120 protein-coding genes and 2 pseudogenes (1 of these 122 running past the window's edge) are annotated in these 111,248 nt (G+C 70.0%); 78 read left to right on the top strand and 44 right to left on the bottom strand.

The window, feature by feature from the left end:
* Window positions 1-1,061 (bottom strand): annotated as a pseudogene (locus SK571_RS19210) (hypothetical protein); the annotation flags it as partial.
* Between the two features lie 59 nt (window positions 1,062-1,120).
* On the opposite strand from SK571_RS19210, the gene SK571_RS19215 reads away from it, so the two are divergent.
* Window positions 1,121-2,005, top strand: coding sequence for a DUF5829 family protein (locus SK571_RS19215; RefSeq protein WP_319985451.1), 885 nt, complete (start codon window positions 1,121-1,123; stop codon window positions 2,003-2,005).
* Between the two features lie 173 nt (window positions 2,006-2,178).
* On the opposite strand, the gene SK571_RS19220 is transcribed toward SK571_RS19215, so the two are convergent.
* The 4 genes from SK571_RS19220 to SK571_RS19235 all read right to left on the bottom strand — a co-directional run bounded on the left by SK571_RS19220 (window position 2,179) and on the right by SK571_RS19235 (window position 6,584).
* The gene (locus tag SK571_RS19220) at window positions 2,179-3,510 is read right to left on the bottom strand and encodes a M28 family peptidase (protein ID WP_319985452.1); all 1,332 of its coding nucleotides are present in this window, start codon (window positions 3,508-3,510) and stop codon (window positions 2,179-2,181) included.
* A gap of 54 nt (window positions 3,511-3,564) precedes the next feature.
* The gene (locus tag SK571_RS19225) at window positions 3,565-4,584 is read right to left on the bottom strand and encodes a YbaB/EbfC family nucleoid-associated protein (RefSeq protein ID WP_319985453.1); all 1,020 of its coding nucleotides are present in this window, start codon (window positions 4,582-4,584) and stop codon (window positions 3,565-3,567) included.
* Between the two features lie 129 nt (window positions 4,585-4,713).
* Window positions 4,714-6,009 (bottom strand): PepSY-associated TM helix domain-containing protein, encoded by a 1,296-nt coding sequence (locus tag SK571_RS19230; protein WP_319985454.1) that lies wholly within the window; start codon window positions 6,007-6,009, stop codon window positions 4,714-4,716.
* Between the two features lie 62 nt (window positions 6,010-6,071).
* Window positions 6,072-6,584, bottom strand: coding sequence for a hypothetical protein (locus tag SK571_RS19235; protein ID WP_319985455.1), 513 nt, complete (start codon window positions 6,582-6,584; stop codon window positions 6,072-6,074).
* A gap of 72 nt (window positions 6,585-6,656) precedes the next feature.
* Between SK571_RS19235 and SK571_RS19240 the strand changes: the two genes are divergently transcribed.
* Window positions 6,657-7,052 carry a GNAT family N-acetyltransferase gene (locus tag SK571_RS19240; RefSeq protein ID WP_319985456.1) on the top strand — a complete coding sequence of 132 codons (396 nt, stop codon included), beginning with the start codon at window positions 6,657-6,659 and terminating at the stop codon, window positions 7,050-7,052.
* Here SK571_RS19240 and SK571_RS19245 read toward each other — a convergent pair.
* Both SK571_RS19245 and SK571_RS19250 read right to left on the bottom strand, forming a co-directional pair.
* Complete coding sequence (locus SK571_RS19245) at window positions 7,049-7,357, bottom strand: hypothetical protein (RefSeq protein WP_051770467.1); 309 nt, start codon at window positions 7,355-7,357, stop codon at window positions 7,049-7,051. The two genes, SK571_RS19240 and SK571_RS19245, sit on opposite strands and share 4 nt — an antisense overlap.
* Before the next feature lie 15 nt (window positions 7,358-7,372).
* Entirely contained in the window at window positions 7,373-7,945 is a 573-nt protein-coding gene (locus SK571_RS19250) for a PadR family transcriptional regulator (protein ID WP_319985457.1), read from the bottom strand.
* 58 nt (window positions 7,946-8,003) lie between these two features.
* On the opposite strand from SK571_RS19250, the gene SK571_RS19255 reads away from it, so the two are divergent.
* On the top strand, window positions 8,004-8,399 hold the full coding sequence (locus SK571_RS19255) for a nuclear transport factor 2 family protein (RefSeq protein ID WP_319985458.1): 396 nt from the start codon (window positions 8,004-8,006) through the stop codon (window positions 8,397-8,399).
* A gap of 9 nt (window positions 8,400-8,408) precedes the next feature.
* Here SK571_RS19255 and SK571_RS19260 read toward each other — a convergent pair whose 3' ends face one another.
* On the bottom strand, window positions 8,409-9,131 hold the full coding sequence (locus SK571_RS19260) for a class I SAM-dependent DNA methyltransferase (RefSeq protein ID WP_319985459.1): 723 nt from the start codon (window positions 9,129-9,131) through the stop codon (window positions 8,409-8,411).
* The gene (locus SK571_RS19265; RefSeq protein WP_319985460.1) at window positions 9,128-9,637 is read right to left on the bottom strand and encodes a nucleotidyltransferase domain-containing protein; all 510 of its coding nucleotides are present in this window, start codon (window positions 9,635-9,637) and stop codon (window positions 9,128-9,130) included. The genes SK571_RS19260 and SK571_RS19265 overlap by 4 nt, the downstream gene beginning before the upstream one ends.
* 189 nt (window positions 9,638-9,826) lie before the next feature.
* Between SK571_RS19265 and add the strand changes: the two genes are divergently transcribed.
* The 6 genes from add (at window position 9,827) to SK571_RS19295 (ending at window position 15,021) form a co-directional block, all read left to right on the top strand.
* Window positions 9,827-10,834, top strand: a complete 1,008-nt coding sequence (gene add / locus SK571_RS19270; RefSeq protein WP_319985461.1) for an adenosine deaminase — start codon at window positions 9,827-9,829, stop codon at window positions 10,832-10,834.
* Window positions 10,835-10,918: 84 nt separating this feature from the next.
* On the top strand, window positions 10,919-11,788 hold the full coding sequence (locus SK571_RS19275) for an SGNH/GDSL hydrolase family protein (RefSeq protein ID WP_319985462.1): 870 nt from the start codon (window positions 10,919-10,921) through the stop codon (window positions 11,786-11,788).
* Window positions 11,789-11,882: 94 nt separating this feature from the next.
* Window positions 11,883-12,791: a helix-turn-helix transcriptional regulator gene (locus tag SK571_RS19280; RefSeq protein WP_319985463.1), complete on the top strand. Its 909-nt coding sequence runs from the start codon at window positions 11,883-11,885 to the stop codon at window positions 12,789-12,791.
* Window positions 12,792-12,864: 73 nt separating this feature from the next.
* Window positions 12,865-13,233 carry an STAS domain-containing protein gene (locus SK571_RS19285; RefSeq protein ID WP_319985464.1) on the top strand — a complete coding sequence of 123 codons (369 nt, stop codon included), beginning with the start codon at window positions 12,865-12,867 and terminating at the stop codon, window positions 13,231-13,233.
* Window positions 13,234-13,244: 11 nt separating this feature from the next.
* Complete coding sequence (locus SK571_RS19290; protein WP_319985465.1) at window positions 13,245-14,510, top strand: tannase/feruloyl esterase family alpha/beta hydrolase; 1,266 nt, start codon at window positions 13,245-13,247, stop codon at window positions 14,508-14,510.
* Window positions 14,482-15,021 (top strand): O-acetyl-ADP-ribose deacetylase, encoded by a 540-nt coding sequence (locus SK571_RS19295; protein ID WP_319985466.1) that lies wholly within the window; start codon window positions 14,482-14,484, stop codon window positions 15,019-15,021. Before SK571_RS19290 ends, SK571_RS19295 begins: the two co-directional genes overlap by 29 nt.
* 61 nt (window positions 15,022-15,082) lie before the next feature.
* Here the strand turns inward: SK571_RS19295 and SK571_RS19300 are convergent, their stop codons facing one another.
* Complete coding sequence (locus tag SK571_RS19300) at window positions 15,083-16,069, bottom strand: LacI family DNA-binding transcriptional regulator (RefSeq protein WP_406602005.1); 987 nt, start codon at window positions 16,067-16,069, stop codon at window positions 15,083-15,085.
* 126 nt (window positions 16,070-16,195) lie between these two features.
* On the opposite strand from SK571_RS19300, the gene SK571_RS19305 reads away from it, so the two are divergent.
* From SK571_RS19305 to SK571_RS19350, 10 genes are all read left to right on the top strand, one after another.
* Complete coding sequence (locus tag SK571_RS19305) at window positions 16,196-17,236, top strand: ABC transporter substrate-binding protein (RefSeq protein WP_319985468.1); 1,041 nt, start codon at window positions 16,196-16,198, stop codon at window positions 17,234-17,236.
* Window positions 17,226-18,740, top strand: coding sequence for a sugar ABC transporter ATP-binding protein (locus SK571_RS19310; RefSeq protein ID WP_319985469.1), 1,515 nt, complete (start codon window positions 17,226-17,228; stop codon window positions 18,738-18,740). Before SK571_RS19305 ends, SK571_RS19310 begins: the two co-directional genes overlap by 11 nt.
* Window positions 18,697-19,668, top strand: coding sequence for an ABC transporter permease (locus SK571_RS19315; RefSeq protein WP_319985470.1), 972 nt, complete (start codon window positions 18,697-18,699; stop codon window positions 19,666-19,668). The genes SK571_RS19310 and SK571_RS19315 overlap by 44 nt, the downstream gene beginning before the upstream one ends.
* A complete protein-coding gene (locus SK571_RS19320) occupies window positions 19,665-20,636 on the top strand; it encodes an ABC transporter permease (protein ID WP_319985471.1) in 972 nt (323 codons plus the stop codon). The genes SK571_RS19315 and SK571_RS19320 overlap by 4 nt, the downstream gene beginning before the upstream one ends.
* Window positions 20,637-20,643: 7 nt before the next feature.
* Window positions 20,644-23,358, top strand: coding sequence for an AbfB domain-containing protein (locus tag SK571_RS19325; protein ID WP_319985472.1), 2,715 nt, complete (start codon window positions 20,644-20,646; stop codon window positions 23,356-23,358).
* 20 nt (window positions 23,359-23,378) lie between these two features.
* Entirely contained in the window at window positions 23,379-24,440 is a 1,062-nt protein-coding gene (locus SK571_RS19330; protein WP_319985473.1) for a S1 family peptidase, read from the top strand.
* 187 nt (window positions 24,441-24,627) lie between these two features.
* Window positions 24,628-25,272, top strand: a complete 645-nt coding sequence (locus SK571_RS19335) for a DedA family protein (RefSeq protein WP_319985474.1) — start codon at window positions 24,628-24,630, stop codon at window positions 25,270-25,272.
* 96 nt (window positions 25,273-25,368) lie between these two features.
* Complete coding sequence (locus SK571_RS19340; RefSeq protein WP_319985475.1) at window positions 25,369-25,794, top strand: LIC_13387 family protein; 426 nt, start codon at window positions 25,369-25,371, stop codon at window positions 25,792-25,794.
* A 70-nt stretch (window positions 25,795-25,864) separates the two neighbouring features.
* On the top strand, window positions 25,865-25,993 hold the full coding sequence (locus tag SK571_RS19345) for a hypothetical protein (protein ID WP_319985476.1): 129 nt from the start codon (window positions 25,865-25,867) through the stop codon (window positions 25,991-25,993).
* A 21-nt stretch (window positions 25,994-26,014) separates the two neighbouring features.
* Window positions 26,015-26,173 carry a hypothetical protein gene (locus SK571_RS19350; protein WP_319985477.1) on the top strand — a complete coding sequence of 53 codons (159 nt, stop codon included), beginning with the start codon at window positions 26,015-26,017 and terminating at the stop codon, window positions 26,171-26,173.
* A 195-nt stretch (window positions 26,174-26,368) separates the two neighbouring features.
* On the opposite strand, the gene SK571_RS19355 is transcribed toward SK571_RS19350, so the two are convergent.
* A complete protein-coding gene (locus SK571_RS19355) occupies window positions 26,369-27,400 on the bottom strand; it encodes an NAD(P)/FAD-dependent oxidoreductase (protein WP_319985478.1) in 1,032 nt (343 codons plus the stop codon).
* Window positions 27,401-27,571: 171 nt separating this feature from the next.
* Here SK571_RS19355 and SK571_RS19360 point away from each other — a divergent pair, with 171 nt between their 5' ends.
* The 3 genes from SK571_RS19360 to SK571_RS19370 are packed head-to-tail and all read left to right on the top strand — an operon-like array spanning window position 27,572 to window position 29,169.
* The gene (locus SK571_RS19360) at window positions 27,572-28,339 is read left to right on the top strand and encodes a heparin lyase I family protein (RefSeq protein WP_319985479.1); all 768 of its coding nucleotides are present in this window, start codon (window positions 27,572-27,574) and stop codon (window positions 28,337-28,339) included.
* Between the two features lie 42 nt (window positions 28,340-28,381).
* Entirely contained in the window at window positions 28,382-28,747 is a 366-nt protein-coding gene (locus tag SK571_RS19365) for a hypothetical protein (protein ID WP_319985480.1), read from the top strand.
* Complete coding sequence (locus tag SK571_RS19370) at window positions 28,744-29,169, top strand: hypothetical protein (RefSeq protein ID WP_319985481.1); 426 nt, start codon at window positions 28,744-28,746, stop codon at window positions 29,167-29,169. The genes SK571_RS19365 and SK571_RS19370 overlap by 4 nt, the downstream gene beginning before the upstream one ends.
* A gap of 16 nt (window positions 29,170-29,185) precedes the next feature.
* Here SK571_RS19370 and SK571_RS19375 read toward each other — a convergent pair whose 3' ends face one another.
* On the bottom strand, window positions 29,186-29,575 hold the full coding sequence (locus SK571_RS19375; protein ID WP_319985482.1) for a RidA family protein: 390 nt from the start codon (window positions 29,573-29,575) through the stop codon (window positions 29,186-29,188).
* 85 nt (window positions 29,576-29,660) lie between these two features.
* On the opposite strand from SK571_RS19375, the gene SK571_RS19380 reads away from it, so the two are divergent.
* From SK571_RS19380 to SK571_RS19395, 4 genes and pseudogenes are all read left to right on the top strand, one after another.
* Window positions 29,661-30,038, top strand: a complete 378-nt coding sequence (locus SK571_RS19380) for a winged helix-turn-helix transcriptional regulator (RefSeq protein ID WP_319985483.1) — start codon at window positions 29,661-29,663, stop codon at window positions 30,036-30,038.
* A 159-nt stretch (window positions 30,039-30,197) separates the two neighbouring features.
* A pseudogene (locus tag SK571_RS19385) lies at window positions 30,198-30,652 on the top strand (transposase); the annotation flags it as partial.
* A gap of 1 nt (window position 30,653) precedes the next feature.
* Entirely contained in the window at window positions 30,654-31,400 is a 747-nt protein-coding gene (locus tag SK571_RS19390; protein WP_319985752.1) for a hypothetical protein, read from the top strand.
* A gap of 205 nt (window positions 31,401-31,605) precedes the next feature.
* Window positions 31,606-32,103 carry an NmrA family NAD(P)-binding protein gene (locus tag SK571_RS19395; protein ID WP_319985484.1) on the top strand — a complete coding sequence of 166 codons (498 nt, stop codon included), beginning with the start codon at window positions 31,606-31,608 and terminating at the stop codon, window positions 32,101-32,103.
* Between the two features lie 261 nt (window positions 32,104-32,364).
* On the opposite strand, the gene SK571_RS19400 is transcribed toward SK571_RS19395, so the two are convergent.
* The 9 genes from SK571_RS19400 to SK571_RS19440 form a co-directional block, all read right to left on the bottom strand.
* Complete coding sequence (locus SK571_RS19400) at window positions 32,365-32,778, bottom strand: MarR family winged helix-turn-helix transcriptional regulator (protein ID WP_319985485.1); 414 nt, start codon at window positions 32,776-32,778, stop codon at window positions 32,365-32,367.
* Window positions 32,779-32,852: 74 nt separating this feature from the next.
* Entirely contained in the window at window positions 32,853-33,188 is a 336-nt protein-coding gene (locus SK571_RS19405; protein ID WP_319985486.1) for a VOC family protein, read from the bottom strand.
* 66 nt (window positions 33,189-33,254) lie between these two features.
* The gene (locus SK571_RS19410; RefSeq protein WP_319985487.1) at window positions 33,255-33,491 is read right to left on the bottom strand and encodes a hypothetical protein; all 237 of its coding nucleotides are present in this window, start codon (window positions 33,489-33,491) and stop codon (window positions 33,255-33,257) included.
* Entirely contained in the window at window positions 33,433-34,047 is a 615-nt protein-coding gene (locus SK571_RS19415; protein ID WP_319985488.1) for a carboxymuconolactone decarboxylase family protein, read from the bottom strand. Before SK571_RS19415 ends, SK571_RS19410 begins: the two co-directional genes overlap by 59 nt.
* Window positions 34,047-35,240: an RNA polymerase sigma factor gene (locus SK571_RS19420; protein ID WP_319985489.1), complete on the bottom strand. Its 1,194-nt coding sequence runs from the start codon at window positions 35,238-35,240 to the stop codon at window positions 34,047-34,049. Before SK571_RS19420 ends, SK571_RS19415 begins: the two co-directional genes overlap by 1 nt.
* Entirely contained in the window at window positions 35,237-35,608 is a 372-nt protein-coding gene (locus SK571_RS19425) for a YciI family protein (protein ID WP_319985490.1), read from the bottom strand. Before SK571_RS19425 ends, SK571_RS19420 begins: the two co-directional genes overlap by 4 nt.
* Window positions 35,609-35,978: 370 nt before the next feature.
* Window positions 35,979-36,266 carry a muconolactone Delta-isomerase gene (gene catC / locus SK571_RS19430; protein WP_319985491.1) on the bottom strand — a complete coding sequence of 96 codons (288 nt, stop codon included), beginning with the start codon at window positions 36,264-36,266 and terminating at the stop codon, window positions 35,979-35,981.
* 2 nt (window positions 36,267-36,268) lie between these two features.
* Complete coding sequence (locus SK571_RS19435) at window positions 36,269-36,448, bottom strand: hypothetical protein (RefSeq protein ID WP_319985492.1); 180 nt, start codon at window positions 36,446-36,448, stop codon at window positions 36,269-36,271.
* A gap of 63 nt (window positions 36,449-36,511) precedes the next feature.
* Complete coding sequence (locus tag SK571_RS19440) at window positions 36,512-37,018, bottom strand: DinB family protein (protein WP_319985493.1); 507 nt, start codon at window positions 37,016-37,018, stop codon at window positions 36,512-36,514.
* Between the two features lie 98 nt (window positions 37,019-37,116).
* On the opposite strand from SK571_RS19440, the gene SK571_RS19445 reads away from it, so the two are divergent.
* The 4 genes from SK571_RS19445 (at window position 37,117) to SK571_RS19460 (ending at window position 40,998) form a co-directional block, all read left to right on the top strand.
* Window positions 37,117-38,112 (top strand): hypothetical protein, encoded by a 996-nt coding sequence (locus SK571_RS19445; protein WP_319985494.1) that lies wholly within the window; start codon window positions 37,117-37,119, stop codon window positions 38,110-38,112.
* A 71-nt stretch (window positions 38,113-38,183) separates the two neighbouring features.
* Window positions 38,184-39,050: an RNA polymerase sigma-70 factor gene (locus tag SK571_RS19450; RefSeq protein WP_319985495.1), complete on the top strand. Its 867-nt coding sequence runs from the start codon at window positions 38,184-38,186 to the stop codon at window positions 39,048-39,050.
* 81 nt (window positions 39,051-39,131) lie between these two features.
* A complete protein-coding gene (locus SK571_RS19455; RefSeq protein WP_319985496.1) occupies window positions 39,132-39,878 on the top strand; it encodes an SDR family oxidoreductase in 747 nt (248 codons plus the stop codon).
* Window positions 39,879-40,005: 127 nt separating this feature from the next.
* Window positions 40,006-40,998 carry a hypothetical protein gene (locus tag SK571_RS19460; protein WP_319985497.1) on the top strand — a complete coding sequence of 331 codons (993 nt, stop codon included), beginning with the start codon at window positions 40,006-40,008 and terminating at the stop codon, window positions 40,996-40,998.
* Between the two features lie 13 nt (window positions 40,999-41,011).
* On the opposite strand, the gene SK571_RS19465 is transcribed toward SK571_RS19460, so the two are convergent.
* Complete coding sequence (locus SK571_RS19465) at window positions 41,012-43,669, bottom strand: helix-turn-helix transcriptional regulator (RefSeq protein WP_319985498.1); 2,658 nt, start codon at window positions 43,667-43,669, stop codon at window positions 41,012-41,014.
* Window positions 43,670-43,775: 106 nt separating this feature from the next.
* On the opposite strand from SK571_RS19465, the gene SK571_RS19470 reads away from it, so the two are divergent.
* The 6 genes from SK571_RS19470 to SK571_RS19495 all read left to right on the top strand — a co-directional run bounded on the left by SK571_RS19470 (window position 43,776) and on the right by SK571_RS19495 (window position 49,266).
* Window positions 43,776-44,222 carry a VOC family protein gene (locus SK571_RS19470; protein ID WP_319985499.1) on the top strand — a complete coding sequence of 149 codons (447 nt, stop codon included), beginning with the start codon at window positions 43,776-43,778 and terminating at the stop codon, window positions 44,220-44,222.
* Window positions 44,222-45,565, top strand: a complete 1,344-nt coding sequence (locus SK571_RS19475; RefSeq protein WP_319985500.1) for a dihydrolipoyl dehydrogenase family protein — start codon at window positions 44,222-44,224, stop codon at window positions 45,563-45,565. Before SK571_RS19470 ends, SK571_RS19475 begins: the two co-directional genes overlap by 1 nt.
* A complete protein-coding gene (locus tag SK571_RS19480) occupies window positions 45,562-46,158 on the top strand; it encodes a VOC family protein (protein ID WP_319985501.1) in 597 nt (198 codons plus the stop codon). The genes SK571_RS19475 and SK571_RS19480 overlap by 4 nt, the downstream gene beginning before the upstream one ends.
* Before the next feature lie 160 nt (window positions 46,159-46,318).
* Complete coding sequence (locus tag SK571_RS19485; RefSeq protein ID WP_319985502.1) at window positions 46,319-47,287, top strand: NAD(P)-dependent alcohol dehydrogenase; 969 nt, start codon at window positions 46,319-46,321, stop codon at window positions 47,285-47,287.
* 69 nt (window positions 47,288-47,356) lie between these two features.
* Window positions 47,357-48,829, top strand: a complete 1,473-nt coding sequence (locus SK571_RS19490) for a carboxylesterase/lipase family protein (protein WP_319985504.1) — start codon at window positions 47,357-47,359, stop codon at window positions 48,827-48,829.
* Window positions 48,826-49,266: a tetratricopeptide repeat protein gene (locus SK571_RS19495; protein ID WP_319985505.1), complete on the top strand. Its 441-nt coding sequence runs from the start codon at window positions 48,826-48,828 to the stop codon at window positions 49,264-49,266. The genes SK571_RS19490 and SK571_RS19495 overlap by 4 nt, the downstream gene beginning before the upstream one ends.
* On the opposite strand, the gene SK571_RS19500 is transcribed toward SK571_RS19495, so the two are convergent.
* From SK571_RS19500 to SK571_RS19510, 3 genes are read right to left on the bottom strand one after another with little or no spacing between them, the layout of a single operon-like run.
* A complete protein-coding gene (locus SK571_RS19500) occupies window positions 49,252-50,865 on the bottom strand; it encodes an SDR family oxidoreductase (RefSeq protein ID WP_319985506.1) in 1,614 nt (537 codons plus the stop codon). The two genes, SK571_RS19495 and SK571_RS19500, sit on opposite strands and share 15 nt — an antisense overlap.
* Window positions 50,866-50,867: 2 nt before the next feature.
* A complete protein-coding gene (locus tag SK571_RS19505; RefSeq protein ID WP_319985507.1) occupies window positions 50,868-51,764 on the bottom strand; it encodes a PDR/VanB family oxidoreductase in 897 nt (298 codons plus the stop codon).
* A complete protein-coding gene (locus SK571_RS19510; RefSeq protein ID WP_319985508.1) occupies window positions 51,764-52,621 on the bottom strand; it encodes a metal-dependent hydrolase in 858 nt (285 codons plus the stop codon). The genes SK571_RS19505 and SK571_RS19510 overlap by 1 nt, the downstream gene beginning before the upstream one ends.
* 71 nt (window positions 52,622-52,692) lie before the next feature.
* Here SK571_RS19510 and SK571_RS19515 point away from each other — a divergent pair, with 71 nt between their 5' ends.
* Window positions 52,693-53,304 (top strand): TetR/AcrR family transcriptional regulator, encoded by a 612-nt coding sequence (locus tag SK571_RS19515; protein ID WP_319985509.1) that lies wholly within the window; start codon window positions 52,693-52,695, stop codon window positions 53,302-53,304.
* 15 nt (window positions 53,305-53,319) lie between these two features.
* On the opposite strand, the gene SK571_RS19520 is transcribed toward SK571_RS19515, so the two are convergent.
* Window positions 53,320-54,273: a class I SAM-dependent methyltransferase gene (locus tag SK571_RS19520; RefSeq protein WP_319985510.1), complete on the bottom strand. Its 954-nt coding sequence runs from the start codon at window positions 54,271-54,273 to the stop codon at window positions 53,320-53,322.
* A gap of 141 nt (window positions 54,274-54,414) precedes the next feature.
* Entirely contained in the window at window positions 54,415-55,254 is an 840-nt protein-coding gene (locus tag SK571_RS19525; RefSeq protein WP_319985511.1) for an SGNH/GDSL hydrolase family protein, read from the bottom strand.
* A 406-nt stretch (window positions 55,255-55,660) separates the two neighbouring features.
* On the opposite strand from SK571_RS19525, the gene SK571_RS19530 reads away from it, so the two are divergent.
* From SK571_RS19530 to SK571_RS19540, 3 genes are all read left to right on the top strand, one after another.
* Window positions 55,661-56,260 carry an AAA family ATPase gene (locus SK571_RS19530; protein ID WP_319985512.1) on the top strand — a complete coding sequence of 200 codons (600 nt, stop codon included), beginning with the start codon at window positions 55,661-55,663 and terminating at the stop codon, window positions 56,258-56,260.
* 86 nt (window positions 56,261-56,346) lie between these two features.
* Window positions 56,347-56,517, top strand: coding sequence for a hypothetical protein (locus SK571_RS19535; RefSeq protein ID WP_319985753.1), 171 nt, complete (start codon window positions 56,347-56,349; stop codon window positions 56,515-56,517).
* An 18-nt stretch (window positions 56,518-56,535) separates the two neighbouring features.
* Window positions 56,536-56,790, top strand: a complete 255-nt coding sequence (locus SK571_RS19540; protein ID WP_319985513.1) for a hypothetical protein — start codon at window positions 56,536-56,538, stop codon at window positions 56,788-56,790.
* Between the two features lie 61 nt (window positions 56,791-56,851).
* On the opposite strand, the gene SK571_RS19545 is transcribed toward SK571_RS19540, so the two are convergent.
* Entirely contained in the window at window positions 56,852-57,262 is a 411-nt protein-coding gene (locus tag SK571_RS19545) for a ribonuclease domain-containing protein (protein ID WP_319985514.1), read from the bottom strand.
* 357 nt (window positions 57,263-57,619) lie between these two features.
* On the opposite strand from SK571_RS19545, the gene SK571_RS19550 reads away from it, so the two are divergent.
* Window positions 57,620-58,315, top strand: a complete 696-nt coding sequence (locus tag SK571_RS19550; protein ID WP_319985515.1) for a cellulose binding domain-containing protein — start codon at window positions 57,620-57,622, stop codon at window positions 58,313-58,315.
* Here the strand turns inward: SK571_RS19550 and SK571_RS19555 are convergent.
* Together SK571_RS19555 and SK571_RS19560 are read right to left on the bottom strand one after the other, a co-directional pair.
* Window positions 58,312-59,124 (bottom strand): alpha/beta fold hydrolase, encoded by an 813-nt coding sequence (locus SK571_RS19555; protein ID WP_319985516.1) that lies wholly within the window; start codon window positions 59,122-59,124, stop codon window positions 58,312-58,314. The two genes, SK571_RS19550 and SK571_RS19555, sit on opposite strands and share 4 nt — an antisense overlap.
* Before the next feature lie 68 nt (window positions 59,125-59,192).
* Window positions 59,193-59,765 carry a TetR/AcrR family transcriptional regulator gene (locus tag SK571_RS19560; protein WP_319985517.1) on the bottom strand — a complete coding sequence of 191 codons (573 nt, stop codon included), beginning with the start codon at window positions 59,763-59,765 and terminating at the stop codon, window positions 59,193-59,195.
* A gap of 109 nt (window positions 59,766-59,874) precedes the next feature.
* Here SK571_RS19560 and pcaH point away from each other — a divergent pair, with 109 nt between their 5' ends.
* Genes pcaH through SK571_RS19585 form a run of 5 tightly spaced genes read left to right on the top strand, consistent with a single transcriptional unit; the run spans window position 59,875 to window position 63,364 of the window.
* Window positions 59,875-60,612 (top strand): protocatechuate 3,4-dioxygenase subunit beta, encoded by a 738-nt coding sequence (pcaH, locus tag SK571_RS19565; protein WP_319985518.1) that lies wholly within the window; start codon window positions 59,875-59,877, stop codon window positions 60,610-60,612.
* On the top strand, window positions 60,605-61,099 hold the full coding sequence (pcaG, locus tag SK571_RS19570) for a protocatechuate 3,4-dioxygenase subunit alpha (protein WP_319985519.1): 495 nt from the start codon (window positions 60,605-60,607) through the stop codon (window positions 61,097-61,099). Before pcaH ends, pcaG begins: the two co-directional genes overlap by 8 nt.
* Window positions 61,096-62,274 carry a lyase family protein gene (locus tag SK571_RS19575; protein WP_319985520.1) on the top strand — a complete coding sequence of 393 codons (1,179 nt, stop codon included), beginning with the start codon at window positions 61,096-61,098 and terminating at the stop codon, window positions 62,272-62,274. The genes pcaG and SK571_RS19575 overlap by 4 nt, the downstream gene beginning before the upstream one ends.
* Window positions 62,271-63,026, top strand: coding sequence for an alpha/beta fold hydrolase (locus SK571_RS19580; protein ID WP_319985521.1), 756 nt, complete (start codon window positions 62,271-62,273; stop codon window positions 63,024-63,026). Before SK571_RS19575 ends, SK571_RS19580 begins: the two co-directional genes overlap by 4 nt.
* Complete coding sequence (locus SK571_RS19585) at window positions 63,023-63,364, top strand: carboxymuconolactone decarboxylase family protein (protein WP_319985742.1); 342 nt, start codon at window positions 63,023-63,025, stop codon at window positions 63,362-63,364. Before SK571_RS19580 ends, SK571_RS19585 begins: the two co-directional genes overlap by 4 nt.
* Here the strand turns inward: SK571_RS19585 and SK571_RS19590 are convergent.
* On the bottom strand, window positions 63,340-64,653 hold the full coding sequence (locus SK571_RS19590) for an RNA-guided endonuclease InsQ/TnpB family protein (protein ID WP_319985522.1): 1,314 nt from the start codon (window positions 64,651-64,653) through the stop codon (window positions 63,340-63,342). The two genes, SK571_RS19585 and SK571_RS19590, sit on opposite strands and share 25 nt — an antisense overlap.
* A gap of 152 nt (window positions 64,654-64,805) precedes the next feature.
* Here SK571_RS19590 and SK571_RS19595 point away from each other — a divergent pair, with 152 nt between their 5' ends.
* Together SK571_RS19595 and SK571_RS19600 are read left to right on the top strand one after the other, a co-directional pair.
* A complete protein-coding gene (locus SK571_RS19595; RefSeq protein WP_319985523.1) occupies window positions 64,806-65,975 on the top strand; it encodes a 4-hydroxybenzoate 3-monooxygenase in 1,170 nt (389 codons plus the stop codon).
* 34 nt (window positions 65,976-66,009) lie between these two features.
* On the top strand, window positions 66,010-67,098 hold the full coding sequence (locus SK571_RS19600; RefSeq protein WP_319985524.1) for a winged helix DNA-binding domain-containing protein: 1,089 nt from the start codon (window positions 66,010-66,012) through the stop codon (window positions 67,096-67,098).
* Here SK571_RS19600 and SK571_RS19605 read toward each other — a convergent pair.
* Window positions 67,076-68,239 carry a molybdopterin molybdotransferase MoeA gene (locus tag SK571_RS19605; RefSeq protein ID WP_319985525.1) on the bottom strand — a complete coding sequence of 388 codons (1,164 nt, stop codon included), beginning with the start codon at window positions 68,237-68,239 and terminating at the stop codon, window positions 67,076-67,078. The genes SK571_RS19600 and SK571_RS19605 overlap by 23 nt on opposite strands.
* Before the next feature lie 62 nt (window positions 68,240-68,301).
* Here SK571_RS19605 and SK571_RS19610 point away from each other — a divergent pair, with 62 nt between their 5' ends.
* Both SK571_RS19610 and fdhD read left to right on the top strand, forming a co-directional pair.
* Window positions 68,302-69,543: an MFS transporter gene (locus SK571_RS19610; RefSeq protein ID WP_319985526.1), complete on the top strand. Its 1,242-nt coding sequence runs from the start codon at window positions 68,302-68,304 to the stop codon at window positions 69,541-69,543.
* Window positions 69,544-69,933: 390 nt separating this feature from the next.
* A complete protein-coding gene (gene fdhD, locus SK571_RS19615; RefSeq protein ID WP_319985527.1) occupies window positions 69,934-70,773 on the top strand; it encodes a formate dehydrogenase accessory sulfurtransferase FdhD in 840 nt (279 codons plus the stop codon).
* A 56-nt stretch (window positions 70,774-70,829) separates the two neighbouring features.
* Here the strand turns inward: fdhD and SK571_RS19620 are convergent, their stop codons facing one another.
* Complete coding sequence (locus tag SK571_RS19620; protein ID WP_319985528.1) at window positions 70,830-71,303, bottom strand: NUDIX hydrolase; 474 nt, start codon at window positions 71,301-71,303, stop codon at window positions 70,830-70,832.
* Between the two features lie 89 nt (window positions 71,304-71,392).
* Between SK571_RS19620 and SK571_RS19625 the strand changes: the two genes are divergently transcribed.
* Genes SK571_RS19625 through SK571_RS19640 form a run of 4 tightly spaced genes read left to right on the top strand, consistent with a single transcriptional unit; the run spans window position 71,393 to window position 75,383 of the window.
* Complete coding sequence (locus tag SK571_RS19625) at window positions 71,393-72,262, top strand: ABC transporter ATP-binding protein (RefSeq protein ID WP_319985529.1); 870 nt, start codon at window positions 71,393-71,395, stop codon at window positions 72,260-72,262.
* Between the two features lies 1 nt (window position 72,263).
* Window positions 72,264-73,331: an ABC transporter permease gene (locus tag SK571_RS19630; RefSeq protein ID WP_319985530.1), complete on the top strand. Its 1,068-nt coding sequence runs from the start codon at window positions 72,264-72,266 to the stop codon at window positions 73,329-73,331.
* A gap of 4 nt (window positions 73,332-73,335) precedes the next feature.
* Window positions 73,336-74,247 carry a Gfo/Idh/MocA family protein gene (locus SK571_RS19635; RefSeq protein WP_319985531.1) on the top strand — a complete coding sequence of 304 codons (912 nt, stop codon included), beginning with the start codon at window positions 73,336-73,338 and terminating at the stop codon, window positions 74,245-74,247.
* 32 nt (window positions 74,248-74,279) lie between these two features.
* Window positions 74,280-75,383 (top strand): macrolide family glycosyltransferase, encoded by a 1,104-nt coding sequence (locus SK571_RS19640; protein ID WP_319985532.1) that lies wholly within the window; start codon window positions 74,280-74,282, stop codon window positions 75,381-75,383.
* On the opposite strand, the gene SK571_RS19645 is transcribed toward SK571_RS19640, so the two are convergent.
* Entirely contained in the window at window positions 75,358-76,200 is an 843-nt protein-coding gene (locus tag SK571_RS19645; protein ID WP_319985533.1) for an alpha/beta fold hydrolase, read from the bottom strand. The two genes, SK571_RS19640 and SK571_RS19645, sit on opposite strands and share 26 nt — an antisense overlap.
* 108 nt (window positions 76,201-76,308) lie before the next feature.
* Here SK571_RS19645 and SK571_RS19650 point away from each other — a divergent pair, with 108 nt between their 5' ends.
* The gene (locus SK571_RS19650; RefSeq protein WP_319985534.1) at window positions 76,309-77,028 is read left to right on the top strand and encodes an SDR family NAD(P)-dependent oxidoreductase; all 720 of its coding nucleotides are present in this window, start codon (window positions 76,309-76,311) and stop codon (window positions 77,026-77,028) included.
* On the opposite strand, the gene SK571_RS19655 is transcribed toward SK571_RS19650, so the two are convergent.
* Complete coding sequence (locus tag SK571_RS19655) at window positions 76,991-77,590, bottom strand: DedA family protein (protein WP_319985535.1); 600 nt, start codon at window positions 77,588-77,590, stop codon at window positions 76,991-76,993. The genes SK571_RS19650 and SK571_RS19655 overlap by 38 nt on opposite strands.
* Window positions 77,591-77,678: 88 nt before the next feature.
* On the opposite strand from SK571_RS19655, the gene SK571_RS19660 reads away from it, so the two are divergent.
* The 8 genes from SK571_RS19660 to SK571_RS19695 all read left to right on the top strand — a co-directional run bounded on the left by SK571_RS19660 (window position 77,679) and on the right by SK571_RS19695 (window position 84,397).
* Window positions 77,679-79,787 (top strand): XRE family transcriptional regulator, encoded by a 2,109-nt coding sequence (locus tag SK571_RS19660; protein ID WP_319985536.1) that lies wholly within the window; start codon window positions 77,679-77,681, stop codon window positions 79,785-79,787.
* 96 nt (window positions 79,788-79,883) lie between these two features.
* Complete coding sequence (locus SK571_RS19665) at window positions 79,884-80,978, top strand: hypothetical protein (RefSeq protein ID WP_319985537.1); 1,095 nt, start codon at window positions 79,884-79,886, stop codon at window positions 80,976-80,978.
* Window positions 80,975-81,277 carry a hypothetical protein gene (locus tag SK571_RS19670; RefSeq protein WP_319985538.1) on the top strand — a complete coding sequence of 101 codons (303 nt, stop codon included), beginning with the start codon at window positions 80,975-80,977 and terminating at the stop codon, window positions 81,275-81,277. The genes SK571_RS19665 and SK571_RS19670 overlap by 4 nt, the downstream gene beginning before the upstream one ends.
* Complete coding sequence (locus SK571_RS19675; protein WP_319985539.1) at window positions 81,274-81,891, top strand: ESX secretion-associated protein EspG; 618 nt, start codon at window positions 81,274-81,276, stop codon at window positions 81,889-81,891. Before SK571_RS19670 ends, SK571_RS19675 begins: the two co-directional genes overlap by 4 nt.
* Before the next feature lie 13 nt (window positions 81,892-81,904).
* Window positions 81,905-82,249, top strand: a complete 345-nt coding sequence (locus SK571_RS19680; protein WP_319985540.1) for a YbaB/EbfC family nucleoid-associated protein — start codon at window positions 81,905-81,907, stop codon at window positions 82,247-82,249.
* Window positions 82,246-82,545: a type VII secretion target gene (locus SK571_RS19685; RefSeq protein WP_319985541.1), complete on the top strand. Its 300-nt coding sequence runs from the start codon at window positions 82,246-82,248 to the stop codon at window positions 82,543-82,545. Before SK571_RS19680 ends, SK571_RS19685 begins: the two co-directional genes overlap by 4 nt.
* The gene (locus SK571_RS19690; RefSeq protein WP_319985542.1) at window positions 82,542-83,339 is read left to right on the top strand and encodes a hypothetical protein; all 798 of its coding nucleotides are present in this window, start codon (window positions 82,542-82,544) and stop codon (window positions 83,337-83,339) included. The genes SK571_RS19685 and SK571_RS19690 overlap by 4 nt, the downstream gene beginning before the upstream one ends.
* Window positions 83,336-84,397, top strand: coding sequence for a serine hydrolase domain-containing protein (locus SK571_RS19695; protein ID WP_319985543.1), 1,062 nt, complete (start codon window positions 83,336-83,338; stop codon window positions 84,395-84,397). Before SK571_RS19690 ends, SK571_RS19695 begins: the two co-directional genes overlap by 4 nt.
* On the opposite strand, the gene sucD is transcribed toward SK571_RS19695, so the two are convergent.
* Together sucD and sucC are read right to left on the bottom strand one after the other, a co-directional pair.
* On the bottom strand, window positions 84,394-85,272 hold the full coding sequence (gene sucD / locus SK571_RS19700; protein WP_319985544.1) for a succinate--CoA ligase subunit alpha: 879 nt from the start codon (window positions 85,270-85,272) through the stop codon (window positions 84,394-84,396). The genes SK571_RS19695 and sucD overlap by 4 nt on opposite strands.
* Window positions 85,272-86,372, bottom strand: coding sequence for an ADP-forming succinate--CoA ligase subunit beta (gene sucC / locus SK571_RS19705; RefSeq protein ID WP_319985545.1), 1,101 nt, complete (start codon window positions 86,370-86,372; stop codon window positions 85,272-85,274). Before sucC ends, sucD begins: the two co-directional genes overlap by 1 nt.
* Before the next feature lie 126 nt (window positions 86,373-86,498).
* On the opposite strand from sucC, the gene SK571_RS19710 reads away from it, so the two are divergent.
* The 6 genes from SK571_RS19710 to SK571_RS19735 all read left to right on the top strand — a co-directional run bounded on the left by SK571_RS19710 (window position 86,499) and on the right by SK571_RS19735 (window position 94,734).
* Window positions 86,499-88,196, top strand: a complete 1,698-nt coding sequence (locus SK571_RS19710; RefSeq protein ID WP_319985546.1) for a thiamine pyrophosphate-binding protein — start codon at window positions 86,499-86,501, stop codon at window positions 88,194-88,196.
* A gap of 10 nt (window positions 88,197-88,206) precedes the next feature.
* Window positions 88,207-89,436 (top strand): formyl-CoA transferase, encoded by a 1,230-nt coding sequence (frc, locus tag SK571_RS19715; RefSeq protein WP_319985547.1) that lies wholly within the window; start codon window positions 88,207-88,209, stop codon window positions 89,434-89,436.
* 20 nt (window positions 89,437-89,456) lie between these two features.
* A complete protein-coding gene (locus tag SK571_RS19720; RefSeq protein WP_319985548.1) occupies window positions 89,457-91,604 on the top strand; it encodes an acetate--CoA ligase family protein in 2,148 nt (715 codons plus the stop codon).
* 152 nt (window positions 91,605-91,756) lie between these two features.
* On the top strand, window positions 91,757-93,250 hold the full coding sequence (locus SK571_RS19725; protein WP_319985549.1) for an Nramp family divalent metal transporter: 1,494 nt from the start codon (window positions 91,757-91,759) through the stop codon (window positions 93,248-93,250).
* 1 nt (window position 93,251) lies between these two features.
* Window positions 93,252-93,692: a hypothetical protein gene (locus SK571_RS19730; RefSeq protein ID WP_319985550.1), complete on the top strand. Its 441-nt coding sequence runs from the start codon at window positions 93,252-93,254 to the stop codon at window positions 93,690-93,692.
* 25 nt (window positions 93,693-93,717) lie between these two features.
* Window positions 93,718-94,734 (top strand): TerC family protein, encoded by a 1,017-nt coding sequence (locus SK571_RS19735; RefSeq protein WP_406602008.1) that lies wholly within the window; start codon window positions 93,718-93,720, stop codon window positions 94,732-94,734.
* On the opposite strand, the gene SK571_RS19740 is transcribed toward SK571_RS19735, so the two are convergent.
* Together SK571_RS19740 and SK571_RS19745 are read right to left on the bottom strand one after the other, a co-directional pair.
* Window positions 94,725-94,925 (bottom strand): hypothetical protein, encoded by a 201-nt coding sequence (locus SK571_RS19740; RefSeq protein WP_319985552.1) that lies wholly within the window; start codon window positions 94,923-94,925, stop codon window positions 94,725-94,727. The two genes, SK571_RS19735 and SK571_RS19740, sit on opposite strands and share 10 nt — an antisense overlap.
* Window positions 94,926-95,191: 266 nt before the next feature.
* Window positions 95,192-95,917, bottom strand: a complete 726-nt coding sequence (locus tag SK571_RS19745; protein WP_319985553.1) for a GntR family transcriptional regulator — start codon at window positions 95,915-95,917, stop codon at window positions 95,192-95,194.
* A gap of 98 nt (window positions 95,918-96,015) precedes the next feature.
* Here SK571_RS19745 and SK571_RS19750 point away from each other — a divergent pair, with 98 nt between their 5' ends.
* From SK571_RS19750 to SK571_RS19765, 4 genes are all read left to right on the top strand, one after another.
* Window positions 96,016-96,993, top strand: coding sequence for a 2-dehydropantoate 2-reductase (locus tag SK571_RS19750; protein WP_319985554.1), 978 nt, complete (start codon window positions 96,016-96,018; stop codon window positions 96,991-96,993).
* Window position 96,994: 1 nt separating this feature from the next.
* The gene (locus SK571_RS19755) at window positions 96,995-97,912 is read left to right on the top strand and encodes a LysR family transcriptional regulator (protein ID WP_319985555.1); all 918 of its coding nucleotides are present in this window, start codon (window positions 96,995-96,997) and stop codon (window positions 97,910-97,912) included.
* A gap of 119 nt (window positions 97,913-98,031) precedes the next feature.
* Entirely contained in the window at window positions 98,032-98,289 is a 258-nt protein-coding gene (locus tag SK571_RS19760) for a hypothetical protein (protein ID WP_319985556.1), read from the top strand.
* A complete protein-coding gene (locus SK571_RS19765) occupies window positions 98,286-98,612 on the top strand; it encodes a hypothetical protein (protein ID WP_319985557.1) in 327 nt (108 codons plus the stop codon). Before SK571_RS19760 ends, SK571_RS19765 begins: the two co-directional genes overlap by 4 nt.
* A gap of 61 nt (window positions 98,613-98,673) precedes the next feature.
* Here the strand turns inward: SK571_RS19765 and SK571_RS19770 are convergent, their stop codons facing one another.
* Window positions 98,674-99,333 (bottom strand): hypothetical protein, encoded by a 660-nt coding sequence (locus SK571_RS19770; RefSeq protein WP_319985558.1) that lies wholly within the window; start codon window positions 99,331-99,333, stop codon window positions 98,674-98,676.
* A 145-nt stretch (window positions 99,334-99,478) separates the two neighbouring features.
* On the opposite strand from SK571_RS19770, the gene SK571_RS19775 reads away from it, so the two are divergent.
* From SK571_RS19775 to SK571_RS19795, 5 genes are read left to right on the top strand one after another with little or no spacing between them, the layout of a single operon-like run.
* Window positions 99,479-101,404, top strand: coding sequence for a molybdopterin oxidoreductase family protein (locus tag SK571_RS19775; protein WP_319985559.1), 1,926 nt, complete (start codon window positions 99,479-99,481; stop codon window positions 101,402-101,404).
* Window positions 101,405-103,174 (top strand): NAD(P)H-dependent oxidoreductase subunit E, encoded by a 1,770-nt coding sequence (locus SK571_RS19780; protein ID WP_319985560.1) that lies wholly within the window; start codon window positions 101,405-101,407, stop codon window positions 103,172-103,174.
* Window positions 103,171-104,094, top strand: a complete 924-nt coding sequence (locus tag SK571_RS19785) for a 2Fe-2S iron-sulfur cluster-binding protein (RefSeq protein WP_319985561.1) — start codon at window positions 103,171-103,173, stop codon at window positions 104,092-104,094. Before SK571_RS19780 ends, SK571_RS19785 begins: the two co-directional genes overlap by 4 nt.
* A gap of 24 nt (window positions 104,095-104,118) precedes the next feature.
* Window positions 104,119-105,660 (top strand): aldehyde dehydrogenase family protein, encoded by a 1,542-nt coding sequence (locus SK571_RS19790; protein ID WP_319985562.1) that lies wholly within the window; start codon window positions 104,119-104,121, stop codon window positions 105,658-105,660.
* A complete protein-coding gene (locus tag SK571_RS19795) occupies window positions 105,657-106,643 on the top strand; it encodes an acyl-CoA dehydrogenase family protein (protein ID WP_319985563.1) in 987 nt (328 codons plus the stop codon). Before SK571_RS19790 ends, SK571_RS19795 begins: the two co-directional genes overlap by 4 nt.
* Here SK571_RS19795 and SK571_RS19800 read toward each other — a convergent pair.
* The 4 genes in view from SK571_RS19800 to SK571_RS19815 are tightly spaced (at most 18 nt apart) and all read right to left on the bottom strand, a layout consistent with a single transcriptional unit that may run on beyond the window.
* On the bottom strand, window positions 106,629-108,128 hold the full coding sequence (locus tag SK571_RS19800) for a thiopeptide-type bacteriocin biosynthesis protein (RefSeq protein ID WP_319985564.1): 1,500 nt from the start codon (window positions 108,126-108,128) through the stop codon (window positions 106,629-106,631). The genes SK571_RS19795 and SK571_RS19800 overlap by 15 nt on opposite strands.
* A gap of 18 nt (window positions 108,129-108,146) precedes the next feature.
* A complete protein-coding gene (locus SK571_RS19805; RefSeq protein ID WP_319985565.1) occupies window positions 108,147-109,661 on the bottom strand; it encodes a YcaO-like family protein in 1,515 nt (504 codons plus the stop codon).
* Window positions 109,658-111,142, bottom strand: a complete 1,485-nt coding sequence (locus SK571_RS19810; protein ID WP_319985566.1) for a hypothetical protein — start codon at window positions 111,140-111,142, stop codon at window positions 109,658-109,660. The genes SK571_RS19805 and SK571_RS19810 overlap by 4 nt, the downstream gene beginning before the upstream one ends.
* 5 nt (window positions 111,143-111,147) lie before the next feature.
* Window positions 111,148-111,248, bottom strand: the final stretch of a protein-coding gene (locus SK571_RS19815; RefSeq protein ID WP_319985567.1) for a lantibiotic dehydratase C-terminal domain-containing protein. The gene runs 979 nt beyond the window's last position; only the last 101 of its 1,080 coding nucleotides appear in the window; its start codon lies beyond the right edge, outside the window; it ends in the stop codon at window positions 111,148-111,150.

Genomic DNA, 111,248 nt, shown 5'->3' on the forward strand with positions numbered 1-111,248 from the left:
AAGAGGGTGCGCAGGAAGGCCGGTCCGCCCTCCTTGGCGTTCAGTCCCTTCTCGACGAACGCGATGTTGTGGTGGAACGAGATCCCGCTGATGTTGCGCTCCAGGTAGGAGCCCTCACCGCGCGGATCCCGCACCTCGGCCTGGTTCAGGCCGTCCACAAAGGACTTGAGCATCCCCATCGACGTGCTCGCGGTCGCCTCGGGATGGCCGCCCCAGCTCGGCCAGTACGCGGTCTGCAGGTCTTCCACGACGTAGAGCCCGCCCGCGCGGACGTGCGGGAACAGCGCGTGGAACGAGGTCCGCACGTGCTCGTTGAGGTGGCTGCCGTCGTCGATGACCACGTCGAAAGGTCCGAGCTCGCGGCCCAGCCGGTCGAGGAACCCGGCGTCGAACTGGTCGCCCAGCACGGTCATGATCCGCGGCCCGGTGACGTTCTTGCGCGCGATGTCGAGACCGTGCACGAGGCCGCGCCGGAAGTACCGCTGCCACATCCGCAGCGAGCCACCACCGCGGTCCGGGTCGTCGTAGCCGCCGATGCCGATCTCCAGCACCCGCACCGGCTCGTCGCGCAGGCGGGCGAAGTGGCGTTCGTAGTGCTGCGTGTACCAGTGCAGGTCGCCCCACTTGTCCGAGCCGTGCTCCACGGCCAGCTCGCCCAGGTCCCGGTGGCCGGGCCTGAGCGCGGACAGGAGCTCCTGGACGGACTGCGCGATGCCCTTGCGGTCCTGGAACCACCCGCCGATCCCGCGTTCGTCGAGATCGGGGCCCGGGGTGGTGACGGCGAGGCTCGGCCACGGGCGGGTGTCGGTGCCGTAGAGGCCCCGCACGGCGTCGGCCAGGTCGAGCGTGACCACCACTTCGGCGTCCGTGCACAGGTGGGTGCTGGTGCGACCGCCGAAGCTCAGGTCCAGGCGCACGTCGTGCTCGCCGATCTCGCGCAGGACCTCCGCGGCGACGGCGTCCGGGGTGAGCCTGCGGATCGTGTCGTCCAGCAGGTCACGGCCGGCGGTGGCGGCCTGCAGCAGCGGGGCGAGAACCGTCCACCTGGTGGCGTCGAACACGGGGTCCCCTTCGGATGGCTTGAGTCTGGCTTGAGCGGGTCCGTCCTACGATCGATTCCATGGTGCTCCGACGGGTGTCCTGCATGATCTTGGCCGTAGTTCTGGCTGTGTCGGGCGTGGGACCGGCGCAAGCGGGAGAACGGCAGTTGTTGTACTACAACCACGCATGGGGAACGCTCGATCGAGCCACCGCGGACGCGGTCGAGCACTCGCGCTACCTCAGGCAGTTCGCGGACTTCGAGGTGCGCACGACGACCGGCGCGGACGGCAAGGTCTGGACGGGGCGTTACCTGCGCGGCCGCGAGACCTACCTGGAGATCTTCGGGCTGGGCGACGTGCCCGGGCAGGACGGCCAGCTGGGGTCCGCCGGTCTGGGGCTCTCGACCGAGCGCGACGGTGACATCGAGAAGCTCGGCGCCCGGCTGCGCGCGGCGGGACAGAAGCCGATCGACTTCCTGCAGACCCGCGACTTCGGCGACGGCAAGCCGGTGCCGTGGTTCGACTCGCTGTTCCTGATCGAGAAGTACCAGAAGTTCGGCGCCTGGGCCATGGAGTACCGCGACGAGTACCTGGACGACCCGCGCAGCAAGGTGGGACCCGCGCGGTTCCCCGGCGACGTGACGCGTGAGCGGTACCTGCCGGACGTGTACGAGGACAGGGTGATGCGCGACATCACGTTCATCCGCCTTGCCGTCACCCCCTCGGACCTGGCGGACACCGTGCCGCTGCTGCGGGCCGGCGGCTTCTCGCTGCTGACCGAACCCGGCACCGTCGTGGCCACGCGCGGCGGCACGACGATGCGGTTCGACGAGGCGCCGCCGGGGAAGACCGGGCTCAAGCGCGTCGAGTTCGAGCTGAACTGCGTGGTGGCGAGGCACGTCGAGAAGCTGGGCTCGTCCACGCTGGTGGTGGGTCCGGGCAAGCGGGCGGTCTGGACCTTCTGACACCCCTGGTCCGCGCCTGCAGCTCGCGCGGGGCGAGCACCGCTTTGACGGGCTCGAGCGCGAGCTGCAGGCCAGGCCGGTGATCCGGCCACCGACCAGGACGGCATCGGGCAAGCCGTGCCGCAGGCGTTCACCCAGGCGGTGCTCGACATCGGCTCGGGGGCCTGAGCCACCTACCTCTGGGTGGCGAGCCGGTAGGCCGCCGACCCGATCAGCTCCAGCGACACCTGCAGCCGTTCCAGGCTGATGTTGTCGCGGATCGTGTCCTCCGGGGTGTGGTAGATCGGCTCCAGCTGCGCCGGCCCGCCCTCGCCGCGCCAGCTGAAGTTCGCCGACGCCATGCCCTTCTCGTGGAACGGCACGTGGTCGCTCGACCCGCGCGCCACCGGTCCGTGCACCCTCGGGTCGTAGCCGAGCCTCTGCGCCGCGGCGCGGACCCCGGCCGTCGTGGCGTTGTCGGCGCCGTCCACGGACAGCAGCCAGTACGCCGTGGCCGGGTCGTGGCTGGTGGCGACCATGTCGTTCTGGAACACGCCCTTGATCCGCGCGATCTCCTCCGGCGGGAGCTGGGAGACGTAGTGCCGTGACCCGAGCAGGCCCTGCTCCTCCGAACCCCACAGCGCGAATCGCAGCGCCTTGTGCGTGGGCAGGTACCGCAGCACACGGGCCAGTTCGAGGCACAGGACCGTGCCGCTGCCGTCGTCGTTGGCGCCCGGTGAGCCCGGCACGCTGTCGTAGTGCGCGGTCACCATGACGACCCCGTTGTCACGCCACGGGAACGTCGCCGGCCGGTCCGCGATCACGTTGTACGACGTGAGGTTCGGGTGGTGGATGGTGCTGATCGTCAGCTCGCCGGAGCCCTGCGCACGCAGCTTCTCGGTGTGCACCTGGGCGAGGCCGATGACCGGCACGGTGACGTTGCGGTCGAGCGTGGGGGAGAAGGCGCTGGACTTGTTCGCCGTCGCGGAGATCCGGCCGAGGACCACCGCCACCGCACCGCGTTCGATCGCCGCGTGCGTCGGCGCGGAGCCGGCGGGAGCGTTGACGTAGAACGCGATCTTGCCGGTGAGATCGGGCAACGCGCCGTCGGTGACCTCGACGAACGGGGCCTTGACGGTGACGCCGAGCGAGCCGAGGCGCGAGGCGCCGGCCTGCCATCCGCCGTTGACGTCGGCGAGGTACTTGTCCGGCACGGTGAACGGCTGCGTCGTCACCTGGTACCGCAGCGCCTTCAGCTCGCGGACGAGGTAGTCGCGAGCCTGGTGCTCCGACGCGGTGCCGCCGATGCGCGGTCCGATCTTGTCGCTCAGGACCTTCAGGTGCTCCAGCGCCTTGCGAGCACGGACCCTTGCCACGACCGGGAAGTCGCCGAGGTCCAGGTCCGGCAGGTGCGACGCGCCCGGCCGCTGCTCGTTGGCCGCGAGCGCGCTCGCGGGATTGGCCACGACAGCGGCCACGCCGGCCGCCGCTGCGAAGAAGTCACGTCTGCGCAAGTCGTCCCCCATCTCCCGAAGTTGTCCGGGCGAACGTAGGCAGGACGACATCTCGGGGACAACCGACTAGTGGCTGGCTTTCACCATCTGGTCATCGGCGTGGTCGAGCACCAGGTCCTGAACCTGCCTGCGCGCGTCCGCCCGCGCCCTCTGCACGCACGCCATCAGCTGCGCCGCGAGCACTTCCGGTTCGAGCTCGCGCACCTCGGGGCTCAGCGAGATGCCCGTCGTGAGACCGTTCGAGTCGACCGTCACGCTGATGCCGCCGCGGGTGGCCTCGCCGCTGACGGCCGCGAGCAGCCCGACCAGGTCGAGGTAGCGGCGCTGCTCGCGTTCGGCGGCCGCGTCACGGCGCTCCTCCCACCACGTGATCCGGCGGAGCAGCAACGCCTGTGCGGTCGCCGGATCCGCCACGGGTACCGTCCACGAGCCGGACGCGGTGTGCAGCTTGATCGTGTGCGAATGCGCCGTCACGCGGAGGATGCGGGCGAACGAGACCCCGGAGTCGATCCGCGCACCCGTGCGGGTGGTCCAGTCGACGCGATCCGTGCCGATCACCACGCGTGCGCCACTGCCGTCCAGCACGAGCGGGAACGCCGTCGACCCGAGTTCGAGGACGGGAGCCGAGAGCAGTGAGCGGTGGGCCAGCCGGGCGAGTGCGCTGGCGGATCCGGCGCCGAGCACCCCGGCCGCGCACAACGCCTTCACCGCGATCGCCGCGCCGGGGCTGAGCCGCAACGCGATGCCCGAGCCCGGCAGCACGCCGAGCACGAGCTGCGCGCCCGTCATCAGGGTGGTGGCGGGCAGCCACGAGTGCGGATCGCTCAACCCGTTGCGCCGCAACCAGGTCAGCAACGCCCACGCGCACGCCGCCGCGGCGACCGCCGGAATGGCCGACCACCACGGCATGATGCGCTGCCCGGCCGACGTCATCCCGGCGAGCACGACGCACACGATGCCGATGGCGACGGGCAGGACACCGGCCGAAAGCAGCAGCAATGTCCTGGTGCGCCGCCATCGGGCAGCGAGCGCGTGGACGACCTGGGGATCGTTGATCAGAGGGATGGCGTGGGGGATCAGCGTCATGTGGGCGCCCCTCGTCGGCTCGCCGCCGCCACCTGGTGTGACGTGCGGGCCGACCAGTCTTCCCGGCTCACCTGGCCGTTAATATGCCGTAAATGTCCAGATCAGGCAAGCCTCGTCCACAGTGGACGGTCAGGACGCCGCCGTTTTCACCCGCCTGCCGAGCAGCAGGTCGACGGCCAGGAAGACCACCAGGCTGACCCCGAGCAACGGCACGAACCACCCCACGAGCAGCGCGCCGAGGCCGAGCCCGATCAACGCGCCGCGCGGGGCCTTGCGCCACTGACCGCGCGGGGCCGGGCGGCCGAAGCCGTTCGTGGGCCTGCGCTTCCACCACATGCGGTAGCCGAGCACGACCGAAGCGACCAGTCCACCGCCGATCAGCAACAGCAGCAGCTGGTTGGGCCAGCCGAACAACACACCCATGTGCGCGTCGATGCCCCACCTGGTCAGCTTCGCGCCCAGCGGGAAGTCGGCGAACTTCAGCGCACTGACCACCTCGCCGCCGTGCACCGCGACGGAGTCGTTCTGGGTGGGCAGGCCCTTCTCGATCTCGGCCACCTTCCAGGCACCGCCGGGGGTGGCGGGCAGTCCGATCTCGACCGCCTTCGCGTCGATGCCGGACAGCTTCGCGGCGCCGAACACGGCGTCGATCTCCCCGTGCCCACCGGCGGACGAGGTGCTCGAACCGTGATCACCGTGGCTCTCGCCGGCACCGGGCATCTTCAGCGTCGGCGTGGACCAGCCGACCGCCGTGCGCAGCATGGCGACGTTCTCGCCCGCATAGGCCGACCACGTGAGACCGGTGGCGGACAGGAACAACGCGCCGGCGAGCACCCACACACCGATCAGCCCGTGCGTCCGGATGCGCTTGCTGTTGCGTGCCCGGGAGACCCACAGGACCAGGCCGCCCAGCGCGACGACCCACAGCCAGGAGGCGGCGAGTTCGCTGTAGAGGCGGCCGGGTTCGCCGAGCATCAGGTTGCGGTGCAACTGGTCCAGCGTCGTGCGCAGCGGCAGCACGCCGCTCGACCCGTAGACCACGAGATCACCGGTGACGCGTCCGGTGCCGGGGTCGACGAAGACCGCCCGGCGTTCGGACTCGCCCAGGCCCTTCTCGGAGAACAGGACGCGGGTCGTGGCACCGGGTTCGGGTGCGGGCCGGACGGCGACGAGCGACCCCCGGGGTGAGGTGGCGAGTGCGGCGTCGACCTGCTGGGACAGCGGAAGTTGCTGTGCGGTCGCGGGAACGCGGAGCTGGTCGGAGTAGACCCAGGACTCCAGTTGCGGTGTCAGGGCGTAGAGCACGCCGGTCAGCGCGGCGATCAGGACGAACGGGCCGACGAGCACGCCGGCGTAGAAGTGCAGGCGCAGGAAGAGTCCTCGCCACGCGAACGACGTGCGTGACGGAGCGGCTGTGGTGGTCATGGTGCTCCCAATGGGCGTGAACAGGGGCAGGACCGCTCGGTGAGCGGCCCTGTGAAGGGGATTCAGACCTGTTCAGCCGGAGGACCGCGCCACGACAGCACGTCCAGGAAGACGATCGCGGCCGGCGCGAGCGACGGCGTGGCGACGACCAGAGGTGCGGTGGCGGGCAGGACGCTGAGCCTGCGGGGGAGTGCGGCGGTGACCGCGCGGGCGAGCGCGAGGACGGACCGTTCCGCGACGGCGAGCACGACGACCGTCAGTGCCGTGGCCACGACGTGCGAGGCGATCATGCGCGCCGGTTCGGCTTCGTGCGCGTGCCGGAACGCCGCGAGCGACACCAGGACGTGCATCGCGAGCTGCCCGCCGCCGATCAGCAGGAGCAGCCTCCGCCACGTCAGCTCGTGCCGGGCGAACCCGGCCGTCGCCCAGGTGAGCAGCGCGACCAGCGAGAGGACGAGTCCGGCGTCGGGTAAGCGGCCGTCCGCGCTGGAGTGCGCGAGAACCGCGAGCGTCCCGTTGACGACGCCGACGGCAGCACAGCGCGCACGGCGCAGCGGAGCAGTCGGCAGGGTCACGACCAGCAGCTTAGCGGCCGAATTGGTAGAAACCACCCTACGGATGTTCTGTGAGAACGGTTCAATACGGCGGTGATCACTTACCGCACCGATCTTGACGACCTGGCCGAGGCCGATCTCACCGGCTTCTTCGTGGGGTGGCCCAAGCCGCCGTCGCCCGCCCAGCACCTCGCCGTGCTGCGCGGGAGCTACCACGTGGTGATCGCGCGTTCACCGGACGACGGCGTCGTCGGCTTCGTGAACATGATCAGCGACGGCGTGCTGACCGCGTTCATCCCGTGGCTGGAGGTGCGGCCGGAGTTCCAGGGCCAGGGCATCGGCACGGAGCTGATGCGGCGCATCGTGGCCGAGACCGCGCATTTCTACTCGGTGGACCTCGTGTGCGACGACGCGTTGCGTCCGTACTACGAGCGCCTCGGCATGATCGCGCTGACGGGGATGGGGCTGCGCAACCGCGCCGCGATCTAGATGCCCTCGAGGTCCAGGGTCTGCTGGTGCGGGCCTCCGGTGAACGAGCTGGTGAGCAGCCCGGCGGAGCGGCAGCGCCCGCACGTCACCGGGGACGTGGTCGCCTTGAACCGGGTGAAGTCCCAGCTGCCGGTGCCGACGTGGCAGCCGGGGCCCGGCACCTCCAGCCCGAGCCAGCCCTGCAACCGCACGGCGTGCACGACGTCGGACCCGTCGAGGTAACCGTTGAGCCGCCCCGCGAACCGGTTGCGCGCCTCTGCCGCGGGTGCGCTGAGTGCCTCCTGCAAGAGCGAAATGCCGTTCATGAACCCGATTCAACCTCACCCCGGCGCGTCGAGCCGGGCACCACGCCGCTCCAGCACGGTGAGGCTCCTGGCACACCACCGCACGTTGTCCCGCTCGAACGACAAGCCGCGCAACAACGTCAGGTACGGCCCGACCCGTTCGGCGGTGGCGAGGAAGTCCTCTTCGGAACGGCCGTCGAGCAACTTGGCCCTGAGCCGTTCGTAGCGCGCGACCTTCGCCTCGGCCCACTGCTTGCGTTCGCGGATGGAGGCCAGAACCCCCTCGGCGTCACCGGAATCCGCCGCCAGCACGGCCACCAGCAGTTCGTCGCGGATCGCGGTGGGCTTGTGCGGCCCGGCCGTGAACCTCGTCAGCTCCTCACGGCCCCGCTCGGTGAGGGAGAACAGGCGCTTGGTCGGCCGGCGTTCCTGCTCGACGGTCCTGGCGACGATCAGCCCGTCCGCCTCCATGCGGTCCAGCTCCCGGTAGAGCTGCTGCGGGGTGCAGATCCAGAAGTTCGCCACCGACGCGTCGAACGCCTTGGCCAGGTCGTAGCCGGACGACTCCCCGTCGAGCAGGGCGGCCATCACGGCGTTGCGCAGCGACATAGCAGCAGGTTACGGTGCATCAACTTAGTCAACAAGTTGAGTATGTGAGGGCGTCGCTGTGAACGCATTCCGCAAGGCGGTCGAAGCACGGGACACCGAGGCGATGGCGGCGTGCCTGGCCGACAACGTCGTGTTCACCAGCCCTGTCGCGTTCGCGCCGTACCCCGGCAAGCCGATCACCGCGGCGATCCTGCGCGGCGTGATGCGGGTGTTCGAGAACTTCCGCTACGAGCGCGAGATCATCGACGGCCCGAACCACGCGCTGGTGTTCCGGACCGAGGTGGGCGGCAAGGAGATCCAGGGCTGCGACTTCCTGCACCTCGACGAGAACGGGCTGATCGACGAGTTCACCGTCATGGTGCGCCCGCTGTCCGGCGCCCAGGCCCTGTCCGAGGCGATGGCCGCCCAGTTCGACCAGATCAAGGCCGAGGCGCTGGAAGCGTTCAACTCCTGACGCAGTACGTCACGCGGCTCTCTCGTACACGCTCACGTGCCGCTTGCTGTCCGCGACGAACGGCTCGCCGTTCCAGCCGCCGTGCCGCTCGCGCAGCCGCAGCCCCGCGATCCGCGCCATGAGGTCGAACTCGGACGGGTAGGACAGCCGCTGCCGGATCGCGCCGAACCGGATGCCGTCCGCGCCGATGTGCACGTGGTTCTCGTCGAGCAGCTGGGTGACCGGGTCGTAGCGGTTGACGTCCAGCTCGACGTGGTCGACCTCGACGGTCTCCACGTCGATGAACTGGTGGCGTTGCCGCGCCGCCCAGCTCGGCACACCGCACTCGATCACGAACACGCCGTCCGGGGTGAGGTGGCGCGCGGCGTTCTCGAAGCACCGCACCTGGGCGTCCTGGGTGAGCAGGTTCGTGATCGTGTTGTAGACCAGGTACACCAACGGATACGTGCGATCGGTGCCGGCTTCGGACATGTCGCCCATGACCACGTCGATCTCGTCGCCGCCGGGTTTCTCCCGCATGCGCGCGACCATGTCGGGGGAGAGCTCGACGCCGTCCACCTCGACACCGGATTCCTTGAGGGGCAACGCGATGCGGCCCGTGCCGATCGCGAACTCCAAGGCGCTCGTGCCGAACGCCGCCAGGAAGCGGACCGTCTCGGCCTCGTCGCCGCGGGGTGAGTTGTCGTAGTTCTTGGCCGTTTCGGGACCGAAACTCGGATTGAATCCCTTCACCCACCCCACGCTAGCCCTCGGCGCCACCGAGTTTTCGCCGCCGCAAGTGAGCGCAGCAACGCCAGGTCGTGCAGGTCCTTCTCCCGCGGCTCGTAACCCCGGTGGAAGAACAGCTGCTGTTCGGCCGACAGGCACCGCACGGCCGTCCCGAGGATCGTGCCGGTGACGAAGCACTCCGCCGGGTAGCGGAACGGCTCGCCGGGCGTCAGCGAGGACTGCTCGGCGCTGCCGTCCTCCGCGAACCGCAACGGGTGCAGGTCGATCTCGCGCCCGCCGGGATCGGTGAGCACGAACCGCACCGGCCGCCACGACAGGGTTTCCGCGAACCCGCGCGCGGCGAGTGCGGCGACGACCTGCGGTTCCTGCTCCTCGCGGTGCATGAGGTCGAGGTCGGCGTGCGGCCGGGTCTGCTCGCCGGCCAGCGCGTCGACGCCCCAGCCACCGCCCACGCAGATGTCGAAGTCCCGCAACGCCGCCAAGATTCCAAGCACGTCCTCGCCGGTCACACGCCACATCGTGCAACCGGGACGGAAGTGCCGCCACCGCATTTGCGCCGGTGCTGCTAGCTTGGGGGTCGTGCCGGACTTCAAGCTGCCGCTCTACGGCGCTGACACCGAACGCGGCGACCTCGCTCCCTGAGTCGTCCCGTTCTTCCGCCACCTCTCTCACCTTCGCCTCGCACGGGGAGCTTTGCCATGCGTTCGTTCATCCACGCACTGCCCAAGGTCGAACTGCACGTCCACCTCGTCGGCTCGGCCGGTATCGACACCGTCCTGGAACTCGCCCGGCGCCATCCCGAGGCCGGTGTGCCCGCCGACCGCGCCGAGCTGGAGCGCTTCTACGCGTTCCGGGACTTCGACCACTTCCTGAAGGTGTTCTGGGCGGTCCAGTCGATGGTGAAGGGCCGTGCCGACATCCACACCCTCGTCGTCGGCCTGGCGCGTGAACTGGCGCGGCAGAACGTCAGGTACGCCGAGGTCACCGTGACGCCGCACAACCACCTGACGGACGGCATGTCCGGCGACGAGCTCCTCGCGGGACTCGGGTCCGGTCGCGCGGAAGCCTCGGCACTGGGCGTCGAACTGGCCTGGTGCTTCGACATCCCGGGTGAGAAGGGCCTGGTCGCCGGCCGGGAGACGCTGGCGTTCGCGCTGTCCGAACGCCCTGACGGCCTGGTCTCCTTCGGGCTCGGCGGGCCGGAGGAGGGCGTCGGCCGTGCCCAGTTCGCACCTTTCTTCGACGCGGCAAGGGATGCGGGCCTGCACAGCGTGCCGCACGCGGGCGAGACCACCGGCCCGGAGACCGTCTGGTCGGCGGTGCGCGACCTCCGTGCCGAGCGCATCGGCCACGGCACGAGCTGCCATCAGGACCCGGCGTTGCTGGACCACCTGGCGCTGAAGGGGATTCCGCTGGAGGTGTGCCCGACGTCCAACGTCCGCACGCGGCAGGTGGCGTCGATCGAGACGCATCCCGTGCGGCAGATGCTCGACGCCGGCGTGGTGGTCACGCTGAACACCGACGACCCGCCGTTCTTCGGTGCGACGCTGGAAGGCGAGTACCTGGCGGTGGCCACCGCACTCGGCCTGGGACGCGCGGAGGTCGCGAAGCTGGCCGAGAACGCCGTGCTGGCCTCGTTCCTGCCGAACGACCGCAAGACGCCGCTGCTGCAGGAGATCGCGGACGTCCTGACCGCTGTCAGCTGAAATGTCGCGGTATCTCGTTTGGCGGCACACGACGTGGTGGTTCGGGCACTATGGCGGTGCAATCGCATCAACATCGGGGGTCATGTGAAAAGAACGATCGTCGTCCTCACAGCGGTTCTGGCTGCCCTTGGGATCGCTCCCACGGCCAACGCGACCCGCTCCACCTCGCTCGTGGTGCTCGGTGACTCGTACGCCTCCGGCACCGGCGCGGGGTCCTACCAGGATGGAACCGCCGGCAACTGCTGGCGCAGCAACAACTCCTACGGCGAGCAGGTGGCCGCCGGCCTGCGCGCGGCCGGCAGGCTCGGCTCGTTCACCAACGTGAGCTGCAGCGGTGCCGCCACCGCGGACCTCTCCCGTCCGTTCAAGGACCGTCCGGCCCAGCTGGACGCCCTGCGGCGCGGCACCGGCCTGGTGCTGCTCACCGTCGGCACCAACGACATCGACTACGCGACGTACGGCGGCATCTGCATCCAGGCGGACTGCACGGGTGCTCCGACCGAGGCGATCCTGGCCAGGCTGCCGCAGATGGGCGGCAACGTCACCGCCCTGCTCACCGAGATCCGCAAGCGCAGCCCGTACGCGCGAGTGGTCGTCGTGGGCTACGGCCGTCAGGTGTCCGCTTCGGACAACCCGCCCGGCGCCGTGCTCGACCCGATCTGCGGCGAGGGCGTCCTGACCACCGCGGAACGCAGCCAGGGCAACCAGGTGGCCGACGGCATCGACGCCACCCTCCGCGCCGCCGTGGCCAACGCGGCGTACAAGGGCGTCAACGTCACCTACGCCAGCCCGTTCTCCCGTCCCGGCACGTTCGAAGGCCACGCGCTGTGCGAGTCGGGCACCCCGTTCTTGCGCGGATTCGACGCGCTGGCACCGGGTCAGGAGGGGCCGGAGGCCGTGTTCCACCCGAACCAGCAGGGACAGGCCGCGCTGGCCTCGCTCGTGCGGGTCTAGCCAGATGACGGTTGCTTCCGCCCTCCCACCGGGGGAGCGGAAGCAACCGTCTTGGCGATGGACACCGGCTGGGCGGACGAGGATCGTGCAGCACGTGGAACAGGTCGTCGAACTGGCGGACTTGGACGCGGTGCACGAGGTGTTGAACGCGGCTTACGGCCAGATGCGTCTCAACGCCGGCATCAAGCACCCTCATATGCGGATGTCGTCGTGGACGTACAGGCACGTCTGGTTCGGCGAGTTGTACGGGCGCATCGCGCTGGAAGTCAGCGTCGACCCGATGAACAACTTCGTCTTCGGGCACTCGGGTGCCGGGATGGTCTACTACCGTTCGGGCGGGGAGGACCGTTTCTGGTTGCCCGGTGACGTGTTCCTGTGCGCACCACCCGAGAGCCCCTTCGTCGGGGCGATCTTCGACCCGCGGCTGTCGACGGTCACGCTGACCCAGTCGGTGATCGACGAGGTGGCCGACGGTGTTCGGTTCTCCGGTTTCCGGCCGGTCTCGGCCCGGGTCGCGGCAGTGTGGTGGTCCACCTGCGTGCATCTGCGCGACCAGGTGCTGCCGCACTTCGGCGACAACCCGCTCGTGACGGCGAACGCGACCCGTCTGCTGGTGGCGAACACCCTCGCCACGTTCCCGAACACCACACACGCCGCGCCGACGTTCGTCGACCGGCGTGACGCGCACCCGAGAAGCCTGCGCCGTGCGATCACGTTCATCGAGGACAACGCCGCGGCGGCCATCTCCGCCGCGGACATAGCGCGTGCGGCTCGGGTGTCCATCCGGGCGTTGCAGCTCGCGTTCCGCCGTCACCTCGCCACGACACCGATGGCCTACCTCCGGGGTGTGCGTCTCTCGTGCGCCCACGAGGACCTGATGGCGGGCAGGGGGTCTGTCACCGAGATCGCGGCTCGCTGGGGGTACGCCCGTCCGAGTGTCTTCGCCGCGCACTACCGCGCCGCGTACGACGTCTCGCCGTCGAAGACCCTGCGGTCAGGTTGAGGCGCTTCGTTTTCCGGTCGCGGGCTTCGTTTCCGCTGCTATCGTCCGTGCTCGCAGTGCGGTGAAGTGGTTCATGACCGCCTGCGAGATCAGCCCGTTCACCGTGCGGACGGAACGTTCCGGCACCCGTTTCGTGGCCACTTGCCAAGGCGAGATGGACATGACGAACTGCAACCTGTTCTTCGCCGCCGTGCTGCCCGGCATCGCCGACACCGTCACGGACCACGTCTCGGTCGACCTCGCCGAGGTGACGTTCCTGTCCGCGGGTGGTCTCCGCACACTGCTGCTCCTGCTCTGCGCGGCCCACCACAACGGCAAGTCGTTCACCGTGCACCACACCCAGCCCCAGGTCCGCCGGGTGCTGGACCTGTTCGGCTTCACCACCTTCAAAGCGGGCCTTGTGTGGGAGGCAACCATGTCGCCGCCGGGCCGCCACAACTAGCTTGACCAGCTATGTTGCTCCCGCTGGTACTGGTGCTCGCGCTGACCCCGCCGACGTCCGCGATGACGGTCCCCGGCGCCGAACACCAGCGACTCGCCCGCCTCGCCGACCTCACCACGACCGGCCTGGTCGCCACCGGCCACACCGACCCGGCCGACTGGGCGGGCCTCACGAGCACCGCCCTTCCCGTTCCGCCCGCCGTCCCGGGCATCCAGATCGACGGCCACTTCCCGGACACCTCGCGCACCAACACCAACCACGACGGCCACGACTCCCAGTTCGTGGTCAGACTGCCCGACCGCTGGAACGGCGGCCTCGTCGTCACCGGCGCCCCGGGCGTCCGCGAGCAGTACGCCAACGACCGCGCGATCTCCGACTGGGTCCTCTCCCGCGGCTACGCCTTCGCCTCCACCGACAAGGGCAACACCGGAGCTCAGTTCTACCGCGACGGCCGCGCGATGGAGGAGTGGAACCACCGCTTCACCCAGCTCACCATCGCGGCGAAGTCCGTTGTCTCCCAACGCTACGGCCGAACCCCGCGCCGGACCATCGCCACCGGCATCTCCAACGGCGGCTACCTGGTCCGCTGGCAGCTGGAGAACCGCCCGCACCTCTACGACGGCGGCGTCGACTGGGAGGGGACACTGTGGACGGTCAAGGGCCCGAACCCCCTGACGTTCCTGCCACCCGTCCTCCGCGCCTACCCGGCCTACCTGGCAGGCGAACCGGGCGCGCACGAGGCGATGGTCGCGGCGGGCTTCCCAGCCGGTTCCGAATTCCTGTGGGACTACCACTACCGCTACTACTGGGACCTGACGCAGCGCATCTACCGCGAGGAGTTCGATCCTGGGTTCGACGGGGATCTGGAGGCCGGCGTGCCTTTCTGTGCTCCCGGTACGCCTTCTTGCGACGCTGACTACTCGTATGCGGCGCGGCGGCGTGTTGCCGGGCCTGCGGTGTCTCGGGTTGCGTTGACCGGGAAGGTGAAGCGGCCTCTGCTGACTGTGCACGGGACTTACGACGTGCTGTTGCCTATCAGCCAGGACTCGGACGTGTACGCGGGGATGACGCCTGATCGGTTGCACCGGTACTACCGGGTGGAGCAGGGGACGCATGTGGATGGGCTTGTGGATGCCCATCCGGATCGGTTGCGGCCCCTTGCACCCTGCCATCGGGCTGCGTTCGTGGCTTTGGAGGGGTGGTTGGACGGGGTGGAGCCGCCTCAGTCGGCTACTTTGCCTCGGCCGGATGACGTGGCGACCTGTCCGCTGTCGTGATCCAATCGGGGACGTGGCCACCATCGAGTACGTCCTCGGCGACATCACCGAACAGGAAGTCGACGTGATCGTCAACGCCGCCAACTCCTCCCTCCTGGGCGGCGGAGGAGTGGACGGCGCGATCCACCGCAAGGGCGGCCCGGAGATCCTCGCCGCCTGCCGCGAACTGCGCGCGGGCCACTACGGCGGCGGTCTCAAGACGGGCCAGGCGGTGGCCACCACGGCGGGCCGGCTGCGTGCGCGGTGGGTCGTGCACACCGTCGGCCCGGTCTGGTCGGCCACCGAGGACCGTTCGCAACTGCTGACCGACTGCCACCGCAACGCCCTGCGCGTGGCGGCCGAACTCCAGGCACGCACCATCGCGTTCCCCGCGATCTCCACCGGCATCTACCGCTGGCCCGTCGAGGACGCCTCCCGCATCGCCCGCGCCGCGGTCCAGAACGCGCCGGTCGAGCTGGTCAGGTTCGTCCTGTTCGACCAGCGCACCTACGACGCCTTCGCGCGCCCGTAGTCCGCGATCTCCATCGCCCACCGGTACACCGAAACGATGTGGTCCGGGCCGAACGTCACCGTCATCGGGCCACGGTACTTTCCCTCACCTGCAAGGAGAACGGCGTCTCGACGTTCTCGAGGGCGTCGCCGGACTCGACGCGGCGGTGCAGCAGGGCGACCGCGGCCTGGGCGATGGCCGCCTTGTCGGGGGCGACGGACGTGAGCGACGGGGAGCTGTAGACGCTTTCCTCGTTGTTGTCGAAGCCGACGACGGCGAGGTCCTGGGGGACGCGCACGAAACGTTCGCCCGCCGCCCGCATGGCGCCGATGGCCAGGAGGTCGTTGAAGCAGAACACGGCGTCCGGCGGGGTGCGCAGGTCCAGCAACGACCTCATCGCGGCGGCGCCGTCCGCGCGGTGGTAGTTCAGCGCGGGGACGACGAGTTCGTCCACGAACGGCAGTGAGGCTTCGGCCAGGGCCCGGCGGTAGCCCTCCAGGCGCAGCGCGGCGGTGCCTCGGTGGGGGTGGGCGCCGATTGCGGCGATGCGCTGGTGGCCCAGCGAGATCAGGTGCCGGACGGCGGCCTGCGCGGCGGCCACGTTGTCGATGCCCACGCGGGAGATCGGGACGTCGACGGCGTGCTCGCCCAGCAGGACGGCGGGGACGGGCAGCTGGAAGTCGTCCACCTGCAGGGCTTCCGGGCTGAGGATCGCGGCGTCGACCAGGTGCGGGCCCAGGGAGGCCAGTGCGGAACGTTCGCCGGCCAGGGTGCCGAACGTCTGCTCGATGAGCACGTTCCACTCGTGGTCCTGGGCGGCGGCGATGACGAGGCCGGCGAGCTCGGCGAAGTAGGGGATCGAGAGCTCGGGCAGGACCAGGGCGATGAAGCCCGTGCGGCCGCGGCGCAGGTTGCGGGCGCCGAGGTTGGGGCGGTACCCGGTCGCCTCCAGCGCCTCCTCGACGCGGCGGCGGTTGTCCGGTTTCACGAACGAGTAGCCGTTGACCACGTTCGACACGGTCTTCACCGAGACGCCCGCCAGCCGAGCGACGTCCTTGAGCGTGGCCAACACAGCCTCCAGAAGAAGTACCGGGAAAAGTACCGGGAAGTTCCCAGTCTTTACAACGTTGGAACAACGATGCAAATCTAGCGCCTGAGAGCGCGTCCACGCACAGTCCCGGTGTAGGAGCCAAAGATGTCTCGCATCCTGCTCATCGCAGCCGCCGCCTTGCTCGTGACGGGTTGTACCGCCAGAGAGGGCCAGCAGGGCCCCACCACCGGAGGGCCCGCCGCGAGTGCCGCGCAGAACCAGAGCACGGGCCCCGGTTGCGCGCGGTCCACGACCGGATATCCGCAGGTCGACGTCAAGGGCGCGATGGTGGGCTTCTCCCAGTCGGAGAAGGAAGCCAACCCGTTCCGCACCGCGGAGACGCAGTCGATCAGGGACGAGGCCGCGAAGCGCGGAGCCGAACTGCTCTACACGAACGCGCAGAGCGACCTGAACAAGCAGATCAGCGACATCAAGTCGCTGATCGACCGCGGGGCGAAGCTGCTGATCGTGGCGCCGCTCAACTCCGACGGCCTGCAGCCCGCGTTCGACGCGGCCAAGGCCAAGCAGGTCCCGGTCATCACGATCGACCGCAAGGTGACGTCGAAGCCCTGCGCCGACTACCTCACGTTCATCGGTTCGGACTTCGTCGAACAGGGCAAACGCGCAGCCCAGCAGATGATCAAGGCGACCGGCGGCACCGGCAAGGTCGCGATCCTGCTCGGCGCCTCGGGCAACAACGTCACGGTCGACCGGACCAAGGGCTTCAAGGACGGCATCGCCGGCACGCCCGGCCTCACCGTCGTCGCCGAGCAGACCGGCGAGTTCGACAGGTCCAAGGGCCAGGCCGTGATGGAGCAGCTGATCCAGAGCAACCCGGACATCACCGCCGTCTACGCCGAGAACGACGAGATGGGCATCGGCGCCGTCACCGCGCTCAAGGCCGCCGGCAAGCAGCCGGGCAAGGACGTCAAGATCGTCTCCGTCGACGGCACGCGCAACGCCGTGCAGCTCATCGCGGACGGCAGCTACACCGCCGTGGTCGAGTCCAACCCGCGCTTCGGCCCGCTCGCGTTCGACACGCTGGAGAAGTTCGGCAAGGGCGACGAGATCCCGCAGAACATCGTGATCTCCGACGACGAGTACGACTCGGCGAACGCGGCGCAGAAGCTCGGCAATGCCTACTGATCCGGTGATCGAGGTCGCCGGCGTGACGAAGACGTTCGCCGGCGTCCGGGCACTCGCCGACGTGGACTTCACGCTCCAGCGCGGCGAGATCCACGCGCTGGTCGGCGAGAACGGCGCCGGCAAGTCGACGCTGATCAAGGTGCTGACCGGCATCCACACCCCGGATGCCGGTTCCATCACCCGGGGCGGGCACATCTCCACGATCTACCAGGAGGTGAACCTCGTCCCGCTGATGAGCGTGTCCGCCAACCTGTTCCTCGGCCGCGAGCCGCGCAACCGGTTCGGCCTGATCGACCGGGCCCGCCGCGACGCCGACGCGGCGGAACTGTTGCGGGGCTACGGCATCACGGCCGACGTGAGCAGTCCACTCGGGACGCTCGCGGTAGGCGAGCAGCAGATGGTGGCGCTCGCCAGGGCGGTCGAGGCCGACGCGGACGTCGTGATCATGGACGAGCCCACGTCGTCGCTGGAACCGCGCGAGGTCGAGACGTTGCTCGGCGTCGTGCGGAAGCTCCACGAGGCGGGCATCGCGATCATCTACGTCAGCCACCGCATGGACGAGCTGTACCGGATCTGCGACACCGTCACGGTCCTGCGAGACGGCGTGAACGTTCACAGTGGTCCCCTCAAGGAACTTCCGCGCATCGAACTGGTCTCGCTGATGCTCGGCAGATCGGTCAAGGAGATCGAGAAGCACGGCACCACGGCGTTCGGCGAGGGCCACCACGCCGACACGCAGCCGGTGCTGGAGGCCGTCGACCTCGCGAGCAAGCCGCGCATCGGCGGCGTCAGCGTGTCGATCCGGCCCGGTGAGGTCGTCGGCCTCGCCGGCCTGCTCGGTTCGGGCCGCACCGAGACCGCGAAGGCGATCATCGGAGCGCTCCCGCTCGACCGCGGCACGGTGCTCGTCGTCGGAAAGCCGGTGCCGCACAACGTGAAGGCGTCGATGAAGGCGGGCATCAGCATGCTCGCCGAGGACCGCAAGACCGAGGGCATCATCCCCAACCTGTCCGTGCGCGAGAACATCGTGCTGGCCGCGCTGCCGAGGCTCAGCAGGTTCGGCGTGACCAGCAGGTCCAGGCAGGACCGGATCGTGGACACGTTCATCGAACGCCTGCGCATCAAGGTGTCCAGCCCGGAGCAGAAGGTCGCGGAGCTGTCCGGTGGCAACCAGCAGAAGGTGTTGCTGGCCAGGTGGTTGTGCACGGAACCCAAGATCCTGCTCCTCGACGAACCGACGCGCGGCATCGACGTCGGCGCCAAGGCCGAAGTGCAGGCGCTGATCGACGAACTCGCGCGGGAAGGCCTGGCGGTGCTGCTGATCAGCTCCGAACTGGACGAACTGCTCGACGGCGCGGACCGGCTCGTCGTGCTGCGCGACGGCTCCGTCGCGGGCGAACTCGAAGGAGACCAGCTCACCCGTGAACACGTGCTCGCGGCCATCGCTGCGGAGGTGATGGATGACTCAGGCGACCACTCAGGCAGCCACCAGAACAGCCGCTAGCACCGCAGCCGCGCGGACGCGCTGGTTGCAGGACAACGGTGTCTACGTCGCCGTGGGCGTCCTGTTGCTGTTCAACGCCCTGTTCACGGCCAACTTCCTGACGCTGGGCAACTTCACGACCCAGCTCGTGCAGGCCGCGCCCGTGCTGATCGTCGCGCTCGGCATGGCGCTGGTGATCGGCACCGAAGGCGTCGACCTGAGCGTCGGCGCGGTGATGGCGCTGGCCGCCGCGATCATCCCGCTCTACCTGGGTGCCGGTCCGCTCATGGCCATCACGATGGCGCTCGTCGTCGGCGTGCTGGCGGGAGCGTTCAACGGTTTCCTCGTCGCCAGGGTCGGCATCCAGCCGATCGTCGCCACGCTCGCGTTGCTGGTGGGCGGCCGCGGCCTCGCCCTGGTCATCGCGGACGGGCAGCTCGTCCAGCTGCACGACGAGACGTTCCTGGCGCTCGGCACCGGTGACGTGCTCGGCATCCCGATCAGCGTGCTGATCGCGGGTCTGCTGGCGCTCGTCGTCGCGGGCCTCACGAACCGCACGACGTTCGGGCGCCAGCTCGTCGCGATCGGCGGCAACCGCAAGGCGGCCACGCTCGCGGGACTCCCGGTCGGCCGGGTGCTGATCGGCGTCTACGCGATCACCGGGGTGCTCGCGGCGATCGCCGGCGTGCTGGCCACCTCCCGGCTCGCCGCCAGCGACCCCGCGGACATGGGCCTGCTCATGGAACTGTCCGCGATCACGGCGGTGGTCGTCGGCGGCACCCCGCTCACCGGGGGCAAGGTCCGCGTGCTCGGCACGGTGTTCGGCGTGATCCTCATGCAGCTCGTCCGGGCCACCCTGATCAAGCACAACCTGCCGGACTCGATCGCGCAGATGATCCAGGCCGCGATCATCATCGCGGCCGTGTACGTGGCACGGGAGCGCCGATGACCACCACCACGACCCCTCCCGTCGTGCCGAGGGCGGCCGCGAGGACCAAGGTCCTGCAACGCCAGGGCGCGGCCGTCGCGCTCGTGCTGATGGTCGCGGTGTCCTGGCTGGTCTTCCCGCGCTTCGGCAGCCTCGACAACCTGCGCGACCTCGCCCTGCAGGGCTCGTTCCTCGCGGTGATCGCGATCGGCATGACGTTCGTGATCATCACGGGCGGCATCGACCTGTCCGTCGGCTCGCTCTACGCCCTCGGCGGCGTGCTCGCGGCCTGGGGCTCGCAGTACGGGTTTCTGGCTGCGCTGGCGCTGCCGCTGGTGGTGTGCGGGCTGATCGGCCTGAGCAACGGCCTGCTGATCGCCCGCACGAACATGGCGCCGTTCATCGTCACGCTGGCGTCGTTGCTGTTCGCCCGCGGGCTCCTGCTGGCGATCACCGACGAGGGCGCCAACACCTACCAGATCCCGGGGGACAGCGCGTTCGTCGAACTGGGCCGCGGCACGGTCTTCGGCTTCGGCTACCCGATCTTCATCGCGGCCGTGCTCGCCGTCCTGGGCGGCATGGTCCTGAACCGCACCAGCTTCGGCCAGAACGTGTTCGCCACGGGCGGCGCCGAACAGTCGGCCGTCCTCCTGGGCGTGCCCGTCGCGAAGACCAAGGTCCTCGTCTACACGATGAGCGGCACGCTGGCGGGACTCGCCGGCGCCCTGACCGCCGCTTATCTGCAGTCGGGCGTCACGGTCATCGGCGTCGGCCTCGAACTGGACGCCATCGCGGTCGTCGTCATCGGCGGAACCCTGCTGACCGGTGGCATGGGCACGATCCTCGGCACCGTGATCGGCGTCGGCCTGATCAAGGTCATCCAGAACGTCATCAACCAGATCGGCACGCTCGACAGCAACTACCAGTCGGTGGTCAGCGGCGTGTTCTTGCTCATCGTCGTCGTCCTGCAGCGAATATTGCGAAGATAGGAGAGCCATGACCAGACGCGTCCTGGGCGTGATGGTCTCGATCCTGATCACAGCAACCTTCCTGGCACCACCAGCGCACGCGGCGGAGTGGGTACCGAAAGTCCCTCCGCTCTCGACACCCTGGACCTCCCAGGTGTCGCCGGCCAACGCCCTGCCCGAGTACCCGCGACCGCAGCTGGTGCGCACGGAGTGGCAGAACCTCAACGGTGTCTGGGAGTTCGCCGGAGCACCGAACCTCACCAATCCGCCGATCGGCCGTCCGCTGGCCGAAGGCGTCCTCGTGCCGTACCCGATCGAGTCCGCTCTGTCGGGGATCAAACGGCACGAGGACAACATGTTCTACCGGCGCACCTTCACCGTTCCGTCCAGTTGGAACGGTCGCCAGGTCAAGCTCAACTTCGGCGCGGTGACCTGGGAGACACGGGTCTGGGTCAACGGCAGGCAGGTCGGCACGCACACCGGCGGCTTCGACGCGTTCTCGTTCGACATCACCTCGGCGCTGACGGCCGGCACGAACGAGATCATCGTCGGCGTCACCTCGACGGTGGACGGCAGCCGCTACCCGATCGGCAAGCAGCGCCGCAACCCGAGCGGGATCTTCTACACCGCGGCGTCCGGCATCTGGCAGACGGTCTGGCTGGAACCGGTGCGGGCGGCGAACATCACGCGTCTCGACACCACCCCGAACGTCGGTGCGGGCGCGCTCGACCTGGTCGTGCAGGGCACCGCGGGCCAGGCCGTCACCGCCGAGGTGCTCAGCGGCGGGCAGGTCGTCGGCCGGCAGACCGGCACGACCGGTAGCTCGCTGCGGGTGCCGGTGCCGAACGCCCGGCTGTGGTCGCCCGACGACCCGTTCCTCTACGACCTGCGCGTGACGCTGGCCGGCGGGGACGCCGTGACGGGCTACTTCGGCATGCGCTCGCTCGGCAAGGCGATGGTCGGCGGCGTCATGCGGCCGTTGCTGAACGGGAAGTTCGTCTTCCAGAGCGGCACCCTGGACCAGGGCTACTGGCCGGACGGCATCTACACCGCGCCGACCGACGAGGCGTTGCGCTTCGACCTGGAACGCCAGAAGGCGCTGGGGTTCAACATGGTCCGCAAGCACATCAAGGTCGAACCCGCGCGCTGGTTCTACCACGCCGACCGGCTCGGCCTGATGGTCTGGCAGGACATGCCGTCCGTCGACTCGATCGACGAGGCGCCGAACTCGCACGCGAACTTCGAGTCCGAGCTGCGCCGGATGATCGACCAGCTCAAGGGCATCACGTCGATCGTGCAGTGGGTGCCGTTCAACGAGGGCTGGGGCGAGTACGACGCGGGCCGGATCGTGAACCTGATCCGCTCGATCGACAACACCCGGCTGATCAACCACAACTCCGGTTCCAACTGCTGCGTCTCGGATCCCGACCCCGGCAACGGCGACGTGATCGACGACCACCACTACCAGATCTCCGCCACCACCCGTCCGCCCGACAACAACCGGGTCGCGATGCTCGGCGAGTTCGGCGGCCTCGGTCGCAGGGTCGTCGGCCACGAGTACCAGCCCGGTGCCGGGTTCGCCTACGGCGCCCTGTACCCGGACGAGCAGTCGCTGACCAAGCGCTACGAGGAGGTCGTCAAGCAGGTCCAGCGGCTGATCCACACGCGGGGGCTGTCCGCGATGGTCTACACCGAGCCGTACGACGTGGAGAACGAGGTCAACGGCTTCTACACCTACGACCGGCGCGTGCTGAAGATGACCGAGTCGCGGGTGCGGGACGTCAACCAGAGGGTGCTGGCGGTCGCGCGCGGCACCGCGGTCAGTCCGGACGACGTGGTGTCGTTGCGCGTCACCACGACCGGCTACACCAACCGCTACCTGCGCCACCAGGACTCCCTGGCGCGCACCGACGTGATCAGCACGGACCTGGGCAGGCTGGACGCCACGTTCCACGTGCGTCCCGGACTCGCCGACGAGGCCTGCCTCTCGTTCGAGTCGCGGAACTTCCCCGGCCAGTTCCTCAGGCACAGCAACGGACGCATCCGCACGGACGTGAACAACGGCACGATCGCTGCCGACGCGACGTTCTGCGCTCGTGAAGGTTCGGGCGGCACCGCGCTGGAGTCGTACAACGTGCGCGGTTCGTTCGTGCGGCACTACAACGAGGGCGTCTACCTGGCGCGCTCCGGTGGCCCGAACCCCTGGGACACCGCGAACTCCTTCGCCGCGGACTCCACGTGGGCGGCCGGGACCGGGTTGTGGCGCAGCGGCGCGGACCTGCCGCTGGACCACGCCCGCTCGTTCCGCGTGACCACGCCCGGCTTCACGGACCGCTACCTGCGGCACCGTGACTCGCTGGCGCGCACGGACGCCGTGACCAGTGCGAGCGACGGCCTGACCAAGGCGGACGCGACGTTCGTCGTCCGGCGCGGGCTAGCCGACCCGACCTGCTACTCGCTCGAGTCCCGCAACATTCCGAACCAGTTCCTGCGGCACGCGGACTTCCGCGTGCGGCTCGGCACCAACGACAACACCGACCTGTTCCGCCGCGACGCGACCTTCTGCGCGCAGCAGGGAAGTGGCGGTGTGCGGCTGGAGTCGGTCAACGAGCTCGGCACCAACATCCGGCACTACCAGGAGGAGGTCTGGGTCGCCTCGAACGGCGGCGCGCACGTGTACGACAACCCTGCCTCGTACAACCAGGACGTGAGCTGGGCCGTGAGCTCACCTTGGGCACCGTAGGAGAGAACTTGCTGCTACGCATGATTTCCGTGTCCGCGATCGTGTTGAGCACGATCACCATCCCTGCTGCGACGGCGTCGGCGGACGTCGTCGACGCGATGAGCCGCGACTTCGGGATCACCCCGGCGCAGGCGCTGACCAGGATCCGCCAGGAGAAGGTGGCGCTGAAGATCGCGCCGGCCGCCGAGCAGGCCGCCGCCGACGCGTACGGCGGCAGCTGGTACGCAGACGGCAAGCTGCAGGTGGCCGTCACCGATCCGGCGCGTGCCGAAGCGGTTCGTGCCACCGGTGCCCAGCCGGTGCTGCGGACGAAGTCCCTCGCGTCCCTGAACGCGGTGAAGACCGGCATCGACGGACTGTCGAAGGCCGGGGCGGTCTCGAAGGACGTCGCCGGGTGGCGGGTCGACGTCCAGCGCGGCGCCGTGGTCGTCGACGCCCTGCCTGGAGCCGACCTCTCGGCGTTGCCCGAGGACGTCGTCGTCAACACCGAGGGCGTCCAGCGGCCGCAGACTTTCGCGGCCGGCACCGTGGGCGGCGATCCGTTCTACACGGGCAACGTCCGGTGCTCGATCGGTTTCTCGGTGCACGGCGGCTACGTCACCGCCGGGCACTGCAACGTCGGTGCCTGGAACGTCTACGGCTGGGACCGGTCGTGGCAGGGCGAGTTCGTCGGCTCCTCGTTCCCCACCAACGACTACGGCTGGGTCCGCACCGGCGGTGGCTGGTGGAACGTGCCCGTCGTGCTCGGCTGGGGCCAGGTGAGCGACGCACTCGTGCGCGGGTCGTGGGAGGCCCCGCCCGGCACCTCGGTGTGCCGTTCGGGCTCGACCACGCACTGGCACTGCGGCGTGATCCAGGGCCGCAACGAGACCGTGAACTACCAGCAGGGCGCGGTCTACGAGATGGTCGGGACGAGCGTGTGCGCCGAGGGTGGCGACTCCGGCGGCTCGTTCATCACCGGTGACCAGGCGCAGGGCGTGACGTCCGGCGGCTACGGCAACTGCTCCAGTGGCGGCCGCACCTGGTTCCAGCCCGTCAACGAGATCCTCCGCGTCTACGGGCTGACTCTGCTGACCGCCTGATCCAGGAATGCCGGGACGCTCCGCGTCCCGGCATTCCTCCGGCCGTCTGACAGGGAGATCACCCACCCGTGGGGGTTCTCCCCTACCTCTCAGGTCTACCGCCAGGTCAGACCCTGGGCCGATGTGCGACCAGAGCCCGACCTTGTGAACTGTCCCGGACGTTCTGACGTTCCGCTGGGGAGAGTTCATGTCGTTCCTGACCGATGCCCTCGAAGGGCTCGCCGGTCTGCCGCAGCCCGCCGTCCTGGCGGTCACGGGTGCTTTGACGCTGGCGGAGTGCACGCTCGGCGTCGGCTTCCTGGCGCCGGGGGAGAGCGCCCTGCTGCTGGCCTCGACGACGGTGACGACCGTGCCCCGGTTCCTGGTCATGTGGCTCGTGGTCACGGTGTGCGCGATCGCCGGTGACAGCATCGGCTACTACCTCGGCCGCCGCTACGGCGATCGTCTGCGCGACAGCAGGATCGTCCGCAAGGTGGGACAGCAGCACTGGGACAAGGCGGGCGAGCTGTTGCGGCGCCGCGGCGCGTGGGCGGTGTTCGCCGCCCGGTTCATGCCCGTCGTGCGGACCCTGGTCCCGGCGTCGGCGGGTGCGTCGAAACTCGAGTACCGGCGGTTCCTGCCCGCCTCGATCGCGGGTGCGGTCTGCTGGTCGGCGCTGCACATCGGCATCGGCGCGACTGCCGGGGCCTCGGCGAAGTACGTCGAGTCCGTCTTCAACGGAGCGATGTGGGTCCTGCTGGGCGTCGCGGCGGTGATCGGCCTGGTCGTCGTGCTGCGCCGCCGCAGGCAGGCTGCCGCGGTGAAGGCGGTTGAGCTGGAGGAAGTCAGCTGAGGGGAAAGCGTTGTCCCGTCAGCGAAAGTTGACACTCCTGCCCGGTGCGCGAAACATACGTTGGCGTATGTTTCGCGTGTGGAGGGGGTAGGTGCAATGCCACGTACGTTTCGGATCGGCTCGTGGGCGTGGATCGCGACCGGGGTGGGCCATCTGGCGATCATGGGGGTCATGGCGCTCGGCGACGGGGACCCGGCCGGCGACCGGGCGGCGGCGAAGGAGGTCGAGTTCGCGCTGGGCGGGATCCGCCGCACGCTCTACGAGGTCGATCTGGGGATCAACTTCGTGATGTCGATCGCCCTCGTCTTCGGCGGGCTGGCCTGCCTGGTCGCGGTGAAGGCGGGGCCGGTGCCGCGAGCGCTCGCCGGGCTCGGGTTCGCCACGTCACTGGCGCTGCTCGCGGTGGCGGTGCTGTTGCTGCCGTCGCCGCCGATCGTGCTGTTCGCTTTGGCCGCACTGGCTTTCGGGCACGCGTTCGTCGCCTCTGGACGAACGGGAGTCGCGACGGTCAGTCGCGGTTAGCGCTCGCACAGCGGGATTCCCCAGTCTTGGCGTCGAGGTGAGATCACCTCGCAGAGAAGGGGGAGTTCTCTTGATTCGCAAAACGATGACGGTTCTGGCGGGCGCCGCGTTCGCCGCGTCGCTGGTGGCCTTGCCGGCGAGTGCCGCCGCGCCTGCCGCGCCCATGGGGGACCAGTCCGAGGTCGGCGCCGCCGCGTAGGGCGACTGTCCGGCGGCACTGATGTGCATCTGGACCGGGCTCGACGGCAACGGCGGCATCGGCATCTTCCGGCTGGGCGATGGCGACCTCGGCGACTCTTCCATCGACAACCCGCGGACGAACATGTCCGGACGACGAGCCATGACCACCTCCCGCACTCGGCGAACGGGACCAGCCTGACCCGGTCAGCACCGAAGATCGGGCGCGACCACTAGGGCCTGTATCGAAGTCTGATCCGCGATAGCCGGGCCCGAGGCGGCCCCTGGCGGCACGGCCGGATGGCCCACATACAACACCGGTATGCGGGCCGTCCGGCCGCACCACCAGGAACCACCTCAAGCGCAGCTCTCATCGAACCAGACTTCGATACAGGCCCTAGTTGAACAGGATCTTCTTGGCCACGGCCTTTCCGGGCGGCGTGCGCAGCAACGCGAACGCGAACTCGGCCACGCTCGGGCTCCTGACGAGCGACAGCCCGCGCCGCAGCTGCGAGCGCAGCAGGTAGCGACGGCGCATCGCCGCGCCGTCGTAGTGCTCCAGCACGTACCTGTTGCCGCTGCGCAGGTAGTCGAACGTGACCGAGGCCGCGAGCTCGGACATCCGCATGCACGGGTCGAGCCCGCCCGCCGTGAGCGGTGAGACCGCGCCCGCCGCATCGCCGACCAGCAGCCCCTGTGGCGACACGATCCGGCGCAGCAGCCCGCCGACCGGGATCGGCCCGCCCCGGCGCTTCACCGGACCGGTGGGCTCCGGTGTCGGGAAGCTGTCGCGGAACCGTTGCAGCAGCTGGGGGAGCGGTGCGGTGAACCGGTCGGCGCGTCCCGCCAGCCCGACGTGCGCGTGCTCGCCGTCGTCGATGACCCAGGCGATGTAACCGGGTGCGAGCCGCGGGTCGACCACGCAGTGGAACGTCGGCGTCGAACCGGTGCGGACCGGGTAGACCTCCTCGATGCCCGTGATCAGCTGCCGGTTGACGTCGAGGCCGAGGGCCTTCGCGACGGTGGACCGGGCACCGTCCGCGCCGATCGTGAAGCGGGCCTTCGTGGACTTCGCCGGATAGCTGGCGTTCAGGCTGACGCGCGCGCCCGCCCGTTCGGCTTCCTCGACCGCGGTGGCGTAGATGCCTTCCATGTCACCGACGCGGAACTCGTCGCGCGGGCTCAGAAGTTCCACCGGATTTTCGCCGGACGGGGGGTAGAGCAGCACGCGCCGGACCGCCGGGCCCAGGTGCGGGAGCTCGTAGTCGTCGAGGGTGCGCCGGACGAAGATCCCGGTCGTGCGGATGCCGGTCTCCAGACTGGTCCTGCGTTCACAAACGGCCACGTCGAGGCCTGCTTCGGCGAGCAGGCGCGCGGTGTTGAGGCCGGCCAGCCCGGCGCCGACGACGAGCACGTCCACGGTGTCCATGGCGCCGACGCTAGAGCCGATCACCGGGCCACTTCCCGTTTCCCGGCAACACCTTCACCGGACCTGCACCGTTTCTCCACAAATGCGAGCCCTTGACACGCCGGAGGCCTGTCGCTGATCGTGTGCCTACCGCTGCCTCGAATCGCCGCCCTGGTTCGAGGAGGAACACCGATGGAGTTGTTCAACCGCCGCACCGCGATGCTCGCCATCGCGGCCACGCCACTGGCCGTGGGTGTGGCGTCTGCTGATGTGGGTGCGATGGCGTTCGTGCAGAAGTGGGCCCCGAACCCCGGTTCGGCAGGCCTTGGCGCGTTCGCCGGCATCGAGGACGACCGCTCGAACTCGCACCCCTCGGCCACGCACATCTTCGCCGAGAGCAACCAGTACCGGTTCGTGATGCACAAGTCCGATCGGGACGGTTCCGACCGGCAGCGCAACGAGGTGCGCGGGATCCGGACCGGCAGCACCCGGCACGACATGAAGAAGGGCGAGACCTGGCGCTACACCTACCAGATGTACCTCCCCACGTCGCTGAAGGGCACCACCAGCTTCTCGCACATCTTCCAGGTCAAGCACACCGGCGTGGACTCGCCCGTGGTCACCATGTCGTTGTTCCGCTCGGGGTCGCTGGAGACCGTCGAGATGCGACTGTTCGGCGCGGGCCAGGCGAAACTCGGCAGCACGCCGCTGGCGCCGTTGCGCAACAGGTGGATCGACGTCGAGATCGAGATCAAGGTCGCCGACTCCGGCAGCCTGCGCTTCTCGCTGAAGGACGGCGGCACGACCGTGGTCAACGCCTCGCGCTCCGGCTTCGACACGTGGCTGGGCGGTGACCAGGCGCATCCGAAGTGGGGCATCTACCGGAGCGTCAACGACTCCGCGCAACTGCAGGACACCTATCTGTTGCTGCGCAACATGAAGGCGTATCGAAACGAATAGAGGGTGTTCCCAGGACGCCGTCCAGAGGTGAGAATTACTCGCGTGGGGGACCTACACGGACGAACCGTCGAGAGCAGGGCCGGTGTGGCCGCCTTCCTGGCGGGCGTGTGGCTGATCGCCGCACCACCGGTCCTGCACTTCGGCGCGTCGCTGCACGCTTTCCGGCCGTACTGGGTGTCCATGGGCCTCGCCGTCGTGATCATGCTGCTTGGCATGGTGCGCGCGATGGCACCGCTGGACGTGCCGCTCATCCGGCCGGTGACGATCGCACTCGCGGTGTGCCTCATCGTCGTCGCGTTGATGCGAGCGGACGGTGGCGCTGAGGCCGTTTGGCTCAACCAGCTCGTGGTGGGCGGTCTTGTCGCGCTGTCGGCCGCGCTGGCGTTGTTGATCAGCCTGCGCAGATGAGGAGGGGGTCGGACCTCTGCCTGATCTGCTCGGGCCGGCAGGACTTCGTGGTGAACGTCCACGAAGCCGGGCCCTTCGAGCGCTCGCACGACTACACGCGCGTGCTGTACTGCCGCGCCTGCTCGGTCGGCGAGCTGAGGTCGTTCAGCTACGACGGCTTCGTGGTGTTCGGCGAAGAGGACGAGGTCATGGTCTGGTCCTCGGTCCTCTCCGCCGCCGACATCGACCGGTTGCGCTCGGCCTTCACCTGCCCGACCCCGCTCGCGGGCGGCTGCGAATGCCCCCAGCACGTCCGGGCCTACGAGAGCAGCGTGCGCGTGAACAAGACGCGACTGCCCGAGTACGGGCCCGACCGGCACAGTCCGGCCGGGCGCACCACCGTCACCGTCGAGGTGGCCGACGGGCTCGCCGAGTTCTGCTGACCCGGCCGCTGGTCACTCAGTCGATCACGGCCGTGGCCTCGATCTCGACCAGGTGCTCCGGCACGTCCAGTGCGGCCACGCCGATCAACGTGGCGGGCGGCTTGGCGGTCTCGCCGACCTGCTTCATGGCGTTCTCGATGCCCTCGAGGAGCGCCGGCATCTTGTCGGGCGTCCAGTCCACGACGTACATCCGCACCCTGGCCAGGTCCTTGAACGACGCCCCGGCGGCCTTCAGCGCGGTGTGCACGTTCACGTAGGCCTGCTCGGTCTGGGTGGCGAGGTCGGGCGCGGCGTCCCAGGCGACCTGTCCGGCCAGGTAGATCGTCTTCGAGCCGCTCGCGACAGCCACGTGGTGGTAGACGTCGAGCTGCGGCAGCTCGTCGGAGTTGATGAGCGTGACGGCCATTTCGGTTCTCCTGTTGGCTCTCTTGCGGTTACTCACTCACCGTAGGAGAGTGAGAGTCGACCTGGAAGAACGCACTTTTTCGAGAGTGAGGCACCTCGAGGTGAGCAAGCAGCTCAGCGGTGATCTGGCCCGCGCGGACTCGCTGGCGCGCGAGATCTTCTCCGACATCGCCAACAAGTGGGCGCTGCTGATCGTCGAGACCATCGGCGACGGCACGAAGCGCTTCACCGAGCTGAAGACCGAGGTCGACGGCATCAGCCACAAGATGCTGACCCAGAACCTGCGGCTGCTCGAACGCAACGGCCTCGTGTCGCGCGTCGTGCACCCGACCGTGCCGCCGCGCGTCGACTACACGCTCACCGAGCCGGGGCAGGGGCTGCGGGCGACGGTGGACGCGATGTGCGCGTGGACGACGCGGTATCTGAGTGAGATCGAGGAGGCCCGTCAGCGCTTCGACGCCTAACCCGGGGCTTTCACGGGAGTGGAGGTTCGGCGGCATGCCGTGAAGGGAGAAGGGTGCTCTGAGCTGCGATGATACGGCTTGTCGAAGGCGGTATCAGTCGCGGGTTCAGGAGCACCATTCAGGTGGGCAAGTGCGGTTCGCCCTGTCGGCGGCTGGCGGCTGGCGGTACGCGGGTCGGGTTCGGGTGTCGTGTCGCAGGCCGGGGGTGCTGCTGCGCACCGTGGAGACGCTGGGGTTGACCTGGGGGTTGTCGCGGGCGTTGGCCCGGTGGCGAAAACCGGCCGCGGTGCACGACCCCGCAAGATCGTGGTCGACCCGGCTGTCGCGGTCGCGCTGGGCGGGGATTGTCTGGCCGGTATTGGGGCGCTGCGCGCCGAACCGCGGATACTCGGCCTGGTGGCGTCCGACCCGGCGGTGTCACGGATGATCACCACGCTGGCCTGGGATGCGCCGAAAGCGTTGGCGGCCATCGATTCTGCCCAGGTGGCAGCGCGGGCAGTGGCGTGGACGCGTGCCGGCCGGCACGCCCGGATCACCGCATCGATGTGGGGCATCCGCTGACCACCGATCTGGACGCGACCCTGGTGACCGCGCATTCGGACAAGGAACACGCGCTTGCCGGATCTCGAGTTGCGGCACCGACGCCGCGTCCTCCGGGCCAGGCTTGGTGTTGTCGTCGGCGGCGAAAGCATGACTGCCCCTGATGCCGCGACAACGGCGATCTGCTGGTGGCAGGCGCGCTCCGGGGCACAGGTCGCGAAACCCTCACTGCTGGAGCCGTCTTCGCCTACGCTGCCGTTCATGCCCGGACAGACATGGTCCCCCGATCCTGAGACGCCCGTCATCGAATACCGGCCCGGCCGTTGGGCGTTCATCGGCGGGCTGGCCATGGTCGTCATCTTCGGGTTGGCCGCCGTCTTCCCAGACGTCGGGCATCCTTCAGCTTCGTCGAGAGCGAAGAATCTTCCTCCGGCCGCCGCGTCGTTCCTCTTCGGCTCGCTCGCGCTGAGCGGCCTGCTGATCATGATTGGCTCCGTCCCCCGCATGCATCGCTTCGCCGTCGATCAACGTGGCCTGTGCTGGCAAGCCGGTCGCAGATCCGATCTGATCGCGTGGGAGGAGTTGCGTGCCGTCCGCGGACGGGAACCGCGCCCGCCGGTCAAGGGCGACCCGAACTCGAGGCCCGTGGTGCCGGCCCTGGTGTTCACCCCTGTGGACGGCCTTTTCTCGACTCGCCACAGCGCGCTGGTGAAACCCTCGCCGGACGCCAATCCGGAAGTGGAACTGAGACTGCCGAACATCGCCACGGTCCGGCAGCTGACCCAGGAGATAGCCAGAGTCCGGCCGGACCTGCTCCACTGACGCCCTTGGCAGGTCCAGCCCGCTGCTGTCACGAGGGAATGGCGTGATGGCGGGCAGATCATGGAGAAAGGTGCTCTGAGCTTCAAGGACATGGCTTGTTCAGGGCCTTGTCCGTGCGAGTTCGGGAGCACCTTTCTGGTGAGCAAGCCCACCGGCTTCCATCCGTCGTCGACCGTGGACACCGAAGGGTGGCGAGGCGGACGCGTTGTTCGAGCAGGCGGGGCTGCCGACGACGTGCGTGCGGATGTCGTTCTACTGGAACAACCTGCTGAGCGGTTCCGCGCCGCATCGCCGTGCGGACGGCACTCTGGCGCTCTCGTTGCCGATGGGGGACAGCAAGCTCTCCGGAATCGCCGCCGAGGACATCGGCAAGGCGATCGTGAGCGTGCTCAAGCACCCGGAGAAGACGATCGGTGAGACGATCGGGCTCGGCGTCGAGCACCTCTCCGGTCAGGAGATCACCAAGGCGTTCAGTGCAGTGCTCGGCGAGGACGTCACGTACGAGCCGATGTCCCACAACGACTTCCGCGCGCTCGGCTTCCCGGCGGCGGAGGACCTCGGCAACATGTTCCAGTACTACACGGAGTTCGACACGCACGTCCTGCCGCGCCGCGACACCGGGCAGACGCGCGAGCTCGTGCCGGGATGGCTGACGCTCAAGGAGTTCCTGAGCGCACACCGCGAGGACATCGTGATCGGCTAGTAGAGCGTCGCGGCTATCTCTTGGGATAGCGATGGCGGCAGGTTGCTGATTTTCGATCATGAAGATCGCGCTCTCATGGCTGTCACCTGCGCGGTTGGCGGTAGTTGGGGTGATCAGCAAACGTTTGCGCCGGCAGTTTTCTGCCGCCAACTCGGCGGCGACGTGCGTGAGCGCGCGACCATCCGGGCTTCGGTAACGACCGACCAGGCCGCCCAGCCCCGTGCGCGACTCAACGCAGCACAGCTAAGCCGCGACGCTCTACTAGTAGCCGCGCGTGATCTCCTCGAACGCGCTCTTGAACTCGGCGAACCGCTCCTGGCCGACGAGTTCGGCGAGCCTGGCCTCGATGTCGGAGATGATCCTCCTGGCCTGGGCCATCTGGTCGCGGCCTGCTTCGGTGGGCACGACCAGCTTCGCCCTGCGGTCCGCGGGATCGGGCCGGCGGGTGACGTAGCCGAGGCGTTCGAGCTCGTCGATCAGCGTGCCGATGACCTGCTTGTGCTGGCCCGAGCGTTCGGACAGCTCGCTCGCGCGCGTGCCGGAGGTGGCGATGTAGGCCATGACGGCGCCGTGCCGCGGGCGCAGGTGCTCGTGGCCCGCCTCGGCGAGGCGGGTGAAGAGCTCCTTCTGGAACCTGGAGAGCAGGTGCGCGGACAGGACGCCGACGTCTGGCATGGGAACGATGTTAACCCGGCGGCGGCCGAGTCCGAAGAGGACGGACGGACTCGGCCGCCGCCGGTCTGGCCGGGTCAGGCCTGGGGCTCGTACAGGCTGAACGGCGTGCCCTGGTCGTCCGAGCAGTGGGCGATGCGGCCGACGTCCGGCACGGTCTGCACGTCGTCGCTCTTGCCGCCGAGTTCGGCGACCTTGCGCACGGACGCGTCGATGTCCGTGGTGTGGAAGTAGATCCGCGGCTGGGTGAGCTGGGCGTCCCGGACCGCGATCGCGCCGGCCGCGCCGTTCGTGACCACGTGGTAGTCCTCGCCCATCAGGCTGGTTTCCCAGCCGAACACACCCGCGTAGAACGCCCGTGCCCGCGCGGTGTCCTCGGCGGGCAGTTCGAACCAGTTGACCTGTCCGGACATCTCGATCGCTCCTTCGGTTGCCGTGACTGACGAGCGAAGGACGAGCGAGCGTGCCGGAACTCGACATCAGTCGCCGAGATTTCTTCTGCCCTCGTCGTGGTGGTCGAGAGCGGCGCCGACGGACGCTGCGACGGTGACCTCGAAGATCTCGTCCTCGGTGTGGTCCTGCCGCAGGCGCGCGAGGTCGTCGTCGGTGAGGCGGTAGGAGGCGGTGCGAACCGTCGCGGCGTAAGCATCCCACGCGTCACCGGCCGCTGCTGCCTGCCGGAGCGCCGGTGTCGTGCGGGCCGGAGCCTCCAGCACTGCCCGCCGGAGTTCGGTGGGGGAGCCCGGTGCCGGGCCCGGTGAACAAGCGCGGGAACCGGTAGCCGAACCTGTGCGGCGAACGGGTGCCCGACTCCAGCTGGCCGGGCAGCAGCGCGAAGCCGAACGCGTTCGCGAGCCGGTTCACCACCTGCCAGACCAGGCTGACCTCCAACGCGTCGGCCAGCGCGTCGCGCGGTACGCCGTCCGGAGGCGTCAGGGTCTCCAGGAACTCCAGCGCGGCAACGAGTTCCGGACGCAACGGCGTGGGATCACCGGCGATCTTGACCAGTTCTGCGTGCGTGACGGCGCAGTACGGGCAGCGCAGTCTTTCGGCCGTGCGTTGCGCCATGTACTCCCGTTCGCCCGCGGTCCAGAACGACGGCCCGCGCATCGCCGCGGCACTCAGGTCGAGGAACACCGCGCCGAAGAAGTCCGGTCGGTACAACAGGGTCTTCTGCACGTCGGACATCGGGACGCGCGACACCAGCCCGGTCAGCCCGAAGAACATCCGGGCCGGCAGCCGGTGGCCGTGGTCGAGCACGCTGAGCCTCATCAGGAGACCTCCAGGGAACGCAGGCGTTCGGCGAGGAACCGGCGATCGGCCGGGTTCGCCGCCAGTTCGTGAGCCAGCCGGTACGCCGCAACGGCTTCGGACCGCCGGCCGAGGCGGCGCAGCAGGTCGGCGCGGGTGGAGTGCAGCAGGTGGTAGGAGTCGAGGCCGGTGATGCGGTCGATCAGCTCGAGCCCCGCCAGCGGCCCGTCGGTCATCGCGACGGCGACGGCGTGGTTGAGCTCGATCACCGGAGTCGGTGCCACCGCGAGGAGTTCGGCGTACAGGGCGGCCACGCGTGCCCAGTCCACCGGGTCCTGCACGTGCAGTGCGGCGATCACGGCGTGCAGCACGTACGGACCGGGCGAGCCGAAGCGCAGCGCCCGGTCTAGTAGTGCCATGCCCTCCGAGATCTCGTCGGCGTTCCAGAGCGTCCGGTCCTGGTCCTCGAACAGCACGAGTTCGCCGTCGGCGGTGAGCCGCGCGGCGCTGCGCGAGTCGTGCAGCAGCATCAACGCCACCAGGCCGTGCGCCTCCGGTTCGTCGGGCATCAGCGCGGCCACGAGCTTGCCCAGGCGCAACGCCTCCTGCCGCAGCGAGGCGTCGGCCGTCGTGTAGCCGCGCGTGAAGATCAGGTAGAGCACTCCGAGCACGCCCTGCAGCCGTTCGGGCAGCAGGTGGTCGGCGGGCACCTCGAAGGTGATCCCGGCGTCGCGGATCTTGCGCTTGGCCCTGACCAGCCGCTGGGCCAGCGCGGGTTCGGCGACGAGGAACGTCCGCGCGATCTGTGCCGCCGTGAACCCCGCCACCGCCTGGAGTGTGAGCGCCAGCCGCGCGTCCTCGGCGAGTGCCGGGTGGCAGCAGGTGAAGATCAGGCTCAGGCGTTCGTCGCCGAGGTCGACGAGCTGCTTCTCCGTCATCGTGATCGGCGCGGGTGGCGTGGGCAGCTTCGTGCGGGCCATCTGGGCGTGCCGCAGCCGGTCCAGCGCGTGGTTGCGGGCGACGGTGAGCAGCCAGGCGAACGGGTCGTCCGGTACCTGGGAACGCGGCCACTTCCGCAACGCCTGCGAGCACGCCTCCTGCAGCGCGTCCTCGGCCAGCTCGAAGTCGCCCAGCGCCCGCACCAGCGCCGCGAGCATCCGGGTCCGGTGCTCGCGGTAGACCCGCTCGACCGCCGCCGACGCGAGATCGCTCATGCCACCCCGTGGTTCAGGCCGGGGATGTGGTCGACGGGACGCACCTCGATCGTCGCACCGAAGTGCGCCTGCGGGATCATCCCGGCCAGTTCCAGCGCCTCGTCGAGGTCGCGGCAGTCGAGCAGGTAGTACCCGCCGAGGTGCTCGTGGGTCTCGGCGAACGGCCCGTCGGTGAGCAGCGCCTTGCCGTCGCGCACCCGCACCGTGGTCGCGGTGGTGACGGGTTTCAGCGGGTCACCGGCCACGTACGCGCCCCGCCGCCGGCACTCGTCGGCGAACGCGTTGACCCGCGTGAGGATCTCCTCGAACCGCGGGTCACCGGGGCGCGGGCGGTCCTCGCAGTTGTAGATCAAGAACATGTAGTGCATGCGTGTCCTCCAGTCGTCGATCCGAGGACGAACGAGACCTCTGGAAGTCGACATTCGAGCACGCGGTGTTTCTCATGGCGAGGCGAGGCACGCATTGACGCCCGAGCGGGAAGATCACCGCCCCGCTGCGCCAGCGGGCGTCAACGACCCGCTGATCGCGGAGATGAGCTCGTAACCCCCGTCGACCCCTGCCCGATCGGAGAAGTGTCCAGCACCGACAGCCGCGGCCCCATGTCCCCGCACACCAGGGCACCAACAGCGTTCGTCGGCCTGTCTCGAGTAGACGTTGCCGTCGCCCCGCACGTGGGTGTGAGCCCAGTTCCTGCCGCAGCCCGCTTGGGCGGTGGTGAACCGCCGTCCCGGACAGCCGTCATGGTTGGGCCGCGAGGTCCGAGGGGTGCGTCGCGAGCGGTGTCACCTGCACCCGCATGTACTCCCACAGCGGTAACGACGACAGGAAGGCGTGCAGCTCGTCGTTGGAGGGCACGTCGAAGATGCTGATGTCGCTGTACTGGCCGACGACGCGCCACAGGTGTGGCCAGACGCCCAGTTTCTGCAGCTCCAGCGCACGTTCCTTCTCGGCGCGGACCAGTTCGGCGCGGTCGTTGGGGTCCATGTCGTGGGGCAGGGAAACGTCCATCCGCACGTGGAAGAGCATGGTCACCTCCTGGTGAGGGCCGTGACGGCCGCGGGGTCCAGCTCGATGCCGGGTCCCAGGCCGACCGGCAGGTGCAGGTTGCCGCCGTGGCAGTGAATACCCGCCGCGGCCGCGATCGAAGCGATGGCAGCCGGCCACGCGTCGCAACCGGCGCGGACCTCTGCGTGGCCGGCAACGTCCACTCTGGACTATGAGCCGGCCGATCTGCCGGCCCTGCAACGCGCACTGCGCGCCCCGGCGCAGCCTCACGCCCCGGTGACGCCGTCGATGCCCTCGCGCAGGAAGTCCGCGTGGCCGTTGTGCCGCGCGTACTCGTGGCAGAGGTGGTTCATCACCAGCCGCAGCGACACGTGCTCACCCCAGCGCGGCTGATAGCCCGTGACGTCCAGCGACTCGGCCTCGCGCTCGATCCGGCGGGCGTGCTCGACCTCCGCCTGCCACGCCTCGAACGCCTCGGACCTCGTGGAGTTCGAGGCGTCGTAGGCCACCTGGTAGTCGTTGGCCTCGGACCACACCAGCGGGACGTCCTCGCCGTTGATGACCTTGCGGAACCAGGTGCGCTCCACCTCGGCCATGTGCCGGACGAGGCCGAGCAGCGTGAGCGTGGACGGGGGCATCGAACGGCGGCGCAGGTCGTCGTCGGACAGGCCGTCGCACTTCATCGCGAGGGTGGCGCGGTGGAAGTCGAGGAACGCGCGCAGGGTCTCGCGTTCGCCGGCGCGCATCGGAGGGCTGGGGCGCTCGGTGGTCACGTGATCAGTCTGCCCTGGTCCGTTCGGGTGATGCGGGGCAACCGGTGGCGGCGGTCCGGCGTGACCGTGACGTCTTCAGCTGATTCGGGGGAATCACCATGCGCAGACGTACGTTCATCGCGGCGGTCGGCTTGGCGGGCGCGGTTCTGGCGGCACCGGGGGTGGCGGCGGCGGATCCGGCGCCGTGCGACTGGGTCGTGTCCAAGGTGGCGGTACCTGACGGGTACGACCCGGACTTCACCGACGTGAAGGGCACCGACAGCCGCGGCAACTACGCGGGCACGTCGTTGCGGCCGGGGCAGAACACCAACGACCTGATCGTCTGGACCGGCGGACGGCCGCGGGTCGTGCACGAGTTGCAGCACCTGCAGTGGTTGTCGATGGCCGGTCAGAACTGGTCGGGCACCGTGCTGGTCGACGGCAGGGTCGTCGCCGAGGGACGCTGGGCGGTCGTGCGGTACTCGGCCTCGGGCACGATCACCGAGTTCACCGCCCCGGACGGGTACCGGGTCACCCGCGCGATCTCCCTCAACGAACGCGGCGACGTGCTCGGCGAGGGCGAACGGGTCTCGGACGGCCGGACGGTCGGGATCCTGTGGTCCACGATCGCGGTCGCGCCGCGGATCATCGACCTCGCCGCCGGCACGCCGCGGGACCTGGACGACGACGGCACGGTGCTGCTGAGCGGCCGCGAGGGCAAGCCGGGAGCCCTGTGGCGCGACGGCGCGGTGACGCTGCTGGCGGACGAGGGCAAGTACGCGTTCGCCGAGGCGATCCGGGGCGGCAAGGTGGTCGGCTACCAGGTCGAGGGCGCCTGGCCGGACTCGCAGGCGCTGCTGTGGGACCGCGACGGGAAGGTTCGCCACATCGACGACGGCGGCACGGCGTTCGCCGTCAACGCCGGCGGGCTGATCACCGGGGAACGGTCCACAATGGTCGGACACGAGTCGGTCTGGCGGGACACGGCCTTCCTGGGCGAACTGCCTTACCCCGACGGGGTCACGACCGTCTCCGAGCTGTTCGTGGTGGGGGACGACGACTCCCTGTTCAGCTCGGCGAGCGACTACGGGCCGCTGCGCTGGACGTGCGCCTAGTCCCGTGTGAGGCGCCACATCACCACCCCCTCCGATCGGCGCTACCGTTGCCGTGAGGAGAGGGGTGGCTGATGACGCGGCAGCTCGACGAGGCCGAGTCGGTGTTCGCGGCGGCCCGGCCGAGGCTGTTCGGCATCGCGTACCGCATGACCGGCAGCGTGGCCGACGCCGAGGACCTGGTGCAGGAGGTGTGGGTGCGCTGGCAGCTCGCGGACCGCGCCGCCGTGCTCAACCCCGAGGCCTACCTGGCCACCGCGATCACCCGGCTCGCGATCAACGAGTCGCAGACCGCGCGGGCCCGCCGCGAGACCTACGTCGGGCCGTGGCTGCCCGAACCCGTCGACACCTCCGCGGACCCGCAGGTCGGGGCCGAGCAGGGTGCGGTGCTCGAACTCGCGGTGCTGATGCTGCTGGAGAAGCTGACCCCGACCGAACGCGCCGCGTACGTGCTGCGCGAGGCGTTCGGCTACCCGTACCGGGAGATCGCCGACATCGTGCAGACCAGCGAGGTCGCGACGCGGCAGCTGGTCAGCCGGGCGCGCAAGCACCTCGCGGACGAACGGCGGGTGCCGGTCGAGCGCGCGGACCAGCGCAGGCTGCTGGAGGCGTTCGTGGCGGCGGCGCGGGCCGGTGACCTGGCGGCGCTCGAGAAGCTGTTCGCGCAGGACGTCGTGAGCTGGTCCGACAGCAACGGCGCGATCCGGGCGGCCGGTCGCCCGCTGGTCGGCGCGGCCTCCCTGGCGAAGATCATCTCGGGCTGGGCGCCTTCGTTCTGGGCCGGTGCGGAAGCGTCGTTCGTCGAGGCGAACGGGCTTGCCGCCGTGCGGCTGCGCAAGGACGACGGCACCTACGCGGTGATCACCGTGACGGCGTCCGCGGAAGGCATCGACCAGGTGTTGTGGCTGGTCAACCCGGAGAAGCTGGCCGCGTTCCAGTAGGGCTGTCACAACTTCGGGGCCTGTCCTGTCTTAGCTCGTGAACACCCCGCACGGGGCGGGGATCACGAGAGGGACGGACCCATGAGGATCGTTGTCATCGGCGGCACCGGGTTGATCGGCAGCCAGGTCGTGAAGCGGCTCGGTGAGCACGGCCACGACGCCGTGCCCGCGTCCCCGAACAGCGGCGTGAACACGCTGACCGGAGAGGGTGTCGAGGAGGTGCTGAAGGGCGCCGACGTGCTGGTCGACGTGTCGAACTCGCCGTCGTTCGCCGACGACGACGTCATGAACTTCTTCACCACCGCCACGACGAACCTGACCAAGGCCGCCGCCGGGGCGGGCGTCGGCCACTACGTCGCGCTGTCGATCGTCGGCGCGGACGAGCTGCCCGAGTCCGGCTACCTGCGCGCGAAGGTGGCGCAGGAGAAGCTCATCAGGGAGTCGGGCCTCACGTGCTCGATCATCCGCGCCACCCAGTTCTTCGAGTTCGCGGGTGCCATCGCGAACTCCGCCGAGGTGGACGGCGTCGTGCACCTCCCGCACGGTGGTGTCCAGCCGGTAGCCGCGTCCGACGTCGCCGCGGTGGTCGCGCGGACCGCCGCGACCGAGCCGGTCGGCGGCGTGCTGGAGATCGGCGGGCCGGAGGAGTTCACAATGGACGGTTGGATCCGCACGGTGCTGGCGCAGCGCGAGGACCCGCGCGAGGTCGTCGGAGACCCGCAGGCCAAGTACTTCGGCACGCTCCTGACCGGCAAGCAGCTCGTGCCGAACGCGGGCGCGCGGCTGCAGCAGACCAGCCTGCGGGAGTGGCTGACCGCGGGCAACTGATCGGTTCCGGTGCGATGAACGGGGCGCGGTCCGCACCCTGTTCATCTGCGGACGTCCTCGTTGGTCGAGGTGCACTCCCTTCGCTAGGTTGCTGCGCGCTGGGCTCACCAACTCCTGGGGGAACAAGATGAGTCGAAGAGCTGGTTTCGCTCTTTCCACCGCACTTCTGGCCGCCGCAGTCGTCACGACACCGGCGCACGCGGCCACGACGATCACCGATCTGGGCGTGTTGCCGTCAGGCGGGACGCACGTGGCCACGTCGGTCAACGACGCCGGCGTCGCGGTCGGACATGCTCACAGCAACGGCCTTCCGAGCCGCGGCGTGCGCTACGACGGCAACGGCACCGCGACCGAACTCGTCGGGCCGGCCGGCAAGAGCACGACCGTGGAGGCGATCAACAGCAGCGGAAGCGCCGTGGGCACCGCCACCGGCGGTGTCCGAGTCGACACGAATGCCCTCCGGTTCAACCCGGACGGGACGTACGCCGTGCTGCCCGTGCCGTCCGGCTACACCGGCGCGATCGGTCAGGCGATCAGCGACTCCGGCACGGTCTACGGTGTCGCCACCGACGTCACCCGCCGCCAGGTCCCGGTGAGCTGGAGCCTGAACGGCGTTGTCACGACACTGGCGCTACCGGCCGGTGCCTCCACGGCCGAGCTGACGAGCGCTTCCGCGAACGGGTACGTGGTCGGAAACGTCTCCGGCCCGGACATCGGGTCCGCGGCGGTGCGCTGGAGCCCGGACGGCAGCGTCACCGTGCTCGACGCGCTGGCGGTCGACTTCACGACCTCTGCCGCGGCGGTGAACCAGCTCGGCGAGGTGGTCGGCGCCGCGGTGGACGCCGACTTCAAGTCGTGGGGCGTGCGGTGGAACGCCGACGGCTCGCTGAACAAGTACGAGCAGGGGTTCGGCCCGAAGAGCATCAACGACAACGGCGCGGTGGTCGGCTCCACCCTGGTCGGAAGCAACCAGGTGCCGGTCCTCTTCGAGAGGAACGGCGAGCGGATCGACCTCGGGTTCCCCGCCGGCGTCACCAGCGCGGGCGTGTGGGACATCAACAACAACGGTGTGGTCGTGGGATCCGCCGGCGGTCGCGCGGTGAAGTGGACCGTCGGCTGACCTTCGGGGACGCTCAGAACTTCGCGCCGCGCAACTGGCGGCGCGAAGTCACCCCGACCTTGCCGAACACCTTGCGCAGGTGCCATTCCACGGTGCGCGGGCTGATGAACAGCCGCGTGCCGATCTCCGGGTTCGAGTAGCCCTCCCGCGCCAGCCGGGCGATCTGGTACTCCTGCGCGGTCAGCTCGTCCGTGGGCTCGGCGGTCCGCTTGCGCGCCGTCTCACCGGTCGCGTGCAACTCCCGCATCGCGCGATCCGCGAACGTCGGCATACCGCACGCCGTCAACGTTTCGTGCGCGGTGCGGAGGTGTTCGCGGGCCTCGACCCGCTGCCCCTCGCGCCGCAGCCACTCGCCGTAGAGCAGGTGGGCGCGGCCCAGTTCGCCGCGCAACGCCGTCCGCTCGAAACAGGCGATCGACTCGGCGAACGCCGGTGAATCGCCGTTCAGCGCGCGCAGACGGGCCTTGATGCCCAGCGACCACTGCGTGTCGACCCAGTCCGCGGAACGTTCCAGAGCCTCGGCGACCAGAGCCGTGTCGCCGGTGCGGGAGGCGGCCTCGGCCAGTTCGGACGTGATCAGGCAGCTGTAGACCAGGGTGTCGGACGCGCACACCCGCAGCGCGGCGTCACGGGCCAGGTCGTGCCGGCCCAGTCCGTTGTGGAGGATCGCGAGGGTCCAGTCGGCGATCACGGCCAGCCGTCCCTGGCCCGCGGCCGACGCCTCCGCACGGGTCGCGGTCGCCACGTCCTCGCCGCGGTAGGCGGCCTGCAGCAGCACCGCGTAACCGACCGGCGGGGTGCCGGTGACCTCCGAGATGCGCTGGTCCTCCTCGATCAACGCCTGCGCGGCGGCGGGTTCGCCGGCGAGGAGCTCGTTGTCCGCCAGGAAGTTCAGCGCGAACTGCAGCTGCACGAGCGCACCGGCGTCGCGGGACAGGCGGACCTGCTGCTGGGCGAACGCCCGGCGCGTGTCGAAGTCCCACATCTCGGTCGCGACGATCCCGCCCGCGCGGTTGCCGAACAGCCAGGGCACGCGGCTGATGTCGTCGGCGCCGACCTTCAACGCGCGCAGGTCGTCCAGCGCACGGGTCATGGGCGCGACGGCTGCCGCGTAGCCGGAGGTGATGCGGGTCGTCAACGCGTCCAGCACCAGGTCCAGGGCGCAGGGCGGGACGCGGGCCGGGGGAGCGGTGCGGGCGGCGTCGGCCAGCGGCGCGCCGGCCCAGACCGCGGCCGAGAGGGCTTCCAGGTGAGTCTCGCGAGCCAGGTCGGCGTCGAACGGCGCGAGCCTGCGGGCCGCGCTGAACAGCAGCGGCGCGGCGTCGGCGACCCGGCGCTGGTCGAACGCGATGTGCCCTCGCAGGTGCTCGACCTGGGCACTGCGCAGCTCGTCCGGCGGCCCGGCCTCGACGGCGGACAGCAGCCGCAACGAGGCGTCCAGCGCGCCCGCGTCACGCTTGGCCCGCGCGGCGGCGAGTTCACGGGAGGCCCGGCGGCCGGGCTCCGGCGTCAGCACGGCGGCCTGTTCGAGGAACGCGGCGGCGGCCAGCAGCCCGCCCCGCGCCTGGGCTCGGCCTGCCGAGTTCTCCAGGTCGGCGGCGACTTCTTCGTCCGGTGCGGCGGTGCCCTGCGCCCGGTGCCACGCGCGCCGGTCCGGGTCGATGGCGGGATCCGTCACGTCGGCCAGCGCCCGGTGTACGCGCAGCCGGTCCGCGGCGGACGCCGACCGGTAGACGGCGGAGCGCACCAGCGGGTGCCTGAACTGGACGCGGGCGCCGAACTCGATCAGCCCGGTGCCCAGCGCGGCGGCCGCCGGGTCGGCACCCAGCCCGAGCAGCCCTGCCGCCCGCCACAGCAGGGTCGCGTCCCCGAGCGGCTCGGCCGCGGCGGTCAGCATCAGCAGCCGGGTGTCGGCGGGCAGCGGCGCGATCTGGCGGACGAAGCTCTGCTCGATGCGGCTGGTCAGCGGCCCCGGGTCCAGCCCGTCGGCCACCTCGCGCGGCAGTTCCAGCAACGCCAGCGGGTTGCCGCGGGCCTCGGCGACGATCCGGTCGCGCACCCGGCCGTCGACCGGTCCCTTGATCACCGACTCCAGCAACGCGCGGGCGTCGGCGTCGTCCAGGCCGCGCACGAACAGCTCGGGCAGCCCGTCGAGGTAGTCGTTGCCCTCGCGCAGCACGAAGACCAGCGCGATCCGTTCGGCGAGCAGCCTGCGGGCGACGAACCCGAGCACCGCCGACGACATCGCGTCGAGCCACTGCGCGTCGTCCACCAGGCACGCCAGCGGCTGCTCGTCGGCGACCTCGGCGAGCAGCGTCAGCACCGCCAGGCCGACCATGAACCGCGTCGGCCGCGGCCCGGCGGCCATCCCGAACGCCGTGCCGAGCGCCTCGCGCTGCGGTGCGGGCAGCCGGTCCAGCCGGTCGAGGAACGGCGCGCACAGCTGGTGCAGCCCCGCGTACGGGAACGCGCTCTCGGACTCGACCCCGGCGGCCCGTGCCACCCGGAACCCCGCGGCGCGCGCCGACACCTGGTCGAGCAGCGCGGTCTTGCCGATCCCGGCCTCACCCCGCAGGACCAGCACCTGACCGGCGCCGGACCGCGCCTGGACGAGCAGTCGATCCAGCGTCTCCGCCTCAGTGCGTCTGCCGAGCAGACCTTCGTCCGACACGGGTCCGAGCCTACGGGCCAGGGGGTGACCAGGGTGTTCCACGGGTTCGAGCGACCCCCTGGCGGGAGCAGTCTCATGTCATCGACAACGAAGGAGATGAACCCCGATGGACTACAAGCTCGAGGTGACCGTCATCCCGGTCAGCGACATCGACCGGGCCGTCCACTTCTACAAGGCGCTCGGCTGGCGCTTCGACGCCGAGTTCGCCGACGACGAGGGCTACCGCCTGGTCCAGTTCACGCCGACCGGGTCACCCGCGTCGATCATCTTCGGCACCGGCGTCTCGAACGCCGCCCCCGGCAGCGTCGAGGGCCTGCACCTGATCGTCGACGACATCGAGGCCGCCCGCGAGGACCTGATCGGCCGGGGCGTGCAGGTCAGCGAGATCTTCCACGACAAGACCGGCGTCTTCCACCACGCCGGCACCACCGGCCGGGTCGCCGGCCCGGACCCCGCCCGCACCAGCTACGGCTCGTTCGCCTCGTTCACCGACCCGGACGGCAACGGCTGGGTGCTGCAGGAAGTCACCACGCGCCTTCCGGGACGTGTGTGATGACCTCGCACTACGACGTGATCGTCATCGGCGGCGGATCCCCCGGCGAGCACTTCGCCGCCGCCGTCGCCGAGGGCGGGCTTCGGGTGGCGCTGGTCGAACGCGAGTTGCTCGGCGGCGAGTGCTCCTTCTGGGCGTGCATCCCGTCCAAGACCCTGCTGCGTGCCGGTGAGGCCGTGGCGGCCGCGAAGCAGGTCCCCGGCGCCCGCGAGGCGGTCACCGGCGAGATCGACGTGAAGGCCGTGCTCGACTGGCGCGACTTCATGGTGTCGTCCTACGACGACACGGGTGGCGAGAAGTGGGCCGAGAGCGCCGGAATCGACGTGCTGCGCGGTCACGGCAGGATCGCCGGGCCGCGGACCGTCGCCGTCGGCGACCAGACCTACACCGCCGACCACATCGTGGTCGCCACCGGCTCGTCGGCCTTCCTCCCGCCGATCCCGGGCCTGAGCGACCTGGACGTGTGGACGAACCGCGAGGCCACCGGCGTCCGGGAGATCCCGCGCCGGCTGCTGGTCCTGGGCGGCGGGCCCGTGGGAGTCGAGATGGCGCAGGCGTTCCTGAGCCTCGGCTCCGAGGTCGCCCTGGTCGAGGGCGCCGACCGGCTGCTGCCCCGCGAACCGGAGGCGGCCGGCCGGGCACTCACCGAGGCGTTGGCCGCGGACGGCGTCGAACTGCACCTCGGCGTGCACGCCACCGCGGCGCGGTTCGAGAACGACGAGTACGTGCTCGACCTCCCGGACGGCACCCGGCTGCGTGGCGACAAGCTCCTCGTCGCCACCGGACGCCGCCCGCGCGTCGACGGCATCGGACTCGAAACCGTTGGAGTCGAGCCGAATCCGCGCGGCATCACCACCGACGGGCGGATGAACGTCGCGGACGGCATCTGGGCGGTCGGCGACGTCACGGGCCAGTGGAACCTGACCCACGTCGGCAAGTACCAGGGCCGCGTCGCCGCCGCGAACATCCTCGGCACACCGGCCGAGGTCGACTACAACGCCGTTCCCCGCGTCGTGTTCACCTCCCCGGAGGTCGCCGCGGTCGGTGCGGCAGAGGGGAAGTACACCGCGACCGCCCACCTGTCCGGTGTGGCGCGCACGGCCACCTACACCCGTGAGTACGCCACACGGCCAGGATTCCTGACCCTCGTGTCCGACGGCGAAGTCCTCACCGGCGCCTACGCGGTGGGCCCGGAGGCGGGTGAGTGGCTGCAGCAGGCCACTCTTGCGATCCGCGCGAAGGTCCCGCTGTCCGTGCTGCTCGACGTCATCCAGCCGTTCCCCACCTTTTCGGAGGCGTTCCTCAACGCACTCCGCGACCTCGCGAAGGAAGTAGCGAAGTGAAGAACCTCGAAGAGATCGACATGAAGCTCGAAGTCACCGTCGTCCCCGTCACGGACGTGGAGCGCGCCAAGGAGTTCTACCGCAGCCTCGGCTGGCGCCAGGACGTCACCCCGCCGTGGGTCGTGCAGTTCACCCCGCACGGTTCCAGCGCGTCCATCCACTTCGGTGAGGGCGTCACGACCGCGGAACCCGGCTCCGGCAGGCACTTCCTGGTCGTCGCGGACGTCGTCGAGACGCACGAGGCCCTGCTGGCGGCCGGGATCAAGGTCGGCCCGCTGTTCCACGGCGGCCCGGACGGCCCCGTCGAGGGCCCGGACCCCGAGCGCCGCAGCTACTTCACCCGCGCCGAGTTCGCCGACCCGGACGGCAACACGTGGATCCTGCAGGAGGTCACGACCCGCCTGCCCGGCCGCGTCGACGCCGACGACACGTCCTACGGCTCGATCACCGACCTGGCCGCGGCGTTGCGCAGGGCCGCTGTGGCCCACGGCGAGCACGAGAAGCGCAACGGCGGCGAGTTCGACGAGAACTGGCCTGACTGGTACGCCGAGTACATGGTCAAGGAGCAGACGGGCCAACAGCTCCCGCTGTAGGCCGGATGAACGAAGAGAGGGCAAGAGCGCTGCGCGGAACGCCGGGCCCCTCGGCGTTCCGCGCGCTTCGTGCTGCCGTGACGAGGAACCCTAGGGGTCGTCCCTGATGTGCCGGGGCGTCGTCGCCGCTTACCTTCCTCCCCAAGCGAGGGAGGCCGCGATGAAGGCGATCGTCCAGGACAGATACGGCTCCGCGGACGTGTTGGAGCTGCGGGAGGTCGAACGGCCGGTGCCCGCCGCCGGCGAGGTGCTGGTGCGGGTGCGGGCGTCGTCGGTGAACGCCGCCGACTGGCACATCATGCGCGGTGATCCGTACTTCGCGAGGCTGTTCCTGGGGTGGAAGGGCCCGAAGACGCGGATCCGGGGGATGGACTTCGCGGGTGTGGTCGAGGAGACCGGGCCCGGCGTGGGTGGCATGCTGCAGGTCGGGGACGAGGTGTTCGGGGAGGTCGAGGGGTCCTTCGCCGAATACGTCCGGGTGCCCGCGAACCTGGTGCAGCACAAGCCGTCCACCCTCACGTTCGAGCAGGCGGCGACGCTGCCGCTGGCGGGCAACACCGCGTGGATGGGCCTGAAGGACCTGCGGGCCGGGCAGAAGGTGCTGATCAACGGCGCGTCCGGCGGGGTCGGGCTGATGGCGGTGCAGATCGCCAAGGCGCGCAAGGCGATCGTGACCGGGGTGTGCAGCACGCGCAATGTCGAGCAGGTCCGTTCGGTCGGCGCCGACCACGTCGTCGACTACCGGACCACTGACTTCACCCGCTCCGGGCAGCGCTACGACCTCGTCTTCGACCTGGTGGGGAACAGGTCGATGGGTGAGTTGCGGGCGTTGCTCACCGACGACGGCACGCTCGTGCTCTCCGGCGGTGGCAGCTTCACCGGCGGTGTGCTGTTCGGGCCGTACCGGCTGATCATCCAGGGCAAGCTGCTCGCGTCGTTCTCCCGGCAGCGGCTCGTGGTGCTGGAGGCCAAGCCCAGCAAGGAGAACCTGGCCGCGCTGGGGGAGCTCGCGGAGTCGGGACAGCTGGTGCCGGTGATCGAGCGGACCTACCCGCTGACCGACGCGGCCGACGCCATCCGGCACGTCGAGTCGGAACACGCGCGGGCGAAGGTCGTCGTCACGGCCTGATCGGCTCGGCCGGACCGTTCAGCGGTAATTCCCTGGCTTTTTCGCGGGCGGTGCGCCGACGATTCCGCCATGGTCGAGGTTCGAGTCACCGGCGGCACGGTTCGCGGCACCGCTGAGCAGGGCATGGCGGTGTTCCGCGGCATCCCGTTCGCCGCGCCACCGGTCGGGGAGTTCCGCTTCGCCGCACCGCAGCCGGTCGAGGCGTGGGACGGCGTGCGGGAGGCGCTGGCGTTCGGGCCGCCGCCACCGCAGGCCGCGGTGTTCGGCATGGACGGCATGGGCGCGGCCGGTGACGAGTGGCTGACGGTGAACGTCTGGTCGCCCGGCATGTCGGGCGACCTGCCGGTGATGGTGTGGATCCAGGGCGGCGCCTACACGGTCGGCATGTCCGGCCTGCCCGAGTACGACGGCGCGCGGCTCGCGTCGGGCGGTGTCGTCGTGGTGACGTTCAACTACCGCGTCGGCATCGAGGGGTTCGCGCTGATCGAGGGCGCCCCCGCGAACCGCGGGCTGCTGGACCAGGTCGCGGCGCTGGAGTGGGTGCGCGACAACATCCGCGCGTTCGGCGGTGATCCGGCCCGCGTGACGGTCTTCGGCCAGTCCGCGGGTGGCGGTTCGGTGGCGGCGTTGCTCGCGATGCCGCGTGCCGCGGGGCTGTTCCACCGTGCGATCGCGAGCAGCGTGCCGGGCACGTTCTTCGCGCCGGAACTGGCCGCGGACATCGCGGCCGCGTGCGCCGCCGAGCTCGGGTTGCGTCCCACCGTCGCCGATCTGTCCACTGTGGAGCCGGAACTGCTGCCGGCCGCGGGCGACGAGGTCATGGCCAAGATGCGGCACGTCGCCCGCTGGGGCCGGGCCGCGCACAAGCTGATCCCGTTCGCGCCCGTGGTCGACGGCGACGTCCTGCCGACGACGCCGTGGGAGGCGCTGAAGTCAGGTGCGGCGCGCGACGTCGAGCTGATCGCCGGGCACACGCGCCACGAACAGCGACTTCTGTCCGTGCTGGAGGGTCTGGTGGGCAGCGTGACCCCGGAGCAGGCGTCGGAGGCGCTGGATGTGTTCGCGCCCGGTCTCGCGTATCCGGACCTGGCGCCGGAGGAGTTGTTCGAGCTGGTCTGCTCGGACTGGCTGTTCCGGATGCCGTCGCTGCACCTCGCGGAGGCGCAGGTGGCAGGTGGCGGCCAGGCACACGTGTACGTGGTGGCCTTCGAGCCGACCGAGGTGTTCCGCGCGTGCCACGGCGTGGACGTGCCGCTCGTGTTCGGCAACCTCGACCGGGGACAGGCGGCCGCGGTGCTCGGGGAGATCACCCCGGAGGTGCGGGAGGTGTCCGGCCGGATGCGGGCGGCGTGGACGGGATTCGCGGTGGACGGCGATCCCGGCTGGCCCGCCTACTCCGCTGACCGCGCCACGCGGATCTTCGACGTCCAGGACGAGGTGACCGCCTACCCGGAGGAGCGGTCGCGGCTGATCTGGCATGACCACGCGTGGGAATACCTGCCCCTGGAAGGCGTTGTACGCGCCGGAAGGGAGGTTCGATGAACAACGAACTCTCGGTGCACGACAGCACGATGTTCAACGCCTACCAGCCGAACGGTGAGGTGGCGGCGGATCGCTGGGTGACGGCGACGCGCCTGTTCGACGCCGGCCACGTCGAGACTCCCGCCGAGAAGTGGGAGCGCGCACAGCTGCTGTTCGAGTCCCGCGACTACGTCAAGGCCGCGGAGATGCTGGCCGCTGTCGCCGGCGAGGTGCCGTTCCAGACGGACCTCCACCTGCTGCTGGCCCGCGCGTACTACCACTCCGCGCAGCTGAACAAGGCCGAGGCGCGGCTCCGCGTGATCGTGGACCGCGACCCGGTCGAGCACTACGCCCACCTGCTGCTCGGCCGCACGCTGGAGCGGCAGGGCCGGCCGGAGGAGGCCGCGCCCTGGCTCCGCCTCGCCGCAGCGTTCGGTGGGGAACTAGCCGAGGTCTAGCTTGGCGAACGTGCGCAGGAGGCCCGGTGTGGCCCGGCTGGCGAGCCGGGCCGCCCTGGCCTCCGCGGTCACCGGCACGACGGGCTTGTTGCGGCGCACCGCGCGCACGATCTGGGTGGCGACGCCCTCCGGGCCGAAGCCTCGCCGGGCGTAGATCCGGGACGCGCGGTCCTGCTTGCTGCGTTCCTCCTCGGAGCTGACGCCGGAGAACGTCGTGGTGGCGGTGATGTTCGTGTTCACCAGCCCCGGGCAGATGGCGCTGACGCCGATGGCGTGCGGCGCGAGCTCGGCCCGCAGGCAGTCCGAGAGCATGAACACCGCGGCCTTGCTGGTGGCGTACGCGGAGAGGATCTTCGACGGCAGGTAGGCCGCCGCCGAGGACAGGTTCACGATGTGGCCGCCCTCCGCGCGGTCGACCATCAGCTCGCCGAACGCCCGGCAGCCGTGCACGACACCCCACAGGTTGACGTCCAGCACCCGTTGCCACTGCTCGGTCGTGGTCGTCAGGAACGACCCGGAGTGGCCGATGCCGGCGTTGTTCACGACCACGTCGGGCACGCCGTGCTCGTCCGCGACCTGCCGTGCCCAGGCCCGTACCGCCTCTTCTGAGCGCACGTCGACCTCGTAGGCGTGGCCGTCCACCATGCCCGCGGTCTCCTTGGCGGCGGCGAAGTCCACATCGGACACCACGACGCGGGCGCCGGTCCTGGCGAACGCCACCGCGGTCGCGCGGCCGATGCCGCTGCCGCCACCGGTGATCACGACGAGCTCGCGCTTCGGCGTGGAGTCCGCGACGAACTCGCTGATCATCCGGGCGAGCGGCTCCGGGTGGCTCAGCGGTGCCCAGTGCCCGGCCGCGATCTTGCGGCGCGTGAGCGACGGCACCCAGCGTTCGAGGTCGAGCGGTTCGGTGCGGATGTAGCGGTCGTGGACCGGCTGGACCACCTGCACCGGCATGGGTGCGAAACGCTGCCGAGGTGAGCGCATGACCTGTCGGATGTTGGCGCGGTACAACGAGATCCCGCGCACCGCGTCGGAGGTGATCGTGCGCGCGGGCTTGACCTTCACGCCTTCCAGCCGCCGCAGCACGCCTCCCCAGCGGGGGCCGAGGTAGAGCCGCCAGAACAGGGGTGCGAGCACCGGCAGGTGGAACGCGCCGATGTACCAGGACCGGAGGAACTGCCGGAGGTGGGCGATCGACAGCCCCTTCCGCGACCAGTGCCCCATGTGGTCGAGGCACGGGCCGGAGATCGAGGTGAACGTGGCGATCCGCGCGCCGGGCGTGGTCACCGCCTCCCAGGACTGGATCGAGCCCCAGTCGTGGCCGACCAGGTGCACCGGCTCGTCCGGGCTGACCGCGTCGATCACCGCGAACAGGTCCGCCGCCAGCCGTTCGAGCCGGTAACCGTCCTCAGTGGACGGAGCAGAGGACTCGCCGGCGCCTCGCACGTCGTACGTGACGACGCGGAAGTCCTTCTCCAGCAGGGCGGCCACGCGGTCCCAGACCTCGTGCGTGTCCGGATACCCGTGCACCAGGACCACCGTCGGCCCGGACGTGCCGCGCACCTGCACGGCGAGGTCGACTTCCCCGGAACGCACCTTCACATGTCCTCCAAGACGAGTCGGTCACCGGCGGGCCGGTCCACGCAGATCCGCACGCCGCCGACGTCGCACGTGCCGCAGAACCCCTGCCGGCAGGAGTAGGCGACCGACGGCCGGAAGTCCCTGATCACGTCGAGCGCCGACCGGTCGGCCGGCACGTCGAGGGTTACCCCGCTGCGCCGCAGTTCGACCGCGAACGGCCGGCCGCCGACGATCGGTGGCGGGCTGAAGCGTTCGAAGTGCAGCCAGCGCGACGCGAACTCGGCCCGCACCTGGTCGAGCATCGACGCCGGTCCGCAGCAGTACACCGCGCCACGCGGCGTCGCGTCCCCGAGCAGTGCCGGGCCGCGTCCGATCCGCACGTCGACGCGGCCGACCGGGAGTTCGTCCAGGAACGGCATCGCCGCCATCGACCGTCCGACGTACACGAGCCGCCAGTCGAGGCCCGCCCGCGCTGCCGCGTGCACCATCGGCAGGATCGCGGTGATTCCGATGCCGCCCGCCACGAACAGGACCGGCCCGATCCCGGCGAACGGGAACGCGTTGCGCGGCCCCCGCACCTGGATCCGGTCGCCGACCCGCAACGCCTGCACCTCGCGCGAACCGGCGCCGACCTCGCGGACCGCGATCCGGTAGGTGTTCTCGCCCGGATCACCGCACAACGAGTACTGGCGGCGCAGCCCGGACGGCAGGTGCAGGTCGAGGTGGCAGCCGGGTTGCCAGGCGGGCAGCGCCGGCCCGCCGAAGCGGAGGGCGACCACGCCGTCCGCGACCTGTGAGCGTTCGACGACGTCGAGCCACAACGCGTCCCGTGCGGCACCGGGTCGCGCCCGGCCGCCGAACCGGGTCACCGCGGCGTCGTAGAGGTTCCCGAACCGAGTCAGGCCGGTGAGCATCAGTGCGCCTCACGCGCGGCGGGGGAGGAGGCGAGGTACGCGATCGCCTGCGCTGTCGACCCCTCCTGCTTCGGGTGGTAGGCCGGGTGGAAGTACCGCAGGAACGCCCGGAAGATCTCCGACAGCTTCGGCAGCAAGCCGCGCCTGGCCGCCCGCGTGAACTCGCGCCAGGTCAGCCGCACCCTCGTGGCCCTGTCCGCGCGCACCATGAACCGCGCCCCGCGCACCCACAGCCAGAACAGCACCGGCGCGACCAGCAGCATCGTCCGCGCCCGCCGCACGTACCGGCGGTCGAGATGGCACATCAGGTCGTAGGCGACGCTGCGGTGCTCGACCTCCTCGGCGGCGTGCCAGCGCAGCAGGTCCAGCATCACCGGGTGGATGCCCGCCCGGTCGAGCGCGTCGGCGTTCAGCATCCAGTCGCCCAGGTACGCCGTGAAGTGCTCGACGGCGGCGACGATCGCGACCCGTTCGATCAACTGCTCGCGCGCCTGCTCCTCGGTCAGCCCGGCCTGGGGACCGAGGATCCGCTGGAAGACGTGCTCCATCTGCCGGGTGAACGGCCGCGGGTCGAGCCCGTTGGCGAGCAGGTGGTCCAGCACCTCGCTGTGCGCCTCGGCGTGCATCGCCTCCTGCCCGATGAACCCGAGCACGTCCTCGCGCAACGTGTCGTCGGAGATCAGCGGCACCGCCTGCTGGAACGTCCGCACGAACCACCGCTCGCCCTCGGGCAGCAGCAGGTGCAGGACGTTCATGACGTGCGTGGCCACCGGTTCGTCCGGAACCCAGTGCATCGGCAGGGTCGACCAGTCGAACTGCACGTCACGCGGCTGCAGAACGAGGTTGTCCGGCTCCATCGCAGTACCTCCGCCAATTACTACGCCTGCGTAGCTTTGTGAAAGCTACGCCACCGTAGCAATATGGTCGGGTGAACACAACGCGTCGCAAGTACGCCCGCCGCCTGCCGCCGGAGCAGCGCCGCGAGCAGCTGCTGGACGCCGCCCTGAGCCTCATCCCGGCCGGCTTCGACACCGTCACGATGGAGTCGGTCGCGAAGCAGGCCGAAGTCACCAAGCCCGTGCTCTACGACCTGTTCGCGAACCGGGGCGAGCTGATCAGCGCCCTGCTCGAACGCGAGGCGGGCCGCGCCACCGAACAGGTCCTGGCCGCCCTGCCCACGGACTTCGCCACCCGTTCCCCGGACGACGCCTTCGCCGACGCCGTCCGGGTCTTCGTGCACGCCGTGGTCGAGGCGCCCGACCGCTGGCGCCTCGTGCTCCTGCCGCCGGAGGGCACCCCGCACGAGTTCCGCGACCAGGTCGAACTGGTCCGCGCCGGGGTCCTGGCCCAGATCGAGGACCTGGCCGCGCTGGGCCTGAAGGAACTCGGCCGCCTCGACGACCTCGACTCGGCCCTGCTGGGCCACGCGATGCTCGCCCTCGCCGAGATGTCCGGGCGGCTGGCCCTCACCGACCCGGAGAAGTTCACGCCCGACCGGCTGGTGGCCTTCGTGACCCGGATCGCCCACGGCCTGCGCTGAGCGTCCGGGACGTCGTCACCGCCTGGTGCGGACGTGCGTGAGCAGCGCCAGCCCCGTCGGGTCGAGACCCGCCGACACGTCGCAGCCCGGCAGCAACGCGCGGACGGCGCGCTCGTCGCGTTCGACCACCGACCAGTCCATCAGGTACTCGAGCGACCACCGGAACGGGTTGCCGGTCGTGCTGCTGGAGAAGTAGAACGTGCCGCCGGGACGGCAGAGCCTGGTCAGCACCGCCTCGGTCAGCCGCACGGCCGCGCGGTCGTTGAGGTAGTCGTACAGGCCGTTGACGAGCACCAGGTCGAACGGCCCGAGCTCGGCGAGCTTCGGGAGCGCGCGGAACACGTTGCCGGGGACCGCGGTCGTGACCTCGTTGAGCAGCCCGAGCCGCTTGTGGGCCAGTTCCAGCGCGTCCGGATCGACGTCGGTGAGCACGAACCTGTCCCCGGGCCGCATGATGCCGGGCGGGATGAGCCGCAGGTCGGGGGCGGCGCCGGACGCGATCAGCAGCACCGAACGCGGGCCGTTGCGCGGCGCGGTCAGGGCGTCGCTGATCAGCCGGGCCTGGTGCATCACCCGGTTGCGCTGCTGCTGGGTGATCGCGGAGCCCTGCAGGTGCGCCTCGACGTGCCAGCCGAGCGTGCCCGGCGCGGAGTTGTTGGCCTGCGCCATCACGTGCTCGACCAGCTGGAAGTCGCTCGGGTAGCCGCGTGCCCACTCGTTCTCGTCACGCGTGAACGGGGAGCGCGAGCACTTCGACCGCGCGGGCTGGACGATCGCGGCGATGTCCTCGTCCGGCACTCCCGCGAGCACGCTGGCGCCGATCTGCGCGCTGAGCGTGCGGAAACGGCCACCGACCAGCATGTGCGCCGACGGATCGGCGAGGTCGAACTCCTTCTCGCTGCGCAGGAAGCCGTCGACGGCGTCGTTCAGCCGGTGCAGGACGTCGGTGCTGTGCGGGAGCACGGTCATCAACCACTTCCTCGGTGCGGCAACGGTTCCAGAGACTGTCAGGCCGAGCGGCTGATCAACAGAGTCTTTCGGGTAATACGGGGAAAACCCCGGCCCGGTTCGCGGGGGGAGCGTGCTGGACCCGCGGGGGAGCGGAAAGGCTCAGCGGCTCGCCGCGGTCACGGCCTCCGCGATCGCCTGATGACCGGCCGGTGTCGGGTGCACGTCGGTGCGGTCGCAGAAGTAGGTGAGCGTGCACACCTTGGCCACCGAGGCCGGGATCTGGCCGTACTTCGGGTCCTGGGTCAGCTCGGTCAGTGCGCCGTAGCCGCCGGTCGAGCTCGTGACGTCGGCGAACTTCGCGCCGAACCTCGCGTACTGGGCCGCGATCCTGGTGTTGAAGTCCTGGAACATGGTGACCGACAGCTTGGCGAGGTTCTTGCCGTTCGGGAAGGACGGGTTCACCCAGGCGCCCAGGAACACGTCCGGGTAGGTCAGGCCGACGATCTTCACGTTCGGCGCGGCTTCTCGCAGTTCGGTCAGCGTGCCGGCGACGTTGGTCTGGATGTCGGCCACGGTCCTGGTGGCGCATTCCAGGGGTTGCTGCGACAGCGCGCACGGGGCCAGGTCGTTGCCGCCGATCACTACCGTTATCAGGGCGGTTTTTCTGGTGCGCAGTGCGTCCACCGCGGCGTCCAGCTGGGTCTTGCCGCCGGCGTCCGGGCCGCAGGCCGGTTTCGAGGCCAGGTCCGCCGACGTGGCGCCGTTGCAGGCCAGGTTGATCAGTTTCAGGTTCGATTGCCTGGCTACGAGCTGCGCGAAGCTTTCGGCTGTGCCGTTCGGGCCGAAGCCTGTGGCGTAGGAGTCGCCGATCGAGATGTGGACTTGCTCGTCTGGTGGTCGGGTGCTGCTCGACGTGGGCGCCGGGATCGGCGTGGGTGGTGTTGAGGAGCACGCGCCCAACGCCAGCAGTAGCGTCAGGACCAGCGCAAACCTCGGCACAACCGCTCCTTCTGTCGGGAATGGATGTGCTGAGGTTACGAAACTGTTCGTGAGGGGCCTGTCAGTCGCTCACGGTTGTGGGGTGTTGGTGGGTGGTTGGCTTTGCGCGCCGCGACCTGGTGGGTGGGTCGCCTTGCGGGCGGCGACCTTGCGGTTGCGTGCTTTCCCTGGGGGCTCTGCCCCCAGACCCCCGGCAATCTGATCAGGGGGCCCGCGCCGTGAGCGGGTAGATGGCTCTGTTGCGTTGGGCGGCTGCCTGTTGCGTAGCTGGGTTGCGTTGGCGATGGGACCCCACCGCCTGGCCCTTGTGGCAGGACGGCTCGCCTTCGGCTTCGCGGGTGATCTGCGTGCTCTGAGAGCGAATAGTGATCACTCGTGCCCCCGTTGGTGTTTGGGTGGGGGTGTGATGGATCTCTACCTCGGCTTGGAGCCGACCACCGAGCGGCCGGTGGTCGTGCTTGTTGCGGGCATTCCTGGTGCGGGTAAGAGCACGCTGGCCGAAGGGCTGGCCCGGCGGTTGCGCACGCCTGTCTTCTCGCTGGACTGGGTGATGGGCTCGCTGGTGCTCGCCCGTGCGGTCACCGACTCGAACGCGGTCGAGGTTGTCGATCTCCAGCTCACTGCTGCTGTTGCCCGGCAGGTCCAGCTCGGGATCGACGTGATCGTGGACGTGGCCGGGCACACCCGTGAGGAGCGGGGGAGGTGGCGTGAGCTCACCGAGCGGCTTGGGGGTGTGTTCGTCGGCGTCGAGTGCGTTTGTTCGGACGCCGTGGTGCATCGGGAGCGGGTCGAGGGGCGTGACCGGGGGATTCCTGGGTGGCACGCGACGGTTCCGTGGCAGCACGTTGAGCGGATGCGGGGGCTGTGGGAGCCGTGGGACGAGGAGCATCTGGTGCTCGACTCGGCTGTGGAGAGCCCGGAAGGGGCGGTGCTGCGGGTTCTGGAGTTGGTGCGGGGTCTGCGGTCAACAGGGGAGATCGCAGACCCCGGGATCGTGGGGCGTTAGGCGCTTTCTGCTGCTGCCGCTCGGCCTGCTGCTCGGCCGGAGAACAGGCAGCCGCCCAGGAAGGTGCCTTCCAGTGCTCGGTAGCCGTGTACGCCGCCGCCAGTGGCGACTTCCCGGACGCGTCCGAACTCGCTCGCACCGGCCTGCGTCCCGATGGTCGTTACCACTGCGTGGTGTCCGGGGTGACCGACCCGAGCCACGCGCGGACGCTGGAACAGCGGCTGCACGCGTTCGGCGGCGTGTACGGACTGGTCTAAGGGCGCCTGGCGGGGCTCATGCACGTGCCGCCGTCGTGGTCGGACGATCTGCTGGTGGTGTCGCCCGCGACGCCGCTGAAGTCGTTGCGGGGCACGTACTCGATGGGCACGCGGGCGCTCGCGGCCGCGGGGGCCTCGCTGGGTGTGCGGCTGCTGACCGATCTCGCTGGTGAGACCGCTCTCGCGGCGTTCCCCGGACTGGCGGCCGGCTCAGCGCGACGGCCGGCGCCGACCTCGGCGAGAACTCGGACGCGGGACGTTCGCACGTGCTGACGACGCTGCACACCTGGTGGGCGCTGCGGTCGTGGATCGACCGCAGCGCCGGGTGAAGCCCTTAGAGGCGGTAGAAGTTCGCGTAGTGGTCGGGGGAGAAGTAGACGGTGCCGGCGGTGCGGTCGACGATGATCCGGTACGCGTCCCGGGACGCGCCGCACGCACGCGGGTAGACGTCGAACTCCAGGTAGCTGTGGCCGGCCGGCAGCTGGCCCTCGCGGTTCTGGTGCACACCGCCCGCGAAGTTGCACTGGCCGTTCGGCCAGCTGTTCCAGCCGCGCGTGCTGGGGTAGCCCTTGTCCGCCCAGATCGAGTTGGCGCTGCGCGCCGCGGTGCAGCGCGTCTGTGTGCAGGAGCTGTAGACGGCGGCGTCGGCCGCGGGGGCGACGGCGGTGGTCACGCCGAGGACGGACGCGACGACGGCGAGGGCGGCGAACAGGCGACGTGTCCGGTGCGGTTGCAGGGTGAGCACTTCAGACCTCCATCGGCAGGGAACGAGGAACGTCGTGATCCTTTCTGTTGATCACCACGAGCTGATGAACGGCAGGGAACCATCGGCACAACTGTGGCCACCCCACGCTCGCACACCGGGCCACCCCGCGCGAGGCTCGGACCGTTCACGACTCTGAACGCCCGAGTTGATCAACTCCGAACAGCCGATTGCGGATGCTGCCTCCGGCGATAGATTTGTCCAATGGCAGCACGAAAGCACTTGTTGGTGCTGTTGACCTTGCTCGTGGCCGGGTGCACGGCCCCGCAGGACGGCAGACCTTTCCCCGCACCCCGCGCCTCTTCTCCTGACACAGCAGCGAAAGAGCCGTCCACAAAGGTGCGCACCGTTGTGGACGGCCGCACCGTCGAGCTGGCCGCCGGCACGCGCGCCCGCATCTCACTGCTGGCCGAACCGACGTCGTGCGCCGCCCCCGCTGCTCTCGACTTCGCCAAGAAGGCGTTGCTGGACAAGGAAGTCCGGGTGAGCAGCATCACTCCGGGCGAGGTCTCGCTGGCGCTGCCGGACGGCACCGACTACGCGTTGCTGGCCGTGCAGTACGGCTTCCTGCGCACCACCGGCGTGGACGGTGGCCCGCTGGTCGAGGCGGAGAGCAAGGCGCAGAAGGCCAAACTCGGCCTGTGGGCGCAGGGTGACTGTCCCAGGTCGACCGCTCCGCCGCCCTCGTCGACCAGCACCGCGGCTCCGCCCGCCGCGCCGTGCATCGTGGTCTACCGGATCACCAACCAGTGGCCCGGCGCGTTCCAGGCCGACGTGACGATCCGCAACGTCGGCGGCGCGCTGGTCGAGGGCTGGACGGTCCGCTGGCGCTTCGCCGACGGAGAGACCGTGTCGCAGCTGTGGAACGGCACGGTGTCCCAGTCCGGCGCCGATGTGAGCGTGACCAACGCCGGCTACAACGCGCTGATCGTCAAGGACGGCTCGGTGACGTTCGGGTTCAACGGCTCCGCCACCGGGCCGATCTCGGCGCCGAGCTCGTTCAGCGTCAACGGGACGGCCTGCACCACCGGTTAGTGCTGCTGCCACCACGTGGTCACGATGCGGGCGTACTCGTCCGCATTCTCCTCCCACACGAAGTGCGCGGCGTCCACGACGTCCAGCCTGCTGTTCGGCAGCCGCTCGTGCAGGTACTCCACGTTGGACACCGGCACCACCGTGTCGCGCTTGCCGTTGATCAGCTGGACGGGCGTGGTGATGCCCGGCAGCAGCTCGCTCAGCGTTCGCAGCTCTGCCGGGTACGCGCGCACGTACGCCATCTGCTCGACGAACCGCTGGCCCTGGTAGGCGGCGAGGTAGTCCTGCCGCACCACGTCAGGCAGTTCGTAGCCCTCGATGAAGTCCATGGCGACGTTCACCACGTCCTTGGGGCCCATCGCCCGGTACGGCGCGAGGTCCTCGTCGTGGACCCACTCGTGCAGCGGTGAGCCCAGGTCGGTCGGGGAGATCGAGCCGCCGCTGCCGATCACGATGCTGCGGAACCGGTCCGGCGCCTGGGCCGCGGCGAACAGGGCCGCGCTGGTGCCGATGTCGGGGCCGACGACGTGCGGCCGTTCGAGCTCGAACGCGTCGGCGACGCGCACGACGAACTCGCCCATCCGGCTGGGGGACAACAGGTCCTCGCGCAGCTCGGAGTGCCCGAAGCCGGGGAGGTCGACCGCGATCAGGTTCGCGTGCGCGGCCAGCTTCGCCCAGGTCGGGTCGTAGGCGTAGAGGCTTTCGGGCCACGGGCTGAGCAGCAGTGCCGATGGCTTGCTGCTCGCGCTCACGGCGTAGCGGATCGACAGGCCGTCGATGGTGCGGAACCGGGGCTGGATGTCACTCATGACTTCAATATGACCGGTCGTCTTAAGGTCGTCAAGGAAACGGGGCGACGGGTTTTGTCTGACCGGTCTCAGTGCAGGACGACCTCGAAGACGACCGTGAAGAACGCGGCGAACGACGAGCCGTCCTTGGCGGCGCGTTCGCCGACGATGGCGCCCTCCCAGGAGTTGAGGAGGAACCTGGCCAGGGTTTCGGGGCTCTGGGTGGTCGTCAGGGAGCCGTCGTCCTGAGCCTCGCGGAGCGTGGCGGTGATCGCGGCCGCCCAGTGGTCGAAGGCGGCTTCGACGCCGGCGCGGATCGCCGGGATGTGGTCGGCCGCCTCGGTGCTGAAGTTGCCGTAGACGCAGCCGCGTTCGTAGCCGAAGTCCACGATGTCCTGCGCGAGAGCCTCGAAGTGGTGGCGCAGCCGGGTCAGCGGCGCGGTCTTCGGGGTCTTGAGCTTGTCCAGGTGCCGCGTCTGGCCGTAGCGGTCCATCACGACGAGGGCGAGTGCTTCCTTGCTCTCGAAGTGGTTGTAGAACGACCCCTTGGGGACCTTGGCGCTGTCGGTGATCAGCTTGACGCCGCACGCGTTGTAGCCGTGCCTGTGGAACTGTTCGAACGCGGCGTCGATGATCTGCTCTCGCACACTTGCCCTGGCCATCCCACCAATATGAGTGGTCGTCTCAGAGGCGTCAAGTTAACGCGATGCTTTCCGTTGAACGGAAAGGTTCGGTCGACTCCGATGCGACGTTTGCCTAGCGTTCCTTCGCGTGACGACCAGCCAGCAAGAGATCAGCGACGAGATCGCGAAGATCCAGGCCGACTCACCGGGAGGTGCGCCGCTGCTGGACTTCGCGCCGTACCGCAGCACGACGTTGCGTCACCCGACGAAGGAACCCAGGCACGTCGACCCCGAGGGCGCCGAGCTGCTCGCGCCCGTCTTCGGGCACTCCGACGTCGCCGCCGTCGAGGCCGACCTGACCGTGCAGCGCGGGGGCGAGCCGATCGGCGAACGCATCCGCGTGCACGGCCGCGTGCTCGACGGCGACGGTCGTCCGGTGCGCCGCCAGCTCGTCGAGATCTGGCAGGCCAACGCCGCCGGCCGCTACTCGCACCAGGGCGACCAGCACCCGGCGCCGCTGGACCCGAACTTCACCGGCGTCGGCCGTTGCCTGACCGACGACGACGGCTGGTACTCGTTCACCTCGATCAAGCCGGGCCCCTACCCGTGGCGCAACCACCACAACGCATGGCGGCCCGCCCACATCCACTTCTCGTTGTTCGGCACCGACTTCACGCAGCGGCTGATCACGCAGATGTACTTCCCCGGCGACCAGCTGCTGGCGCTGGACCCGATCGCGCAGTCGATCACCGACCCCGCCGCTCTAGCGCGGCTGATCGCGTCGTACGACCACTCGCGGTCCGAGCACGAGTGGCTGCTCGGCTACCGCTGGGACATAGTGCTGACCGGCAGCCACGCGACCTACCTGGAGCCGTCCGATGACTGAAGCGACTCCCGGCCAGACCGTCGGTCCGTTCTTCCACCACGCGCTCGCGTTCCCCGGCGACTCCGAACTGGTGCCGTTCGGCGCGGCCGGATCCGTGGTGCTGCACGGCTACGTGTACGACGGCGCGGGTGATCCCGTGCCGGACGCGATGATCGAGATCCGCCAGTCCGACGCCTCCGGTGTCGTGCCGCGGGCCGGCGGGTCGTTGCGGCGGCGCGGTGCCGGCTTCACCGGCTGGGGCCGGTCCTGCACCGACGGCGCCGGGCACTACTGGTTCAGCACCGTCGAGCCGGGGCTGCCGTTCTTCGCGGTGACGGTGTTCGCGCGCGGGTTGCTGGACCGGCTGTTCACCCGCATCTACCTGCCCGGTGCCGCGGACGCGGTCGACGGGCTGGTCGCCTCGCGGGAGGCGGACGGGCGGCTCCGGTTCGACATCCACCTGCAGGGGCCGTCCGAGACGGTGTTCTTCAAGTTCCCGCGGACGTGATCGTGCTGCCCGGTTCTCATCGCGCCGCCGGCCTCGTCGACGACGCCGCGCTGGTGCGGGCGATGCTGGAGGTGGAGGTCGCCTGGGCACGCGTGCTCGGGACGTCGCTCTCGCTCGGCGACTGGGTTCCGTCGCTGGACCCGGTCGAGGTGGAGGCCGCCGGCAACCCGGTGCTGCCGCTGGTCAACGCTCTGCGGGCGCACGTCTCCGACACCGTCCACACCGGACTCACCAGTCAGGACGTGCTCGACTCCGCGTTGATGTTGCTGGCGCGCGGGGCTTTGCAGCGGATGTCGGCGGACCTGGGCCGGGTCGCCGGTGCGCTGGCCGGGCTCGCGGACGAGCACCGGGCCAGCGTGATGGCGGGCCGGACGCTGACGCAGCACGCCGTGCCGATCACGTTCGGGCTCAAGGCCGCGCGGTGGCTGGTGGGCGTGCTCGACGCCGTGGACGAGCTGGACGCGGTGTCGCGCACTCTGCCCGTGCAGTGCGGGGGTGCGGCGGGAACGTTGTCGCGTGTGCCGGATCCGGTCGCGGCGGCATCGGCGTTCGCGCGCCACCTGGGGCTGGTGTGGCCGGGGATGCCCTGGCACACCTACCGCGCGCCGATCACGCGGCTGGGCGACGCGGTGGTGCGTTGTTGTGACGCGCTCGGGGTGATGGCGGCGGATCTGCTGACGTTGGGGCGGCCCGAGATCGGTGAGGTCCGCGAGGGGTTCGTGGCCGGGCGCGGTGGGTCGTCGACCATGCCGCACAAGCGGAACCCGGTGCTGTCGGTGCTGGTGAACAGCGCGGCCCTGCGGGCTCCCGGCCTGGGTGCGCAGCTGCACCTGTGCGCGGCGCGGGCGGTGGACGAGCGGCCGGACGGCGCCTGGCACGCGGAGTGGCCGGCGTTGCGGGCGTTGCTGGAGCTGGCGGTGGTGGCGGCGTCGCAGGCCGCGGAACTGGTGGAGGGGCTCGAGGTGCGCGCGGACGTGATGGCGCGCCGGGCCGCCGAGGCCGCTCCGGACCTGCTGGCCGAGCGGGGCGGCGGTACCGACCCGGCCTCGTACCTCGGGGCGGCGGAGGTGTTCGTGGACGAGGCGCTGCGTCGGAATCGATCCCGACTGGGCCCCCTCCGGGGGGACACGGAGGCCCCCACTCCCATCGTCTCAGAGAGGTCCGACAGAAAATGACGACTGAGCTGAGCCTGACGCGGCTGGCGGGGGCCGAGGGCGCCGGGCAGCTGCTGGTGGTCGGGCCCTCGCTGGGCACGTCCGTGAGCCTGCTGTGGCGGGACTGCGCGAAGGCCCTCGGTGACGGCTTCGAGGTGATCGGGTGGGACCTGCCCGGGCACGGCAACGGTGCGCCGGCTGAGGAAGCCTTCACCGTGCCGGGCATCGCGGACGAGCTGACGGAACGTGCCGGGGCTTTGGCCGGCGGGCGGCCGTGCGCGTATGCCGGGGTGTCGTTCGGCGGGGCCGTCGGGTTCGAGCTGGCCGCTCGGAGCGAGGGGCCGTTCGAGGCCGTCGTGAGCATCGGGGCGGCGCCGCGGATCGGCGAGCCGGAGATGTGGCGGGAGCGGGCCGCGCTGGTGCGGCGGGCCGGGACACCGGTGATGGTGGACGGCTCTGCGCGGCGGTGGTTCGCGCCGGGGTTCGTCGAGCGGGCGCCGCGGGTAGCCGGGGGATTGCTCACGGCGCTCGCGGAGACCGACAGGGAGTCGTACGCGCTGGCCTGCGAGGCGCTGGCGTTGTTCGAAGCCGGCGAGGCGGTCAGGCCCCTGCGTGTGCTGGTGGGGGAGCACGACGTCGTGGTGCCGCCGGACGGCGCGGACGTGGTGCTCGCGGGATGTGGGCATCTGCCGCCCGCGGAGGATCCGGCGGCGGTGGCGCGGACGTTGATCGAGGTGCTCAGGGAGATGCGGTGTCCTACGACGACGGCATGAAGGTTCGGCGTGAGGTGCTCGGGGACGCGCATGTGGACAGGGCCACGCCGGACGAGTTCACCCGCGACTTCCAGGAGCTCATCACCAAGTACGCGTGGGGCGAGATCTGGACCCGGCCCGGGCTCGACCGCCGGATGCGCAGTGCGATCACGCTCACGGCGTTGATCGCGCACGGGCACTGGGACGAGCTGAAGCTGCACGTCGCCGCGGCGGTGCGGAACGGGCTGAGCGAGGCGGAGATCGGCGAGGTGATCCTGCAGAGCGCGATCTACTGCGGGGTGCCCGCGGCGAACCACGCGTTCTCGGTGGCACGTCAGGTTTTGCAGGAGGGCGTGTGAACGCCCGCTCGATGGTGCGATGGATCTCTCCACTTCCCGTCCCGCTCACGAAGGAGTCTTGTTGACTTCCTCTCCCTCGTGAACGAGGGGGATTCCTGCGGCTCGCGCCGCGGGGTTTTCTGCTTCGTCGCCGACTGCCCGCCCGGAGGGTTCCGTTGAGGTCTTACACCGGCTCCACAGACTGTCACCGCCAGCCCGGCGGCCAGGATGTTGCGTGCCGCGTTCACGTCCCGGTCATGGGTCGCACCGCAGCCACAGGTCCACGTGCGCACCTGCAACGGCATCGCCGCCGCGAGCGCACCGCAGACCGAGCACAGCTTGGACGACGGGAACCAGCGATCAACGACGATCACGTCCCGCCCGTACCAGTCCGCCTTGTACTGCAGCAGTTGCCGGAACTGCCGCCAGCCCGCGTCACTGATGGCGCGGGCCAGACGGCGGTTGCCGACCATGTTCGACACGGACAAATCCTCGATCACGAGCGTTTGGGTTTCACGCACGAGCCGAGTAGTGATCTTGTGCAGGAAGTCGGAACGCCGATCAGCGATCCGAGCGTGGACACGGGCGACCTTGACGCGGGCCTTGACCCGATTGCTGCTGCCCTTCTGCTTACGGCACAACGCCCGCTGTGCCCTGGCCAGTGCCGTGCGGTCACGCCGCTCGTGCCGGGGATTGCCGATCTTCTCCCCACTCGACAGGACCAGCAGGTGATCGATACCGACATCGATGCCCACCACCGAATCGGTAGCGGGCAGTGGTCGCACACCGGGGTCCTCACACAGCAGGGACACGAACCAGCGCCCGGCCGAGTCCCGCGACACCGTCACCGTCGACGGCACCGCGCCCTCGGGCAATGGCCGGGACCAGCGGATGTCCAGCGGCTCGGCCATCTTGGCCAGCGTCAGCACACCGTCACGCCAGCGGAACGCCGACCGCGTGTACTCCGCGCTGGCACGCGACTTCTTCCGCGACTTGAACCGCGGAAACCGCGCACGCCTGGCGAAGAAGTGGCCGAAGGCGGTCTGCAGATGCCGCAACGCCTGCTGCAACGGCACCGACGACACCTCAGCCAAAAACGCCAGCTCCTCGGTGCGCTTCCACACGGTCAGCAACGCCGACGTCGCGTCGTAGCCGACCCGCTCCCCGTGCTGGGTCCACGCCTCCGCACGAGCCCGCAACGCCAAGTTGTAAACCTTGCGGACACACCCAAACGTGCGCGACAACTCCGCCGCCTGCGCCTCACTCGGATAGAAGCGGTACCGAAAAGCCCGCTTCACCAGCCCGTTCACCGTTCACAGATCACTCGGCCACTGTGTGCCTCTGTACGACTGGGTCGTGTACGCCGCATCGCCCTAGCGGCGACACGGTTGTTCCCGCTCTGCCGTATAGGGGTCCGATCCCTCCTCGCCCTGAAGGGCGAGGTCTTCTCGGAGGACTTCAGATGACGCGCACCCAGGTCGGCATCGTCGGTGCGGGACCGGCGGGGCTGATGCTCTCGCACCTGCTGTCCCTCAACGGGATCGACAGCGTGGTGATCGACAACAGAACACGCTCCGAGATCGAGAACACGGTCCGCGCCGGCATCCTGGAAGCCGACAGCGCGCGTCTGCTGGCGGGCACCGGGGTGTCGGACCGGGTGCTGCGCGAAGGCCATCCGCACGAGGGCATCGACCTGCGGTTCGGCGGCGAGAGCCACCGCGTCGACTTCCGCGCCCTGGTGGGCGAGTCGGTCTGGCTCTACCCGCAGACCGACGTGTTCGTGGACCTCGCGAACGCGCGCGAACGCGACGGCGGCGACGTGCGGTTCGGCGTCAGCGACACGTCGGTCGACATCACCGGGCCCGCGATCCGGTTCACCGACAGCGACGGCGTGCCGCAGGAGGTGCGCTGCGACCTGCTCGTCGGCGCGGACGGCTCCCGCTCGATCTGCCGCGCCGAGGTGCCGGAAGCGTTGCGCAGGCACAGTTCCCGCGAGTACCCGTTCGCCTGGTTCGGCATCATCACCGAGGCGCCGCGCAGCGCTCCCGAACTGGTCTACGCGCACTCGCCGCGCGGGTTCGCGCTGATCAGCCAGCGCACCGAGACCCACCAGCGCATGTACTTCCAGTGCGACCCGGAGACCAACGCCGCGGCGTGGTCCGACGACCGGATCTGGGAGGAGCTGCAGGCGCGCGTCGCCGGCCCCGACGGGTTCACGCTCAACGAAGGCCCGATCACCGAGAAGACGGTGCTGCGCTTCCGGTCGTTCGTCGCGGAACCCATGCGCCACGGGAACCTGCTGCTCGCCGGCGACGCCGCCCACACCGTGCCGCCGACCGGCGCCAAGGGCCTGAACCTGGCGCTGGCCGATGTGGGCGTGCTCAGCGAGGTGATCGAGCGCGCGCTGCTCAAGAACGACCCGGACGCGCTGGACGAGTACGGCCCGCGCGCACTGGAGCGGGTGTGGAAGGCGCAGCACTTCTCCTACTGGATGACCACGATGCTGCACGCCCTGCCCGCCGCGACGGACTTCGACGTGCGCAGGCAACTCGGTGAGCTGGCCTCGGTCGTCGGCTCGGAGGCCGGGTCGAGGTACCTGGCGGAGGGGTACACCGGCTGCTGGCCCGCTTGAGCGAGGCTGGAGCGCGGTCGCCGAGACTGTCCTGATGGACATCGCGGCACTGCGCCTCGGCAACATCGGGCGGCTCCAGTCGGCGGAGGACGTCGTCCGCTCACTGGGAGCCGTGCAGGGCCAGGACTACGGCCAGTCGCTGTGGGCGATCGGGCTGCGCACCGCCGCGGCCCGCATCGCCGACGTCGAGGAGGCGCTGCGGACCGGACGCGTCGTCCGCACGTGGCTGATGCGTGGCACGATCCACTACGTCCCGGCCGAGGACGTCCGGTGGATGCTCGGCCTGTTCGGCGCCCGCGACCTCGCCCGGCTGACGCCCAAGGCGTGGCAGTACCACCACATGACGCCCGAGCTGATGTCACTGGCGCGCAAGACGTTCGTGGAGGCGCTCACCGGCGGCGGCTGCCTCACCCGGCGCGAGATGATCGACCTGATGGCGGGCGTCGGCATCCCGGACGACCGGCAGCAGAGCTACTTCACGTTCATCCACCTCGCCCAGGAGGGCCTGGTGGTGCCCGGCCCTCCGCGCGGCAAGGAGCAGACGTTCGTGCTGCTGGACGAATGGGCGCCGCGGCAGCGTTCGCTGGAGGGCGACGAGGCGATGGCCGTGCTGGCGTCGCGGTTCTTCGGCAGCCACGGCCCTGCGACCCTGGCGGACTTCGCGAACTGGTGCGGCATCGGCGTGCGCGAGGCCTCCCGCGGTCTCGAGGCGGTGAAGCACTCGTTGGTGCGGGAGGAGTTCGACGGCAAGGAGTACTGGCTGCCGCCGGACCTCACGCCGGGCTCGGGCGCGTTCGTGCTGCCCGCCTACGACGAGCTGCTGATCGGCTACAAGGACCGGAGCGCGTTCTTCACCCGGTACGACGAGATCCCGATCTCCACCTACAACGGCATGTTCTACGCGACGATCATCGAGGACGGCCAGATCGCGGGGCTGTGGCGGCGGGTCATGAAGAAGACCTCGGTGGACGTGGAGCTGCGGCCGCTGCCGGGCTTCGACGTCGACCGGCTCGCCGAGCACACCGCGCGGTTCGGCGAGTTCCTCGGGCTGCCGGTGCGCACCGTCGTGAAGGACGCGCCGGAGGCGGGTTCGTCGAAGGTCAGCTGGCGCTCCCGCAAGTGAGCACCTCCACCTCGCCGCCCCGGTGACCGGGCGGGACGACCGCGAGCGCGTCGGCGAGCGCGGCACCCCGCAGGGAGCCGGGCCGGTCGTGGCCGGCGGGCACGGCCAGGCCACCGGACCGGGTGACCGGGACCAGGCGGGTGTCCGTGCGGTGAGCGCCGCCGTCGGGAAGCCAGGCCGTGACCGGTGGACGGGCGGCGTGGCCGCCGAGGGCGTCGAGCAGCGGGTGGAGCAGGGTCACCACTGCGGCCAGGGCGGCGAACGGGTTGCCGGGCAGGCCGACGACGCAGCGGCCGCCGGGCAGGACGGCGAGCAGCATCGGGTGGCCTGGACGGCAGGCGACGCCGCTGACCAGGACCTCGGCGTCGAGGCTGCTCAGCGCCCGGCGCAGGTGGTCGGCCGGGCCGACCGAGGTGGCGCCGCACGTGACGAGGACGTCGGCCTGGCCGGACGCGAGGGCGTCGGTCAGCGCGGACAGGTCGTCGCGCAGGTGGGTGGTGTCCAGGAGGTCGGCCCTGGTCAGCAGGCCGGGGAGCATCGGGCCGATGGCGTCGCGGACGTGGCCTGGGTGGGGCGGGCCGGTGTGGAGGAGCTCGTCGCCGGTCACGATCACGGCGACGCGCGGGCGGCGGTGGACCAGGAGGGTGTCGTGGCCCGCTCCGGCGGCGAGGCCCAGGAGAGCCGGGGTGACGAGGGAGCCGGCGGGGACGAGTTCCGCACCGGCCGGCCAGTCCTCACCTCGGCGGCGGATGTGTCTGCCGGGCGTGGCCGGGCGGCGTTCGGCGAGGGGCGCCTCCCGGAGCACTGTGCCGTCGGCAGAGCAGAGCTCCACCGGAACCACGAAGTCCGAGCCGTCCGGCACCGGCGCGCCCGTGGCCACCCCGAACGCCTCGCCTGACCGCAGGACCACCTCCGGCACCGGGTCTCCGGCCGCCACCCGGCCGGCGATCCGCCACGGGCCGGGACCCGTCACCGCGTAGCCGTCCATGGCGGAGGTGTCGCAGGTCGGCTGGTCGGTGAGGGCGCGCACGCCCGAGGCGAGCGCCAGCCCCAGGGCCTCGGGCAGGACGAGTTCGGTCGCGTCCAACGGCTTCGCGGCGTCGCGTGCCGTCTGGCGGGCGAGTGTCCAGGGCATGTTCATCGTGGCTCCCGTGGTATAGCCTACCGAATACTGTATGCAATCCTCGGGACGGGGTGAAGGGCATGCCAGTCGCGACTTACGTACGTGATCACGTCGGCAGGCTCTACCGGGTGGGGGAGACCGACGTCGAGGCGTCGGGGCGTTCGCGTCGCACGGTGCTGTGGGCCGCTTGGGCGGCGATGCTCGCGGCCGGCATCGGGCAGTACGGGTTCGGGGCGCTGATCCCTCAGTTGCAGGACCGGTGGAGTGTGCCGGAGTTGTTCTGGGCACTGGCGTTGTGGACCGTGTGCCAGGCGGGCACGGCGTTCCCGGCGGCCTGGTTGAGAGAGCGGAAGAGGCTCACGTCCACCGGCGCGATGTGGATCGGGGCGGTCCTGTGCGGCGCCGGGCTGCTGACGCTCGGGCAGGGCCGGCTGGTCGGCTACGCGATCCTCGGCGGCATCGGCGCGGGGCTGGTCTACGCGACGTGTCTCGGCGTTGTCGTGCGGTGGTACCCGGAGCGCGTCACGCGGAAGGTCGCGTTCGTCAGCGGGGCGTTCGCGTACGGGTCGGTGCCGTTCGTGCTGGCCGCCGGGCTGTTCTTCGGCGACGGGTTCCTCCTGCAGGCCGGGGTCGTGATCGCCGTCGTCGTGGCGGTGGCGGGCGCGGTGGTGAAGGACCCGCCCGAGCACTGGTGGCCGCCGCACATCCCGCCCCGCGAGTGGGCGCTCGATCGGGCGCGCGTGCCGAACCGGTCCGCGCTCAAGGAGTTCCGGACGCACGAGGCCATGCGGTGCGGCACGTTCTGGTGGCTGTACGGCGGTGTCGCGTTCGCGGCAGCGGTGTCGCTCTACGACCTGGCGTACCTGCCGTTGTTCGTCGGCGACAAGGTGCTCGGGGGCGTCGCGCTGGCCACGCTGGCGGCGGCGACCGGCACCGGGCGCGTGCTGGTCGGGTGGATCTCGGACCGGGTGGGGCGCAGGAAGGCGCTGGTCTGGACGCTGGCGACGGGAGGGCTGGCGCAGTTCGTGCTGCTGTACTCCCAGAACGTCGCGGGGCTGCTCATCGGCGCCACGCTCGCGGGCCTCGGCACCGGGTGCTGCTACTCGCTGCTGGTCGGCGTGACGAGGGAGTACTTCGGCGAGACGAACGGCGCGCGGAACTTCGGCGTCCTCTACACCGCCAAGGCCGCGGGCGCGTTGCTGGCCGCCGTTGTCCTTGCCTCGCAAGGGCCCGCGTTCGCGTTCATCGCGGCGGGCATGCTCGGGCTGGCGGGCGCGGTGCTCACCGCGCACCTGTCGCAACCGGGAAGGCCGCGCCTGTGAGCCGCGTGCCGCGGCTCACGAAAGGCTGGCACCGGACACCGGCGGACGGCTGTTGCCTGATGGAGCTGACGTCCGTGCTCGCGGGCGAGGTGTGGTCGGACCGGCCCGCCTGCGTGCACCCGGTGCTGGCGTGCGTGGCGCGGTGCGTCAACGACCAGTCCACAGAGGATGGACGAAGAAGGCTGCTGCCGTTCGCCACCAGGGTGATCGGCACGGAGAAGGCGCCCGCCGAACGCCTGATCGCGCACTGCGCGCGCAGTGCCGGGATCGCCGCGCCGAGGTGGTGGCCGCGCGACTGGGTCGTGAGCAGGGCCGTCAGGGCGATGTCCGGGGACGAGGTGTTGCGGCGGCTGCTCGACGAGTGCGTCGCGATCTGCAGGGAGGCAACGCATGGGACGAGTGACGAGCAGGCGGCGCGTGGTGCGGCTGGTAGACGACGCGGCCACCGTGCGACCGGACACGCTGGCGGTCGAGGAACCGCTGGAGATCCGCGTGCGGGGCAAGTCCCTCGCCGTGACCATGCGCACGCCGGGTGACGACTTCGACCTGGCCGCGGGTTTCCTGGTCAGCGAGGGCGTGGTGCGCGCGCCGTCCGACATCGTGTCGATCCGCTACTGCGCGGGCGCCACGGCCGACGGCGGCAACACCTACAACGTGCTCGACGTCGGCCTGGCGGAAGGCGTCGCGCCACCCGACCCGTCGATCGAACGCAACTTCTACACCACCTCGTCCTGCGGCCTGTGCGGCAAGGCCAGCCTGGACGCCGTGCGCACCGTGGCGACCTGGCAGGTCGCGGACGACCCGATCCGCCTCGACCCGAGGACGATCACGGAGTTCCCGACGAAACTCCGTGCCGCGCAACGGGTCTTCGACCGCACCGGCGGCCTGCACGCGGCCGGGCTGTTCGACGCCCGGGGCGGTCTTCTCTGCCTGCGCGAGGACGTCGGCCGGCACAACGCCGTCGACAAGGTCGTCGGCTGGGCGACGCGCACCGGCAGGCTGCCGCTGACGAGCACCGTGCTGATGGTGAGCGGGCGGGCGTCGTTCGAACTGGTGCAGAAGGCGGTCATGGCAGGGATTGCGGTGCTCACCGCCGTGTCCGCGCCGTCGTCGCTGGCCGCGGACCTCGCCGAGGAGATGGGCGTGACGCTGGTCGGGTTCCTGCGCGGGACGTCGATGAACGTCTACACCGGCGGGCACCGGCTCGGCGTCACGGCCGGGGCGCGCTAGGGCCTGCATCGAAGCCTGGCCCGCGACTCTCATCGAACCAGGCTTCGATGCAGGCCCTAGTGCAGGACCAGGCCGCCGACCGGGACCGCGGCGACGTGCCCGGTCGGCGGCATTCCCAGCGCGAGAGCCAGACCGACGTCGACCAGCGACGACCGGCGCAGACCGGCGACGTCGGCCAGCGGTGTCCACACAGGATCGAAGGTCGCCCCGTTCGGCTCCGGCCGCGGTTCGCCGGTGATGCGGACGCGGTAGAAGACGCCGACGTTCTGGTGCGGCCCCTTCTCCGGCAGGTGGCGTTCGGCCGCGGGGATGAACCGGGAGTCCACGCCGAGCAGGCGTTCGACCTCGCCGTCGCATCCGGTCTCCTCGGCGACCTCCCGGACCACGGCGTCGAACGGATCCTCGCCGTGCTCCACCGCACCACCGGGCAGCGACCAGTGGCCTTCGTCGAACGCTGACGCACAACGAACGAGCAGCACGCGGTCGTTCTCGATGCTCACGGCGTAGGCGGCCAGCCGGAAGGTCGTCATGCGGGCACGTTAGCCCGTAAGGCGTCCTCCGCGAGGATGATGCCGCGCGGCGGACGCGATCTTGAACGCGACGACCTACCGTTCCTCCCATGTTGACTGTCAGGGGGATCAGCCGGAGCTTCGGCGATCACAAGGTGCTCGACGAGGTGAGCTTCGACGTCCGGCCCGGCCGGATGACGGGCTTCCTGGGCGCCAACGGGTCGGGCAAGACGACCACGATGCGCATCGTGCTGGGGGTGCTCGCCGCGCACGGGGGAACGGTGAGCTGGCAGGGGCAGGAGGTCACGGCGCAGACGCGGCCGGACTTCGGCTACATGCCGGAGGAGCGCGGGCTCTACCCCAAGATGAAGGTGCGCGACCAGATCACGTGGCTGGCGCGGTTGCACGGCGTCGACCGGGAGACCGCGCAGCGCAACACCGACGCGCTGCTCGAGGACCTGGAGCTGACCGATCGGGCCGGCGACCGGCTCGAGGAGTTGTCGCTCGGCAACCAGCAGCGCGTGCAGATCGCGGCCGCGCTGGTGCACGAGCCGGCCGTGCTGATCCTGGACGAGCCGTTCTCCGGGCTCGACCCGATCGCCGTCGAGACCGTGCTGGACGTGCTGCGCAAGCGGGCCGCCGGCGGGGTGCCGGTGTTGTTCTCGAGCCACCAGCTGGCGATCGTGGAACGGCTCTGCGACGACGTCGTGATCATCTCCAAGGGACGGGTCGTGGCCAACGGGTCACGCGAGGAGCTGCGCGCCCGGCACGCGGGCAGCCGCTACGAGATCGTCGTCGAGGAGGACGCGGGCTGGGTCCGTGACGTGCCCGGCGTGACGATCCTGGAGCTCGACGGGCCACGCGCGGTGTTCGAGGCGGAATCCCAGCAGGTGCTCAGGGCAGCGCTCGAACGCGGCGAGGTCCGCTCGTTCACGCCCGTCGTGCCCACGCTGGACGAGATCTTCAGGGAAGTGATCTGACATGGCTCGGGCCTCCTTCAGCCAGGCGACGTGGCTCGTCGCCGAACGTGAGATGAAGACCTTGGTCACCACCAAGGGCTTCTGGATCGGTTTCGCCTTCACGATCGTCGGGTTGTTCGCGCTCACCGTGCTGCCGACGGTGTTCGGCGGCGACGACCCCAAGGTCGCCGCGGTCGGCTCGGCCGTGCAGGTGGTGCAGGGCAAGGAACTCGACGTGCGGGAGGTCGGCACCGTCCAGGAGGCCGCCGACCTGGTCAGGGCCGACGACGTCGAGGCCGCGATCGTGCCGGACGGCGCCGGGATCAAGGTCCTCGCGCTCAACGACGCGCCGAGCGACGTGGTCAGCCAGCTCGTCCAGTCGCCCCCGGTGGAGCTGCTGGACGCCTCGGCGGTGAACTCCGGCCAGCGGTTCGTCACGGTTCTCGTGTTCGGGCTGGTGTTCCTGATGTTCGGCATGGGCGGCGCGGCGATCGCGCAGAGCACCGTGACCGAGAAGCAGACGCGGATCGTCGAGATCCTCGTGTCGACGGTGCCGGTGCGGGCGCTGCTCGCGGGCAAGATCCTCGGGCACACGATCCTCACCCTGGGCCAGGTCGTGGTGCTGGCACTCACGGCACCGATAGCCCTGCGGGTCGCGGGACTCGGCGAGCTGCTGGGGGTGGTGGCACCCGCGCTGGGCTGGTTCATCCCGTTCCTGATGCTCGGGTTCGTGCTGATCTCGTCCATGTGGGCGGTCGCGGGCGCGCTGGTCAGCCGCCAGGAGGACCTCGGCTCGACCATGGGCCTGGTCATGATCGCGGTGATGGGACCGTACTTCGGCGTGCAGTTCTTCTTCGAGAACCCCGTGGTGCTGAAGTGGATGTCGTTCGTGCCCTTCACTGCCGGCGTTGCGATGCCGGTGCGGTTGTTCGCCGAACAGGCGAAGCCGTGGGAGGCGATCCTGTCACTCGGCATTCTCGCGGCGACCGTGGCGACGATCCTGCTGGTCGCGTCCAGGCTCTACACCAACTCGTTGTTGCAGACCGGAGCACGGGTGAAGCTGTCCAAGGCCTGGGCACCTGCAGAATAGGGCCATGATCGCTGATCCGATTCGCCTCGCCGTCGTCGGCCTGGGAGCCATGGGCACCCGGATGCTGACGGCGGCGCGGCAGCATCCCGGCTTCACCGTGGTCGCCGGCGTCGACGTCGTACCCCGCGCGCTCGACATCCCGGTCGTCACGACGCTGGACGCCGTGCTGTCCGATGTGGACGCCGTGTACATCTCGACGCCACCCGCCTCGCACGCCGAGCTCGTGCTGAAGGCCTTCGACGCGGGCAAGGCGGTGTTCTGCGAGAAGCCGCTGGCCGTCGATCTCGGCGAGGCCCGCGCGCTGGCCGAAGCCGCGCAGGGACGCCCGAACGCGATCAACTTCGCGCTGTCGGACATGGTGGCCACGATCGAGATCGAACGACGGCTGCCCGAGCTGGGCACGCTGCGCGGCGTCGAGATCCGGCTGCAGTTCCCGCGCTGGCCCAGGGCCTTCCAGGCGGAGGCGGCCTGGCTGTCGCGCTCCGAGCAGGGCGGGTTCGTCCGCGAGGTGTTGTCGCACTTCGTCTACCTGACCGACCGGATGCTCGGGCCGCTCACGGTCGAGTCGGTGTCGTCGGACTTCCCCGAGCCCGGTGCGGCCGAGGTGGCGGCCCGCGGTGTGCTGCGGGGCAGCGGCGTGCCGGTGCACGTGTCGGCGTTCTCCGGCCTGGCCGGGCCCGAGGTCTACGAGTGGACCGCCTGGGGCACCGAACGATCGCTGCGCCTCGGCCAGTGGGCCCTGCTGTCCACTTCGGACGGTGGTGCCTGGGAACCGGTGGCGCTGGAGCAGACCGGCTCCGACTACTCGCGGCTCACGCTGTTCGCGCAGGCCGTGCGGGGCGAGCACCCGCGTGACCTGGCGGACTTCGCCAGCGGGCAGCGGGTGGCCGAGGTGGTCGAGGCCTTCCTGCGGTAATCCGCTTGCGTGCGTTCGGCAGGATCGGAGCAATGGGGATCCTCTTCGTCACGCTCGCAGGACATGGCCACGTCACGCCGACTCTCGCGGTCGTCGAGGAACTGGCCGGACGCGGCGCCGAGGTCGAGTACGCGACCGGTGCCGAGCACGCCGAGGCGGTGGTCGCAGCGGGCGCGCGGTGGGTGGAACTCCCCGCGCTGCCCGCCTTCCGGCCCGTCACCGACAACCCGATCGACGAGTGGTTCCCGCACTACTTCAGGGCGATGGCCGCGACCTACCCGGTCCTGCTCGACCACTGCCGGACCACCACGCCGGACCTGATCTGCTACGACGCGACCAACTGGCCCGCACGCCTCGTCGCGCGACGGCTCGGTGTCCCCGCGGTGCGCACCTTGCCGCACGTCGCGTCCAACGAGCACCACAAGGTCATGGACGTCGACCTGGACCGGTACCTCGCCGACGACACCGCGCGGTTCGCCGCCGAGCACGGCGTCGAGCTCGACGCGTGGAGCACCGTCGAGGCACCGGAAGCCTGCAGCGTGGTGTTCCTGCTGCGGCAGTACCAGCCGTTCGGGGAGACCTTCGACGCGTCGTTCCACTTCGTCGGCCCCGTGCTGGGGCGCAGGCTCGACGAGGAGTGGGCGCCCCGCCGCGCGGACCTGCCGCTGCTCTACGTCTCGCTCGGCTCGGTGATGAGCGACCAGGCCTTCTACCAGGCGTGTCTCGACCAGTTCGCCGACGGCCGGTGGCAGGTGGCGATGACGGCCCGGGACGTGGCAGGAACGGACACCGTCGAGGTGCGGCCGTGGTTCCCGCAGCCCGCGGTGCTCAAGCACACGGCCGCGTTCATCAGCCACGGCGGTATGAACTCCGTAATGGAGGCGCTGCACGCGGGAGTGCCCCTGGTGGTCGTGCCGCAGACCCCGGAACAGGCCGGGAACGCCGGCCGCGTCGCCGAACTCGGGCTGGGCGAACGGGTCGACGACCACGCGGACCTGCGCGCGGCCGTCGACCGAGTCACGGCGGACGGCACGATCCGGCGCAACCTGGACCGGATGCGTGCCGCCATCGCCGACGCCGGTGGCGCTCAGCGAGCGGCCGACGTCATCCTCAGCCGAGCACTTCGCGGAGCTTGACGGCGAACTCCTCTGGCTTGCCCGCGTAACCGAACTCGCCGCCGAGGAAACCGCCGTGGTGGCTGGGGAACACCACGGCCTCCTGGCCGAGCAGGCGTGCCGTGTGGACGGCCGTGCGCCCGGTGAACGCGTCACCGGTCTCCTCGCCCACCGCGATCACGACGCGCGTGGGCGCGGCGGCCAGGGCCTGCACCCGCGGGTAGTAGTCGGTGATGGCGAGCGAGGCGGTCCCGAGCAACGGGTCGTCGCGCTTGCCGTCGTCCTCGGAGGGCATCCCGAACTGCGCGGGATCCGGCAGGGGCAACGCGAAGTACTCGTCGGTGTACTCGCCCTGCCACGAGCTCATCTGCATGAACGCCGCCATACCGGCACCCTGGCCCTTGGCCTGGTAGGCGTTCATGAACCCGTCGCGCGCCCGGCGGGCGGCGGCCGCGTCGGGCAGCACGTCGATGATCGGCGGCTCGTGCGCGACGAGCGTGACGACGTCGTCCGGGTACGCGGCGACGAGTTCGAGGGCCGTGACCGCGCCTCCGCTCGACGCGAACAGGTCGACCGGACCGCCGACGGCCTCGATCACCGCGTGGACGTCCGCGGCCTGGATCTCGGGAGTGTTGTCGGTGCGACCGTCCGAACGGGTGCTGCGGCCGATGCCGCGCGGGTCGTAGGTGATCACCGTGCGGTCGGGGAACTGCGCGCGCAACGCGACGAACCCGCTGGCGTCCATCGGCTGGCCGATCATCATCAACGGACGGCCACCGGAGCCGCTCACGTCGTACGTGATGGCGGCGCCGTCGGTTTCCAGAACGTGAGTTTCCATGCTGTCTCCCCAGTGGAGTCGGGTCTGAGCAGCCTAGTCACAGACGTGAACCCCACTGGGCCAACAGGCTGATCGACCTGCATGTATTCCCCTGTTATCAAAGGCCGCATGACACGCACAGCAGTGGTGACCGGCGGCGGTACCGGCATCGGCAAGGCGGTGGCGGCCCGGCTCGTCGAGCAGGGCCTGGACGTGGTGATCACGGGACGCAGGGAGGACGTGCTCAAGGCGGCGGCCGAGGAGATCGGCGCACGGGCGGTGGTGTTCGACGCGGCCGACCCGGAGTCGGTGCAGGCGGCGCTGAACGACCTGCCGTCCTCTGTGGACGTTCTCGTCAACAACGCGGGCGGCAACATGACCCGCCGCCTGCCCACGCCGGAGAACCTGACCGACGTGCGGAACCTGTGGCTCGCGAACTACGAGTCCAACGTGATCAGCGCCGTCCTCGTGACGACCGCGCTCGAACCGCGCCTGGCCGACAACGCGCGGGTGGTGACTCTCGGCTCGATCGCGGGCAGGCGGGGTTCGGGTGCCTACGGCGCGGCCAAGTCTGCGGTCGAGGCGTGGACGGCGGACCTCGCGTTCGCACTGGGGGCAAGGGGGATCACGGTCAACGTCGTGTCGCCGGGTGTCGTCGAGGACACCGAGTTCTTCGGCGGCACCCTGAGTGAGGAGCGGCGCAAGAAGCTCGTCGGCAACCCGGCGAACGGCCGCGCGGGCACCCCGGCCGACGTCGCCGCGGTGATCACGTTCCTGGCCTCACCGGAGGCCGGCCACGTCACCGCCCAGGTCATCGGGGTGAACGGCGGAGCCGGGCTCGGACGCTGAACCCGATGACCGCGAGCAGCACGACCACGAGCGCGATCCACGAGAACTCCGCGAGGTAGTGCTCGGCGGCCTCTCCCACGACGTAGACGGCCGCCGTCGTGCCGCCGGCCCACGCGATGCCGCCAGCTGCGTTGGCCAGCAGGAACTTCCCGTAGTGCATGCCCATCGTGGCCGCGAGCGGACCGGACAGGATCCGCAGCAACGCCACGAACCGGCCGAAGAAGACCGCCCAGGCGCCGAACCGCTCGAACAGCGCCTGGGCGCGGCCGATCTTGTCCGGACTGAAGTGGCTGGGGAACTTCTCGCCCGCCCAGCCGAAGATCCGCTGCCCGAACCGCTTGCCCAGCGCGTACCCGACGCTGTCGCCGATGATCGCGCCGGCCGACGCGGAGATGCCCACCCACAGCGGTGAGATGCCGTCGTGGTGCGAGGCCATCAGCGCCGCCGCGACGAGCACGACCTCGCCCGGCAGCGGGATCCCCATGCTCTCGACCCCGACCACCAGGCCCACGACGACGTAGACCAGCAAGGGTGGAACGGCGTGGAGCCACTCGGTCAGCACATCCGTGATCTTCCTCCAACCGGATGGGATCGGCCACGAGACGCGGCCGTCTCGGTACTCTGCTGATCATCTGGACGAGGGGGCGGTTGTGGCGAGCCAGTTCGGCTTACTGCTGCGTCAATGGCGGCAGCGGGCGGGATTGAGCCAGGAAGCGCTCGCTCAGCGCGCTGCCGTGGGCATTCGCACGGTGCGTGGGCTGGAGACCGGCGAACGGACCGATCCCCGCATGGGGACCGTGCGCGCGTTGGCGGATGCTCTGGAGCTCACCGGCGCTGAACGCGTCGAGCTGTTCTCCGCTGCCGGGCGCGACGAACCGCTGGTCGTGGAGCCGGTGCGGTTCGACCCCCTGCACGAGGCCGCCGAGACGCTGAAGGTCGCGATCGAGGCCCGGTGGCGGCGCGAAGAGGAGCAGCGGCAGGTCCACGACCCGGTCCCGCTGCCGGTGCGGTGGGACGAGGCGCCCGCGACGTGGATGGACAGCCGGCTCAACATCGGCGCCGAGGCCGCGCTCGGCGGACGGCTGGACCAGGTCGTCGAGGTCTACCGCAGGGTCGGGTCGCGGCGGCTGGTCGTGCTGGGACGGGCCGGGTCCGGCAAGACGGTGCTGACCACGCGGTTCGTGCTGGACCTGCTCGGTGCGCGCAACCCCGCCGACCCCGTGCCGGTGATCTTCCACCTCGGGGCGTGGCATCCCGGACGCTCGGGGCTCCGCGACTGGCTCGCCGATCAGCTGACGCGCGACCACCCGTTCCTCGCGGCGCCGGGCCCCGGCGGCGGCACGCTGGCGGCGGCACTGGTCGACGCGCAGCGGGTGCTGCCCGTGCTGGACGGCTTCGACGAGATCGCGGCCGGACTGCACCGGCCGGCGCTCAACGCGTTGAACACCACCACTCTGCCGTTGCTGCTGACCAGCCGGGTGGACGAGTACCGCGACGCCGTCGAGGGCACGGACGTGCTGACGTCGGCCGCCACGGTCGTGCTGGCCGACCTGACGTGCGACGACCTGGCCGACTACCTGCCGCGCACCACCCGCAAGACCGGGCCGGGCGGCAACGCCTGGAAGCCCGTGCTGGACGAGGTGCGCAACGGCGGGCCGCTGGCGGAGGTGCTGACGACGCCGTTGATGGTGGCTCTGGCGCGGCGGATCTACAGCGACACCCCGGACCACGATCCGGTCGCGCTGCTGGCCTTCCACGAGCCCGACGAGATCGAACGACACCTGCTCAGCAGCTTCATACCAGCGGTATACGGCGTGCATGCCGAACGTGTGCAGCCTTGGCTCGGTCACCTCGCCGACCACCTGACCAGGCTCGGCACGCACGACCTGGCGTGGTGGCGGTTCAGCACGTCGTCCGTGGTCACCGGGTTGACCGTCGGGGTGGCCGTCGGGGTCGCGGACCTGGTGCTGGAAGCCGTGCTGGTAGGTGCGCTGATTGCCAGGGGCGTGGCGTTCGCGGTGATGATCGGGCTGGTCACCGGGGTGCTGTTCGGGGCAGCGCACCGGTACGTGGTGAGCAGGACGCCCATCGAACCCGTGCGGACCCGGCTGCGGCTGCGGGGCCGCGCCGGCAAGCGGGTGTGGGCGCGCGGACTGCTCGGGCTGGCGTTCGGAGGCGCGGTCGGTGCCGCGTACGGGCTGGTGCGCGCGATGGCGTACTGGCTGGTCACGCCCGGTTTCGAGATGACAGCCGGGGTGCTGGTCGACATCGGCGTGTTCGGTCTGGTGTTCGGGACCGGCGCGGGGATGGTGTTCGCCGTCGCCGCCGCGCTGGAGGCGCCGCTCGACGTGCGGTCGGCGGGCAGTCCCGACGGCTTGCTGGCGGCGAACCGCCGTGCGGTGCTCGGACTCGTCGCGATGATGGTGCCGGTGTTCGCGGTGTTCGTCGCCGGGGCCACCGGGGTCGTCGCGAGCGGGCTGACGGCGTTGCGGTTCGAGGTGGTGTGGAGCCCGACGACGGCCCTGTCGCTCGGGCTCGTCGGCGGGATCGGCGGCGGGCTGGCGTACGTGCTGAGCCTGACCGCGTGGGGGCAGTGGGTGGTGTTCGCGCGCGTCTGGCTGCCGCTGACCGGGAAGCTGCCGTGGGGGTTGCCGGCGTTCCTCGACGACGCCTACCGGCGTGGCGTGCTGCGCCGGGCGGGTGCGGTCTACCAGTTCCGGCACGCGCGCCTGCAGGATCATTTCGCGCGTTTGCGCTGATCAGGTGGACCGGCCACAAGTGGCCGGTCGTCTGGCCTGTCCTTCGTTTGGTCCCGCTGTGATCGTTTTGGCGGGACGGACGAAGGGGGTCGAGGGGTGTCGCCTGGTGAGATCAACTGGGAGGCGTACAGCCACGAAGAGTTGCACCGGATGCTGTGGCAGGACGCTGATGTCGCGGACGTGAGCACGGTCGCCGACGAGTGGACGCGCCATCGCGCCGCGCTGGACGCGCACGCCGAGGTGCTCCGGGAGCAGCGGGCGGCGTTGCTCGACGGGTGGACCGGGGCCGCGGCGGAGGAGGCCGCCGCGCGGCTCGGTGCGCTCGCCGAGCGGATCGGGAAGATCAGCGAACTGGCCGCGGCGGGGCAGAAGGCCGCGCAGGACTCGGCCGACGCGCTGGCCGCGGCCCGGGCCGCGATGCCGCCGCCACCGGGGCCAGGGACGACGATGCCGGCGTTCGCCGGGCTGCCCAGCGCGCCTGGGGCTTTCGCGTTGCCCGGCGCACCGGCGCCGCTCGCGTTGCCCACAGCGCCCGCACCGTTCGCGCTGCCCGGTGCGCCGGCGCCGTTCGCGCTGCCCGGCGCGCCAGGGGCTTTCGCGTTGCCGACCGCGCCCGCGCCGATGGCCCTGCCGAGCGCGCCCACGATGCCCGCCGGAGCGACCTCGGGCTTCTACTTCTACTTCGGCGCCGCCTCGGCCGACCAGCAGAAGGCCCAGGCGGTCCGGGCGATGCAGACCTACGAGTCGAGCCTCAACGGCAGCGGCCGCCTCATCGACGACGCCAGGGGCAACGTCCCGCAGGCCGCCCCGGCACCCCGTGCCGCGGCCGTGGCCCAGGTGAAGACGCCCAGTTCGGGTGGCGTGCCGTGGCAGCGGCTGGTGGGCGGTTCGGCGGCGACGGTCACGCGGGGCGGCCCGGTGGTCGGGGGCACCACCCCGGTCAGCCAGCAGCTCACACCGGGCATGCGGGCCGGGGTGGTGTTCGGTCAGCACGGCGGAATCGCCGCGACCGGCACTCTCACCGCCGACGCGCGCCCGTCCGCCCAGAACAACGCGATGGGCGCACCTCCGGCCGCAGCGGCGCGCAAGGACGAGGACCAGGAGCACGAGAACCAGATGCCGACGCTCGACCACGACCTGTTCGCGGTGACCGAGCGGGTGTCTCCGGCCGTGATCGGGGAGGAACAGTGACCGGCTACGAGGTGGCGCCCGACCAGCTGCAGGACCGGGTGAGAACCCTCAGCAGGCTGGCCGAGCTGACCGCCGACCTGGTGGCGACGGCGAGCAGGCTGGCGGAGCGGCAGCCGTTGCTCGGGACCGCGCCACCCGCCCAGGACCTGTCGCGCCGGCTCCAGGACGCCGGGTCGGGGCTCGCGGGCGAGGTGGGGGCCGCCGAACGCGAGGTGCGCGAGTTCCGGCAGATGCTCGCCGAGATCAGGTCCACCTACACCGAGACCGACGCCGAACAGGCGCGGAAGGCGGCCCGGTGATCGCCTTCGACCTGGTGGAGATGGACCTGCTCGCCACACATGCGGGGGTGCGCTGGCCGTTCCCGCTGCGGGTGCCGTCGTTCGGCAAGCTCGCGGACGAACGCGCGCGCCTCCTCGCCGAGGCGGGCCACGGGTTGCAGGCGCGGGGACTCGCCGAAGCGCACGGACCTGTCGGCATGGCCGCGGCACTCGTCACGGCGCTGCACGAGCACACCGCCGTGGTCGATCTCGTCGTGCCCGGCACGGGCGCGGTCGCGATGGTCCACGGCGACCAAGCCGTGGTGTGCACGCAGTCCGACAGCACGGTCCGGGTGACGCAGGTCGAGGCGGAGACGCTCGGCGACGAGCTCGTGGCGTTGGTCCCGCACGCCCGGCCCGCACAGCTCATGCCGATCACCCTGCCGCCCGGTGCCGGCCTCGACCTGGAGGTCACCGGACAGGGCCAGGCGGGCGTGATCAGGGGCGGGCAGCGGCAAGAAGTGTCCTGGTTGGACAGTGCGAGCGGACGGGTCAGGGTCGACGCGGGAGATGACGGCTGGGTGAGCGTCAACCCGCTGCGGCACCACGACCTGGTCCGCGTGATCGGTGAGCTCGCCGCGGTCGCGCGAGCCTGACGGAGGGGGAGAAGTGGATCCAGCACAGTGGCTGGCGGACTACCAGGAACGCCTGGAACGCGTCGCGTACAGCGCGCGGTCGGCGAGTGCGAGCCTGGCCGAGGTGGGGGCGAGGGCGACCTCGCCGCGCGGTGAGGTCACCGTGACGGTGAACGCGGGCGGCGTGCTCGGCGACGTCGCGCTGACGCCGGCGGCGCGCAAGCTCGACGTCGACACGCTCGCGATGCTGATCGTCAGCACCGCGCGGGAGGCGCAACGGCTGGCGAGCGCGCGGATGACGGAGGTCATGGCGGACTACCTCGGCGAAAGCGACGCGTTGCACCAGATCACGAAGAACCTGCCGGAGGCCGTGCGATGAGCTTCACCGCGGACCACGAGCAGTTGCGCCGCCACGCCAGGACCCTGACCGGGTACGCCGACCGGCTGTCCGACACCGGCACCCGGTTGCCGGGCCAGGTCGGCCAGTCCTCGCTCGGTTCGTTCGCCCAGTTCCTCAGCTCCGGCCTGAGCGGCCCGATGGGGGAGACGACGGGAGCGTTCGCCCACATCGCGTCCACGATGGACAAGGTGGGCGAGGGCATCCGGCGGACCGCCGAGGACTACCAGCGCACCGACGAGCGCAACGCCGCCGACATCACGGGAGCGGGCCGATGACCGCCACCACGACGGACGCGGGCACGATCGCCGCGCTGCTGAACGAGCTCCGCACCACCACGAACGCCATCACCGGCGACGAGTGGCTGTCGTCCGGCCTCGCCCAGACCCCGAAGGCCCCGATGAGCGAACTGGGGTCGGACGGGAAACCGTTGCAGGCCCTGGACAGCGCGGGCGTCGGCTTCCTCACGCCGATGATCTCGTTCCTGGAGGAGCCGCTGAACGAGCTGCGCGGCGACCCGGACGGCGTCCAGCAGGGCGCGGGCGAGTTCCAGAACGCGAGCAAGGCCGCCACCACCCTCGCGGACGAGTACGGCGCCAAGGCGAGCAGCGAGACCGACGGCTGGACCGGGGACAGCGCGGCCGAGTACGCCAAGACGGGCAAGGAACTCGTCGACGGCGTGCTCTCCGTGGCCGAGACGGCCTTGACCAACGCCACCGCGCTGATCAAGGCGGGCGAGGTGGTCGCACAGGTGGTCGCCGAGGTGACGCGGCTGATCACCGAGGCGGTCGGCAAGATCGTGCCGATCATGACCCAGGCGATCGCCGCGGCGGCGGTGACGTTCGGGCAGAGCATCGCCGTGGCGATCCCGCAGTGCGTGCAGATCGCCGTCGAGTGCGGCGGCCAGATCGCGGCCAAGCTCGGTGAGCTGCTGACCAGCGGGGAGAACCTGATCAAGCTGGTCGAGGGTGCGCAGGCGGTGCTGAAGATCGTGAAGCAGGCGATGTCGGTGATCGGGGACAAGGCGTCGGGCTCGGCCGAGCTCCCGACCGCCAAGGAGGTGACCGCGTGAAGCGCCTCGCCGTGCTCGTCTGCGCGCTGCTGCTCCTCGGCGTCGCACCGGCCAAGGCCGACGACGGCGTGCAGACGGTGCTCGACCAGTACCTGATGCAGGCGGGACCGGGCGCCGCCGTGCACACCGGGTCCGGTACGCGGTCGACCGGCACCGGGAAGCTCCACGAGCGGCGCCCGATCACCGCGGCCGACCACTTCCGGATCGGCAGTCAGACCAAGACGTTCACCGCCGTGGTGGTGCTGCAACTCGTCGACGAGGGCCGCGCCGAACTGGACGCCCCGATCTCGCGGTACCTGCCCGGCGTGGTCACCGGCAACTACAACGGTGATGTGATCACCGTCCGCCAGTTGCTGCAGCACACCAGTGGGCTCGTCCGCGACGTCCGCGACGCGAAGGCGAGCGCGGGCGGTACCTACGCGCTGGCCGAGCTCGTCCGCTCGGCGATGGACGAGCCCGCCCAGAACGCCCCCGGTGCCGCTCAGAACTACTCGAACGTCGGCTTCCTGGTGCTGGGTCTGTTGATCGAACGCCTCACCGGCAGGCAGGCCGGGGACGCGATCACCGAACGGGTCATCCACCCTCTCGGCCTGACCGGGACGCGCTTCCCGGTACCCGGTGACCGTGCGCTGAAGACGCCGTTCCTGAACGGCTATCTGGGTGGCCGCCTCGGCCAGCTCTTCTTCTGGACCGAGGCGACCACCACCGTCGAGCTGTCCTTCTGGAGCACCGCCGGTGCCATGGAGTCCACTTTGGACGACCTCCAGCGGTTCTACCGCGCGTTGGTCGGCGGCAGGCTCGTCTCACCCTCGGCGCTGGCCGAGATGAAGCGCACCTTCGGCCCGGCCGACCAATACGGCCTGGCCCTGGTGAAGATGCCGCTGTCGTGCGGCGTGGTCGCATGGGGTCACAACGGTGCTCTGACCACCGGGCACTACTCGTTCACCCTGACCACCGACGACGGCCGGTTCGCGTCGGTCGTGACCAACACGAACTGGCAGGGCTCCGGCAAGCCCTCGGCCGTCGACGTGGCCGACAGGGCGATCTGCACCGGCTAGCCGGTGAGAACGGCCCGAGCCAGTGCCGCGGTCTCGGACGGCGTCCTGCCGACCTCGATCCCGGCCGCCTCCATGGCCAGTTTCTTCGCCTCCGCCGTGCCCGAGGATCCCGAGACGATGGCGCCCGCGTGGCCCATCGTCTTGCCCTCGGGCGCGGTGAAGCCGGCGACGTAGCCGACGACGGGCTTGGACACGTTGTCCCGCACGAACTCCGCCGCCCGTTCCTCCGCGTCGCCGCCGATCTCGCCGATCATCACGATCAGCTCGGTCTCCGGGTCCGCCTCGAACGCCCGGATGGCGTCGATGTGCGTGGTGCCGACGATCGGGTCGCCGCCGATGCCGACGCACGTGGTGAAGCCGAAGTCCTTCAGCTCGTGCATCAGCTGGTAGGTCAGCGTTCCGGACTTCGACACCAGGCCGATCGAGCCGGGCTTGGTGATGTCGGCGGGGATGATGCCCGCGTTGGACTTGCCGGGACTGATGATGCCGGGGCAGTTCGGGCCGATGATCCGCGTCGACTTGCCCTGCGCGTGCGCCCAGAAACGTGCCGTGTCGTGGACCGGGACGCCCTCGGTGATCACCACGGCCAGGCCGATCGAGGCGTCGATCGCCTCGATCACCGCGTCGCAGGTGTGGGCGGGCGGGACGAAGAGCACGGACACGGTCGCGCCGGTCTCCGCCATCGCCTGGGCGACCGTGCCGTACACCGGCAGCGTCACGTCGTCGAAGTTCACGGACGTGCCGGCCTTGCGGGCGTTGACGCCGCCGACGACCTTCGTGCCGGCCGCGAGCATGCGCCGGGTGTGCTTGGCGCCCTCCGAGCCCGTCATGCCCTGCACGACCACGCGGCTGTTCTCGTCGAGGAAGATCGCCATCAGGACTCCTTGCCGGCGAGAGCGGCGGCACGGCCCGCCGCGTCGTCCATCGTGTGCGCCACGGTGATCAGCGGGTGTCGTGCCTCGTCGAGGATGCGGTGACCCGCTTCGGCGTTGTTGCCGTCGAGACGGACGACCAGGGGCTTGTCGGCGCGGTCACCGAGCATGCCGAGGGCCTGCACGATCCCGTCGGCCACCGCGTCGCACGCGGTGATGCCGCCGAACACGTTCACGAACACGCTGCGGACCGACGGGTCCGAGAGGATGACGTCCAGGCCGTCGGCCATCACCTGGGCCGAGGCGCCGCCGCCGATGTCGAGGAAGTTCGCCGGCGCGGCGCCGGCCAGCGCCACGACGTCCAAAGTGGACATGACGAGTCCCGCGCCGTTGCCGATGACACCGACGGTGCCGTCGAGCTTGACGTAGTTGAGGCCCTTCTCGGCTGCCCGCACCTCCAGCGGGTCCCCGGCAACGCTGTCCGAAGGTCGAGAGTGCCGGAACGACGCGTTGTCGTCCAGCGTCACTTTGCCGTCCAGGGCGATGATCCGGCCAGCTTTGGTGCGCGCCAACGGGTTCACCTCGACCAAGGTGGCGTCCTCGGACACGAAGACCTTCCACAGAGCGGAAGCGACGGCGTTCACCTCCGCGGCGATCTCCGGTGAGAACACCGCCGATGCGTCGAAAGCCGAAGCTGGCATTCGAGTGATGGAGTCCGCCATCTCCTCGATCTCCATGCCACCGGTGGCAGAGGCCATGCCGATGAACGTCCTGTTGGCACGATCGAGCAGGAACGACAGGTAGTACTCCTCGGCGATCTCGCTCGCCTCGGTGATCAGCACCTTGTGCACGGTGTGGCCCTTGATGGCCATCCCCAGGACGGCCGAGGCTGCCGCCGCTGCTTCGTCTGGTGTCGAAGCGATTCTGATGCCGCCGGCCTTGCCGCGACCGCCGGTCTTCACCTGAGCCTTCACGACGACGGTGCCGCCGAGCTCCAAGGCGGCCTCGCGCGCGGATTCAGGAGTGTCCGCCACGAGACCACGCGGAACGGGCACCCCGTACCGCTCGAAGAGGTCCCGCGCCTCGTGTTCGAAAAGATCCACCGTCTACGTCCTCTCGCCGAAAACTTGCGGCCATCTATGGACATCCGGTTGGTAGCGGAGTAACGATATGCCTACCTCATACGGTATGCAATCTACAGTCGAAGCGCCAAGGGGAGCTGATCGCCGATGACGAGTTCCGCGGAGCCGGAGTCGATTCCTGAGTCCATCTCTGGTGGCCACCTGGTGGCGAAGGCACTCAAAGCTGAGGGCGTCGACACCATCTTCACGCTGTGCGGCGGGCACATCATCGACATCTACGACGGCTGCGTGGACGAGGGCATCGCCGTCATCGACGTCCGGCACGAACAGGTCGCGGCGCACGCGGCCGACGGGTACGCGCGGATCACCGGCAAGCCCGGTTGTGCCGTCGTGACCGCGGGGCCGGGCACCACCGACGCCGTCACGGGCGTCGCGAACGCGTTCCGCGCGGAGAGCCCGATGCTGCTGATCGGCGGCCAGGGTGCGTTGAGCCAGCACAAGATGGGCTCGCTGCAGGACCTCCCGCACGTCGACATGATGACGCCGATCACGAAGTTCGCGGCGAACGTCCCGCACACCGCCCGCATCGCGGACATGGTGTCGATGGCGTTCCGCGAGGCCAACGCCGGCGCGCCGGGCCCGTCGTTCCTGGAGATCCCGCGCGACGTGCTGGACGCCAAGGTGCCGGTGAGCACCGCCCGAGTACCGGAAGCGGGCCACTACCGCGCCTCCACGCGCAGCGTCGGTGATCCGGCGGACATCGAGAAGCTCGCGGACCTGCTGGTGCACGCCAAGAAGCCCGCGATCCTGCTGGGCAGCCAGGTGTGGACGACGCGGGCCACGGACTCCGCTGCCGACCTCGTCCGCACCCTCAACATTCCCGCCTACATGAACGGCGCGGGCCGCGGCACACTGCCGCCCGGCGACCCGCACCACTTCCAGCTGTCGCGCCGCTACGCCTTCGACAACGCCGACGTCATCGTGATCGTCGGAACCCCGTTCGACTTCCGGATGGGCTACGGACGCAGGCTTTCCGCGAACGCGACGGTCGTCCAGATCGACCTCGACTACCGCACCGTCGGCAAGAACCGCGACATCGACCTCGGCATCGTCGGTGACGCCGACCTGGTCCTGTCGAGCGTCGCGCAGGCCGCGTCGGGCCGCGAGGACAACGGGGCGATGGGCCGCAAGGTGTGGCTGGAGGAACTGCAGGCGGTCGAGGAGAAGGCGCGGCAGAAGCGCGCCGAGCACCTGCTCTCCGAGGACATGCCGATCCACCCATACCGGCTGGTGAGCGAGATCAACGACTTCCTCACCGAGGACTCGATCTACATCGGTGACGGCGGCGATGTCGTGACGTTCTCCGGCCAGGTCGTGCAGCCGAAGTCGCCCGGCCACTGGATGGACCCCGGTCCACTCGGGACGCTCGGCGTCGGCATCCCGTTCGTGCTGGCCGCGAAGCTGGCCAGGCCGGACAAGGAGGTCGTGGCCCTGTTCGGTGACGGCGCGTTCAGCCTCACCGGCTGGGACTTCGAGACGCTGGTCCGCTACGACCTGCCGTTCGTCGGCATCGTCGGCAACAACTCGTCGATGAACCAGATCCGCTACGGCCAGGCGGCCAAGTACGGGCTGGAGCGCGAGCGCGTCGGCAACACGCTCGGCGACGTCCGCTACGACCAGTTCGCCAAGATGCTCGGCGGCTACGGCGAGGAAGTGCGCGACCCCAAGGACATCGGGCCGGCGTTGCGGCGCGCCCGCGAGTCCGGCAAGCCCTCGCTGATCAACGTGTGGATCGACCCCGACGTGTACGCGCCCGGAACCATGAACCAGACGATGTACAAGTAGGTGAGCTGAGATGGCCAAGGCCTTGGAGGGCGTCAAAGTCCTCGACATGACGCACGTGCAGTCCGGACCGTCGTCGACCCAGCTGCTCGCCTGGCTCGGCGCCGACGTCATCAAGCTGGAAACGCCGGGACGGGGCGACATCACCCGCGGCCAGCTGCGCGATCTGCCCGAAGTGGACAGTCTCTACTTCACGATGCTCAACTGCAACAAGCGGAGCATCACCCTCAACATGAAGTCCGCTGAGGGCAAGGAGGTCTTCGAGAGGCTCATCGGCGACGTCGACGTCCTCGTCGAGAACTTCGGCCCCGGTGTCGTCGAGCGGTTCGGCTACCCGTGGGAGAAGCTGCACGCGCTCAACGAGAAGCTCGTCTACGCGTCGATCAAGGGCTTCGGGCCCGGCCGTTACGCCGACTTCAAGGCGTACGAGGTGATCGCGCAGGCGATGGGCGGCTCGATGAGCACCACCGGGTTCGAGGACGGTCCGCCGCTCGCCACCGGCGCGCAGATCGGCGACTCGGGCACCGGCATCCACCTGGTGGCCGCGATCCTGGCCGCGCTGTACCAGCGGACCAACACCGGACGCGGGCAGCGCGTCCAGGTCGCGATGCAGGACGCGGTGCTCAACCTGTGCCGGGTGAAGCTGCGCGACCAGCAGCGGCTCGCCCACGGGCCGCTGGGGGAGTACCCGAACGAGCAGTTCTCCGACGAGGTGCCCCGCTCCGGCAACGCATCCGGTGGTGGCCAGCCCGGCTGGGCGGTGCGCTGTGCTCCCGGCGGCCCCAACGACTACATCTACGTGATCATCCAGCCCGTCGGCTGGGCCCCGCTGACCGAGCTGATCGGCAGGCCCGAGCTCGCCGAGGACCCGGCGTGGGCCACGCCCGAGGTCAGGCTCTCCAAGCTGGACAAGGCGTTCGCGCTGATCGAGGAGTGGACGGAGAAGCACACCAAGTGGGAGGTGATGGACAAGCTCAACGCCCACAACATCCCGTGCGGACCCATCCTGTCCACCAAGGAGATCATCGACGACGAGACGCTCGCCGAGCTGGGCACCGTGGTCGAGGTCGAGCACCCCGAGCGCGGCGCGTTCAAGACGGTCGGCAACCCGCTCAAGCTCTCCGACTCGGTCGTCGAGATCCAGCGCCCCCCGTTGCTCGGTGAGCACAACGACGAGGTCCTCGGCGCGCTCGGCTACAGCGCGGACCGGCTGGCCGGCCTGCGCGCGGCCGGCGTCATCTAACCTCTAGGAGACGAGATCCCATGCCGGACAACGGCTACGACCGCGCCGCGGTCGAGAACGTACTCGCGAAGGTGCGGGCGGAGGGACGGTCGTCGCTCACCGCGCCGGAGGGCAAGCGGGTCTGCGACGCCTACGGGATCGCGACCCCGGCCGAGGCGCTGGCGAAGTCGTCGGAGGGCGCCGTCGCGTTCGCCGAGGAGATCGGCTACCCGGTCGTGCTCAAGATCGTCTCGCCGGACGTCCTGCACAAGACCGAGGCCGGCGGCGTGCTGGTGGGCCTGCGCAACGCCGGTGAGGTCGCCGAGGGCTACCGCACGATCATCCACAACGCCAGGAACTACAAGGCGGACGCGGACGTCACCGGCGTTCAGGTCCAGCAGCAGCTGCCGACCGGGAAAGAGGTCCACGAGGTCATCGTGGGCGCCACCACCGACGAGACGTTCGGCAAGATCGTCGCGTTCGGCCTCGGCGGCATCCTGGTCGAGGTGCTCAAGGACGTCACGTTCCGGCTGGCGCCGACCAGCCCCGACGAGGCCCTGTCGATGGTCGACGGCATCGCGGCGGCGGAGATCCTGCGCGGTGTCCGCGGTGCGCAGGGCGTCGACGCGGGCAAGCTGGCCGACCTGATCCACCGCGTGTCGGACCTGGTCACGGACTTCCCGCAGCTCGCGGAGGTCGACCTCAACCCCGTGCTGGCAACACCTTCCGGGGCCACCGCGGTCGACGTCCGCATCCTGGTGGACGAGGACGCGGCCAAACAGCCGCACAGGTTCACGCAGGACGAGATCCTCGCCTCGATGAACCGGATCATGAGGCCGAACGCCGTCGCCGTGATCGGTGCCTCGAACGAAGAGGGCAAGATCGGCAACTCGGTGATGAAGAACCTCGTCAACGGCGGCTACCGGGGCGAGATCTACCCGATCAACCCCAAGGCGGACGAGATCCTCGACCGCAAGGCGTTCGCCGGCATCGGCGACGTCCCGGGTGACATCGACGTCGCGGTGTTCGCCATCCCGGCGAAGTTCGTGCCCGCCGCCCTCGAAGAGGTCGGCAAGAAGGGCGTCGGCGGCGCGATCATGATCCCGTCCGGCTTCGGCGAGACGGGCAACATCGAGCTGCAGAACGAGATCGTGGCGATCGCGCGCAAGCACGGCGTGCGCATCCTCGGTCCGAACATCTACGGCTACTACTACACGCCGGAGAACCTCTCGGCGACGTTCTGCACGCCGTACGACGTCAAGGGCGGCGTCGCCCTCACGTCGCAAAGTGGCGGAATCGGCATGGCGATCCTCGGGTTCAGCCGTTCCGCGGGCATGGGCGTCTCGTCGATCGTGGGTGTGGGCAACAAGGCCGACATCGACGAGGACGACCTGCTGACGTTCTTCGAGTCCGACCCCAACACCCAGCTCGTCGCGATGCACCTGGAAGACCTGAAGGACGGCCGGTCCTTCGCCGAGACCGCGAAACGCGTCTCGGCCAAGAAACCGGTCGTGGTGCTCAAGGCGGGACGGACCGACCAGGGTGCCAAGGCGGCGAGCTCGCACACCGGCGCGCTGGCCGGCAACGACCGGGTCTACGACGACATTCTCAGGCAGAGCGGCGTGATCCGCGCACCCGGCCTGAACGACCTGCTGGAGTACGCGCGCGGAATCCCGCTGCTGGCCACGCCGAAGGGCGAGAACGTCGTCATCATCACCGGCGCGGGCGGCTCGGGCGTGCTGCTCTCGGACGCCTGTGTGGACAACGGACTCAGCCTCATGAACATCCCGGACGACCTCGACGCGGCGTTCCGCAAGTTCATCCCGCCCTTCGGCGCGGCGGGCAACCCCGTCGACATCACCGGCGGGGAACCGCCCTCGACGTACCGGAACACGATCGCGCTCGGTCTCGCCGACGACCGCATCCACTCGTTGATCCTCGGCTACTGGCACACCATCGTCACGCCGCCGATGGTGTTCGCGAAGCTCGTGGTCGACGTCGTGGAGGAGTACCGGGCGAACGGCATCCACAAGCCCGTCGTCGCTTCCCTCGCGGGTGACGTCGAAGTGGAGGAAGCCAGCGAGTACCTGTACCGGCACGGAGTGGTTGCTTATCCGTACACAACGGAGAAACCTGTCGCGGTACTGGGTGCCAAGTACCGGTGGGCCCGTGCCGCCGGCTTGCTGTAGATAGGTCGTTGGCGGTTTCCGTTGCTGTAGTGGCGGAAACCGCTTGCGGCATGCACGGAGAGATGGCCCGTCCGCGACCGTGAACACGCCCACGGTCGCGAACCCGCCAGGGAGGTCAACGAAGACAGCCGGTCCTCTGGAGGTTGTTAACCGTGGATGATCCAAATCTGGCCGCTCGCACGGACGTCAGCACGCCACCCGAGAAGGAGCGCGTCTGGGCCGCGGGCAAGCTGGAAGCGATGCCCATCAGGAAACTCCCCGACGCACCACCGTCGATCCACCTGCTCGGTCCCACGGTGTTCCTGGTGGCCCTTGGCGTGGGCATGGGCGAGTCCTACATGTGGCCACGCCTGGTGCTGGTCTTCGGACCGGACATCAGGTGGCTCTTCCTCATCGGCGTGACGCTGCAGGCCGTCGTCATGCTCGAGATGGCGCGGTACGCGATGGCGACGGGGGAGAGCATCTTCTTCGGCGCCGCACGCGTGTTCAAACCGATCATGTGGTTCTTCTTCGTGGTGGCCGTGCTCGTCTACATCTGGCCAGGTCACCTGTCGGCCGGAGCGGCGGCTCTGGAAAAGATCACCGGCATACCCTGGACGGTGTCGGCCTGCGTGGGCCTGATCCTGGTCGGGGTGCTGTTCAGCCTCGCCAAGGTCATCTACAACCTGCTCGAGAACCTGCTGTCCATCCTCATCGGACTGCTCGTCGTCAGCACCGCGGTGGTGGCGGCGATGGTGGGCACGTGGGGAGACCTGACCAGCACGGTCTCCGGCATGTTCCAGTTCGGGTACTTCCCGGCGCAGGCCATGTCGCCGGAGTGGTTCCCGATCATCGTCGGCTCGATCGCGTTCGCCGGCCCGTCCGGCATGCAGCAGATGTGGTACACGCTGCACCTGCGCGACAGCGGTGCCGGCATGGGCGCGCACATCCCGAAGGTTCGCGGGCTGCGGCACGCGGGCGAAGAGGAGAAGATGCCGGCCCGCGGCTTCATGTTCGACACCGAGGACAAGGCGGAGCTCGCGAAGTGGAAGGGCTGGCGGCGCTGGGTCACGTTCGACGCGCTGTTGCTCTTCTGGGGCATCACCATGCTCGTCACGGTTTCTTTCACGGTCCTCGCGCAGTCGGCGAGCCGCACGTCGCCGGACGTGAAGGCGCTCATCGAGTCCGGTGAGCGTGAGGCGGCGTTGAACGCCATGTCGGACGCCTTCGCGTCCGCGGGCGGCCCGGTGCTCGGCGCGGTGTTCCTCGGGTTCATCGCGTTGATCGGCCTGAACGCCACGCTGGGCCTGTTCGACTCGTTCTCGCGCGGCCAGGCCGACATGACGTACCACTTCGTCAAGGGCGCGAAGAAGTTCCGGATGTCGCACCTCTACGCGGGATTCCTCTGGGGTGTCATCACCTTCGGCATCCTGATCCTGCTGTTCGGACCGGCCGACGGACCGGGCGCGATCCTCGACGTGCTCGCGTTCCTGTCGACGTTCGCCATGGGCGCCTACTGCGTGGTGCTCCTGCTGGTGAACAACCGGATGCTGCCGAAACCCATCCGCCCCAAGCTGATCACCAACATCATCATCGGCTTCGGCGCGGTGTTCTACCTGGGCATGCTGTTCTTCAGTCTCGTCAAGTTCGGAGTGGTGGTGGGCTGAGATGGCGATCCGCGAAGGCTTGGTGAAAGAAGCGGTGCCCGGCGCGTTCGTCGGTCTCGCCGCGGGGCTCATCGCGGGAGGGCTGGCCGCGCTCGTCGGCCAGCCGCTCGGATGGGCACTCGTCACGACGGTCGCGCTCGGGCTGCCGCTGGGCGCGTTCGGTGGCGGCTTCAGCCTGCTGGTAGCGGCGGGCCGACTGCCGGCCGGCCGGTTCGCTCCGGTGGCTCTGTACTGGCTGGTCGCGTTTCCCGTGGCTCGGCTGGTGCACGAGATCACTGTGAGCCTCGTGCTCGCCGGTCAGGTCCGGCTGCCCCCGGATCTGGCCGGTTTCCTCGCCTACCAAGGCATCGTGAGCCTCGGCTGGGCCATCGGTTTCCTGTGGCTGCACGAGCGCATCGCGATGCGTCTGCGACATCGCTTGGGAGCCACCGCCTCCCGCTGACCTTCCGCCGAAGGAGCCAAGGATGTTGGATCTTCCCGTCTGGGTCTGGATGGCGACGATGGGCGGTATCGCCGCCGTCATCGCGTTCGACTTCTACCTGGTGGCACGCAAACCGCACGAACCGTCGTTCCGCGAGTCGTTGTACTGGGTGCTCTTCTACGTCGGCCTGGCCGTGCTGTTCGGACTCGGCGTCACGGTGTTCGCCGGGCCCGGCCACGGCGGCGAGTTCTTCGCCGGCTGGATCACCGAGTACTCGCTGAGCGTCGACAACCTGTTCGTGTTCGTGATCATCATGGCCAGGTTCGCGGTGCCGCGGGAGTACCGGCAGAAGGTGCTCATCGTCGGCATCGTCCTGGCCCTGTTGCTGCGCACCGTGTTCATCGCCCTGGGAGCACAGGCGATCTCGCGGTTCGACTGGCTGTTCTACTTCTTCGGTGCCTTCCTGATCTTCACCGCGTGGAAGCTGGTGAAGCAGGACGAGACCGAGGAGGCCGACGTCCCGGAGAACGCCGCCCTGCGCGCGGTGAAGAAGTTCCTGCCGGCGACCACGGTCTACCACGGCGCGGCTTTGACGACGCGCATCGACGGCAAACGGGTCGTGACGCCGATGCTGATCGTCATGGTCGCCGTGGGCACCACGGACCTGCTGTTCGCGGTGGACTCGATCCCGGCGATCTTCGGGCTCACCAAGGAGCCGTACCTGGTGCTGACCGCGAACGCGTTCGCGTTGATGGGCCTGCGCCAGCTCTTCTTCCTGGTGGGCGGTCTCCTGGACCGCCTGGTGCACCTGAGCAAGGGCCTCGCGGTGGTGCTCGCGTTCATCGGGTTCAAGCTCATCTTCGAGGCGATGCACCACCACGGCGTCTCGTGGGCTCCGGAGATCCCGATCGTGGTGTCTCTCGGGGTCATCGTGGCGACTCTCGCCGTCACGACGGTCTGGAGCCTGCACACCTCACGCCGGGCTGCCCGCTCCGCCGTGGAGGATGCCGAGAGTGCGCGAAGGAGCGAGGAAGACGCTCCTGTGAAGGACTCTCAGCCGTGAATCGTGTGGCCTTCGGCGTCCTTGCCCTCAAAACCAGGGCGGAGCGTCTTGGCCACGGCCGCCTGGGCCTCGGCGTCCTTGCGCTGTTCCGTCAGCGCGGTGGACAGTCCGAGGCCCAGCGCGCGGCCGTCAGCGGAGGCACCGTTGCGCGGCTCGGTGAGGGAACGGACGAAGTTCTTCAAGCGGGACATGGTCTTCCTCCTGTCGATGGTGGCTCCCGGGGCGCGCAGAGGCCTGACAGGCGCTGCGGCACGGGAGGAACAGGGCTGCGGCCGGGGTCTGCTCCACCGGATGTCCGTCGTGCGGGTACCCGGTGGGAAACCTCCTGCGGGTCTCCGTTGACCCCGTCCCCGTCGCAATTCAGCATACTGCGTTTTGTATGCAATCGTCCGCCATCGTGTCGCGGATCACCCGTATGGTGCCAAATGACCGTTTTGGGCGATCTGATGGCGATGGATCAGTCGCTGTCCGTGGAGCTTTCGGGCGCCTTGCGGTCGTGGTAGGTCTGGCGGGTCTGCTCCGCGTGGCGGTGCATGACCTCGCCGGCCCGATCCGCGTCGCCCTCGGCGATGGCCGCGACCAGCTCGGCGTGCTCGTTCCACGAGTCGCGGCTGCGCGGGCGGGCGATCGGGGTGTAGTACCAGCGCACCCGGCGGTCGACCAGGCCGATCATCTCGGCCAGGACCTTGTTGCGGCTGATCTCCGCGACGGCCGCGTGCAGGTCGGCGTTCGCCTTGACCAGGCGCTCGACGTTCGCGGTGACCAGGGCCTCCTCGCCGGCCTTCTGCAGCTTCCTGAGAAGCTTCACGTCGGACGCGGTGGCGTGCTCGGCGGCGAGCTTGGCCGAGTAGGTCTCCAGCACGCTGCGCACGGCGAGCAGCTGGTCGGCCTCTTCCTCGGTCGGGGTGTGCACGAAGGCGCCCTGGGCGGGGCGCAGATCGACCCAGCCGTCGGTCTGGAGTCGCTGCAGCGCCTCGCGCACCGGCTGCCTGCTCACGCCGAGGTACTCGGCCAGCTCTGCCTCGACGAGGTGCTGGCCGGGCGCGAGGGTCCGGTTGACGATGAGCTCGAGCAGGGCGTCGTAGACGGCTTGTCGCAGCGGTGCGGGCCGTTCGACCCGGCGGGTCGCCGCGGCACTGAGTGAGCCGCGGGGCGCCCGGCGGCCACTGGGCGAAGAGGTCATGCCGGGCAGAATACAGCTTTTCGCATACAAAAAGCACTTCTAGGGATTTGGGCGTGTTGTCCGTATACTGTATGCAATATTAGCGAGCGGGGCGTGCTATGAAGATCGCTGTTCTCGGAGCCGGAGCGATCGGTGCCTACGTCGGTGCGGCTTTGCATCGTGCGGGCGTGGAAGTACATCTGATCGCGCGTGGAGCCCATCTTGCCGCAATGCGCGAGCACGGCGTGCGGGTGCTGAGTCCGCGTGGTGATTTCACCGCGCGTCCACATGTGACCTCGGATCCCGCCGAGGTGGGCGAGGTCGACTACGTTTTCCTGGGTCTGAAGGCGTACTCGTACGCGTCGTCAGGCGATCTGCTGGCACCGCTGATGGGCCAGGACACCGCCGTCATCGCGGCGCAGAACGGGATCCCGTGGTGGTACTTCCACGGCATGACCGGACATCCCCTGGAGGGACGACGGATCGAGGCCGTGGACCCCGGCGGGTCCGTCACCGCCGTGCTGCCCGTGGAACGGGCGATCGGCTGCGTCGTCTACTGCTCGACCGAGATCGAGTCGCCGGGTCTGATCCGGCACCTGGAGGGCACGCGGTTCTCGATCGGCGAGCCCGACCGGTCGATCTCCGCGCGGTGCGTCGCGCTGAGCGAGGCGATGATCGCGGGCGGGCTGAAGTGCCCGGTGGAGAAGGACGTCCGCGAGGACATCTGGATCAAGCTCATGGGCAACGTGGCGTTCAACCCGCTGAGCGCGCTGACCCGCGCGACCATGGTGGAGATCTGCGACCACGACGACAGCCGCGACCTCGTGGCCCAGATGATGGCGGAGACCCTGACCATCGCGCGGGCCGCGGGCTGCGACCCGCAGATCTCCATCGACAAGCGCATCGACGGTGCCCGCCGCGTCGGGCACCACAAGACGTCGATGCTGCAGGACCTGGAAGCCGGCAAGCGGCTGGAGATCGACGCGATCATCGCCGCCGTGGTGGAGATCGCCGAGCTCACCCGCGTGCCGGCGCCGACGTTGCGGCACGTCTACGCGGCGATCGACCTGCTGTCGCGCACGTCGCCGGTGTCCTGAGTTGCTGCTGCGACAGCTGGAGCACCTGGTCGCCCTGGCCCGTGAACGCCACTTCGCGCGCGCCGCGCAGGCCTGCCACGTGTCCCAGCCGTCGCTGTCGGCGGCGATCAGCAAACTGGAACGCGAGCTCGGGGTGCCGATCGTGTCCCGGGGCCGCCGGTTCGAGGCGCTGACGCCGGAGGGGGAACGGGTCCTGCTGTGGGCGCACCGCATGCTCGCCGACCGCGACGCGCTGCGGCAGGACCTGTCCCGCATGAGGGAGTCGCTGTCGGGGGTGCTCCGGATCGGGGCCATCCCGACAGCGCTCCCGGTCGCGCCTTTGCTGACGACACCGTTCTGCGAACGCCACCCGCACGTGCGCGTGACGCTGGAATCGTTGTCCTCACAGGAGATCACGCGCGGCCTCGACGAGTTCGAGCTCGACATCGCCATGACGTACGTCGACGACTCGGTGCACGCGATGCCGTTGTACGAGGAGCGCTACGTCCTGCTGACGCCCGCCGACGAGGAGATCGCCTCTCGCCCGGTGGCGCGGTGGGCGGACGTGGCCGCGCTGCCGTTGTGCCTGCTGACCTCCAAGATGCGCAACCGCCGGATCCTCGACGGGGTCTTCGCCGACGCCGGCGTGCAGCCCGTGCCGGTCATCGAGGCCGACACCGTGGCGACGTTGTGGGCGCACGTGGCGACGCGGAAGTGGTCGAGCGTCATCGCCCACGCGTGGCTGCAGATGTTCGGCACACCGGAGGGGATGCGGGTGGTGCGCATCGAGGATCCCCGGCGCGTGCCGCGGATCGGGCTCGTCGTGGGGGAGCAGGTCTCCATGCCGGCGCGGGCGATGCTGGGGCTCACCCGCGGGCTCGACGTGCGCGGGGAGCTGGACCGGTTGCTGCACAAGCACCTCGACCGCAGGGACCTGTGACGCGTTCGGTTCAATGCTCCCCTGAGCCCGCTTGTGGGCGTGATTCTGGGGGAATCAGTTGAACACGAGGATCTGTGCTGCCGTCATGGCCGTCGTCGCCCTGACCGCAGGGTGTACCGGTGAGCCCGCGGTCGGCCGCGACGACCACCACCACGACGGCGCTGCCGACGCCTGCTGAGCTGGACCAGCGCGCCAAGGCGGCGATCGCCCCACTCGGCGCGTTCGACGCGCTCGGCGGCCAGGTCAGGCAGAGCACTCCGGCCGCCGACAACGAACCCGGCGCTGATGGTGAGGTCGTCACCACCCTCTGCGGGACCAGCGAGATGCGCGTCGACGGCACCTCGGTCGCGAGGACGCGTGTCTGGACGGGACGGTGAACCTGTTCCAGCGCGTGCACGCCATGTCCGACCGCACGGCGGCCGCGCTGGTGGGCGCTGTGCAGACCAGGCTCGCCGGGTGCGCCAAGAACCGCGGTGCCGAAGAGACCAAGGCGGTCGCCAAGCCGGAAGGCGTGGACGACTTCTACGCGCACTGCGAGGCGAACCCGGATCCGGAATTGGTCCCGTGGTCGTGTCACGCGCTGATGGGCCGCGGCACGCTCATCACCGTCGTGGTGGCCTCCGCCCGGACCAAGGCGGCGGCCGAGGCCCAGTTGACGTCCGTGGTGCCGATCTTCGCGCAGTCGTTCGTCAAGGCGTGACGCTGTTCCTGGAGGCTGGACGCGTTCTCCAGGCCACGCCGCGGTCGATCGAGGAATCGATCTAGGGCCGCCACACCCGGACGGCGAGGACGGTGAAGGCGTCGGAGTTGACGGACGCCAGTTCCGCGCTCTTGACGCGCAACCAGCCGACCTGGCCGTCCGAGGTGGCGAAGCAGTGCTGTGTTCCCGGCGCGGCGGGAAGGATCGCCTCGTCGGTGTACTTCCCGCCGGCGACGGCCGCGGTACACCGCTGCTGGGCCTGCTGCTCGGGTCCTCGGTCGTCGTAGAAGCCGCCTCCGTTGGCGTGCAGGAGGTTGAACTCGCCCAGGTGGAGGTCGATCTCCCCGATCGCACCGGGACCGGGCGTGGCCGCGACATCGTTCCCGTCGACGTCCGCACCCGTGCCGCGGGTCAGCCGGACCTCCTTCGTCCGCACGCCGTCCGGTGGGGTCCTCGTCTCGCTCGACGTCGTAGCCCCCGCGGGTGGTGATCCGTCCGGTTGCGCGTCCGTCACGACGAACTTCCACACGGCGAACCCGATGACCAGGGTCATCACCACGCCGACGACCACGCCGAACGTTCCCAGGCTGACCGTGGTGCGACGCGAGTTGTCGATGTTGCCCATCCTGGCGTCGCCGCGGATCTGGCCCACCTGGTAGACGGTTCCGGAGCCTTGCACGCGTGCATCGTTGTCGGACTGCGTGCCGTCTGGTCCGGTCATGTCCCGCCCTTGTCGTCGCCGCTGCCTGATCAGGGTGACGATCGCGGTTCGGGCCCGAAGCGTTTCACCGTGCCTTCGAAATCCCGCAACAGGGGCTAGCGCATACCGAAGATTGCATACAGTATGGGCGCAGGAGGTGCAGACGATGAGCAGGCGGAAGAAGACCGAGCCCTACGTGCGGCTGACCCAGCCACTGGTGCGCGACGCGGGAGTCCTGCGGCCGGCCACCTGGGACGAGGCGCTGGACAAGGCAGCAGAGGGCTTCCGCAGGAACGTGGCCAGCGGCGGCCCGGACGCGTTCGGCATGTTCTCCTGTGCGCGGGCCACCAACGAGATGAACTACATGGCCCAGAAGTTCACCAGGGCCGTGATCGGGACGAACAACGTCGACAGCTGCAACCGCACCTGTCACGCCCCGAGCGTGGCCGGGCTGGCCAAGGTGTTCGGCAGTGGTGGCGGTACCTCCTCCTACCAGGAGATCGAGGACGCCGACCTGATCGTGCTCTGGGGGTCGAACGCGCGGGATGCGCACCCGATCTTCTTCCAGCACGTGCTGAAGGCGGTCAACAAGGGCGCGAAGCTGTACGTGGTCGACCCGCGGCTGACCAGCACCGGCAAGTGGGCGCACGGGTGGTTGCGGCTCAAGGTCGGCACGGACATCCCGCTGGCGCACGCGATCGCGCGGGAGATCATCGCGTCGAACCTCACGAACATGTCGTTCGTCGAGCGGGCCACCGAGGGCTTCCAGGAGTTCGTGAAGGCCGTCGAGCCGTGGACGTTGCCGGTCGCCGAGCTGGAGACCGGTGTGCCGGCCGAGCTGATCCGCGAGCTCGCGCACGCCTACGCCAAGGCTGATCGTGGTCAGCTCAGCTGGACGCTCGGCATCACCGAGCACCACAACGGCACCGACAACGTGCTGAGCCTCATCAACCTGGCGCTGCTGACCGGTCAGGTCGGGCGGTACGGCGCCGGGCTGAACCCGTTGCGCGGGCAGAACAACGTGCAGGGCGGCGGTGACATGGGCGCCATCCCCGACCGGCTGCCCGGCTTCCAGGACATCACGGATCCGGGTGTCGCCAAGAAGTTCAACGACGCGTGGGGCTCGAACTTCAAGGCCTCCAAGGGCTGGAACCTCACCCAGATGCTGGAGGCGATGGAACGCGGTGACATGACCACCGTGTACATCATCGGCGAGAACCCGGTGCAGTCCGAGGCCGACTGCGAGCACACGATCAAACGACTGTCCAATCTGGACCACGTCGTGGTGCAGGACATCTTCCTCACCAAGACCGCGCAGCTCGCGCACGTCGTGCTGCCCGCCGCCGCGGCCTGGTGCGAGACCGACGGCACCTTCACCAACAGCGAGCGCCGCGTTCAGCGGGTGCGCAAGGCCCTGACGCCGCCCGAGGGTGCGCGCGACGACATCGAGATCATGGGCGAGATCGCGACCCGGCTCGGCGCGGACTGGCAGCACAAGACCGGCCAGGACGTGTGGGACGAGCTGCGCAGTTTGTCGCCGATCCACACCGGCATGACCTACGACCGGCTCGAGAAGCTCGGCGGCATCCAGTGGCCGTGCCCGGACGAGAACTCCCTCGAACCCAGCTTCCTGCACGGCCGGCTGTGGGAGGAGGACCCGGTCAAGCGCGGCATGCCCGCGACGTTCTCACCGGTGCCGCACAGCCCGCCCGTCGACGAGCTGACCGAGGAATTCCCCTTCCGGCTCACCACCGGGCGGCGGCTCGACTCCTACAACACCGGGGTGCAGTCGCACGGGTTCGAGTCGCCGATGCGCATGGGCGAGACGCTCGACCTGTGCCCGCAGGACGCCGAGACGCTCGGGGTCGTCGCGGGCGAGGAGGTGGCGATCACCAGCAGGCGCGGGCAGATCCAGGCGCCGGTGCGGATCGACGACGGACTGACGCCGGGCCTGGTGTTCATGACGTTCCACTTCCCGGACGAGATCGACGTCAACATCATCACGATCGAGGCGACCTGCCCGATCGCGGGCACGGCGGAGTACAAGGCCGCGGCAATCCGCATCGAGAAGCTTCCGGTGAAGGTGGGCTGAGTGGATCTCAAACTGCTCGACGTCGAGCCGTCCGAGGCCGAACGCGTCGTCGTGGACCTGTTCACCGGCATGGGCCGGGACCAGCTGTTGCCCGCCCTGCACGCGGTCAACGACAGGGTCGGCTGGATCAGCCAGGGCGCGCTGAACCACATCTGCCGCGTCCTGCACGTCCCGCCGGCCGAGGCGTACGGGGTGGCGAGCTTCTACTCGCTGTTCTCGCTGTCCGAACGGCCGGTGAAGGTCGTGCACGTCTGCGTCGACCTGGCGTGCCAGGTCAACGGCGCGAAGTCGTTGTGCGACAGGCTGACCAGCGAGCTCGGTCCGGCGGGGGCGAAGAGCGGCTGGCTGCGCAGCCCGTGTCTCGGGGTGTGCGAGAAGGCTCCGGCCGCGCTCGCGTTCGAGGCGGGGGAGGTGGCGACGGAGCAGCTCCTGGCGCCCACCGACGCCGACGAGGTGATCGCGGTGGCGGCCGCCGGTCCCTCTCCTGTGGACGGTGAGCGCGCGGAGGTGCCGCAGGCGGGGTCCCCTGGCCTGCGGCTGCTGAAGCGGGTCGGCGTCGTCGATCCGGAGTCGCTCGACGACTACCGGGCGACGGGCGGCTATGCGGCGTTGCGGACGGCTCTCCTCCTGGGACCGTCCGGGGTGATTCGCGAGGTCACCGACGCCGAGCTGATGGGCCGCGGCGGTGCGGCGTTCCCGACGGGACGCAAGTGGGACGCGACCGCCCGCCAGCCCGTGCGCCCGCATTACCTGGTGTGCAACGCGGACGAGAGCGAGCCCGGCACGTTCAAGGACCGCCTGCTGATGGAGGGCGACCCGTACGCGGTGATCGAGTCGATGACGATCGCCGGGTTCGCGGCCGGCTGCTCGCGCGGCTACCTCTACCTGCGCGGCGAGTACCCGCGTGCGCTGCACCTGCTGCGCAACGCCATCGCGCGGGCTCGTGAGCGCAACTTCCTCGGCGAGAACATCATGGGACACGAGGGGTTCTCGTTCGACATCGAGATCCGCCGCGGCGCGGGCGCGTACATCTGCGGCGAGGAAACGGCGATCTTCAACTCCATCGAGGGTTTCCGCGGTGAACCGCGCTCGAAGCCCCCGTTCCCGGTGGAGTCGGGGCTCTTCGGCAAACCGACGGTGGTCAACAACGTGGAGACGCTGGTCAACGTGCCGGTGATCCTCACGGAGGGGTGCGAGGCCTACACCCGCATCGGCACCTCCGGCTCGACGGGCCCGAAGCTCTTCTGCCTGTCGGGCAACGTCAGTCGTCCGGGCGTGTACGAGGTGCCGTTCGGCACCACGCTCGGAGAACTCCTCGACCTGGCGGGTGGCGTGCCGCCAGGCCGGGAGCTGCGAGCGGTACTGCTCGGCGGGGCGGCAGGCGGGTTCGTCCGCCCGGACGAGCTCGACCTGCCGCTCACCATGGAGGACGCGCGGGCGGCGAACACCACGCTCGGCTCCGGCGTCGTGCTGGTGCTCGACGACACGGCCGACCTGGGCAGCTTCCTGTTGCGCATCGCCGCGTTCTTCCGCGACGAGTCGTGCGGACAGTGCGTGCCGTGCCGGATCGGCACCGTGCGCCAGGAGGAAGCGATGCACCGGCTGGTGGGCAAGCGTCCGCTGAGCACCTCCGCTGCCGACCTCCAGCTGCTTCGTGAAGTCGGGCAGGTCATGCGCGACTCGTCCATCTGCGGGCTGGGTCAGACAGCTTGGAACGCCATCGAATCAGCCCTCGACCGGCTCGGTTACGCAGAGGAGGCAGCATCATGACGATCGTCGAGATCGGACTTCCGAAACGACTGGTCGAGCTGACCCTGGACGGCGAGTCCGTGCGCGTGCCGGAAGGCGCCACGATCCTGGACGCCTGCACCGCCAAGGGGAAGTCGATCCCGACGCTCTGCTACGGCGACACCCTGAAGCCGGCAAACGCTTGCCGCGTCTGCATGGTCGAGGTGGAGGGCGCGCGCACGCTCGTGCCGTCGTGCTCGCGCAAGGTCGAGCCGGGCATGGTCGTGCACACGGAGTCCGAGCGCACGAAGCACAGCCGCAAGCTGGTACTGGAACTCCTCGGGTCCGCGTCGGACCTCTCCACCACGCCGCACGTGGACGAGTGGATGTCCGCGTGCGGTGCCGACCCCTCCCGCTTCGGCCCGCCGGCACCGCCGTCGGACGACCGGGACGACCGCCGGGCGGGCGAGCACGAGGAACCCGACGGCCAGACCGCCGCCACCGTGCGGCAGCCGGCCAAAGTGGACAATCCGCTCTACGTCCGCGACCTGGGCAAGTGCATCATGTGTTACAAGTGCGTCGACGCCTGCGGCGACCAGTGGCAGAACACCTTCGCGATCTCGGTGGCCGGCCGCGGCTTCGACTCGCGGATCTCCACGGAGTTCTCCACTCCGCTGCCCGAAAGCGCTTGCGTCTACTGCGGCAACTGCATCGAGGTCTGTCCGACGGGTGCGCTGAGCTTCAGGCGCGAGTACGACAAGCGCGAGGACGGCACCTGGGACGAAGAGGCCCAGACGCAGACCACGACCATCTGCACGTTCTGCGGTGTCGGGTGCAACCTCACCCTGCACGTGCAGGACAACGAGATCGTGAAGGTCACGTCGCCGCACGAAAGCACAGTCACGCACGGAAACCTGTGCATCAAGGGCCGCTTCGGCTGGCAGCACGTGCAAAATCGCTGATCAAGCATCCGGGAGGGCGCTCCGATGTCGTTGATCCTCAAGCCAGGAACCTCGTGGAACGACGTGTACTCACGGTGCGTTTCCGTCGCACCAGAGGCGTTCCACGACGATCGGCTGCTCAACCACTTCGGCGGCGAGTGGAGTCGTTCCGGCGAACCCATGCCCGCCACCAGTCCGGTCGACGGTTCCACCACCGCGGGCCCGCCGTTCCTCGACTTCGACGTCGCGGGCCGGACGGTCGTCGCGGCCGTCGACCAGCACATCGAGTGGCGCACCGTGCCGCTCGCGGAACGCAAAGCGCGTGTCTCGGAGGCCTTGGACGCACTCACCGAGCACCGCGACCTGCTGTCGTTGCTGCTGGTGTGGGAGATCGGCAAGCCGTGGCGGCTCGCCACGGCCGACGTCGACCGCTGCATCGAGGGCGTGCGCTGGTACGTCGACGAGATCGACTCGATGCTGGCCGGCCGTTCCCCGCTGCACGGCCCGGTCAGCAACATCGCCTCGTGGAACTACCCGATGAGCGTGCTGATGCACGCGATGCTGGTGCAGGCGCTGGCGGGCAACGCCGTCATCGCCAAGGCGCCGACGGACGGCGGCGTCAGCTGCCTGACGCTCGCGACCGCGCTGGTCGTCCGGTCGGGGTTGCCGTTGACGCTCGTGTCCGGAAGCGGGAGCGAGCTCGCACCGGTCTTGGTGGGGTCGTCGTTCCTCGGCTGCGTGTCCTTCGTGGGCGGCCGTGATGTCGGCAGCGCCATCGCGACGCGCCTGGTCGACTCGAACCGGCGGCACGTCCTGGAGCAGGAGGGCCTGAACTGCTGGGGCATCTGGGAGACCGACTCCTGGGACATGCTCGGCACGCAGATCCGCAAGGCCTTCGACTACGGCAAGCAGCGCTGCACCGCCTACCCGCGGTATGTCGTGCAGCGGTCGCTGTTCGACGAGTTCCTCAGCGTCTACCTGCCCGCGGTGCGGGACGTGAAGTTCGGGCACCCGCTGGCCGTCGCGACACCGGGCGACGAGCTGCCGGAGCTGGACTTCGGACCGTTGATCAACGACGCGAAGGCCAAGGAGCTCGGCGACGTCGTGGACGAGGCGATCCGGGCCGGTGGCGTGCCGCTGTACCGGGGATCGGTGGACTCCGGCCGGTTCCTGCCGGGCCAGCAGACCGCCGCGTACCTCGCGCCGGTCGCGATCCTCGACCCGCCGCGCTCGTCGGTGCTGCACCACGCCGAGCCGTTCGGGCCGGTCGACACGATCGTCCTGGTCGACACCGAGGCCGAGCTGCTGGCCGCGATGAACGCCTCGAACGGTGCCCTGGTCGCGTCGCTGGCCTGCGACGACGAGGCGACCGCGCGACGGCTGAGCGCAGACCTGCAGGCGTTCAAGGTCGGCATCAACAAGCCCCGGTCGAGGGGTGACCGGGACGAGGTGTTCGGCGGCCGCGGCGCCTCCTGGCGGGGCGCGTTCGTCGGCGGCGCGTTGCTGGTCCACGCCGTCACCGAGGGCCCGCCCGACGAACGGCCGTACGGCAACTTCCCCTCCTACTCGCTCTACCCGCCCACGTGACGTACCGGGCGGACCTGCTCCGCGTCGTGCAGACCGTGGTGGCGCCGAACGCCGCGGACGTCGACCAGCACTCCAGGTTCCCGCGCGCCGCCGTGAACGCCCTGGGCGCCCGCGGCCTGCTCGGGATGACGATCTCCCGCACGGTCGGCGGGGGAGGCCAGGACGTCCGGTCGGCCGGCAGGGTGGTCGAGGAGGTCGCAAGGGTCTGCGGCGCAACGGCTTCCGTGCTGCGCTCGCACTACTCCGCGGCCGCCGTGCTCGACCGGTCGGGCCCGCACTGGTTGAGGGCCGAGATCGCGGCGGGCCGGCACCTGTCGACGCTGGCCGCTTTCGGTTCGCCGGGCGAGATGTCGACGCACGGCGAGGTCGTGCAGGTGCGAGCGCGCAAGAGCTGGGTGATCGCGGCCGGCGAGGCGGACAGCTACGTCTGGTCGTGCGGCCCGGCGTTGTGGCTCGTCCCCGCCGAGGCGCCGGGGCTGCTGGTCCCGGCCGACCACGCCGGGATGGGACTGCGGGGGACGGTCGCCACCTGCGTGGAGGCCGATCCCGTGCGAGTGCCCGCGTCCAACCGGCTGTGGTCCGAGGAACTCGCGTTCCCGTGGTTCGTGGTGCTCGGGGCCGCGGTGTCGCTGGGACTGATGGAGGGTGCGCTTGCCGCGGCCATCGGGCACCTCGGTGGCGGTGATCCGCGCACCCGGTCCGATCTGGCCCGGATGCGGCTGCGCACCGACGCGGTCAGGGTGCTGTACAACGACACCCTGTCCGCGGTGACGTGGCATCCGGAACGGTCGGCCGACCGCGTCCGGCTGCTGGCGGTCACCGCGACCGAGGCCGCGGTGGCGGTGACGGACCTGGCGATGAAGGTGTGCGGGGACGCGGCCTTCCGCCGTGATCTCGGCATCGAGCGCCGGTTCCGCGACGCGCGGGCGGCGGCCGCGATCGAGCCGACGGTGGAGAAGTTGCTGGACTCAGTCGAGATTTGAGGCCAGCGGCAGGAAGTAGACGAGAGCGTCGTTCACGCCGTCGAGCCCGATGACGTCGTGGGCGATGTCGTCGTAGAACCCGCCGACCAGTCCCGTGCGGATGCCCAGGTTCGCCGCCGTGACGGTGAGGTTCTGGGCGAGGTGCCCGGCCTCGGTGAACGCGAACCTGAGCGCTCGCAGGCCGTACGTCTGCCGCAGTGCGCCGAGCCTGATGTAAAGGGCCAGAACGGCCGGGGTTCCAGCCAGTTCGGTGGTGCCGGGTCCGAACCACATCGAGGTCGCTTCCAGGTCGTCGATCGACGGCGCCTCGCCGAACCAGGTGAGGGCGCGCTCGACCTCGTTGACCTCGTAGCGACCTCGGGCCAGGCCGTCGACGTTCAGCGCGATGAGCCTGATCCTGGCGCAGTACTGGGCTCCGGCGCTCGGGTACGGCCACCTGCCGTCCTCGGGGGACATGGCGTTCCACAGCAGGGTGCCGAGCTGTTCGGCGTTCAGGTCACCGGTGAGGTCGCGGCTGGTCCTGCGCGCCCTGAGCGTGTCGGTGTCCACTGTGGAGGGCAGTGAGGTGGTGGACGGCCACGACTGGCGGGGAGCCGCGGTCTTGCGGGGGAGCTGGTCGGTGAAGCCGGGCAGGAACTTGCTCGCCTCCAGGTAACGGCGGTCCGGCGCGGTCTCGCCGTCGTCGTGGAAGTCCGTCAGGCCGTTGGGGGACATGGCGGCGGCCGCGGTGGTCCAGCAGATCATGCGTTCTTCGTTGGGGGTGATGCCCAGGCGGTTGAGCAGCATGTGCAGCTGTGAAGCCCAGACGTAGGGCAGCCAGACGTCGAGGCGCTGCTTGGCCTCGTTGATCGTGCTGCGCCAGTGGGCGACGGCGCCTCGTGGCTCGCGGTGCCAGCGTGCGGCCAGGTCGCGGCCGCGCTTGGCCATGAGCTGGTTGGCGGCGTGCTGGGAGCCGATGGTCGGCACGGGTGCCCGCTCCTGGACGTTGCGCCAGCCGGAACCCAGGCTGCGCAACCAGCTCGCGGCCTGCGGCAGGTTCAGGTCGAGCGCCTTCGCCGTGGCGATCGTGAGGTCGATGGCGGCGGTGAGGCGGGCGCTGTCCGTGTGGGTCGCCTTGAGCACGGCGACCGCCACCTCCGTGCTGTGGCAGAAGACTTCCTCGGCGATCGGCAGTGCCTGGGGGCCGCCGTACCGCTCGGTCTCCGGGACGTACTCGACCTCGCGGATGTCGCCGTGCGGGAGCCAGTCCGGTTCTCCCTGCTCCTGCGCGAAGTCCTGGGCCGCGATGAGCTCCCGCAGACGCACTTCGAGTTTGTCCACGTTCTGCGCGTTCCTGATCCTCACCCGGAGGTGCGGGCCGGTCTCCCAGTAGCGCAGGAAGTACCACTCCTGGCCGGCCATCGCGGGCGCCAGCGCGTCGGCGACGAACGCGTCGAGGTCCGCTCGGTTCCAGTTCACCCTGCAGTGCAGGCCGGTCCAGGTCACAGCTGCTCCAACGGTGGTTCAGGGGAACGGGTGGGGATGGCCGGCGGTCTTGCAGAGGCGGGACAGGCCTGTCGTCCGGCGGTGCAGGTGGCCGAACGTCATGGGCAGCGCGCCCGGCACGACGACCTTGGCGCAGTGCAGCCCGAGGGTGTTCGTGGTGTGCGGGTCGGACTGGTCGACCGCGATCAGCTCCAGGCCTTGACCGCGAAGGTCTTCCGCGTACCGGTCGAGCAGATCGCGCAGGTCGGTGTGGTCGCGCCGGTCGGGGAGGACCTGGGGTGGCTCGTCGCTGACCAGGTTCGCGTACCGCTCCCTCGCCTCCGGCAGGGTGTTGACGGCGACGTGGTCGTCCATGCTCCGGACCTGCGCCGGGTCGTGGAGGAGGCTCAACAGGCGTTCTCTGCGGTAGTTCCCGGGGTTCGCCCTGGCGCGGTCGGCGAACGCCTCGACGTCCACGGCCACCTCGACGGCGGCCGACCGCAGGGCCTTCGCGGGGTCCGGGCTGGCACCGGCGGCGAAGAACGCCTGGGGCAGGCCGGCTCTGGTGGTCCTGGCGAGGGTCAGCACGGCCGGGATGCCCAGGTCGTTGGTGGCGTTGAGGAACAGCAGCTCGTAGCCGAGCTCTTCGAGCCGGTCGGCGAGGTGGTGCAGCAGCGGGTCGGGTGGGAGCTTGATCCTGGTCAGCGGCGTCTCGGCGTACCAGGCCATCAGGAACGCGTCGCGTTCGGCCACCTCGAACAGGCCGTGCAGCACCGCCTCGGTCAGGCTGTTGCCGAGCCCGCAGCCGTTGGACGTCTCGTGGACGAACCGTTGCTCTGCCGGTGTGTGCGCCGCCCAGTACGCGACCTGCTCCGGTATGAGGATCGGCCTTTGGTGCGTGTACGACCAGCCTTCGGCCCAGCGCATCCTCAGGTCCGGGTGGTAGGCGTTGCCGAAGTCGTTGAGGCCCAGGCGTTGCGGGTCGAGTGCCCGGGACGGTCCCAGTTCGGCGAACGAGACCTCCCTCGGGTCCGGGTGGCGCGGACGCATGCCGTTGCGGCGTTCGATCGCTTCGAAGACGGCAATGCGTTCAGCTTCTTCGAACGACGTGGTGCGCCCGTAGCCGGCTGTGTGGGAGTCGAGCTCGGCGGTGACCGTGGCGAGCGGCAGGTCTCCCGTGCGGAACAGCGCGGTGACCGGTCCGTGCCGGAAGTCGACCACGGCGTCCTTCACCCCGGTGCTCCTGTCCGGGGTGCGGAGTTCGCCGTTGGGGGTCTTGGTCTCCTCGTTGGGCGCGGGCGTCGGAGAGCAGCAGTTGCCGGGCGTGATGCGGTGGGTGGACACCAGTCCCAGGTCGGTGCGGATCGCGATCACGGTGTCGTGTTCCTGGTTTTCGAGTGCGGCCACCAGGGGCAGGAACGCCGGTGCGGTCAGACCTCTCAGCTGCACGTCGCGGGGTGCCCTGGCCGTAGCGAGCCGTGCGGTCTCCGCGCAGCCGACGCAGACGCCCGTGGTCGGGCCGATGAGGGTGAGGCCGCCGTCCACACGGGTCATCGGTACGCCTTGAGGCCGGCGGCGCGGAGTTCCGGGTCGAGTTGGAGCGGCCGGATCCTGACGCCGGGCAGCATCGCGATCGCTTGCTGGAGTCGTTCTTCGCGGTCCCTCACGTCGGCGGGCCAGTGCCATTGCCGGGTGACCCAGCCGGGGTGGTCGGCGGGCTTGAGCGGAGCGGCGCCGTTGAGGTGCGCGGTGCCGGCGCGGCCCGCCTGGGCGTACCCGGTGGCGGCGAGGGCGGCGAAGGCCACCGCGTCCGCGGCCGTCGCCTCGACCGCCCACGCGAGGACGCGCTGCCCGTTGCTGATCTCCGCCTTGTGGACGCCCGGTGCGAGGCGCTCGGCCCTGACCACCGCGGGGACACCGAACCTCGCGGTCAGCGCCTTCCACCACCGGTGCGCGGTCGGATCGCTGGTCCACTCGTGGGCGTCGGCCGGCTCGCCCCGGTGGTGGCGTGCGGCCAGGCGGAGGGCGGCGCCTCGGGCATGGGTCTCGTCGATGCCGATCACGCCGTCGGTCTTGAGGGCGTTGAGAGCGGCGTCGAGGCGGGCGCTGTCGGCCGTGGTGCCGATGCCCAGGGCGTCCCCCGAGGTGGCGAGGTTGGCCGGGACCTGGGGGAGGGAGCCGAACACCGGGGTGTCGACCGGGCCGAGTTCGTGGTCGGTGAGGGCTTCGAGGGCTCGCCACGGATCTGGCGGGGGTGGGCCCTGCAGGAGTGGGTGGTAGGTGGCCGTGAGCGGGTCGGCGTGGGCGACCAGGACCATCGGACAGGTGCCCGTGGCGAGTTCGGCGGCCGGATCCGGCAGACCGGCGAGGGCGCAGACGAGGCGGTGCACGGCGGCGGATCCGATGAGGGTGGAGAGGATCTCGGCAGGTTCGCCGGTGACACCAAGGCGCGCCGCGATACGCATAGTGGCTTCAGTGTTGACCGAAGCCAAGCCTCCGGTTGTTGGCACGAGCACATAGCCGACATCGGTTCCGCAACCCGCCAGGACGACGAGATCTCCCGCTGCCACCACGAGTTCGCGGTTGCCGGCCGCATCCGACCGCTGCACCGCCAGTCCTACCGCCTCGGCCGCCCGGACAGCCGCGTCCTGCAGCATCCCTTGCCCCGCCACGACCACCGTGGCCGCGTGAAGCCGCCGCCAGGCCTCCACCGGTTCCGCGGCCGCCGACTCCAGCCAGGCCGCCACCTCCGGAGCAGGTGCGTCGGCACCCCACGACGGCATCTCGACCAGCATGTCGTGCTCCCACAACTGTTCCAGGATCAGCGAGACCGCGGCCCGCACGGCCGGGGCGGTGCCTTCGGGTACCTCCAGGGAGGCTCGCGGGATCCCCGACTCCAGTTGCGGGGCCAGGCGTTGCCACACCTTCCACAGGCCGGAGCCGCCGGAGAGCGTGCAACTCGATGCCCAGCCGCGCAGGTGCAGGCCGTCGGCGGTCCGGGTGGCCTGCACGATCGGGCGCAGCCGTACGAGCATGTGCGTCACCCGACCTTCGGCAGTGCCGCGAACTGTTCGGCCCACGTGGTGCCCAGGACCTGCTGTGCCGCGTTGGCGAGGAGGTGGGCCGCGGCGTAGCGCTCCA

The organism is Lentzea kristufekii (assembly GCF_033949925.1).
GTDB classification, from domain to species: domain Bacteria; phylum Actinomycetota; class Actinomycetes; order Mycobacteriales; family Pseudonocardiaceae; genus Lentzea; species Lentzea kristufekii.

Coding starts and splice junctions, on each gene's coding strand:
- SK571_RS19215 (WP_319985451.1), top strand. CDS start 1,121: ATGGTGCTCCGACGGGTGTCCTGCATGATCTTGGCCGTAGTTCTGGCT.
- SK571_RS19220 (WP_319985452.1), bottom strand. CDS start 3,510: ATGGGGGACGACTTGCGCAGACGTGACTTCTTCGCAGCGGCGGCCGGC.
- SK571_RS19225 (WP_319985453.1), bottom strand. CDS start 4,584: ATGACGCTGATCCCCCACGCCATCCCTCTGATCAACGATCCCCAGGTC.
- SK571_RS19230 (WP_319985454.1), bottom strand. CDS start 6,009: ATGACCACCACAGCCGCTCCGTCACGCACGTCGTTCGCGTGGCGAGGA.
- SK571_RS19245 (WP_051770467.1), bottom strand. CDS start 7,357: ATGAACGGCATTTCGCTCTTGCAGGAGGCACTCAGCGCACCCGCGGCA.
- SK571_RS19250 (WP_319985457.1), bottom strand. CDS start 7,945: ATGTCGCTGCGCAACGCCGTGATGGCCGCCCTGCTCGACGGGGAGTCG.
- add (WP_319985461.1), top strand. CDS start 9,827: ATGCGTTCGTTCATCCACGCACTGCCCAAGGTCGAACTGCACGTCCAC.
- SK571_RS19285 (WP_319985464.1), top strand. CDS start 12,865: ATGACCGCCTGCGAGATCAGCCCGTTCACCGTGCGGACGGAACGTTCC.
- SK571_RS19290 (WP_319985465.1), top strand. CDS start 13,245: ATGTTGCTCCCGCTGGTACTGGTGCTCGCGCTGACCCCGCCGACGTCC.
- SK571_RS19295 (WP_319985466.1), top strand. CDS start 14,482: ATGACGTGGCGACCTGTCCGCTGTCGTGATCCAATCGGGGACGTGGCC.
- SK571_RS19305 (WP_319985468.1), top strand. CDS start 16,196: ATGTCTCGCATCCTGCTCATCGCAGCCGCCGCCTTGCTCGTGACGGGT.
- SK571_RS19310 (WP_319985469.1), top strand. CDS start 17,226: ATGCCTACTGATCCGGTGATCGAGGTCGCCGGCGTGACGAAGACGTTC.
- SK571_RS19315 (WP_319985470.1), top strand. CDS start 18,697: ATGACTCAGGCGACCACTCAGGCAGCCACCAGAACAGCCGCTAGCACC.
- SK571_RS19320 (WP_319985471.1), top strand. CDS start 19,665: ATGACCACCACCACGACCCCTCCCGTCGTGCCGAGGGCGGCCGCGAGG.
- SK571_RS19325 (WP_319985472.1), top strand. CDS start 20,644: ATGACCAGACGCGTCCTGGGCGTGATGGTCTCGATCCTGATCACAGCA.
- SK571_RS19330 (WP_319985473.1), top strand. CDS start 23,379: ATGATTTCCGTGTCCGCGATCGTGTTGAGCACGATCACCATCCCTGCT.
- SK571_RS19335 (WP_319985474.1), top strand. CDS start 24,628: ATGTCGTTCCTGACCGATGCCCTCGAAGGGCTCGCCGGTCTGCCGCAG.
- SK571_RS19340 (WP_319985475.1), top strand. CDS start 25,369: ATGCCACGTACGTTTCGGATCGGCTCGTGGGCGTGGATCGCGACCGGG.
- SK571_RS19350 (WP_319985477.1), top strand. CDS start 26,015: ATGTGCATCTGGACCGGGCTCGACGGCAACGGCGGCATCGGCATCTTC.
- SK571_RS19355 (WP_319985478.1), bottom strand. CDS start 27,400: ATGGACACCGTGGACGTGCTCGTCGTCGGCGCCGGGCTGGCCGGCCTC.
- SK571_RS19360 (WP_319985479.1), top strand. CDS start 27,572: ATGGAGTTGTTCAACCGCCGCACCGCGATGCTCGCCATCGCGGCCACG.
- SK571_RS19370 (WP_319985481.1), top strand. CDS start 28,744: ATGAGGAGGGGGTCGGACCTCTGCCTGATCTGCTCGGGCCGGCAGGAC.
- SK571_RS19375 (WP_319985482.1), bottom strand. CDS start 29,575: ATGGCCGTCACGCTCATCAACTCCGACGAGCTGCCGCAGCTCGACGTC.
- SK571_RS19400 (WP_319985485.1), bottom strand. CDS start 32,778: ATGCCAGACGTCGGCGTCCTGTCCGCGCACCTGCTCTCCAGGTTCCAG.
- SK571_RS19405 (WP_319985486.1), bottom strand. CDS start 33,188: ATGTCCGGACAGGTCAACTGGTTCGAACTGCCCGCCGAGGACACCGCG.
- SK571_RS19415 (WP_319985488.1), bottom strand. CDS start 34,047: ATGAGGCTCAGCGTGCTCGACCACGGCCACCGGCTGCCGGCCCGGATG.
- SK571_RS19420 (WP_319985489.1), bottom strand. CDS start 35,240: ATGAGCGATCTCGCGTCGGCGGCGGTCGAGCGGGTCTACCGCGAGCAC.
- SK571_RS19425 (WP_319985490.1), bottom strand. CDS start 35,608: ATGCACTACATGTTCTTGATCTACAACTGCGAGGACCGCCCGCGCCCC.
- catC (WP_319985491.1), bottom strand. CDS start 36,266: ATGCTCTTCCACGTGCGGATGGACGTTTCCCTGCCCCACGACATGGAC.
- SK571_RS19445 (WP_319985494.1), top strand. CDS start 37,117: ATGCGCAGACGTACGTTCATCGCGGCGGTCGGCTTGGCGGGCGCGGTT.
- SK571_RS19450 (WP_319985495.1), top strand. CDS start 38,184: ATGACGCGGCAGCTCGACGAGGCCGAGTCGGTGTTCGCGGCGGCCCGG.
- SK571_RS19455 (WP_319985496.1), top strand. CDS start 39,132: ATGAGGATCGTTGTCATCGGCGGCACCGGGTTGATCGGCAGCCAGGTC.
- SK571_RS19460 (WP_319985497.1), top strand. CDS start 40,006: ATGAGTCGAAGAGCTGGTTTCGCTCTTTCCACCGCACTTCTGGCCGCC.
- SK571_RS19470 (WP_319985499.1), top strand. CDS start 43,776: ATGGACTACAAGCTCGAGGTGACCGTCATCCCGGTCAGCGACATCGAC.
- SK571_RS19475 (WP_319985500.1), top strand. CDS start 44,222: ATGACCTCGCACTACGACGTGATCGTCATCGGCGGCGGATCCCCCGGC.
- SK571_RS19485 (WP_319985502.1), top strand. CDS start 46,319: ATGAAGGCGATCGTCCAGGACAGATACGGCTCCGCGGACGTGTTGGAG.
- SK571_RS19490 (WP_319985504.1), top strand. CDS start 47,357: ATGGTCGAGGTTCGAGTCACCGGCGGCACGGTTCGCGGCACCGCTGAG.
- SK571_RS19495 (WP_319985505.1), top strand. CDS start 48,826: ATGAACAACGAACTCTCGGTGCACGACAGCACGATGTTCAACGCCTAC.
- SK571_RS19505 (WP_319985507.1), bottom strand. CDS start 51,764: ATGCTCACCGGCCTGACTCGGTTCGGGAACCTCTACGACGCCGCGGTG.
- SK571_RS19510 (WP_319985508.1), bottom strand. CDS start 52,621: ATGGAGCCGGACAACCTCGTTCTGCAGCCGCGTGACGTGCAGTTCGAC.
- SK571_RS19520 (WP_319985510.1), bottom strand. CDS start 54,273: ATGACCGTGCTCCCGCACAGCACCGACGTCCTGCACCGGCTGAACGAC.
- SK571_RS19530 (WP_319985512.1), top strand. CDS start 55,661: ATGGATCTCTACCTCGGCTTGGAGCCGACCACCGAGCGGCCGGTGGTC.
- SK571_RS19540 (WP_319985513.1), top strand. CDS start 56,536: ATGCACGTGCCGCCGTCGTGGTCGGACGATCTGCTGGTGGTGTCGCCC.
- SK571_RS19555 (WP_319985516.1), bottom strand. CDS start 59,124: ATGAGTGACATCCAGCCCCGGTTCCGCACCATCGACGGCCTGTCGATC.
- SK571_RS19560 (WP_319985517.1), bottom strand. CDS start 59,765: ATGGCCAGGGCAAGTGTGCGAGAGCAGATCATCGACGCCGCGTTCGAA.
- pcaG (WP_319985519.1), top strand. CDS start 60,605: ATGACTGAAGCGACTCCCGGCCAGACCGTCGGTCCGTTCTTCCACCAC.
- SK571_RS19580 (WP_319985521.1), top strand. CDS start 62,271: ATGACGACTGAGCTGAGCCTGACGCGGCTGGCGGGGGCCGAGGGCGCC.
- SK571_RS19585 (WP_319985742.1), top strand. CDS start 63,023: ATGAAGGTTCGGCGTGAGGTGCTCGGGGACGCGCATGTGGACAGGGCC.
- SK571_RS19595 (WP_319985523.1), top strand. CDS start 64,806: ATGACGCGCACCCAGGTCGGCATCGTCGGTGCGGGACCGGCGGGGCTG.
- SK571_RS19600 (WP_319985524.1), top strand. CDS start 66,010: ATGGACATCGCGGCACTGCGCCTCGGCAACATCGGGCGGCTCCAGTCG.
- SK571_RS19605 (WP_319985525.1), bottom strand. CDS start 68,239: ATGAACATGCCCTGGACACTCGCCCGCCAGACGGCACGCGACGCCGCG.
- SK571_RS19610 (WP_319985526.1), top strand. CDS start 68,302: ATGCCAGTCGCGACTTACGTACGTGATCACGTCGGCAGGCTCTACCGG.
- fdhD (WP_319985527.1), top strand. CDS start 69,934: ATGGGACGAGTGACGAGCAGGCGGCGCGTGGTGCGGCTGGTAGACGAC.
- SK571_RS19620 (WP_319985528.1), bottom strand. CDS start 71,303: ATGACGACCTTCCGGCTGGCCGCCTACGCCGTGAGCATCGAGAACGAC.
- SK571_RS19625 (WP_319985529.1), top strand. CDS start 71,393: ATGTTGACTGTCAGGGGGATCAGCCGGAGCTTCGGCGATCACAAGGTG.
- SK571_RS19630 (WP_319985530.1), top strand. CDS start 72,264: ATGGCTCGGGCCTCCTTCAGCCAGGCGACGTGGCTCGTCGCCGAACGT.
- SK571_RS19635 (WP_319985531.1), top strand. CDS start 73,336: ATGATCGCTGATCCGATTCGCCTCGCCGTCGTCGGCCTGGGAGCCATG.
- SK571_RS19640 (WP_319985532.1), top strand. CDS start 74,280: ATGGGGATCCTCTTCGTCACGCTCGCAGGACATGGCCACGTCACGCCG.
- SK571_RS19645 (WP_319985533.1), bottom strand. CDS start 76,200: ATGGAAACTCACGTTCTGGAAACCGACGGCGCCGCCATCACGTACGAC.
- SK571_RS19650 (WP_319985534.1), top strand. CDS start 76,309: ATGACACGCACAGCAGTGGTGACCGGCGGCGGTACCGGCATCGGCAAG.
- SK571_RS19685 (WP_319985541.1), top strand. CDS start 82,246: ATGAGCTTCACCGCGGACCACGAGCAGTTGCGCCGCCACGCCAGGACC.
- SK571_RS19690 (WP_319985542.1), top strand. CDS start 82,542: ATGACCGCCACCACGACGGACGCGGGCACGATCGCCGCGCTGCTGAAC.
- sucD (WP_319985544.1), bottom strand. CDS start 85,272: ATGGCGATCTTCCTCGACGAGAACAGCCGCGTGGTCGTGCAGGGCATG.
- SK571_RS19710 (WP_319985546.1), top strand. CDS start 86,499: ATGACGAGTTCCGCGGAGCCGGAGTCGATTCCTGAGTCCATCTCTGGT.
- frc (WP_319985547.1), top strand. CDS start 88,207: ATGGCCAAGGCCTTGGAGGGCGTCAAAGTCCTCGACATGACGCACGTG.
- SK571_RS19720 (WP_319985548.1), top strand. CDS start 89,457: ATGCCGGACAACGGCTACGACCGCGCCGCGGTCGAGAACGTACTCGCG.
- SK571_RS19730 (WP_319985550.1), top strand. CDS start 93,252: ATGGCGATCCGCGAAGGCTTGGTGAAAGAAGCGGTGCCCGGCGCGTTC.
- SK571_RS19740 (WP_319985552.1), bottom strand. CDS start 94,925: ATGTCCCGCTTGAAGAACTTCGTCCGTTCCCTCACCGAGCCGCGCAAC.
- SK571_RS19745 (WP_319985553.1), bottom strand. CDS start 95,917: ATGACCTCTTCGCCCAGTGGCCGCCGGGCGCCCCGCGGCTCACTCAGT.
- SK571_RS19750 (WP_319985554.1), top strand. CDS start 96,016: ATGAAGATCGCTGTTCTCGGAGCCGGAGCGATCGGTGCCTACGTCGGT.
- SK571_RS19770 (WP_319985558.1), bottom strand. CDS start 99,333: ATGACCGGACCAGACGGCACGCAGTCCGACAACGATGCACGCGTGCAA.
- SK571_RS19775 (WP_319985559.1), top strand. CDS start 99,479: ATGAGCAGGCGGAAGAAGACCGAGCCCTACGTGCGGCTGACCCAGCCA.
- SK571_RS19785 (WP_319985561.1), top strand. CDS start 103,171: ATGACGATCGTCGAGATCGGACTTCCGAAACGACTGGTCGAGCTGACC.
- SK571_RS19790 (WP_319985562.1), top strand. CDS start 104,119: ATGTCGTTGATCCTCAAGCCAGGAACCTCGTGGAACGACGTGTACTCA.
- SK571_RS19805 (WP_319985565.1), bottom strand. CDS start 109,661: ATGACCCGTGTGGACGGCGGCCTCACCCTCATCGGCCCGACCACGGGC.
- SK571_RS19810 (WP_319985566.1), bottom strand. CDS start 111,142: ATGCTCGTACGGCTGCGCCCGATCGTGCAGGCCACCCGGACCGCCGAC.